Origin of the sequence: Leptotrichia wadei (assembly GCF_007990545.2) — a bacterium.
Classification (GTDB): Bacteria; Fusobacteriota; Fusobacteriia; order Fusobacteriales; family Leptotrichiaceae; genus Leptotrichia; species Leptotrichia wadei.
Genome location: NZ_AP019829.2, coordinates 115,344 through 230,686 on the forward strand (window position 1 = coordinate 115,344; position 115,343 = coordinate 230,686).

At 29.9% G+C, this 115,343-nt stretch carries 101 protein-coding genes, 9 tRNA genes, 3 rRNA genes and 4 pseudogenes (2 of these 117 cut by a window edge); 101 read left to right on the forward strand and 16 right to left on the reverse strand.

The window, feature by feature from the left end; translation table 11 throughout:
- The 4 genes from FVE73_RS00575 to FVE73_RS00590 all read left to right on the forward strand — a co-directional run.
- Window positions 1-264 carry the 3' portion of a hypothetical protein gene (locus tag FVE73_RS00575; RefSeq protein ID WP_018499787.1) on the forward strand. Its footprint begins 165 nt before the window's first position, so only the last 264 of its 429 coding nucleotides appear in the window; the start codon falls outside the window, past its left edge; it ends in the stop codon at window positions 262-264.
- Between the two features lie 33 nt (window positions 265-297).
- Window positions 298-678 carry a DUF1934 family protein gene (locus FVE73_RS00580; RefSeq protein ID WP_018499786.1) on the forward strand — a complete coding sequence of 127 codons (381 nt, stop codon included), beginning with the start codon at window positions 298-300 and terminating at the stop codon, window positions 676-678.
- 34 nt (window positions 679-712) lie between these two features.
- A complete protein-coding gene (gene lysS, locus FVE73_RS00585; RefSeq protein ID WP_018499785.1) occupies window positions 713-2,197 on the forward strand; it encodes a lysine--tRNA ligase in 1,485 nt (494 codons plus the stop codon).
- A gap of 218 nt (window positions 2,198-2,415) precedes the next feature.
- A complete protein-coding gene (locus FVE73_RS00590) occupies window positions 2,416-2,733 on the forward strand; it encodes a PepSY domain-containing protein (protein ID WP_018499784.1) in 318 nt (105 codons plus the stop codon).
- 708 nt (window positions 2,734-3,441) lie between these two features.
- Here the strand turns inward: FVE73_RS00590 and FVE73_RS00595 are convergent.
- From FVE73_RS00595 to FVE73_RS00610, 4 genes are all read right to left on the reverse strand, one after another.
- On the reverse strand, window positions 3,442-3,936 hold the full coding sequence (locus FVE73_RS00595; protein ID WP_018499783.1) for a flavodoxin: 495 nt from the start codon (window positions 3,934-3,936) through the stop codon (window positions 3,442-3,444).
- 202 nt (window positions 3,937-4,138) lie between these two features.
- On the reverse strand, window positions 4,139-4,687 hold the full coding sequence (gene epsC / locus FVE73_RS00600) for a serine O-acetyltransferase EpsC (RefSeq protein ID WP_018499781.1): 549 nt from the start codon (window positions 4,685-4,687) through the stop codon (window positions 4,139-4,141).
- 359 nt (window positions 4,688-5,046) lie between these two features.
- On the reverse strand, window positions 5,047-5,964 hold the full coding sequence (gene cysK, locus FVE73_RS00605) for a cysteine synthase A (protein WP_018499780.1): 918 nt from the start codon (window positions 5,962-5,964) through the stop codon (window positions 5,047-5,049).
- 237 nt (window positions 5,965-6,201) lie between these two features.
- Window positions 6,202-7,896: a M3 family oligoendopeptidase gene (locus FVE73_RS00610; RefSeq protein WP_018499779.1), complete on the reverse strand. Its 1,695-nt coding sequence runs from the start codon at window positions 7,894-7,896 to the stop codon at window positions 6,202-6,204.
- A 224-nt stretch (window positions 7,897-8,120) separates the two neighbouring features.
- On the opposite strand from FVE73_RS00610, the gene FVE73_RS00615 reads away from it, so the two are divergent.
- From FVE73_RS00615 to rfbD, 20 genes and pseudogenes are all read left to right on the forward strand, one after another.
- Window positions 8,121-9,080: a tyrosine-type recombinase/integrase gene (locus FVE73_RS00615; protein ID WP_018499778.1), complete on the forward strand. Its 960-nt coding sequence runs from the start codon at window positions 8,121-8,123 to the stop codon at window positions 9,078-9,080.
- A 339-nt stretch (window positions 9,081-9,419) separates the two neighbouring features.
- A complete protein-coding gene (locus FVE73_RS00620; protein ID WP_018499777.1) occupies window positions 9,420-10,715 on the forward strand; it encodes an exopolysaccharide biosynthesis polyprenyl glycosylphosphotransferase in 1,296 nt (431 codons plus the stop codon).
- Between the two features lie 651 nt (window positions 10,716-11,366).
- Complete coding sequence (rfbA, locus tag FVE73_RS00625) at window positions 11,367-12,230, forward strand: glucose-1-phosphate thymidylyltransferase RfbA (RefSeq protein ID WP_018499776.1); 864 nt, start codon at window positions 11,367-11,369, stop codon at window positions 12,228-12,230.
- Window positions 12,231-12,249: 19 nt separating this feature from the next.
- Window positions 12,250-13,149, forward strand: coding sequence for a glycosyltransferase family 2 protein (locus FVE73_RS00630; protein WP_018499775.1), 900 nt, complete (start codon window positions 12,250-12,252; stop codon window positions 13,147-13,149).
- Window positions 13,150-13,151: 2 nt separating this feature from the next.
- Window positions 13,152-14,012, forward strand: coding sequence for a DUF4422 domain-containing protein (locus FVE73_RS00635; RefSeq protein ID WP_018499774.1), 861 nt, complete (start codon window positions 13,152-13,154; stop codon window positions 14,010-14,012).
- Window positions 13,996-14,760, forward strand: a complete 765-nt coding sequence (locus FVE73_RS00640; protein WP_018499773.1) for an ABC transporter permease — start codon at window positions 13,996-13,998, stop codon at window positions 14,758-14,760. Before FVE73_RS00635 ends, FVE73_RS00640 begins: the two co-directional genes overlap by 17 nt.
- Window positions 14,761-14,769: 9 nt before the next feature.
- Window positions 14,770-15,498, forward strand: coding sequence for an ABC transporter ATP-binding protein (locus tag FVE73_RS00645; protein ID WP_018499772.1), 729 nt, complete (start codon window positions 14,770-14,772; stop codon window positions 15,496-15,498).
- A 73-nt stretch (window positions 15,499-15,571) separates the two neighbouring features.
- Window positions 15,572-16,678: a UDP-galactopyranose mutase gene (glf, locus tag FVE73_RS00650; protein ID WP_018499771.1), complete on the forward strand. Its 1,107-nt coding sequence runs from the start codon at window positions 15,572-15,574 to the stop codon at window positions 16,676-16,678.
- Entirely contained in the window at window positions 16,678-18,456 is a 1,779-nt protein-coding gene (locus tag FVE73_RS00655) for a hypothetical protein (RefSeq protein ID WP_018499770.1), read from the forward strand. Before glf ends, FVE73_RS00655 begins: the two co-directional genes overlap by 1 nt.
- Window positions 18,457-18,526: 70 nt before the next feature.
- Window positions 18,527-21,076 carry a YfhO family protein gene (locus FVE73_RS00660; RefSeq protein ID WP_018499769.1) on the forward strand — a complete coding sequence of 850 codons (2,550 nt, stop codon included), beginning with the start codon at window positions 18,527-18,529 and terminating at the stop codon, window positions 21,074-21,076.
- A 311-nt stretch (window positions 21,077-21,387) separates the two neighbouring features.
- Window positions 21,388-22,116, forward strand: a complete 729-nt coding sequence (locus tag FVE73_RS00665; protein ID WP_018499767.1) for a glycosyltransferase — start codon at window positions 21,388-21,390, stop codon at window positions 22,114-22,116.
- Complete coding sequence (locus tag FVE73_RS00670; protein ID WP_018499766.1) at window positions 22,107-23,006, forward strand: Gfo/Idh/MocA family protein; 900 nt, start codon at window positions 22,107-22,109, stop codon at window positions 23,004-23,006. The genes FVE73_RS00665 and FVE73_RS00670 overlap by 10 nt, the downstream gene beginning before the upstream one ends.
- A complete protein-coding gene (locus tag FVE73_RS00675) occupies window positions 23,006-24,127 on the forward strand; it encodes an FAD-dependent oxidoreductase (protein ID WP_018499765.1) in 1,122 nt (373 codons plus the stop codon). Before FVE73_RS00670 ends, FVE73_RS00675 begins: the two co-directional genes overlap by 1 nt.
- A 17-nt stretch (window positions 24,128-24,144) precedes the next feature.
- Window positions 24,145-25,053, forward strand: a complete 909-nt coding sequence (locus FVE73_RS00680; protein ID WP_018499764.1) for a glycosyltransferase — start codon at window positions 24,145-24,147, stop codon at window positions 25,051-25,053.
- 11 nt (window positions 25,054-25,064) lie between these two features.
- Window positions 25,065-25,499, forward strand: a complete 435-nt coding sequence (locus tag FVE73_RS00685; RefSeq protein ID WP_018499763.1) for a GtrA family protein — start codon at window positions 25,065-25,067, stop codon at window positions 25,497-25,499.
- A 51-nt stretch (window positions 25,500-25,550) separates the two neighbouring features.
- A complete protein-coding gene (locus FVE73_RS00690) occupies window positions 25,551-26,609 on the forward strand; it encodes an AAA family ATPase (protein ID WP_018499762.1) in 1,059 nt (352 codons plus the stop codon).
- A 209-nt stretch (window positions 26,610-26,818) separates the two neighbouring features.
- Window positions 26,819-27,289 (forward strand): annotated as a pseudogene (locus FVE73_RS11095) (DUF3226 domain-containing protein); the annotation flags it as partial.
- A 48-nt stretch (window positions 27,290-27,337) separates the two neighbouring features.
- Window positions 27,338-28,318: a UDP-glucose 4-epimerase GalE gene (gene galE / locus FVE73_RS00700; RefSeq protein WP_018499760.1), complete on the forward strand. Its 981-nt coding sequence runs from the start codon at window positions 27,338-27,340 to the stop codon at window positions 28,316-28,318.
- 52 nt (window positions 28,319-28,370) lie between these two features.
- Entirely contained in the window at window positions 28,371-29,270 is a 900-nt protein-coding gene (gene galU / locus FVE73_RS00705) for a UTP--glucose-1-phosphate uridylyltransferase GalU (RefSeq protein ID WP_026239131.1), read from the forward strand.
- A 17-nt stretch (window positions 29,271-29,287) separates the two neighbouring features.
- Window positions 29,288-30,145: a dTDP-4-dehydrorhamnose reductase gene (rfbD, locus tag FVE73_RS00710; protein WP_018499758.1), complete on the forward strand. Its 858-nt coding sequence runs from the start codon at window positions 29,288-29,290 to the stop codon at window positions 30,143-30,145.
- 69 nt (window positions 30,146-30,214) lie between these two features.
- Here rfbD and FVE73_RS00715 read toward each other — a convergent pair whose 3' ends face one another.
- The 3 genes from FVE73_RS00715 to FVE73_RS00725 form a co-directional block, all read right to left on the reverse strand.
- Window positions 30,215-30,919: a biotin--[acetyl-CoA-carboxylase] ligase gene (locus FVE73_RS00715; RefSeq protein ID WP_018499757.1), complete on the reverse strand. Its 705-nt coding sequence runs from the start codon at window positions 30,917-30,919 to the stop codon at window positions 30,215-30,217.
- Window positions 30,920-30,957: 38 nt separating this feature from the next.
- Window positions 30,958-33,462 (reverse strand): DegV family protein, encoded by a 2,505-nt coding sequence (locus FVE73_RS00720; RefSeq protein ID WP_018499756.1) that lies wholly within the window; start codon window positions 33,460-33,462, stop codon window positions 30,958-30,960.
- Window positions 33,463-34,158: 696 nt separating this feature from the next.
- Window positions 34,159-34,653, reverse strand: coding sequence for a KdsC family phosphatase (locus FVE73_RS00725; protein WP_018499755.1), 495 nt, complete (start codon window positions 34,651-34,653; stop codon window positions 34,159-34,161).
- Between the two features lie 781 nt (window positions 34,654-35,434).
- Between FVE73_RS00725 and pckA the strand changes: the two genes are divergently transcribed.
- The 10 genes from pckA (at window position 35,435) to spoVG (ending at window position 43,842) form a co-directional block, all read left to right on the forward strand.
- Window positions 35,435-37,030, forward strand: coding sequence for a phosphoenolpyruvate carboxykinase (ATP) (pckA, locus tag FVE73_RS00730; RefSeq protein WP_018499754.1), 1,596 nt, complete (start codon window positions 35,435-35,437; stop codon window positions 37,028-37,030).
- A 136-nt stretch (window positions 37,031-37,166) separates the two neighbouring features.
- Entirely contained in the window at window positions 37,167-38,585 is a 1,419-nt protein-coding gene (locus FVE73_RS00735) for an oxaloacetate decarboxylase subunit alpha (protein ID WP_018499753.1), read from the forward strand.
- 129 nt (window positions 38,586-38,714) lie between these two features.
- The gene (locus FVE73_RS00740; protein ID WP_018499752.1) at window positions 38,715-38,981 is read left to right on the forward strand and encodes a hypothetical protein; all 267 of its coding nucleotides are present in this window, start codon (window positions 38,715-38,717) and stop codon (window positions 38,979-38,981) included.
- Window positions 38,982-39,177: 196 nt separating this feature from the next.
- Window positions 39,178-39,540 carry an OadG family protein gene (locus tag FVE73_RS00745; RefSeq protein ID WP_018499751.1) on the forward strand — a complete coding sequence of 121 codons (363 nt, stop codon included), beginning with the start codon at window positions 39,178-39,180 and terminating at the stop codon, window positions 39,538-39,540.
- A gap of 30 nt (window positions 39,541-39,570) precedes the next feature.
- Window positions 39,571-39,945: a biotin/lipoyl-containing protein gene (locus FVE73_RS00750; protein WP_018499750.1), complete on the forward strand. Its 375-nt coding sequence runs from the start codon at window positions 39,571-39,573 to the stop codon at window positions 39,943-39,945.
- 52 nt (window positions 39,946-39,997) lie between these two features.
- Complete coding sequence (locus tag FVE73_RS00755) at window positions 39,998-41,116, forward strand: sodium ion-translocating decarboxylase subunit beta (RefSeq protein WP_018499749.1); 1,119 nt, start codon at window positions 39,998-40,000, stop codon at window positions 41,114-41,116.
- Window positions 41,117-41,193: 77 nt separating this feature from the next.
- The gene (locus FVE73_RS00760; RefSeq protein WP_018499748.1) at window positions 41,194-41,937 is read left to right on the forward strand and encodes a biotin--[acetyl-CoA-carboxylase] ligase; all 744 of its coding nucleotides are present in this window, start codon (window positions 41,194-41,196) and stop codon (window positions 41,935-41,937) included.
- A gap of 227 nt (window positions 41,938-42,164) precedes the next feature.
- Window positions 42,165-43,157 (forward strand): phosphate/phosphite/phosphonate ABC transporter substrate-binding protein, encoded by a 993-nt coding sequence (locus FVE73_RS00765; protein ID WP_018499747.1) that lies wholly within the window; start codon window positions 42,165-42,167, stop codon window positions 43,155-43,157.
- A 25-nt stretch (window positions 43,158-43,182) separates the two neighbouring features.
- Complete coding sequence (locus FVE73_RS00770) at window positions 43,183-43,428, forward strand: RNA-binding S4 domain-containing protein (protein WP_018499746.1); 246 nt, start codon at window positions 43,183-43,185, stop codon at window positions 43,426-43,428.
- 129 nt (window positions 43,429-43,557) lie between these two features.
- The gene (gene spoVG / locus FVE73_RS00775; protein ID WP_018499745.1) at window positions 43,558-43,842 is read left to right on the forward strand and encodes a septation regulator SpoVG; all 285 of its coding nucleotides are present in this window, start codon (window positions 43,558-43,560) and stop codon (window positions 43,840-43,842) included.
- 395 nt (window positions 43,843-44,237) lie between these two features.
- On the opposite strand, the gene FVE73_RS00780 is transcribed toward spoVG, so the two are convergent.
- Both FVE73_RS00780 and FVE73_RS00785 read right to left on the reverse strand, forming a co-directional pair.
- Window positions 44,238-44,915, reverse strand: coding sequence for a YwaF family protein (locus FVE73_RS00780; protein WP_018499744.1), 678 nt, complete (start codon window positions 44,913-44,915; stop codon window positions 44,238-44,240).
- Window positions 44,916-44,982: 67 nt separating this feature from the next.
- The gene (locus FVE73_RS00785) at window positions 44,983-46,284 is read right to left on the reverse strand and encodes an alpha/beta hydrolase-fold protein (RefSeq protein ID WP_018499743.1); all 1,302 of its coding nucleotides are present in this window, start codon (window positions 46,282-46,284) and stop codon (window positions 44,983-44,985) included.
- Window positions 46,285-46,533: 249 nt separating this feature from the next.
- Between FVE73_RS00785 and FVE73_RS00790 the strand changes: the two genes are divergently transcribed.
- From FVE73_RS00790 to upp, 11 genes are all read left to right on the forward strand, one after another.
- Complete coding sequence (locus tag FVE73_RS00790) at window positions 46,534-47,268, forward strand: JAB domain-containing protein (protein WP_018499742.1); 735 nt, start codon at window positions 46,534-46,536, stop codon at window positions 47,266-47,268.
- Window positions 47,265-47,771: a PSP1 family protein gene (ricT, locus tag FVE73_RS00795; RefSeq protein ID WP_018499741.1), complete on the forward strand. Its 507-nt coding sequence runs from the start codon at window positions 47,265-47,267 to the stop codon at window positions 47,769-47,771. The genes FVE73_RS00790 and ricT overlap by 4 nt, the downstream gene beginning before the upstream one ends.
- A 500-nt stretch (window positions 47,772-48,271) precedes the next feature.
- Window positions 48,272-48,347: transfer RNA gene (locus FVE73_RS00800), tRNA-Val, on the forward strand.
- 7 nt (window positions 48,348-48,354) lie between these two features.
- Window positions 48,355-48,431 (forward strand) — tRNA-Asp (locus FVE73_RS00805).
- A 3-nt stretch (window positions 48,432-48,434) separates the two neighbouring features.
- Window positions 48,435-48,510, forward strand: a tRNA-Phe gene (locus tag FVE73_RS00810).
- Window positions 48,511-48,995: 485 nt separating this feature from the next.
- Window positions 48,996-49,616 (forward strand): TetR/AcrR family transcriptional regulator, encoded by a 621-nt coding sequence (locus FVE73_RS00815; RefSeq protein ID WP_018499740.1) that lies wholly within the window; start codon window positions 48,996-48,998, stop codon window positions 49,614-49,616.
- An 18-nt stretch (window positions 49,617-49,634) separates the two neighbouring features.
- The gene (locus FVE73_RS00820) at window positions 49,635-50,906 is read left to right on the forward strand and encodes a TolC family protein (protein ID WP_018499739.1); all 1,272 of its coding nucleotides are present in this window, start codon (window positions 49,635-49,637) and stop codon (window positions 50,904-50,906) included.
- Window positions 50,907-51,000: 94 nt separating this feature from the next.
- A complete protein-coding gene (locus FVE73_RS00825) occupies window positions 51,001-52,200 on the forward strand; it encodes an efflux RND transporter periplasmic adaptor subunit (RefSeq protein WP_018499738.1) in 1,200 nt (399 codons plus the stop codon).
- Between the two features lie 53 nt (window positions 52,201-52,253).
- The gene (locus tag FVE73_RS00830; RefSeq protein WP_018499737.1) at window positions 52,254-55,328 is read left to right on the forward strand and encodes an efflux RND transporter permease subunit; all 3,075 of its coding nucleotides are present in this window, start codon (window positions 52,254-52,256) and stop codon (window positions 55,326-55,328) included.
- Window positions 55,329-55,430: 102 nt separating this feature from the next.
- Window positions 55,431-55,727 carry a PG0541 family transporter-associated protein gene (locus tag FVE73_RS00835; protein ID WP_018499736.1) on the forward strand — a complete coding sequence of 99 codons (297 nt, stop codon included), beginning with the start codon at window positions 55,431-55,433 and terminating at the stop codon, window positions 55,725-55,727.
- A gap of 176 nt (window positions 55,728-55,903) precedes the next feature.
- On the forward strand, window positions 55,904-56,527 hold the full coding sequence (upp, locus tag FVE73_RS00840) for a uracil phosphoribosyltransferase (protein ID WP_018451036.1): 624 nt from the start codon (window positions 55,904-55,906) through the stop codon (window positions 56,525-56,527).
- 645 nt (window positions 56,528-57,172) lie between these two features.
- Here upp and FVE73_RS00845 read toward each other — a convergent pair.
- From FVE73_RS00845 to msrB, 5 genes are all read right to left on the reverse strand, one after another.
- A complete protein-coding gene (locus tag FVE73_RS00845) occupies window positions 57,173-58,843 on the reverse strand; it encodes a sensor histidine kinase (RefSeq protein ID WP_018499734.1) in 1,671 nt (556 codons plus the stop codon).
- Complete coding sequence (locus tag FVE73_RS00850; RefSeq protein WP_018499733.1) at window positions 58,840-59,622, reverse strand: response regulator transcription factor; 783 nt, start codon at window positions 59,620-59,622, stop codon at window positions 58,840-58,842. Before FVE73_RS00850 ends, FVE73_RS00845 begins: the two co-directional genes overlap by 4 nt.
- Window positions 59,623-60,093 carry a redoxin family protein gene (locus FVE73_RS00855; RefSeq protein ID WP_012806423.1) on the reverse strand — a complete coding sequence of 157 codons (471 nt, stop codon included), beginning with the start codon at window positions 60,091-60,093 and terminating at the stop codon, window positions 59,623-59,625. It abuts the gene before it with no gap.
- Window positions 60,094-60,201: 108 nt separating this feature from the next.
- Complete coding sequence (locus tag FVE73_RS00860; protein ID WP_018499732.1) at window positions 60,202-60,840, reverse strand: cytochrome c biogenesis protein CcdA; 639 nt, start codon at window positions 60,838-60,840, stop codon at window positions 60,202-60,204.
- Window positions 60,841-60,864: 24 nt separating this feature from the next.
- Entirely contained in the window at window positions 60,865-61,944 is a 1,080-nt protein-coding gene (gene msrB, locus FVE73_RS00865; RefSeq protein WP_018499731.1) for a peptide-methionine (R)-S-oxide reductase MsrB, read from the reverse strand.
- A gap of 350 nt (window positions 61,945-62,294) precedes the next feature.
- Here msrB and FVE73_RS00870 point away from each other — a divergent pair, with 350 nt between their 5' ends.
- The 24 genes and pseudogenes from FVE73_RS00870 to FVE73_RS00985 all read left to right on the forward strand — a co-directional run bounded on the left by FVE73_RS00870 (window position 62,295) and on the right by FVE73_RS00985 (window position 84,668).
- Entirely contained in the window at window positions 62,295-63,230 is a 936-nt protein-coding gene (locus tag FVE73_RS00870) for a cell division protein FtsZ (RefSeq protein WP_018499730.1), read from the forward strand.
- A 253-nt stretch (window positions 63,231-63,483) separates the two neighbouring features.
- Window positions 63,484-63,996, forward strand: coding sequence for a type III toxin-antitoxin system ToxN/AbiQ family toxin (locus tag FVE73_RS00875; protein ID WP_018499729.1), 513 nt, complete (start codon window positions 63,484-63,486; stop codon window positions 63,994-63,996).
- A 72-nt stretch (window positions 63,997-64,068) separates the two neighbouring features.
- Complete coding sequence (locus tag FVE73_RS00880; RefSeq protein ID WP_018499728.1) at window positions 64,069-64,917, forward strand: FtsZ/tubulin family protein; 849 nt, start codon at window positions 64,069-64,071, stop codon at window positions 64,915-64,917.
- A gap of 463 nt (window positions 64,918-65,380) precedes the next feature.
- Entirely contained in the window at window positions 65,381-65,833 is a 453-nt protein-coding gene (gene rfaE2, locus FVE73_RS00885) for a D-glycero-beta-D-manno-heptose 1-phosphate adenylyltransferase (RefSeq protein WP_036059867.1), read from the forward strand.
- Window positions 65,834-65,860: 27 nt separating this feature from the next.
- Window positions 65,861-66,313, forward strand: a complete 453-nt coding sequence (gene tsaE / locus FVE73_RS00890) for a tRNA (adenosine(37)-N6)-threonylcarbamoyltransferase complex ATPase subunit type 1 TsaE (protein WP_018499726.1) — start codon at window positions 65,861-65,863, stop codon at window positions 66,311-66,313.
- Between the two features lie 53 nt (window positions 66,314-66,366).
- Window positions 66,367-67,143, forward strand: a complete 777-nt coding sequence (gene tsaB / locus FVE73_RS00895) for a tRNA (adenosine(37)-N6)-threonylcarbamoyltransferase complex dimerization subunit type 1 TsaB (protein WP_232058519.1) — start codon at window positions 66,367-66,369, stop codon at window positions 67,141-67,143.
- Window positions 67,143-68,363: a signal recognition particle-docking protein FtsY gene (ftsY, locus tag FVE73_RS00900; RefSeq protein ID WP_018499724.1), complete on the forward strand. Its 1,221-nt coding sequence runs from the start codon at window positions 67,143-67,145 to the stop codon at window positions 68,361-68,363. The genes tsaB and ftsY overlap by 1 nt, the downstream gene beginning before the upstream one ends.
- A gap of 29 nt (window positions 68,364-68,392) precedes the next feature.
- A complete protein-coding gene (gene pta, locus FVE73_RS00905; RefSeq protein WP_018499723.1) occupies window positions 68,393-69,397 on the forward strand; it encodes a phosphate acetyltransferase in 1,005 nt (334 codons plus the stop codon).
- Between the two features lie 163 nt (window positions 69,398-69,560).
- Window positions 69,561-70,757, forward strand: coding sequence for an acetate/propionate family kinase (locus FVE73_RS00910; protein ID WP_018499722.1), 1,197 nt, complete (start codon window positions 69,561-69,563; stop codon window positions 70,755-70,757).
- Between the two features lie 208 nt (window positions 70,758-70,965).
- Window positions 70,966-71,388, forward strand: coding sequence for a flavodoxin (locus FVE73_RS00915; protein WP_018499721.1), 423 nt, complete (start codon window positions 70,966-70,968; stop codon window positions 71,386-71,388).
- Window positions 71,389-71,454: 66 nt separating this feature from the next.
- Entirely contained in the window at window positions 71,455-72,081 is a 627-nt protein-coding gene (locus FVE73_RS00920) for a DUF445 domain-containing protein (protein ID WP_018499720.1), read from the forward strand.
- Between the two features lie 61 nt (window positions 72,082-72,142).
- A pseudogene (locus FVE73_RS00925) lies at window positions 72,143-72,274 on the forward strand (Holliday junction branch migration DNA helicase RuvB); the annotation flags it as partial.
- Between the two features lie 607 nt (window positions 72,275-72,881).
- The gene (locus FVE73_RS00930; RefSeq protein WP_146997813.1) at window positions 72,882-74,126 is read left to right on the forward strand and encodes an RNA-guided endonuclease InsQ/TnpB family protein; all 1,245 of its coding nucleotides are present in this window, start codon (window positions 72,882-72,884) and stop codon (window positions 74,124-74,126) included.
- An 80-nt stretch (window positions 74,127-74,206) separates the two neighbouring features.
- Window positions 74,207-75,088, forward strand: a pseudogene (gene ruvB, locus FVE73_RS00935) (Holliday junction branch migration DNA helicase RuvB); the annotation flags it as partial.
- A gap of 253 nt (window positions 75,089-75,341) precedes the next feature.
- Window positions 75,342-76,055: an RsmE family RNA methyltransferase gene (locus FVE73_RS00940; RefSeq protein ID WP_018499444.1), complete on the forward strand. Its 714-nt coding sequence runs from the start codon at window positions 75,342-75,344 to the stop codon at window positions 76,053-76,055.
- A gap of 306 nt (window positions 76,056-76,361) precedes the next feature.
- A complete protein-coding gene (rsfS, locus tag FVE73_RS00945) occupies window positions 76,362-76,712 on the forward strand; it encodes a ribosome silencing factor (RefSeq protein ID WP_018499443.1) in 351 nt (116 codons plus the stop codon).
- 24 nt (window positions 76,713-76,736) lie between these two features.
- The gene (gene mrdA, locus FVE73_RS00950; RefSeq protein ID WP_018499442.1) at window positions 76,737-78,713 is read left to right on the forward strand and encodes a penicillin-binding protein 2; all 1,977 of its coding nucleotides are present in this window, start codon (window positions 76,737-76,739) and stop codon (window positions 78,711-78,713) included.
- A gap of 21 nt (window positions 78,714-78,734) precedes the next feature.
- Window positions 78,735-80,606, forward strand: a complete 1,872-nt coding sequence (locus FVE73_RS00955) for a ribonuclease J (protein ID WP_018499441.1) — start codon at window positions 78,735-78,737, stop codon at window positions 80,604-80,606.
- Window position 80,607: 1 nt separating this feature from the next.
- Entirely contained in the window at window positions 80,608-80,943 is a 336-nt protein-coding gene (yhbY, locus tag FVE73_RS00960) for a ribosome assembly RNA-binding protein YhbY (RefSeq protein WP_018499440.1), read from the forward strand.
- A 24-nt stretch (window positions 80,944-80,967) separates the two neighbouring features.
- The gene (locus FVE73_RS00965) at window positions 80,968-81,429 is read left to right on the forward strand and encodes a divergent PAP2 family protein (RefSeq protein WP_018499439.1); all 462 of its coding nucleotides are present in this window, start codon (window positions 80,968-80,970) and stop codon (window positions 81,427-81,429) included.
- Between the two features lie 206 nt (window positions 81,430-81,635).
- Window positions 81,636-82,295: an amino acid ABC transporter permease gene (locus FVE73_RS00970; RefSeq protein WP_018499438.1), complete on the forward strand. Its 660-nt coding sequence runs from the start codon at window positions 81,636-81,638 to the stop codon at window positions 82,293-82,295.
- On the forward strand, window positions 82,276-82,953 hold the full coding sequence (locus FVE73_RS00975; protein WP_146997814.1) for an amino acid ABC transporter permease: 678 nt from the start codon (window positions 82,276-82,278) through the stop codon (window positions 82,951-82,953). Before FVE73_RS00970 ends, FVE73_RS00975 begins: the two co-directional genes overlap by 20 nt.
- Before the next feature lie 27 nt (window positions 82,954-82,980).
- Window positions 82,981-83,763: an amino acid ABC transporter ATP-binding protein gene (locus FVE73_RS00980; RefSeq protein WP_146997815.1), complete on the forward strand. Its 783-nt coding sequence runs from the start codon at window positions 82,981-82,983 to the stop codon at window positions 83,761-83,763.
- A 56-nt stretch (window positions 83,764-83,819) separates the two neighbouring features.
- Window positions 83,820-84,668 carry a cysteine ABC transporter substrate-binding protein gene (locus tag FVE73_RS00985; protein WP_018499224.1) on the forward strand — a complete coding sequence of 283 codons (849 nt, stop codon included), beginning with the start codon at window positions 83,820-83,822 and terminating at the stop codon, window positions 84,666-84,668.
- 102 nt (window positions 84,669-84,770) lie between these two features.
- Here FVE73_RS00985 and FVE73_RS00990 read toward each other — a convergent pair whose 3' ends face one another.
- Window positions 84,771-85,871: a low temperature requirement protein A gene (locus FVE73_RS00990; protein ID WP_018499223.1), complete on the reverse strand. Its 1,101-nt coding sequence runs from the start codon at window positions 85,869-85,871 to the stop codon at window positions 84,771-84,773.
- A gap of 337 nt (window positions 85,872-86,208) precedes the next feature.
- Between FVE73_RS00990 and recG the strand changes: the two genes are divergently transcribed.
- The 14 genes from recG (at window position 86,209) to FVE73_RS01060 (ending at window position 100,503) form a co-directional block, all read left to right on the forward strand.
- Entirely contained in the window at window positions 86,209-88,278 is a 2,070-nt protein-coding gene (recG, locus tag FVE73_RS00995; RefSeq protein ID WP_018499222.1) for an ATP-dependent DNA helicase RecG, read from the forward strand.
- Window positions 88,279-88,304: 26 nt separating this feature from the next.
- Window positions 88,305-89,189, forward strand: coding sequence for a DMT family transporter (locus tag FVE73_RS01000; RefSeq protein ID WP_018499221.1), 885 nt, complete (start codon window positions 88,305-88,307; stop codon window positions 89,187-89,189).
- A gap of 97 nt (window positions 89,190-89,286) precedes the next feature.
- Window positions 89,287-89,802: a peptide deformylase gene (gene def / locus FVE73_RS01005; protein WP_018499220.1), complete on the forward strand. Its 516-nt coding sequence runs from the start codon at window positions 89,287-89,289 to the stop codon at window positions 89,800-89,802.
- Between the two features lie 65 nt (window positions 89,803-89,867).
- Window positions 89,868-90,818: a methionyl-tRNA formyltransferase gene (gene fmt / locus FVE73_RS01010; protein ID WP_018499219.1), complete on the forward strand. Its 951-nt coding sequence runs from the start codon at window positions 89,868-89,870 to the stop codon at window positions 90,816-90,818.
- 115 nt (window positions 90,819-90,933) lie between these two features.
- Entirely contained in the window at window positions 90,934-91,599 is a 666-nt protein-coding gene (locus tag FVE73_RS01015) for a redox-sensing transcriptional repressor Rex (RefSeq protein ID WP_018499218.1), read from the forward strand.
- 80 nt (window positions 91,600-91,679) lie between these two features.
- Entirely contained in the window at window positions 91,680-92,537 is an 858-nt protein-coding gene (folD, locus tag FVE73_RS01020; RefSeq protein WP_018499217.1) for a bifunctional methylenetetrahydrofolate dehydrogenase/methenyltetrahydrofolate cyclohydrolase FolD, read from the forward strand.
- Between the two features lie 20 nt (window positions 92,538-92,557).
- Window positions 92,558-93,037: an acetyl-CoA carboxylase biotin carboxyl carrier protein gene (gene accB / locus FVE73_RS01025; protein WP_018499216.1), complete on the forward strand. Its 480-nt coding sequence runs from the start codon at window positions 92,558-92,560 to the stop codon at window positions 93,035-93,037.
- 40 nt (window positions 93,038-93,077) lie between these two features.
- Window positions 93,078-94,391 carry a hemolysin family protein gene (locus FVE73_RS01030; RefSeq protein WP_018499215.1) on the forward strand — a complete coding sequence of 438 codons (1,314 nt, stop codon included), beginning with the start codon at window positions 93,078-93,080 and terminating at the stop codon, window positions 94,389-94,391.
- A complete protein-coding gene (locus FVE73_RS01035; protein ID WP_018499214.1) occupies window positions 94,378-94,830 on the forward strand; it encodes an NUDIX domain-containing protein in 453 nt (150 codons plus the stop codon). The genes FVE73_RS01030 and FVE73_RS01035 overlap by 14 nt, the downstream gene beginning before the upstream one ends.
- 45 nt (window positions 94,831-94,875) lie before the next feature.
- On the forward strand, window positions 94,876-95,406 hold the full coding sequence (locus FVE73_RS01040; protein WP_018499213.1) for an adenine phosphoribosyltransferase: 531 nt from the start codon (window positions 94,876-94,878) through the stop codon (window positions 95,404-95,406).
- 312 nt (window positions 95,407-95,718) lie between these two features.
- Window positions 95,719-97,223 (forward strand): 16S ribosomal RNA (locus tag FVE73_RS01045).
- Between the two features lie 115 nt (window positions 97,224-97,338).
- Window positions 97,339-100,236 (forward strand): 23S ribosomal RNA (locus FVE73_RS01050).
- Between the two features lie 61 nt (window positions 100,237-100,297).
- A 5S ribosomal RNA gene (gene rrf / locus FVE73_RS01055) occupies window positions 100,298-100,410 on the forward strand.
- Together the 16S, 23S and 5S rRNA genes with 1 tRNA gene alongside form the textbook arrangement of a ribosomal RNA operon.
- Window positions 100,411-100,426: 16 nt before the next feature.
- A tRNA-Asn gene (locus FVE73_RS01060) sits at window positions 100,427-100,503 on the forward strand.
- Window positions 100,504-100,843: 340 nt separating this feature from the next.
- Here FVE73_RS01060 and FVE73_RS01065 read toward each other — a convergent pair.
- Window positions 100,844-101,470: a histidine phosphatase family protein gene (locus FVE73_RS01065; RefSeq protein ID WP_018499281.1), complete on the reverse strand. Its 627-nt coding sequence runs from the start codon at window positions 101,468-101,470 to the stop codon at window positions 100,844-100,846.
- Window positions 101,471-101,939: 469 nt separating this feature from the next.
- On the opposite strand from FVE73_RS01065, the gene FVE73_RS01070 reads away from it, so the two are divergent.
- From FVE73_RS01070 to FVE73_RS01155, 18 genes and pseudogenes are all read left to right on the forward strand, one after another.
- Window positions 101,940-102,152 carry a precorrin-6A/cobalt-precorrin-6A reductase gene (locus FVE73_RS01070; protein ID WP_018499280.1) on the forward strand — a complete coding sequence of 71 codons (213 nt, stop codon included), beginning with the start codon at window positions 101,940-101,942 and terminating at the stop codon, window positions 102,150-102,152.
- A gap of 549 nt (window positions 102,153-102,701) precedes the next feature.
- Window positions 102,702-103,115: a precorrin-6A/cobalt-precorrin-6A reductase gene (locus tag FVE73_RS01075; RefSeq protein WP_081617792.1), complete on the forward strand. Its 414-nt coding sequence runs from the start codon at window positions 102,702-102,704 to the stop codon at window positions 103,113-103,115.
- Window positions 103,116-103,661: 546 nt separating this feature from the next.
- Window positions 103,662-103,826: pseudogene (locus FVE73_RS01080) on the forward strand (precorrin-6A/cobalt-precorrin-6A reductase); the annotation flags it as partial.
- 41 nt (window positions 103,827-103,867) lie between these two features.
- Window positions 103,868-104,458, forward strand: a complete 591-nt coding sequence (locus FVE73_RS01085) for an IMPACT family protein (RefSeq protein WP_018499278.1) — start codon at window positions 103,868-103,870, stop codon at window positions 104,456-104,458.
- 132 nt (window positions 104,459-104,590) lie between these two features.
- A tRNA-Glu gene (locus FVE73_RS01090) sits at window positions 104,591-104,665 on the forward strand.
- Between the two features lie 40 nt (window positions 104,666-104,705).
- A tRNA-Val gene (locus tag FVE73_RS01095) sits at window positions 104,706-104,781 on the forward strand.
- Window positions 104,782-104,785: 4 nt separating this feature from the next.
- A tRNA-Asp gene (locus FVE73_RS01100) sits at window positions 104,786-104,862 on the forward strand.
- Between the two features lie 5 nt (window positions 104,863-104,867).
- A tRNA-Thr gene (locus FVE73_RS01105) sits at window positions 104,868-104,943 on the forward strand.
- A 23-nt stretch (window positions 104,944-104,966) separates the two neighbouring features.
- Window positions 104,967-105,051 (forward strand) — tRNA-Tyr (locus FVE73_RS01110).
- Between the two features lie 67 nt (window positions 105,052-105,118).
- Window positions 105,119-105,478, forward strand: a complete 360-nt coding sequence (locus FVE73_RS01115; RefSeq protein WP_018499277.1) for a YbaB/EbfC family nucleoid-associated protein — start codon at window positions 105,119-105,121, stop codon at window positions 105,476-105,478.
- 35 nt (window positions 105,479-105,513) lie between these two features.
- Window positions 105,514-105,801 (forward strand): NINE protein, encoded by a 288-nt coding sequence (locus FVE73_RS01120; RefSeq protein ID WP_018499276.1) that lies wholly within the window; start codon window positions 105,514-105,516, stop codon window positions 105,799-105,801.
- Window positions 105,802-106,051: 250 nt separating this feature from the next.
- Complete coding sequence (gene der, locus FVE73_RS01125) at window positions 106,052-107,377, forward strand: ribosome biogenesis GTPase Der (RefSeq protein WP_018499275.1); 1,326 nt, start codon at window positions 106,052-106,054, stop codon at window positions 107,375-107,377.
- Window positions 107,378-107,453: 76 nt separating this feature from the next.
- Window positions 107,454-108,674: an AI-2E family transporter gene (locus FVE73_RS01130; RefSeq protein WP_018499274.1), complete on the forward strand. Its 1,221-nt coding sequence runs from the start codon at window positions 107,454-107,456 to the stop codon at window positions 108,672-108,674.
- A 19-nt stretch (window positions 108,675-108,693) separates the two neighbouring features.
- Window positions 108,694-109,179, forward strand: coding sequence for a MarR family winged helix-turn-helix transcriptional regulator (locus FVE73_RS01135; RefSeq protein WP_018499273.1), 486 nt, complete (start codon window positions 108,694-108,696; stop codon window positions 109,177-109,179).
- Window positions 109,180-109,904: 725 nt separating this feature from the next.
- On the forward strand, window positions 109,905-110,672 hold the full coding sequence (tpiA, locus tag FVE73_RS01140; RefSeq protein WP_018499651.1) for a triose-phosphate isomerase: 768 nt from the start codon (window positions 109,905-109,907) through the stop codon (window positions 110,670-110,672).
- Window positions 110,673-110,744: 72 nt separating this feature from the next.
- Window positions 110,745-110,951, forward strand: coding sequence for a preprotein translocase subunit SecG (secG, locus tag FVE73_RS01145; protein WP_018451309.1), 207 nt, complete (start codon window positions 110,745-110,747; stop codon window positions 110,949-110,951).
- 387 nt (window positions 110,952-111,338) lie between these two features.
- Window positions 111,339-112,436, forward strand: coding sequence for an RNA-guided endonuclease TnpB family protein (locus FVE73_RS01150; RefSeq protein ID WP_146997816.1), 1,098 nt, complete (start codon window positions 111,339-111,341; stop codon window positions 112,434-112,436).
- 270 nt (window positions 112,437-112,706) lie between these two features.
- A protein-coding gene (locus tag FVE73_RS01155; RefSeq protein ID WP_018499179.1) for a PD-(D/E)XK nuclease family protein crosses the window boundary here: on the forward strand, window positions 112,707-115,343 show its 5' portion. The gene runs 237 nt beyond the window's last position; only the first 2,637 of its 2,874 coding nucleotides appear in the window; the start codon lies at window positions 112,707-112,709; its stop codon lies beyond the right edge, outside the window.

The window sequence follows — 115,343 nt, forward strand, 5'->3', positions numbered from 1 at the left end:
TATGATTTAGATGAAGATGAGGAAGATCAGGTTCTGGAAATATGGAATGATGAATATTATGGATCTGATAAGGATTATATGTACTGGAATGAAGATTTTGGTGAATATGATAAGGATGAAAATGAAGATGGAGAATTTAACGAAAATAATTTTGATTCATTGAATGAGAATGATGAAAATGAATTTTTTGAAGATGAAGAAGAAACCGATGATGAAGATTTATCAGAATTTTTAGATGATTTTTTTGATGATGAAAATGAATAGATTGGTTTAATAAAAAATAAAAAAAGGGATATGATGAAAGTAAAAATAAAAAGTCTGGATAATTTTAATCAAAATTATGAAAAATTATTTGAGCTGGAAAAGGTATTGGAACAAAAAGAAAAAAAAGAGTATTATTATGGCGATGAATATGGAAATTGTAAAATTATTGATAAGGGTGATTCCATCGAGATTTATCGATATGGTGAAATTAATTCTAGACAGATTTTTCAAAGTAATAAAAATACGCCATTTACTTATATTACAAAACAGTTTCATGGTAAATACAAAATTTTTACAAAAAAAATTCAAAAAGAAAATAGAAAAATAGTGTTGGAATATGATATAATACATAGTAATGAAGTAATAAATAGTATAAATTTAGAATTACAATTTATAGATGTTCCAAGTAAATAAATATTTTATAAAAAAAATAGAAAGGAAAAAGTGAATGAGCAATCAAAACCAGAATGATAATGGTATTATAAAAGAAAAATTAAAAAAAGTAGAAGAACTAAAGGAAATTGGTGTTGAACCATATGGAAGAAAGTATGAGAAATTAAATAATATTTCTGAAATAAATCAATATGATGAAACTTGTGATAAAGTGTTTAAGACAGCAGGAAGAATTGTTGCTTTCAGAAGAATGGGTAAAAATGGATTTGGGAAAATCCAAGATCCAACTGGACAAATTCAATATTATGTGAAAAAAGAAGAAGTTGGAGAAAATCAATACGAAATTTATAAAAAGATGGGCCTTGGAGATTTTATTGGACTTGAAGGACATTTATTTAGAACTAAGACTGGAGAATTGACTTTAAGAGTAGATTCTTTTGAAGTGCTGTCTAAAAATATACGTCCGCTTCCAGAAAAATTTCACGGATTAACTAATGTAGAAACTCGTTACAGACAAAGATATGTTGATTTAGTAATGAATAGAGAAGTTATGGAAACTATGAAAAAAAGATTCCAAGTTATTAGATTTTTTAGAAGCTATTTAGAAAAAAAAGGATTTACGGAAGTTGAAACTCCAATGATGCACCCAATCGCAGGTGGAGCAACTGCAAGACCATTTGTAACGCATCACAACGCATTAGATATGGAATTATTTTTGAGAATTGCACCAGAACTTTATTTAAAAAGACTTTTAGTTGGTGGATTTGAAAAAGTATTTGAAATTAACAGAAGTTTTAGGAATGAAGGAATTTCTGTAAAACATAATCCTGAATTTACAATGATGGAACTTTATCAAGCGTATGCTGATTTTAATGATATGATGGACTTGACAGAAGATTTGATTTCTAGCTTGACAATGGAATTACACGGAAAATATGAAATCCAATATGAAGATAAAAAAATAAATATGGCAAAACCTTGGAGAAGAGTTACAATGAAAGAAATTGTAAAAGAAACTACAGGATTTGATTTTGATTCAATTTCAAGCGATGAAGAAGCTGTTTCAATTGCAAAAGAATTCGGAATTCCTTTAGAAAAAGATAAAACTTATACAAAATTTGGAATCTTAAATTTATTCTTTGAAGAAAAAGTTGAAGAAACATTGATTAGCCCAACATTTGTAACAGAATATCCAAAAGAAATTTCACCGCTTTCAAAAAATCAAAAAGGTGAAACTGAATGGGTAGATAGATTTGAGCTATTTATTTCTGGAAGAGAATTTGCAAATGCATATTCAGAATTAAATGATCCAAGAGATCAAAAAGAAAGATTTGAAGAGCAAGTTAAATTGAAAGAAGCAGGAGATGATGAAGCACAAGGAATGGATTTAGATTACATCAGAGCTTTGGAATATGGAATGCCGCCTGCAGGAGGATTAGGAATTGGAATTGATAGATTAGTTATGTTACAAACTAATTCAGCATCAATTAGAGACGTAATCTTGTTCCCAACATTAAGAAAAGAAGACATCGAATTATAATTTTTTGAATTAATTTATTAATCAAAAAATGAAAGATAAACATGAAATTAGTTGTGAGAATCTAGAAAAATAGGCAATCTCAGAAGTAGAGGATGTCTATTTTTTTTTATAAAAATTTTAAAAAATTAAAAGTTCTCATTTTTCTTTAATCTTTATGTGATACTATTACAATGTAATAAAGGAACAGCAATTACAAATAGAAAATGCGGAGGAGGATTATGAAAAATAAATTCTTAAAAGTAGTATTGCTAGGTTGTTTGGTATTAGGTTCTTTGAGTTTTGCTGGAAGTAAAGATTATAAAAAATCAAATTTCAGCCATAAAAAAAGTTCTTATAAAAGATCAAAAATAACCCCAGCAAGAGCTAAACAAATAGCATTGGCAAAAGTTCCAGGTGCAACGCTGAGAAATATTAAAGATTTTGAGTTTGATGAAGATTCTTATGAAGGAGAAATTCATTACAGAGGTTACACTTATGAGTTTGAAATCGATGCGTACACTGGAAGAATCACAGATTGGGATGTAGATAGAGATTAGGAAATAAAGAGTTTTATGAAGAGAAGGTCAAAGTTAAAAAGGAGTAAAGGTTACACAGGAATTTGTATACAAAAATGAAGTAACAAAAGTAAAAAGGATAGGATTCTTGGTCGAATCCGAATTATGAAGAAAAAAGTTTTTTAAAGTTAAGTCGATATCGATAAAAAAGGAGTTTAGGAGGCATTGTTTCCCTAGAGGAAAAAAGTTATTTATAGATAGATTAGATAAAAAAAGATAAGTCTAAAGAAATTTAGATATGTTTTGAAGAAAAAGGTCATTATGTATAAGTAGGGAAGTTAAAGTACAGAGGTTCTGTTTTAAGGAGAAATTGAGAAAAAGGTTGAGAAGAAATTATAGTTTTGAGAGAAGTTATTTTGTAAGCTGAATGTCTTGTAAAATACTTCTTTTTTAGTTATAGTAGTTAATACTATTCCTGTTAGAATAATTAATTTCTGTTTGCAAGGGGTCAAGATCTTTTGTTAAAAAATAAATAAAATATAGTTTTTGTTTTTGAAAGAATAGTTTTAATGGAAAGAATAAAAATAATAAAAAGGTGCTATAAAAACACCTTTTTAAATTTTTTGGAGAGAAAATCAACTTGTGAAAATTGATTTATCTTAGTTATATATAAATATAGCTAAAATCATATTTATTTGTCTTTTGTGAATAATTATTTTTTTTTAAATATTTTCACAGACATAGTTTTATTTAAAATTCCTTTTGGATTTGTTCAACCCATGCGTCAATTCTTTCATCTGTCAATTCAGATTGATTAACTTCATCTAGAGCAAGCCCTAAAAATTCTCCATCTTTTGCTGCTCTTGATTCATTGAATTCATATCCTTCAGTTGAAGTTTTTCCAATGATTGTTGCTCCAGTTTTTTGGATTTCTTCATCAATGATGGCGATTCCGTCCATAAACGTATCAGAGAAAGTTCCTTGGTCTCCGCTTCCAAAATATCCTACTTTCTTACTGCTTAAATCTTTGCTTGCTAAATCATCTAAAACTGCTGCCCAGTCATCTTGCAAATCTCCAAATCCCCAAGTAGAAGTACCTAAAAGAAGTACATCATAATCTTCTAATTTATCCTCATTTCCATCAATATTAAAAACTTCTGCTCCATCAATTTTTTCTGCAATCTTATGAGCAATATCCTCAGTTACTCCTGTTGTTGATCCGAAAAAAATTCCTACTTTTGCCATTTTAATCCTCCGTGTTTATTAGTTTAGTTTTAAATATGCTTTTGCACATTTATTTGCTTTTACATTTTTGGATAATTTTATCCTAATTTTTATTTCAAATCAAAGAAATGAAGTAAATTTTTTATATAAAAAATATACCATATTTTACTTTGATTGTCAAATTTTTTTGCATTTGAATATTTTAAAATAACAAAAAAATTTGTTAGATATGCCACATATAATAATCTTCCTCTGTTTTTGGGATGATTCTAGCCGGAATACCTACCGCTACCGCATTATCTGGAATATCCTTTAAAACAACTGAATTTGCTCCAATTTTCACATTATTTCCAACTACAATATTTCCCAGCAGTTTTGCTCCTGTTCCTACTATAACGTTATTTTTTAATGTAGGGTGTCTTTTAGTTTTGGAAGTGCTTACTCCACCTAGGGTTACACCATGATAAATGACACAGTTATCGCCTATTTCAGCAGTTTCTCCAATTACGATTCCCATTCCGTGATCGAAAAATACTTTACTTCCTAATTTTGCTCCTGGATGAATTTCTATTCCCGTAAAAAAACGTGAAATTTGAGAAATTAATCTTGCTAAAAAATATAATTTATGTTTTTGAAAAAAGTGGGCAATTTTATGATTAATAATCGCATGTAGCGATGGATAAAGGAAAACTTCTATTTTATATCTGACAGCTGGATCTTTTTCTGCTATATTATTTATTTCACTTACTAACCATTTAAAAATAATAATCACACTCCTTAAAATTTATATTTGAATTATATAATAAAACTGTTTTAAAAACAACTTTTTATTGAAATTTTATTTCTTTATGAAAAATATAATGTATATGTTTGACAATTCTTTTTTTTAGTCAAGTTTTTTTGCTTCATAATATTTAATTTATTAAATTCTAAAGAGTTAAAATTGAATTAGTGAAAACTAAGTATAACTAATACTTGAGCAGAATACTTATAACTTTTAGTTTAGTTTTAAAAGTAGTTTTGCTGTAATTTTATTTTCCAAAGTATTGAAAATATGAAAACAGGCAATTCATCCCGTTATTTTATGTAAAAGTCAGAGAATCCTTGCCCAAGTTAGTTAAATTTTATTAATTATAAACTGTTTCTAAATGCTTCAATTGATAAGTATTTTTCTCCACCATCTGGTAAAATTGCTACAACTTTTTTACCTTTTCCTAATTTTTTAGCTACTTCATAAGCTGCTGCAATTGCACTTCCAGAAGAAATTCCAATAAATAGTCCATTTTCCTTTGAAGCTCTTGTTGCAAATTCTACCGCTTGTTCATTAGTTACTTTTATAATTCCGTCTACAAGGCTGGCATCGTAGTTTCCAGGAATAAATCCTGCTCCAAGTCCTTGTTGAAAGTGTTTTCCAGGTTGTTCACCTGACAATACTGCAGAAGTTGCAGGTTCAACGGCAAATACTTTAACTCCTGGTCTTTCTTCCTTTAATCTTTTTCCAACCCCTGATAACGTTCCTGCAGTTCCAACTCCAGATATAAAAGCATCAATTTGAGGAAAATCATCTAAAATTTCTTTTGCAGTTGTTTCATAGTGTTTTGCAGGGTTTGCAGGATTTTCAAATTGTTGAGGCAAGAAATATCCATTTTCAGCTGCTAATTTTTCAGCTTCGGCAATTGCCCCTTTCATACCTTTTGCTCCTTCAGTTAATATTAATTCAGCTCCATAAGCTGCTAAAATGCTTCTTCTTTCCACGCTCATTGAATCAGGCATTACAATTACCACTCTATAACCTTTTGCTTTACCGATTAATGCAAGTGCAATACCAGTATTTCCAGAAGTAGGTTCAACAATTGTTCCACCTGGTTTCAATTTTCCTTCTTTTTCAGCTGCTTCTATCATTCCAAGAGCCGCTCTATCCTTTACACTTCCACCAATATTATATTTTTCAAGTTTAACATAAATATCAGCAATATTTTCATCATTTAAGAATTTTAATTTCACCACAGGCGTATTTCCAATTAAGTCTAAGATATTTTCGTAAATCATTATAAATTACCTCCATATTTAAATATATTATTTTTTGTTTTATTAATTTGTATCTACAATTATTATAGCACTAATTTTTTTTAAAATCAATAGAAAAATATAAATATTTTTAAAATTTTCTCTTAATTCAAAATTTTTTAAGTTATAGTAAATATATTTGGTAATTTAAATTTAACAATAACAAGGGGATCTTCCCCTTGCTAAATGTATCTGCTTAAGTAAAAAATAATATTAATTTTACAAGTTCATATCATCAACATTATCCAAATATTCCTTAATTTTTGGAATTACAAAAGCCAATGTCCCTTCTTCAAACGGATTTTTCAAATTAGCTGATTTCATAAGTTCAAAGAATGGTTTGCTTCCTCCAAGTTTACATAAATTCAAATAATCTTGCCATGCTTTTTCTCTGTTTTCTCTTGATTTTATCCAGAATTGGAAGGCACATACTTGAGCTAGAGTGTAGTCGATGTAGTAAAATGGCGAACTGAAAATATGCCCTTGTCTAAACCAGAAAATTCCATTTTTTAATTCTTCGACTTCTCCGTAATCTCTTGTTGGTAAATATTTTTTTTCTATTTCAATCCATTTTTCACGACGTTCTTTTGGCGTAGCTTCTGGATTTTCATACACCCAGTGCTGAAATTCATCAACAGTTACTCCGTAAGGAATGAATAAAAGAGCTTCTGATAAATGAATAAATTTATATTTGTCAGTATCGTTTTCAAAAAACAAGTCCATCCACGGCCAAGTTAAAAATTCCATGCTCATCGAATGAATTTCACAAGCCTCATAAGATGGCCATAAGTATTCAGGAACTTCAAATCCACGGCTTTGATAAACTTGGAAAGCATGTCCAGCTTCATGTGTCAAAACATCAATATCGTGTGAAGTTCCATTAAAATTGGCAAAAATAAACGGTGCCTTGTGTTCTGGAATGTAAGTGCAGTATCCGCCGCTCATTTTTCCCTTTTTAGAAAGCAAGTCAAGTAAATTATTTTCAGTCATAAATGTAAAAAATTCATCAGTTTCCTTCGATAATTCCTTATACATTGTCTTCCCATTGTTTAAAATCCATTCAGGCGACCCATGCGGATCAGCATTTCCAGAATTAAATTTTATAGCTTCATCATAAAATCTAAGTTTTTCCACTCCAAGTCTTTTCCCTTGTCTTTCACGAAGTTCAGTATGTAGCGGCACAATATTTTCAAGCACTTGCTTTCTGTAGTCTTCTACCATTTTTGCATCATATTCAAGTCTTGATAATTGTTTATATCCGAATTCCACAAAATTTTTATATCCCATTTTTTGAGCCATTCTAGTTCTGACTTTTACAAGCGAATCATAAATATTATCAAATTCATCTTGATTTTCAGCAAAAAATTGAGCAACTTTTTTAGCCGCTTCAATTCTTATATTTCTATCTTTTGACTGTGTATAAGGAACCATTTGTGACAAATTAAGCTCTTTTCCATCAAAATCTATTTTTGCACTGGCAATTAATTTTGAATATTTACTAGATAATCTGTTTTCTTCTTGAGCATCTGGAATAATTTCAGGTGAAAATGTTTTCAATGTGTTTTCTGCCAAATCAAATAAAAATTTTCCATATTTTTGGATAAGTTCATCTTTAAATTTTGAATTTACAAGAGCCTTATAAAAATCATTTGTAAATCCAAAAAGAATAGGGCTAATTTCATCCATATACTCATTTTCCTTATCATAAAACTCATCATTCGTATCAATGCTATGACGAACTGAAACAAGTGTCTGCATAGTTTCAATATGATTTCTCAGTTTTATAATTTCATCAAATGCAACAACTTGTCCTTTCATATTTTTAGCCTTTTTAAAACTTTCTATAAGTCTAGAAAATTCTGCCTTTATTTTTTCCAAATCCAAATGTTCGTATTCGTATTCATTAAATTTCATATTTTATATTCTCCCTTCAGTTTTTTCCTGATTTAATTATATCATAAAAAAAATGGAAATTAAGTATAATTTTTATATCTTCTTATTTCAAAGATTTACTTTATGATTATCAAACATAAGATTTATATATTTTTGATAATTTATTATTGTAGTTTAAATTTTTTTTAAACTTGATTTTTAAAGTTGTATTACTATAGTTTAGGTTCTATATTCAGGAGGGCAAAATGGAAATAATGAATAAAAATATGAGTATATCTAAATGTATGGACATATGGTTAAAAAATGAGCATAATTATATAAAGGAATCAACTTACTTTCTTTATTTGGCAATTATTGAAAATCATTTGAAAACATATTTTAAAAGAAGAAGAGTTAATACAATTTCAAATAAAGATTTTCAATCTTTCATTTTGGATAAGTTAAATTATGGCAGACTGGATGGCAGGGGAGGGTTATCAAAAAAAACTGTAAAAGATATGACAGTTGTATTAAAATCTATATTAACATTTGCAATGAATCATAAAATTATAGATAGAATGGAATTTGAATTTAAAATTCCTAGAAAGAAAAAGGCTAGGAAAGTTGAAGTATTTAATGTTGAAGAAAGAAGAAGAATTTATAAATACGTGAAAAATAATCTTTGCAATCAAACGCTAGGAATACTTATTTGTATATGCACTGGTCTTAGAATAGGTGAAATATGTGCATTAAAGTGGGAGGATGTGGATTTACGAACAGAAGTTATTAATGTTAATCATACGATTCAGAGGATATATATTAATACAGCTAAAAAGAGCAAGATTATCATTTCATCACCCAAAACAGAAAGTTCAAGGCGAAAAATTCCTATTGCCACAGAATTAATGTTTTTATTACAAAGATTTAAATCTAATAGTGATTTTTATGTCATTTCTGGCAATGAAAAATATATTGAGCCAAGAACCTACAGAAAATTTTTCACAAAAATGTTAAATATTTTAAAAATTTCAAAATTGAAATTTCATTCATTAAGACACACTTTTGCAACACAAGCTATTGAAAATGGCATAGATTATAAAACTGTATCTGAAATTTTAGGACATGCTTCTGTTGGAATAACTTTAAATTTATATGTTCATCCTGATTTAGAATATAAAAAAGAATGTCTGAACAAAATTTTTAATAATTTTGTAAAAAAATCTTAAAACCTGATTTATGAAAATATTTAAATAAATAAATTAATAAAATCAAAGTAAAAAATAAAACAAAAACTTGTAGCAGTACAGCTTTAAACAATAATAAAATTATTTTTATTTATTAATTTAAAAATTTTTTTTAAAGTGTCGTTTACTTGAATTTGAGAATAAAATATGATATACTCATACTGTAATATTTATAAATTATAATAGTTTTATTTTGGATATAACGAGTAAAAAAAATATTAAAACTTTAGGCAGGAACAAAATATTATTGCTCCTGTTTTAAGGTAAATTTACATTTATTGCCCTAATTTTAGATTAACAATTGTTAAGTGAGGATGAACTATGAAATTAAATAAAGATATTCGGATACGTATACTTTATATATTTATTTTATATATTGTTTATAGTCTTCTACTGGATAAATATAATTATGTAGCAAGGTATCTGACCAATTTTATATTTATCTTGTTCATATTTGTAAAATTCATATTCGGACAGCTTGATTTCTATGCGGAACGTTTCAGATTTAAAGATGTCTTTATAACATTGGGAATTGATGTAATATTTTCGGTTATGCTGTATGCTTTCTGGAAACAATTTAATATTTTTTATATCTATTTATTAATTTTTGTGTTTCAGGTGATTTTCAGAAAAATAGTATGCTCCATTTATATGAAAAAGCAAAATGTATTAATATTTGGTTCCAATCATATAAAAAATAATATTCAGGAGGATATTATTAATACCCTTGATTACAATTATGTTGGGTATATTTCAAATAATAAAAGTGGGGCAACAAAGTATTTGATTGGAAATTATGACCAGATGGAAGAAATTATCTCTAAAAAGGAAATAGATGTATTAGTAATTGTAAAGAATATAAAAAGTCCTGATTTTAAGAAATATTTAAAAAGAATTTTTGATTTAAAGATCAACGGACTAAAAATAATAAACTATGAAGAATTTAATGAAGATATTCAAAAAAAAATAGATATAAATCAAATAAATGAAGAATGGCTCTTACAATCAAACGGATTTGATATTTTAAGTAATGAAATGCAGAAAAATATAAAACGTGGAATAGATTTGATTCTCGCCCTTACTCTAATGGTGATTCTATCACCACTTGCATTAATTACTGCAATAATAATTAAGATGGAATCTAAAGGTCCAGTTATATTCAAACAAACTAGAATAGGTGAAAATATGAAACCTTTCAAGGTATACAAATTCAGAAGCATGAAAATACATGACCCTGAAAAATATTCAAAATACACACTAGATAATGACACAAGAGTCACAAATTTTGGAAAGTTTATGAGAAAAACAAGAATTGATGAACTTCCACAATTGTGGAATATCATAAAAGGAACAATGAGTTTCATAGGCCCACGTCCAGAATGGGATATTTTAGCAAAAGATTATGCAAAGCAAATAAACCATTATAATCTTAGACACCTTATAAAGCCTGGAATAACAGGTTGGGCACAGGTAATGTTCCCGTATGGGGAAAGTTTAGAGGATGCAAAGAGAAAGCTTGAGTACGATTTGTATTATCTGAAACATCAGGATTTAGTACTGGATGTGTTAATTGTTATGAAGACTGCTAAGGCTGTCTTGTTTGGAAAAGGGAAGTGAACTGTTTTTTATTAAGATATAAATATTTTTAAATATTAGTATAATGATTAAATATATTATATAAATTTTAAAATAAACAGATAGAAAAACCTTTTAAGGTTTTTTTAAAAAATTCTTAAAGTTATTTATCTTCTAAAAAGATAATAAAACTGATTCTAAATTTTTATGGATATAAAGTAATATTATATATTTTAAAAATATGTAAGATAAAAAAGAATACATTAAATATATAAAAATAAAAATAGAATTGCTTTAAGAGAAATAATAGATATTTTTTATTATTTAATATTAGAAATCAAAAAAATTTGAGAATATTTAAAATTAAAGTATTATTAATATAACTAAATAAAGGAAGAAGGGAAATGCTACTAAATATAACTATGTATATTTATGAATAGTTAGAAGTTTATAAATATAAAAAAATTAAAATTTACTGATAAATAACTTTATTTTGAGAGTAGATTTATCGAAATAGTAATGTTCTGAATGTGTTAATACTATTCCTCATTTTAAAAACGAAAATAATATTTAATTATTTTAAAATATTGATCTTTAATATTATCTTTTGTTGGAAAATTTTGTAATAATTTCGTTATTTAAACGAAGTTTAGTATAAATATGTTTTGAAAAATTTTTAGTAGCAGAGTTTTTATGAGAGGAATTATTTTAGCAGGAGGAAGCGGAACAAGACTTTATCCTTTAACAAAAGCTATTTCAAAGCAAATTCTGCCAATATATGATAAACCTATGATTTATTATCCTTTATCGGTATTGATGTTAGCCAATATAAGAGAAATTTTGATAATTTCTACTCCTAGAGATTTATTAGTATTCGAGGAATTATTGGGTGATGGAAGCCAATTAGGAATTAAGTTGGAATTCAAGATTCAAAAATATCCAAATGGATTAGCAGAAGCTTTTATCATTGGTGAAGAATTTATAGGAGATGATAATGTTTGTTTAATTTTAGGAGATAATGTATTTTATGGAGCAGGTTTTTCTGGATTGATAGAAGAGGCTGCAATTTTAAAAGATGGAGCAATAGTATTCGGATATCCTGTAAAAGATCCAAGAGCATATGGAGTTGTAGAATTTGACAAAAGTGGAAAGGCAATTTCATTAGAAGAAAAGCCAGAAAATCCTAAATCAAATTATGCAATACCTGGATTGTATTTTTATGATAACACAGTTGTTAAAAAATCTAAATCAATAAAACCGTCAGCAAGAGGAGAATTGGAGATTACTACAATAAATGAGAAATACTTAAAAGAAGGAAAATTAAACGTAAAACAACTTGGAAGAGGAATAACTTGGCTTGATACGGGAACTCATGAAGCGTTGTTGCAAGCAGCTAATTATGTAGAAACTATACAGAATAGACAAGGATACTATATTGCATGTATTGAAGAAATAGCTTATAGAAAAAAATGGATAAAAGAAGCTCAATTGAAACAATTAGCAAGTTCTATGCTTAAAACAGAATATGGAAAGTATTTGATGGATTTGTTAAAATGATATCTAGGAGGTTTTGATTTTGGAAAATCCTAAATTATGTATACTTTTAGCTTCTTATAATGGAGAAAAATATATAAAAGAACAATTAGATTCAATTATTAATCAAACATATAAAAATTGGAAATTAGTAATAAGAGATGACGGTTCAAAAGATAAAACAGTAGTAATTTTGAATGAGTACGAAAAAAAAGATGAACGAATAAAAGTTTTGAGAGATAGTAAAGGGAATTTAGGTTTTTTAAAAAATTTTGAAGAGCTACTTTTTAATGCAGATGAAGAGTTTGTTTTATTTTCTGATCAGGATGATTTTTGGTTGAAAAATAAATTAGAGAAGTTTGTTGAAAAAATAAGTAAGTTAGATGGAAAAACATTATCAAAACCACTGTTGATACATTGTAATTCTTCGATTTGTAATGATAGATTAGAAGTAATAAAAAAAGAATTTATTGATTCGAAATTAGCAAAAGAGAGAAATTCAAATATATATTTTTTTGAGTATATGGTACAAGGCTCCACTTCAATGGTAAATAAAAAAATGATAAGAAAGAGCATTCCATTTTTAAAAAATGTTACTTTACATGATCGTTATTTTCATTTACTTTCTCAATTTTTTGGAACAAGAGTTTTTATAAATAAAAGTTTAGTAAAGTATAGACAACATGAAAGAAATGAAATAGGAGCAAATAAAAGTATGTTAAAAAAGATAATGAATAAAAAGTATTTTTATATTGAAGATAGGAAATTAATCCAAGAAATAAAAGAAAAATACAAAAAACAATTAAGAAAAAAAGATTTAAATGATATTGAAAGATATCTAGAAGTAACAGATAGAAGTAAAAATAGGTTGGAAAGATTTTGGTTAAGTAAATATTTCAAAATGAAATTACTAAAAAGATTAGTGCTATTAATAAAAGGATAAATATGCTAAAAACAAAAGGATTTATAGGAGTAGCTTTTCATAAGAAATTTTTTAGTTACAAAGATGATATTATTGTTCCAATTCATGTTGGTTCAAAAAAAAGTAAAGAAAATTTGGAGTATCTAAAAGATTCTTTGGGAGATAATATTTCAGAAAAAAATAAGAATTTTTGTGAACTGACAGGTATTTATTGGATGTGGAAAAATGTAGATGCTAATTTTTATGGAATGATGCACTATAGACGATATATTTCTCTTGAAAATAAATTGGGATACATATTAAAGAGAGGATTGTATGTTTTTTCAAGGCTTTTTTATTTAAAACCTGTAATAAATATGCTAGATATGAGAGAATTATTTCAAATAAAAATTAGTGATAAACAAGTAATGGAACAAGAAATAAAGAAACTGTCTGAAAAAATCACAAGAGAAATACAAAAGTATGATGTGATTTTACCTAAAAAAGAAATTTTTAATAAGAGTGTGTATTTACAATATAAAAAATCTCATATAGTGGAACATTTAGATAAATTATTAGAAATAATAAAAGAAGATTATGAGTATATATATCCATATTATGAAAAAAAAATAAAAAAGAATAATACAATATATCCTTTAAATGTATTTATTATGAAAAAAGAATATTTTTTTGAATATTCTCAATTTATATTTGATGTATTATTTAAATTAGAAAAAAAAATAAAAATTCCTTCAGATGCATATCAAATGAGAGTTTTTGGATTTCTATCTGAAAGAATGATGTTACCATTTATAGAATATTTGAAAGATAAAAAAAATATAAATGTAAAAGAAGGGGTTGTACTTTATTTAGATAGAAAGGAGAAAAATGAAGGAAATATTTGAGTATAGAGCACTTTTAATAGAGCTAATAAAAAGAGATATAAAGAAAAAATATAGAAGATCTATACTAGGAATACTATGGAGCATGCTAAATCCTTTTTTAACAATGTTAATCATGGCGATGGTATTTTCGAGTTTTTTCAAATTTGCAATTAAAAATTTTCCTGTGTATCTATTGACAGGACAATTAATATTTAATTTTTATTCAGAAGCAACAAATACAGCAATGGGTTCAATTTTAGAAAATGCGTCATTAATAAAAAAAGTGTACGTGCCTAAACATATTTTTCCAATAGCAAAAGTATTATCAAGTTGTGTCAATTTTATTTTATCTTTACCAGGATTAGTTTTGGTGATACTAATAACTAAAGCACCTGTAAAATTTTCGATAATATTTTCAATAATACCAGTATTGTACGTTCTTTTTTTCTGCCTAGGTATAGGATTGTTATTAGCTTCGGTGACTGTATATTTTAGGGATATGTTTCATCTATATGGGGTTCTTTTAACAGCAATAAGTTATTTAACACCATTGTTTTATCCTAAAGAAATAGTTCCTGAACAATATATGTTTTTGTTAAATTTAAATCCGATGGTTTATTTTGTTGATCTATTTAGAGATATGGTATATTACGGGAAAATGCCAACGTTAGATGAACATCTAAATTGTATATTTATCATTATAATCTCACTTTTTATTGGAGTAGTGACATTTAATATGAATAAAAAGAAATTTATACTTCATATATAGGAGGAAATTGTGGAAGAAATAGTAAAAGTAAAAAATATTTCTATGAGATTTAATATGAGTTCAGAAATAATACATTCCTTTAAAGAATATATAATAAAATTATTAAAAAGGCAACTATTTTTTAAAGAATTCTGGGCTTTAAGAGATGTTTCATTTTCTTTAAGAAAAGGAGAAATATTGGGAATAGTTGGTTTTAATGGTTCGGGAAAAAGTACAATATTGAAAGTAGTGGCAGGAGTATTAGAGCCAACTTCAGGAAGTATAGAAGTTATTGGGAAAGTTGCACCTCTTATAGAGTTAGGAGCAGGATTTGATCCAGATTTGACGGCAAGAGAAAATATATTTTTGAATGGTGCTGTATTGGGATATGATAAAAAATTTATGGAAGAAAAATTTGATGAAATAGTGGAGTTTTCTGAATTAGGAGAATTTTTAGATACACCGTTAAAGAACTTTTCTTCAGGAATGTATGCAAGATTAGGTTTTGCAATAGCAACTGTAGTTAGGCCAGATATTTTAATAGCTGATGAAATTCTTGCAGTAGGAGATTTTCATTTTCAGGAAAAATGTGAACAGAAAATAAAGGAAATGATGGCACAAGGTACAAGTATATTATTTGTATCACATTCAATTGAGCAGGTGGAAAAATTATGTGATCGAGTTGTTTGGTTGGAAAAAGGAAAGTTGAAAATGGTTGGAGATACTAAGAAGGTTTGTGAAGCATATAAAAATAGTTAGGTAAAATATAATAATAAATAAAAAAATTAGAAAGGAGAAAAGTAGTAGTTTTCAACTATGAAATTAAGTAGAAATGAGATATGATTATTTAGTAGTAGGAGCAGGGCCTTTTGGGGCAACATTTGCTTATGAAGCAAATAAAAGAGGGAAAAAAGTTTTAGTGATTGACAAAAGAGATCATGTTGGTGGAAATATGTATTGTGAAAATATTGAAGGAATAAATGTTCACAAATATGGAGCACATATTTTTCATACTAGTAATAAAAAAGTATGGGATTATGTAAATCAATTTTGTACATTTAATAATTATATAAATTCACCAATAGCAAATTATAAAGGTGAAATATACAATTTACCATTCAATATGAATACTTTTAATAAATTGTGGGGAGTTGTGACTCCGGCAGAAGCTAAAACTAAAATTGATGAACAAATAAAAGAATCTGGAATTACAGAACCTAAAAACTTAGAAGAACAAGCAATTTCTTTGGTAGGAAAAGATATTTATGAAAAATTGATAAAAGGTTATACTGAAAAACAATGGGGAAGAAGTACAACAGAGTTACCAGCGTTTATTATTAAGAGATTGCCTGTAAGATATACTTATGATAATAACTATTTTAATGATAAATATCAAGGAATTCCTGAAGGCGGATACAATGTAATTTTTGATAAATTATTAGAAGGAATTGATGTAGAATTGAATGTTGATTTCTTTGGAAAAAAAGAAGAATTATTGGCTAAAGCTGATAAAGTAGTATTTACAGGTATGATAGATCAATATTTTGATTATAAATTTGGTGTTTTAGAATACAGAAGTTTAAGATTTGAACACGAAACATTAGATGAAGAAAATCACCAAGGGAATGCAGTAGTAAACTACAATGAAAGAGAAGTACCTTATACAAGAATAATAGAACATAAACATTTTGAATTTGGAAAACAATCAAAAACAGTTATAACTAAAGAATATCCAGCAGAATGGAAACAAGGAGATGAACCTTATTACCCAGTAAACAACAATAAAAATGCTGAAATCTTTAAAAAATATCAAGAATTAGCAAAGCAAGAAAAAAATGTGATATTTGGTGGAAGATTAGCTAATTATAAATATTATGATATGCATCATGTATTTGAAGTTGCTTTAGAAGTGGTAGAAGAAGAGTTTGGAGGAATGTAATGAATATAATACAAAGAAGTGTATTTCCTAAAATTAATTTATGTACAGAGCAAGATTTATATTTTAGAGTAAATGAATTTGCAAGTTTAGATTTAAAAAATTCTATTATTCATTTTGAAAAAAATGGAAGAGTTTTTACTGATACATATTTTAATAGTTTTACAGTTGGAAAATGGAAAAATAACACAGTTATAGAAGACTTGAATTTAAAAATAAAATTTAAAGGAAAAATAAAAATAATTTTTAAATTAAGTTGTTTGTATTCTAGCAATAGAGTTTTAAGTGAGTTATATTTTGAAAATAAAGACATTAAAGAAATTTTAATACCATTATATTTTTTTAATGAATTAAAAAATGGAATGTTATTCTTTGAAATCAGAGGATTGGATACTAGTGAAGTATATAGTTTTGAATATTTTACAAATACTCAAATAAAGAATAATATAAACTTAGGTATTGTTATAACGCATTTTAACAGACAGCAATATGTTTTACCAGCAATGGAAAGATTAAAAAAAGAATTAATAGAAGTTCCAGAATTTAAGGGAAAAGTGAGTTTAAATATAGTTGACAATAGTCAAAATTTACCAGAAGTAAAAGGAGTTAATATTATAAAAAATGCAAATTTAGGAGGTGCTGGTGGATTTACTAGAGGATTGATTTATTTACAAGATCAAAAAAAGTATACTCATTGTTTATTTATGGATGACGATGCTTCATGTGAAGTAGAAGGAATAAAAAGAACAATAAATTTATTAGAATTTGCAAAAAAAGATAATCTTTCAATAGCTGGTGCTATGTTAAATGAAGCCAAAAGTTATATTCAATATGAAAATGGAGCAAAATTTCCAGGTTATTGGCAACCTATAAATAATAATTTTGATTTAAGAGATTATAGATGTTTATTAAAGAATGAAGAGGAGGTTGCTATACCGGCTTATGGTGGATGGTGGTTTTTTGCGTTTCCAATATCAGAAGTTAGACATTATGCGTTTCCATATTTTGTAAGAGGAGATGATATAGGATTTGGATTGTCACATAAGTTTAATATTATAACATTAAATGGTATTTCTTCTTGGCAAGGAGATTTTGAAATAAAAAATGGAGTAGTTCCAGCTTATTTAGATACACGAAATCATATAATGCAAAGATTTCATAATTTAGTTCCTTGTAGTTTAAAATCTATTATTAAAATATCGCTTTTATTTTTAGCTAGAAATCTTCTTACATATAACTATGAAACAGCTTTAGCAACTGTTTATGCAATAGAAGATGTCTGTAAAGGTCCAAATTTTTGGAGAGAAAATGTAAATATGATGAAAAGAAGACCAGAAATAGCAGCATTAGCAAAAGAAGAAAAGGTTATAGATATTCCATTAACAGAGGTAGATCGATCGATTACTTTTGAAGAAAATGAAAATGGTGAAGAAGTAGAAGTACATGAAAAAAAATTAAAGACTTTCTTTAGATGGATAACGCTAAATGGTCATCTGATACCAACAATATTTTTTAAATCTGGAATGGTTCAACAAAAAAAAGGATTTGGTGGAACATTGAGAAAAGTATTCAGATATAAAGAAGTTCTATATTTACATAAATTATCTAATAAAGGTTTTATTTTAAAACATAGTAAAGCAAAATTTTTTAAAGTATTGTTTAAATATTTTGGTGCAATACTAAAATTATCATTGAAATATAGAAAATTACATAAAGAGTATTTATCAACTTATGATGAATTTACTAGTCGAGAATTTTGGGAAAAACAATTTTATCAATAGTGGCTTTGTTAGATAATTATATTTTTATTTTAATTGTAATCAATTTATAGAAAGGATAAAAAAATAAACAATGTTAAAAATAAAAAAAGTAAAACTGTTAGCATTTATAATACCTATTTTTATATTTTGGATGGTTTTAATTAGTGCTAAGGTATATCCTTTTGGAGAAAAAAGCATATTGGTATCAGATTTAAGTAACGAATATATAGATTATTTATCATGGTATAAAAATATGTTGATGGGGAAACATAGTTTTATGTATAGTTGGAATTTTGGAATGGGTATGAATATGTTTTCAACAATATTTTATTTTCTGAGTAGTCCTTTAAATATTTTAATATTAATTCCTTTTCTTGAGATACAAGATACAGTTTTAATAATAACACTTTTGAAAATAGGATTGTGTGGTTTAACTTGTAATTTTTATTTGTCTAAAAAGTTTGGTTTAAATAATAATCAAAGTCTAGTTTTTTCGACTTGCTATGCTTTGATGTCTTTTAATATTTGTTATATACAACATCTTATGTGGCTTGATGGCATAATATTGTTACCTATTTTAATTTTTTATTTAGATGAATTTATAGAAAAAGATAAGAAGTTAGGGTTAATATTAACATTGATAATTTCTTTTTATTCAAATTTTTATATATCATATATGATAGGGTTATTTATGATAATTTATTTTTGGTACAGATTTTTTTCTTCAGATTTAAAAATAACACTTAAATCTGCTATTATAAAATTTGTTAAATTTGGACTTTATTCAATAAGTTCTTTAATGATTTGTGGAATCTTTCTGTTACCAACATATATATCATTAGAAAAAGAAAAAAATACAGAATTATTTAAATTGGGAATAAGATATAGAATAGGTGATATTATATCAAAATTATTTATAGGAAATTTTGATACTTTACATCCAGGAGGAAGCCCAAATATATATTGTGGTTTAATTGTGTTGGTATTTTTTTTGTTATATTTTATTAATAAGAATATTTCAATTAAGAAAAAAATATCAGCAGGGGTAGTATTAATAATTATGTTTATATCAATAGAAATTTCTTTTTTTTATATGATGTGGCATGGATTTGATAATCCAGAATGGTTTGAAGGACGTTTTTCTTTTTTGGTTTCTTTCTTTTTAATTTATATTGCTTCTGAAAGTTATGAAAAGAAAAATGGTGTTTTAATTAAAAGAAGTCTTGAAAAAATTAGTTTAATTCTTATATTGTTGTTAATATCATCTAGTATTTTAATTGAAAATTTGAGGGATAAATTATTTATAAATTTGGTATTTATAATTTTATATTGTGTTGCTTTTAAAATCAACTTACTAAAAAAATTTTTATTAATTATAGTATGTTGTGAATTGTTAATGAATGGTATATTAGTAAATAAAAAAATTAGGACAGAAGAGAATTATGAAGATAGAAGTTATTATATTCAATATAAAAAAAATTTAAGAGAAACTGTAAATGAATTAAAAAGAAAAGATAATTCAATCTATAGAACAGAAAAAGATTTTAGAAGGCGTGAAAATGAAGGAGCATTAGCTGATTATAAGGGAATTGCTATATTTGATTCAAATTTTAATAAAGGTGTACATAATTTGCTTTCTAAATTAGGGATGCCTTTTTTCGACAAAGTTGGAAATTTTGAAGGAACAACCTTATTTTCAGAGTCATTATTAGGTGTAAAATATGTATTATCTCATAATATAGGAAAAACAATTTTTTATTCTAAACCAGTTTTAAAAGTAAATGATACTTATGTGTTTAAAAATAATCAAGCATTACCATTTTTTAGTTTAGTAAATGAAGGTATTTTAAGTGTTAATATTAATAAGGAGAATGAAAATCCATTTGAGTTACAAAATAAAATTGCTGAAAAAATTACTAATAATAAAGTGAGAATTTTTGAGAATTTAAATGTTAATAAAAAAATTGAAAATTTGAAAGTCGAAGATGAAAAAAATGATAATATCAAATATGTGAAGATTAATCCAAATAAAGAAGCTTTTTTGGAATTTAAAGTTTCAAATTTAACAAATGATATAAACTATATGTATATTAAAAAATTTAATCAAAATACATTAGTAGAAATAAATGGCATTAATAATCCATATGAATTTGGTGGCTATAATAAAATTTTTAGATTAAATAATGATGATATTGTAAAAATCTCTTTAAAAGAAAATGAATTAGAGATAAATAAGAATTTATTTTATTCATTTAATAAAAATAATTATAATATTATTATGAGTAAAATAGACAGAACTCCAATTATAAAAAAATTTAATGATACTTATATAGAAGTAAAAATAGAGAATATAAAAGAAAATGAATTACTAATGACTTCTATACCTTATGATGAAGGATGGAAATTATATGTTAATGGAAAAAAACAAGTCAAAGAAAAAATATTGGGAGCATTCATAGGAATAAGATTGAAAAATAAAGAATCAAATATAATTTTAAAATATGAAGCACCTGGAGTAAAATTAGGGGTAATTATTTCTTTAATTGGTTTGGTTGGATTAATAATATTATCATTTGTAGATAAAAAATTCTTAGTAGTTGAAGAAGGCATATTAAAGAGTAATAATAAACGGTTATCATAAAATTAAAAAAATTTAAAAATATTGTACTATTTATATTTTTATATAGTTTTGCAATTGAAAAAATAATAAATGAAGGAGAATAAATTATAATATAATTTTATATGTAATAACAATGGAAATAAATGGTAAAAAGATATCTAAAGATTTGAATAATGTAATATTAGAGTTAAAATACTTTTCAAAAAGTTGGAAAATAACTTTATAGTTTGATCTAATTGGAATAATTGAAATTATATTTGTGTTATTGCATTTAAAAAAGCAAAATAAAAAAAGAAAGGAGAAAATGATAGCAATAGTTATCAATTTAAGAAATGATCTTAGAAATAACAATACCAGTTCTTAATGAAGAACAAACAATAAAAGAAAAAATTAGTGAAATGATAAATTATGTAAAAACTAATATAATGAATATTAGTATTAATTTTATAATAGCTGATAATGGTTCAACAGATAAGACACAGGAATACAGCCAAGAGTTAATAAAAGAGTATAGTAATTTAAGTTATATTAAATTACCTGAAAAAGGAGTCGGACTTGCTTTAAGAACTTCTTGGTCAAGATCAAAAGCTGATTATGTAGGTTATATGGATTTAGACATAGCAACGGATTTAGACGCTTTAAAAATAGTGGTTTCAGAAATGAAAAAGAATACCAAAATAATAAATGGTTCACGGTTGTTAAAAGATTCGACAGTTATTAATAGAACTTTATTAAGAGAAATATCTTCAAGAAGCTTTAATCTAATATTAAAGTTAATATTGGGTATAAAATTTTCTGATGGGATGTGTGGGTTTAAGTTTTTTGATAGAAATACAGCACAAGAACTGATAAATACTGGAATTGATACAAAAGGGTGGTTTTTCTCAACAGAAATGTTAGTAAAAGGATATTGGAAAAATTTTGAAATAAAAGAAATACCTGTAAAATGGACAGATGATAGAAATTCAAAAGTAAAAATAGTTTCGTTGAGTTTAAATTATTTAAAAAGTATTTTTAAATTAAAAAAAGAAGAAAAGGAATTTAAAAAAAGATGGAAGTAGCAGTAGTAGGTTATGGATATTGGGGAAAAATTTTAAAAAAATATTTAGATGAAAATAATTTATTTAAAGTAGCTGGAATTTGTGATCCTTTATATGTAAATAGTATAAAATTAGAAGAAATTTTAAATAATCCTAATATTGAAAGTGTATTTGTTTGTAATCCTATAGATATACACTATTCAACAGTAAAAATATTATTAGAAAAGAAAAAAAATGTATTTTGCGAAAAACCATTAAGCAAAAGTTACAAAGAATCAATAGAATTATTTGAAATTGCTAAAAAAAATAACGTAACACTATATGTTGATTATATTTATACTAATTCTCCGAGTATTAATAAAATTAAAGAAATGAAAGAGAAGTTAGGAAAAATTTTGTATATTGAAGCTAATATAAATCAATTTGGGAAATTTTATGAAAATGATGATGTATTTGATGTACTTGGTGTTCATTTGATTTCTTCAATTAATTACATTTTAGATAAAAATATAAAAGTGGAAAAGATTATAATAAAAAAAGAAAATAGTAAAAAAATTATTGAAAATGGAAGTATAGTATTTTTAGTTGAAGATATAGCAGGAATAATGAATTGTAACCTGCTTTCATATGAAAAAGAAAGAAAAATTATTTTTACTTGTGAAAAAGGTATAATGATTTTTAATATGTTGGGTGAGAAGACGGTAAAAATAATAGAGCATGTTGAAAAAGATGAGAGTTTCGAAGAAAATTTAATTTTTGAAGAAAAAATAGACGAAGTAAATAATTTAAAATATGTTTTAGAAGAATTTTATAACTATGTAATTTCTAAAAAAAGTAATGAAAAAATAGCAATTGGGGTTGCTAAAGCTATAGAACAAATTAATATTTTGAAGAATGGATGTAATTTATAATGAAAAAATATAACAAAATAATAATAGGAGCAGGAATATATGGAATGTATGCTGCAAAACGAAGTTTAGAAAAAAATCCTGATGAAAAAGTATTGATAATAGAAGTGGAAAAGGAGCCATTTAATAGAGGTTCTTATATAAATCAAGCGAGACTTCACAATGGCTATCATTATCCAAGATCTTTTTCTACAGCATCAAAATCTGCAAAATATTTCAACAGATTTTATAATGATTTTAAAAAAGGTATCAACGATAAATTTGAAAAAATTTATGCAGTAGCCTCTGATTATAGTTGGGCTAACGGAGAACAATTTCAAAAATTTTGTGATAATCTAAATGTAAGATGTGATGAAATTCCTAGAGGGAAATTTTTTAATGAAAATACTATTGATAAGGCATTTTTAACACAGGAATATTCATTTGATGCTAAGATAATTGGAAAAATGTTGTATGAAGAATTAGTAAAATTAGGATGTAATTTTAAATTTGAAACAAAAATAACAGAAATAAAAAAAGAAGAGAAAGAATATGTGTTTAAAACTTCAAATGGAAAAATATATTCAGCACCATTTGTTTTGAATGCAACTTATGCAGGGATCAATATAATTCATAATTTATTGGGATTTGAATATTTACCAATAAAATATGAATTTTGTGAAGTAATTTTGTGTGAAGTTTCAAATAATATTAAAAATGTTGGATTAACTGTTATGGATGGACCTTTTTTCTCATTGATGCCATTTGGATTAACTGGTTATCACTCCATAACAACTGTTTCAAGAACACCACATTTTACAAATTATGAGAATTTACCGCCATATGACTGTTGTGGAGATATAGAAAAACAAAAACATCCTGAACATTCAAAAGGTTGTATTCATTGTGGAATTTTTCCAGAAACGGCATTTGAAGAAATGGTTCAAATTGCTAAAAAGTATTTGAATGAGGATATTGAGATAAAATATGTTAAATCATTATTTACAATAAAACCTATTTTGGTTGCTTCTGAGATAGATGATTCAAGACCAACGATTATAAAACAGTATTCTCAAAGTCCAGATTTCTATACGGTGTTTTCTGGTAAAATAAATACAATGTATGATTTAGATGAAATATTATAGTAGTATGGAGGGAAAAAATGATAAAAACTTTAGAACAAAATTATATATCAGTTGTTTTAGTTATAAATGATGATAATATGCAGGTAGAAAAAAAAATAAAGGAAATAAAAAAAGTTTTGAATAACAATTTTAAAAACAGTGAAATTGTGATAGTAGATAATACAACCAAAACAGATTCTTTAGAGTCATTGAAATCTTTGAATTTTAAACATACAGAAATAAAATTACCTATAAAACATAGAACACAACAGGCTTTAAATGCGGGAACAGCAATAGCAATAGGAGATTATATTGTTGAAATAGAAGACATTTCTTTTGATATAGACTACAATAAAATAATGGAAATGTATAGAAAAAGTCAAGAAGGATATGATTTTGTATTTTTAACACCAAAAAAATCAAGAAAATCTTCAAAAGTATTTTATAATATTTTAAATAAATATTTTAAAAATTCATTTAATGAAGATATCAATTCTTCTGTTATGACTTTATCATCAAGAAGAGGTCAAAATAAAGTGGCAGAAGTAGGAAAAAGAATTATTAATAGAAATGTTGCTTATGTCGTTTCAGGACTAAAGAGTTCTTATATAGTAATAAATATGGATTATAAAAATAATAGAGGATTTTCAGAGAATCTAATGCTGATGTTTGATACTTTAATTTATTATACAGATGCAATTATGATATTTACTCAAAGATTAGCTTTTGGATTTTTTATATTATTTGGATTAGGAGTAGTTTATAGTATAATTACAAAAATTGCAAGAGAAACAGTAGAAGGATGGGCATCATTATTCATAATATTGAGTTTAGGATTTTTTGGATTATTTTTTATCTTAAGTATTGTCATAAGATATTTACATCATATTTTACAAAATTCATTAAATACAAAAGATTATATTTATAGATCTGTAGATAAAAAATAAGTTGGTGGAATATGAGTTTAATAAAAAAATTAGTAAATAAAGAAACGATTTTGTATCTTGTTTTTGGAGTATTAGTAACATTGTTGAATATAATCCTCTTCTATATATTTGTTACAAGAATGAAAATGTCAACTTTTTATGGAAATATGTTAGATACTATTCTATGTATATTATTTCAATATTTTACTAATAGAATTTGGGTATTTGAAAGCAAAAATAAAGGGAAAGAAGCAGTAAAAGAATTTATTCAATTTATATTAGCAAGAGGGGTTACAGCTGTTATTGATCAGATTTTTGTTGTGGTTGGAGTAGATTTTTTTGTAGCAAAATATGTTAGCCATTCACAACAAGGGGTATTTAGTATAGGAATTAAAATTTTGTCTAATATTATTGTGATTATATTAAATTATATTTTTTCTAAATTGTTTGTGTTTAATAAGAAGTAAAATCTAAAAAAATTTATTTTCTTTGAATAATAAAGAAAAGAGGTATTTTGAATGATAGAAAAAATAGAGATAAAAAATTACAGAGGAATAGAAGAAATTTCAATTGATAATTTCAAAAAATATAATATTTTTGTAGGAGATAACAGTAGCTGCAAAACTAGTGTTATGGAAGCAATTTATTCTTCTTTACCAAACGTTCGTGATGGAATAATAACAACTGCAAATTCAAGGGGAATGCAAGTTCGGCTTGATAATATTCATAATTTTTTTTATAATGCAGATATAAAAAAAGAAATTCAATTTATTTTAGATGATAAGATTATAACAAAAATAAATAGAAAAGAAAACAACAATGTAGAAAATGAAAAAATAATTGAAAATATAGAAAATAATACTATATCAAAAAATTTAATGAATATGAATGTATTAAACGCAAATATGAAATATTTATATGATATTTTACAAAAAGATAAAAATAATGATAAAGAACATATGGATATATCTGTTATGATTGATAACTTCATTCAGATATTATTCCAAGAAAGAATTAATATTAAAAGTGGAAACTATTATGGTAAAAGCTCTTGGATAACACCTCTAAGTAAGTATCAGAATGATACAGCAAAAGTTGTAAAAAAAATAATTGAAAAAAAGAAAAAAAATGAATTACTTAAAATAATTAATATTTTAGAACCTGAAATAGACGATATAATATCTGATGGATTTGAAATACAATTAAGTAAAAATAATGCAGAAAAAATGTTGTCTCTTTCAAGTTTTGGAAATGGACTTTCATCAATTGTTACAACAACAAGTAGTTTAGTGAATAATGAAACAAAAATATTATTTATTGATGAAATAGAAGATGGAATACATTATTTAAATTATTCAAAATTTTGTGAAAATTTAATAAAAATAACAGAAATATTAGATATTCAGTTATTTATCACAACACATTCAAAAGAATTTTTAGAAGCATTTTATGATAAACTATCAAATAATGAAGTAACGCTTTATCGTTTTCAAAAATCTAAAAATAAGATAAAAAAAATCTATTATCCTAAAGAAAAAGTTTTATATGCAATAAAAGAAGGTTGGGATATTAGATGAGAAAAATATTATTTGTTTGTGAAGGTGTAACAGAGGTTTTTTTATTATATAAAATTTTAAAAGAGATAGAAAATTTAGAAATTAATAAAAAATATTAGAAAATGGAAATTTAAAATGAAATCTTTGGATAAGTTAATAAATTTATTTTTTGAAAAACAAAATTTAAAAATATTTATTAATAATCTAAAAGGGAAAATAAATTAAATAATTTTTTAGAAGAATTTTCTAATTCAAGAGAAATAGAAGAAATTTCAAAAATTCTCTTTATAATAGATTCTGATTTTTCTTCAAAAAATAACGAAGAGACAGGGTTTGAACGAACTAAAAAAAGTATAGAAAATAAAAGCAAAGATTTAAAACAGATAAATAGAAATTTAGAAATAGATTATTTTATAACTCCAAATAATAAAGATGATGGAATGACAGAGACTTTGATAATTAATAGCTTAAAATGTACACAAATTGTAGAATATATGAAAACAGTTATCAAGGATGTAAAAGAAATGGATGAAGCAGATATAAAAAATGAAACTAAAAGTGCTTTTTTAATGATAGCTGCTACACAGAATCCTTTAACAGGAACAACTCCTGCATTTTTATCAGGATGTTATGAAAAAATAAATAAAGAGTATATAGATTTTAAAAAAATAGTGGAATTTATAATGAAAGAAATAAATTGAATCGCTGTCTAAAAATAAATTTAAATAAATGAAAAGGAGCATTTTTAAATGAAAAACATATTAGTAATAGGAGGAGCAGGATATATAGGTTCCCATACAGTAAATCTATTAAAAAAAAGTGGGTATAATCCAATAATTTATGATAATTTATCAAAAGGCTATAAAGATGTAGCTGAAATATTAAATGTAAAGTTTATAAAAGGTGATTTGGGAGATAGAAAAAAACTAAAAGAAGTATTTGAAACAGAAAATATTACAGCAGTTATGCACTTTGCAGCGTTTATTGAAGTTGGAGAATCAGTTCAAGAACCAGCTAAATATTATGAAAATAATGTTGTTAAAGTAACAAAATTATTAGATCAAATGGTAGAATCAGGAGTTAAGAATTTTATTTTTAGTTCTACAGCAGCAACTTTTGGAGAACCTGTTAAAGAAAAGATAGATGAAACTCACCAACAATTACCGATTAATCCATATGGTAAGAGCAAATTAATGGTAGAAAAAATACTTGAAGATTATGATGCTGCATATGGCTTGAAAAGTGTTGTTTTGAGATATTTTAATGCGAGTGGAAGTGATAAAGATGGAATAATTGGGGAAAGTCATATTCCAGAAACACATCTAATTCCATTAATTTTACAGGCAGCGAGTGGGAAAAGAGAGAGCATAAAAATATTTGGAGATGATTATCCTACAAAAGATGGTACTTGTATAAGAGATTTTGTTCATGTATATGATTTGGCAAAAGCACATATTTTAGGTATGGAAAAAATGTTGAAGGAGAATAAAAGTTTAAACTATAATCTTGGAAGTGGAGAAGGTTTTTCTGTTAAAGAAGTTATTGAAAAAGTAAAAGAAGTAACTGGAAAAGATTTTAAAGTGGAAACTGTGGAAAAAAGAGCAGGAGATCCAGCAATATTAGTTGCTAATAGCGAGAAAGCTAAGAAAGAATTAGGATGGGAGCCAGAATATTCCTTAGAAGAGATTATTGATTCGGCTTGGAAATGGGAAAATAGTCGCAAATATTAAAAAATATGGTATACTTAAAATAAGAAAATATATTATATTTAGGAGAAAAATTATGAAAAAAATAAGAAAAGCAGTAATACCTGCTGCAGGATTAGGGACAAGAGTGTTGCCTGCAACAAAGGCACAGCCTAAAGAGATGTTAGTAGTGGTAGATAAACCAGCATTGCAATATTTAGTTGAAGAATTAGTAGATTCAGGAATTGAAGAAATACTTATTGTAACAGGAAGAAATAAAAGTTCAATAGAAAATCATTTCGATTATTCTTTTGAGCTGGAAAAGACACTTGAAGAAAAAGGGAAAAAAGATTTATTAAAAGTGATAAATGATATTTCAAAATTATCGAATATTTATTATGTAAGGCAAAAAAAACCGCTAGGTTTAGGACATGCAATTGGCTGTGCTGAAGCGTTTGTAGGAGATGAGCCTTTTGTCGTAGTTTTAGGAGATGATATTGTTTATACTGACAAAGCAAAAGGAGAATTACCTGCAATAAAACAATTAATAGATAAATATTCTGAGTTAAAAGGTGGAAATATTTTAGGTGTACAAAAAGTTCCTGAAAAAGATGTAAATAAATATGGAATAATAAAGCCTTTGAAAAAGATAGATGAAAGAACAGTGGAAGTGGAGAATTTTGTTGAAAAACCTAATTTAGATGAGGCACCAAGTAGATTAGCGGCACTTGGAAGATATGTTTTAGAACCAGAAATATTTGGATATTTAAAAAATACTAAACCTGGAAAAGGTGGAGAAATACAGGTAACAGATGCAATTTTAAGTATGAAAAATGATGGTGGGAAATTATATGCATATAATTACGAGGGATTAAGATATGATACAGGGAATAAATTTGGAATGTTTGTTGCAAATGTTGAATTTGGATTAAGACATCCTGAGTTAAAAGATAAGGTAAAAGAGTATTTAAAAAAATTAATTGAATATGAAATATAGAAAATTAGAGGAACAATATGAAAATACTACTAACAGGCTCAAACGGTCAACTAGGACACGATTTCAAAAAAATATTCGATAGAAAAAATATTGAATACATCGCAACTGATTCTAAAGAATTGGACATCACAAATGATGAGAAATTAAAAAAATTTTTTCAAGGAAATAGAGAAATTACTCATATAATAAATTGTGCGGCGTATAATGATGTGGATAAGGCAGAAAATGATGAGAAAGTTTGGCTATTAAACGCTAAAGCTCCTAAAAAGTTAGCTGAAATTTCTAAAGAAATAGGAGCAATCTTTGTAACTTATTCGACGGATTTTGTGTTTGATGGAAATAAAAGTTCTCCATATTTGGAAGAGGATGAAACAAATGGGTTATCGGAATATGGAAAATCAAAGGCTAAAGGTGAAAAAGAAGTTTTTAAAATATATGATAAATCTTTTGTAATACGAACTTCATGGGTATTTGGAATAGCAAATAACAATTTTAATAAGCAAGTTATAAATTGGAGTAAATCAAGAAATGAATTGAATATTGTGGATAATCAAGTGTCAGCTCCTACGTATTCGGTGGATTTGGCTAAGTTCTCCTGGAAACTAATTCAAACTGAAAAATTTGGTTTATATCACATTACAAATGATGGAATCGCAAGTAAATACGATCAAGCAAAGTATGTTTTGGAAAAAATTGGTTGGAATGGAACGTTAGTGAGAGCTAAGACGGCTGATTTCAATCTTCCTGCAAAACGACCGGCTTACTCTAAATTGGATTCTAGCAAAGTTGAGAAATTGTTAGGAGAGAAAATTCCTGCTTGGCAGTCGGGAATTGATAGGTTTTTGGAAGAGATGAAAGAAAATGGAGAGTTGTAAAATTTGTTATAAAAATATGGAATATCCTTTATGATTAAAGAGATATTCCTTTTTATTTTTTATTGAGTACTATATAACTTTAAATTGTAACGAAGTAAATTTTAATTCATCACTATCTCCTTTAGCAATAATCGAAATTCTACCTCTTCTATCTACGCGTAAAAATCTGTATTCTTTTTTTGAAAGTTTTCCATTTTGCTGAATTACTATTTTTTTACCTTTTAAATAACTATTTTCATTTACTATATGCAATATACTTTCCCATTCTCGGTTCAAGCTGTGAAATTCATTTTCAAAAGTTGATACAATTTCTTCTATTATGCCTTGTACCGAGTATTTTTTTCCTGTAATTTCCACAAGTGCAATAGCTTTTTCACGAAATATTCCAAAATCGGTATTGTTGATATTTATTCCAATTCCAATTATTATGTGATCTCTTACTTTTTCGCAAAGTATTCCACATATTTTTTTATTTTCATAATAAATGTCATTTGGCCATTTGAAAGTTAGCTTATCTTTGCTTTCTATATAATTTTTTAGTATTTTGTAGACAATATATCCTGTGAAAATTGTAATTTTTTCATCCAGTTCATAATTGTCATTAACAGCAAAAGAAAAGAGAGCAGCACCTTCACTTGAAATCCACGTACTATCTCTTTTTCCTTTTCCATCTGTCTGATTTTTTGCTACGATTACTTCAAATTCTTCGATTTTTAGTTGTCGTCGTAAATATGTATTTGTTGAATTTATTTTATCAAAAAATTTAAATTTCAAAGCTGTCCCTCTTTCTGATTATTATGTTAAAAGATTAATTAACTTAATCTTGGAAATATAAATACTCCATAAACTGGACCTGCATGAGCTCCTATTACAGCTCCGATTTCCCGATTTAGTATTAATGAGTTTATTTTTGGATTATTTTCGATTTCAGAATAAATTCTTACGACATTTTCAAGTTCAGTTGGAGTTCCGCCCCATCCGCTCATAAGTACGATACTTTGTTTTTTGCTTTCACGTTCAATATATTTCTCAATATATTTTTGTGCATTACGTTCGCCAAGAACTTTTTTCTCAACTGTAACTTCCCCTTGATTTACAGTTAAAATAGGTTTCATATTCAATGCTCCAGCTATTGTTGAACTTGCTTTCCCAATTCTTCCACCTTTTTCAAGATATTTTAAATCTGGAATGATCATAAGGAGTTTACCTTTAGTTCTAAAGTTATTTACCCAGTTTATAATTTCCGTAAAACTTTCACCTCTTACTGATTTTCCTGCTGCTCCTAGTACAAGGAATCCTTGTAATAATGAAGCTCCTAAACTGTCGATTAATTCTATGTCGTTTTCTCTATTTGTAAGGCTTCTTCCAACTTTGGCTGCTTGTATTGTTCCACTTAATTTTGATGATGGATGTATTGAAATAATCTTTTTATATCCTTTTTCAAATAGCTTATTGTAGGCATTTAAAAAGTCTTGCGGTGATGGTTGAGATGTTTTAATTCTTGCATCATTGTCTAGCATTTCATGCCAAAATTCTGATTTTGAAATTTCCACTCCATCCTTGTAAAGTTCACCATTTATATCAATTTTTAAAGGCACTATTTTTATTGGAAGCCCTTCAATGTCTTCATTTGTCAAGTCTGAGACAGAATCTGTTAAAATAGCAATTTCAGGCATATTTGGGTCTTTATTTTCAATGTATAAATAATAGTAGTAATTTTCCTGATTTCCATTAATAATTGTAGTTTTCAATCCTGCCAATTTTTCTTCAATACTTTTTTGTACAGTTTCATCTTTTTCATTTCCACTTACAACAACTGCAGTTAGTGTATTTTTAGTTACCAAGTCATCTATTATAGCATCTGTTACTTCCTTTAATGATTTTTTTGCATATTTTATTTTTCCATTTATAAGTCCAATAAAATCATCTTTTTCTATTGATAAATCTTCAATTTTTGTATCTCTCACAGCTTTTGTGATTTCCACAGAGTAGTTTCTAGATGCTGCTTCTTTTAATTCATCAATATCAGAATATTTGTTTTTTAAGAAATAATATCCATCAAGCATTGTTTTTGTATTTAGAACGATAACTGTTTTTTTAGATTTTTCAGATGCTATTTTTGCTGTTGTAATTACATTTTTATTATTTGGAAGAATATAAACATTTTCTTTTTCGGTTTTTCCAATGGCATTTAATATTTCCTGAACACTTGGATTTTTACTTTGTCCTCCCAAGATTACCACATCTGCACCAAGTTTTAAAAACTCATCCTTCAAATTTTCAGAATCTGCCAAAATCACAAATGCCGATTTTGTTTTATCAATTTTTTTATTTGTAAAAATTTTTGCTTCATCTTTTTCACTAAAAATTTGTAAATTATCATGCTGTAATCTCATATTTTCCACTTTCATTTTTTCTAGTGGTCCATATTCCAATGCAATTTCAATTGCTTTTCCAGGATGGTTTGTATGAATGTGAGTCTTGAATTTTTTAGAAGTTTGTGCAAATACTGCTGAATCTCCCAGTTCTAATACACGTTTTTTATATTCATTTGTATCAAAATTACCATTTAGAATGATAAATTCTGTACAATATTGGAAATGTATGCTTTCAGGATCGTGGTTAATATTAGCTATTGTTTTGTCAAATTCATTTTCCTTTACTTGAGCCTTTTGCAATTCTGCTAGCAAGTTTAATTCAGTTGTAACCTTATAAAATCCTTCAAAAAAGAAAAATAGACCTTTTCCACCTGCATCAACTACTCCAGCCTCTTTCAATTTTGGAAGCAGTTCAGGTGTTTCATCTACAGCCTTCTTTCCAGCTTCTACAATTTCCTTTAAAAATACCACTAAATCTTCAAATTTATCTGCACATTCTGTAGCCTTTTCAGAAATTTTTCTAATAACTGTCAGCATTGTCCCTTCAATAGGTTCACTTACAGCATTGTATGCAGTTTCTTTTGCACTCACAAGAGCTTCTGCCACGTCTTTAGGCAACAGTTTAACTTTTTCTCCAATTCCTCTTAAAAATCCTGTAATTACTTGTGATAAAATTGTTCCAGAATTTCCACGAGCTCCCATTAATACAGCTTCTTCAACCACATCTATAAGTTGTGGCATCTTTATTTTTTCATCTGTCTTTTCTTCCAGATCATTTATCATCGAATTTAATGTCATTGACATATTGCTCCCAGTATCTCCATCAGGAACTGGATAAACATTCAGTTCATTTAATAGCTCTTCATGCTTTGTAACCCATTTTCCACCGCCAATAAACACTAATCTTAGCCTTTTGGCATCTAAATATTTTATTGCCATTATTTCCTCCTAAAAATAATTTTTTATATTTTCTGATTATTTTTTATTTAATTAATAAATCCATTCTAAATCTATTTCCTAAAGATTCATATTTAAGATTTTTTTATAATTTACATTTTATAGATTATTTTTATGAATAATTGTTTTTTCTTTATTTCTTAATTATTTTTTTTTAACGTAAGGGCGTCAAGCGCCACGCCCTTACAACCCGGCTTACGCAAAACTTTCTTATAAAGAAAAAATAAAACTTGATTTTGAATCAAAGTTATCTTGACACAGATAACTGAATACAATTTAAAATATGTTTCAAAATCTCAAACAGTTATTTTTTCTTTAACGAAATTTTGCTTGATATTTGTTTTAGTCAAATAATCTATCATAATTGAATTAGAACGTCGTGATTTTTTTGGAATGAAATTGACTGTTTGAGCTTTTTCAAAATTTTTAAATTGTAATTAGTTTAAAAATTTTATAAGAACTTTTATTAAAAAGCGAGTTTCAATTTCATTTCAAAAAAATGCTTAGACAAGCGGGAATTGTAAAGGGGATGGCGACTGATCCCCTTTACGTTTGAAAAAAAGAAAAATATTGAAAAAAACAAAAAAACAAATATTAATAAAAATAACTTTTGTCAATTTCAAATAAAATTCTTTAATATGAATATTTAAGGTTTTATTTAATGAAAAAAAATTTAATCTATTTTATGATTGATAAAAATTTTTGAAATAAATTTTCTTTTTTTAAAATAACTTCTATAAATTCACGTACTGCTCCTTCACCGCCATTTTTGGTAGAAATGAAATCGGCGATTGCTTTTACTTCAGATATACCATCTAACGGGGTTCCAGAAAACCCAATTCTTTCTATAATTGCCATGTCATTTAAATCGTCACCCATATAGGCTATTTCTTCTTCCTTTAGCCCTGTTTGATTTATAATTTCATCCAGTATTAAAGTTTTTTCAGAAATTCCCTGGAAAAGGTATTTTATTTTTAGTTTTTCAGCACGTCTTTTTAATAATTCAGATTTTCCACCTGTAATAATTCCAAATTCAATGCCGAGTTTTTGTACATTTGCGATGGCATAGCCGTCTTTTACATTGAATTTTTTTAGTTCTTCGCCACTATTTCCAAGATAGATTCCACCATCGGTCAGTGTTCCATCTACATCTAGTAAAATTAATTTTATCATTTTCTCTCCATTTATGTTTACAACTTGTTACTATTATACCACAATATATGGTTATTATTCAAATTTATTTTGAAAAAAAAACGAAATGAGAATATTTAAAGAGTATTTATGACTAATCTTGAATAAGCTCTATGGTTAAAGGTCTAGAGATATTTCAGATCATATTATTTTTAATTTATACCATAGTATATCTTTATAATAAATTTAATCTTTCATAGAATACTCTTTTAATTAAAATTTTAAAAAAAATATTGACTTTTAGGAAAAATGTGGGATAATACTAATGTAGGGGAAAAATAATGTTGAATATGCTTTTAGGCAATTATATGGCTAGAATAGAGGAATGTTTGTATTGAAGATCATTGTTAGTAGATTTCTGATATACATAAAAAAAACTATTGGCTATAAAATTGTAATTTTTTGATATGTATCTAAAATTGTAAAATTTAAATTGCTTTTCTGATTTAATATCAAAAGAATTTTGTATTTATTTTTTATAAAAATATTATTATAAATTTAACATAACCCAAACAAATTCAAAATTGAGATATTTAAAAATTATTTTTTAAAATTAAAAATGTTTTGCGTTTCCCTACATACAAAGTAGGGAATTTTTTGTTTTATTGATGTTAATTGCTAAATTTTATGATAGATGATTGTAAAAGTAAAGACTAGGAAATTTAAAGAATATCAACCCTTATTAAAATAAAAAGTATTGATTTGTTAAATGTGTTTATTTTTACAAATGACTACAAAATTTTGTAAATACGGAGGGAGTATTATGAAAAAAGTGACAAAAGATTTGGAAAAATTAGGGATAGTAAATGTAGCCCAAGTTTATAGAAATTTGACACCTGCAGAACTTGTTGAACATGCGTTAAAAAGAGAGGAAGGCATATTGTCAGCAAGTGGAGCTTTAGTTGTAACGACAGGAAAATATACGGGACGTTCACCTAAGGATAAATACATTGTTGATACTCCAGGGATTCATGAAAAAATTGCTTGGGGAAATGTAAATAAGCCTATTGAGAAGGAAAAATTTGATTCTATTTATAATAAATTGATTGCATATCTGCAAAATCGAGAAATATTCATATTTGATGGAATGGCGGGAGCAGATCCAGCTTGCAGAAAGAAATTTAGAATAATAAATGAACGAGCCAGCCAAAATTTGTTTATCCACCAGCTTTTAATCCGTCCAACAGAAGAAGAACTAAAGGATTATGGACATGCTGACTTTACAATAATTGCAGTACCAGGATTTAAGTGTAATGCAAAAATCGACGGAATAAACTCATCAGCTGCGATAATTATCAATTATGAGGCAAAAGTTGGAATTATTTGTGGAACAGAATATTCGGGAGAAATAAAGAAAAGTGTATTTTCAATAATGAACTTTGTAATGCCTGAAATGGATGTATTACCTATGCACTGTTCTGCCAACATGGATCCAAAAACTGGACAAACTGCTATATTTTTCGGGCTTTCAGGGACTGGAAAAACTACACTTTCAACAGATCCTAATCGTAAGTTAATCGGAGATGATGAACATGGATGGTCTGATCACAGTATTTTCAACTTTGAAGGAGGATGTTATGCAAAATGTATAAATCTTGATCCAGAACATGAACCTGATATTTACAATGCAATAAAATTTGGAAGTCTTGTAGAAAATGTTGTAATGAATCCAGTTACACGTGAATTAGACTTTTATGATAAGAGCTTAACTGAAAATACAAGAGTCGGATATCCGATTAACCATATAAAAAATGCACAAATTCCTGGAATTGGAGGAATTCCAAATGTTGTGGTATTTCTGACTGCAGATGCATTCGGTGTTTTACCGCCTGTTTCAAGACTTTCAAGGGATGCAGCAATTTATCATTTTGTAACAGGATTTACTTCTAAATTGGCTGGAACTGAACGTGGAATTACAGAACCGCAGCCAACATTCTCGACTTGCTTCGGAGAACCGTTTATGCCGCTTGATCCATTAGTTTATGCAGAAATGTTAGGTAAAAAAATAGACCTTCACAATACAAAAGTATTTTTAATAAATACAGGATGGTCTGGCGGACCTTACGGTGTTGGAAGTCGTATGAATTTAATATATACGAGAGCAATGGTAACTGCGGCACTAAATGGTGAACTAGATGAAGTTGAATACAAGCACGATGATATTTTCAATTTGGAAATTCCGCAATATTGTCCAAATGTTCCGAGTGAATTATTAAATCCAATAGATACATGGGCAAATAAGGAAGCCTATGAAGCGGCTGCTAAAAAACTTGCTAAAATGTTTAGGGAAAATTTTGAAAAGAAATACCCAAATATGCCAGAACATATTGTAAATGCAGGACCAGCATATTTTGAATAAACATATAAAATAGGTAGCTTAAAGTTAAAATAATTATTAATTATTTATTTTTAGTCAATTTTCAAGAGTTTGAAAATATGATTAACTGTTTATTTTATGGCAATTTTTAACTGTTTACTAAAATAGGGAGGTTTTTATGGGAAGGGTGAAAATAACTGAGACATCGTTAAGAGATGGACATCAGTCACTCATGGCAACAAGAATGACAACTGCTGAAATACTTCCAATAATAGAAACTATGGATAAAATTGGATATTATGCAATGGAAGTTTGGGGCGGTGCAACTTATGATGCGGCAATTAGATTTTTACACGAAGATCCGTGGGAAAGACTGCGGGAAATTAGAAAAAGAGCTAAAAATACAAAGCTGCAAATGCTTTTGAGAGGGCAAAATTTACTTGGTTATCGGCATTATGCAGATGATATTGTGGATAAGTTTGTTGAACTTTCAATAAAAAATGGAATTGATATTATTAGAACATTTGATGCTTTGAATGATACGAGAAATATAAGACAGGCATCTGAAAGCACTAAAAAATATGGAGGGCATAGCCAGCTTGCTATTTGCTATACAATTAGCCCAGTTCACACGATTGAATATTATAAAAAACTGGCTTTGGAAATGGAAAGTATGGGAGCAGATTCCATCGCTATAAAGGATATGTCTGGAATTTTGCTTCCAAATATGGCTTATGAACTTGTAGGTGAGTTAAAAAGCATTTTAAAAGTTCCGCTTGAATTACATACGCATGCAACTGCGGGATTAGCTGGAATGAGCACGTTAAAGGCAATTGAGGCTGGAGTGGATATTGTAGATACGGCAATTTCACCTTTTGGAGGTGGGACTTCACAACCGCCTACAGAATCGCTTGTCAGAACTTTACAAGGCTCAAAATATGATACAGGATTGGATCTTGAACTTTTAAAGGAAGTTGCAGAGTATTTTAAGCCAATAAGAAAAAAATACATTGATAACGGAACATTAAATCCAAAGGCCCTTGCGGTAGAGCCAAGCATTGTGGAATATCAACTGCCTGGAGGAATGCTTTCCAATCTTGTATCGCAATTGAAGGCACAGGGAGCGGAAGATAAATACGAAGATGTGCTTCGTGAAATTCCAAAAGTAAGAAAAGATCTAGGTTATCCGCCATTAGTAACTCCAATGAGCCAAATGGTTGGAACGCAGTCGGTATTTAATGTTTTGACAGGACAAAGATATAAGATGATTCCGAAGGAAATTAAAGATTATGTGAAGGGGATGTACGGAAAGTCTCCTGTGGAAATTTCTGGTGAAATTAAGTCGATTATAATTGGAAATAATAAAGTGTTTACTGGAAGACCTGCCGATTTGTTGGAAAATGAATATGATGCGATGAAAAGTGAAATTGGAAGTTTGGCAAAGTCTGATGAAGATGTTTTGACTTATGCGTGTTTTCCTCAAATTGCAAAAAATTATTTGAAGGAAAAATATGAAACGAAATATTTAAAGGAAACAGAAAAACAAAAAAAATCAAAAGATGAAATAAGCATTCAAAATATTGAAGTGTTTTTTTAAAAAATTAGGATGTGGTAAATTGATAACTTTTTTAGCTGTGATGTAAGACTTCTTTAAAATCGGGACTTAAAATAGGATTTTATTATCCCGATTCTGGAGGGGATTTGGTAACTCAAAGAGAGGTGAAAAATGAATTTAGATATAGATTATTTCAAAAGAAAATTAAAGGAAATAACAGATTGGTATGAAAATACTGCTTGGAATAAAAAAGCATTACTTGAAAAAATATTAGAACTCGATACAGAAATAAATAAGACTCGTGATAAAGAAAACCTGATAGATTGGGAAAAATTAACTCATACAGAAGAAAAAGTTGTAAGTGATATGGTTCATCTTAGAAATAAAATGAAACTTTCACATAAGGAAAAATTTGACAGTTATTACAAAATAAAATAATAAAGAAATATACTAAACCTATTAAAATCGAACGTGTGAAAATTAAGTAAACTAAATTTTGAATAAATAGTTGTAATTTTTCAGTTCGGTTTTATATAATTTTACTATAAATAATTTTTGGTAAATGTTTGGATTCAGTAATTGAAATTATTTTTGTGTGATAGTTTATAAAAAAAATGAAAGGAATAATTAAAATATGAAAAGTATTTTGTTTGGAAATTTGGCTGTAACATTTACAGATGCAGTTTATATTTCAATTGTAAGTATGTTAATTGTTTTTTTCATATTATTTTTAATTTCATTTATGTTATCATTTTTTAAATATTTTTCAAACTTTGAAGGAAGAAGTAAAGATAGTAAAAAAACAAATGATAATAAAGTTTTGAAAAAAACAGAAAAATTAAGTAATGAAGGAAAATTGGATAAAAAAGAAACATTTAATATGGAAAAAATAAAAGATGAAACTATGATGGCAGCAATGATGGCAGCACTAATTGAAGCGGCAGGAGATAATAAGAATAGTCGTATAAAAATAAGAAATATTAGGGAAATAAAATAAAATTTGAAAATATAAAGGGGCATGACAAATATGATTAAACTGTACAAAATCAAAATTGGAGAAAAAGTTTATGAAGTGGAAGTGGAAGAAGTTACTGAAAAAGATGGAACCATTGAAACTTCAACTTATTCAAATAGTAAACAAAAAATAGACAAAAGTGAAAATCCACCTTTACAAGGGGGAACTGGAAAAAGTGAAGTAATAAAAGCTCCAATGCAGGGACTTATTGTGGATGTAAAAGTAAAAGCTGGAGAAAAAGTAAAAGCTGGAGATGAAATTGTCATTTTAGAAGCAATGAAAATGGAAAATCCAATTGTAGCACCTTGTGATGGAGTTATAGACGAGATTAAGGTGATAAAAGGAGATAAAGTAAATGTCGATGATGTTTTAGCCGTATTATCTTAAATTACTTTAAATTCAAATGTTACTAAAAACCTAAGGAAAGGATGGTTTTCAAATGGAACTACTAAAAATTCTTTACGGGACAACAGGAATATCTATGATAACTGGAAGGCAGTTAATCATGATAATAATTTCCCTAATTTTGCTATATTTAGCAATAAAAAAACAATACGAACCTTACTTATTGCTCCCAATTTCCTTTGGAATGTTACTTGCAAATTTACCTGCTGTAGCAAATGAAGGACTTATGGAAAAGGGCGGACTTTTATATTATTTGTATCAAGGAGTAAAATTGGGAATTTATCCGCCATTAATATTTCTGGCGATAGGAGCAAGTACTGATTTCGGACCGCTTATTGCAAATCCGAAAAGCCTTTTGCTGGGAGCGGCTGCACAGCTTGGAATTTTTGTGGCATTTCTTGGGGCAATTTTGCTGGGATTGACAGGAAAGGAAGCGGCTTCAATTGGAATTATTGGAGGAGCTGACGGACCGACTGCTATTTATTTGACAACAAAACTGGCACCGCATTTGCTAGGATCAATTGCCATTGCAGCCTATTCTTATATGGCTCTTGTGCCTGTAATTCAGCCGCCAATTATAAAATTATTGACAACTAAAAAGGAAAGAATGGTTGAAATGAAACAGCTTAGATTTGTAAGCCAAAGGGAAAAAATAATTTTTCCAATTGCAGTAACAATTATTGTTATTCTTTTAGTTCCATCATCAGCTCCATTAATTGGAATGCTAATGCTTGGAAATTTAATAAAAGAAGCTGGTGTTGTTTCAAATTTAGTTGAACATGCAAGGGGAGCTATGCTATACTGTATTACAATTGTACTTGGAATGACAGTTGGAGCAACTGCTGATGGAGAACATTTTTTAAGTTTTGTAACAATAAAAATCATTATTCTTGGATTAATTGCATTTTCTTTTGGAACAGTGGGAGGAGTACTATTTGGAAAAATAATGTATAAATTTACAAGAGGAAAAGTAAATCCGATGATTGGGGCAGCAGGTGTTTCAGCAGTGCCAATGGCAGCAAGAGTTGTCCAAAAAATAGGACAATCTGAAAATCCTAAAAACTTTTTGCTAATGCATGCAATGGGACCAAATATTGCTGGTGTAATTGGATCAGCTGTAGCAGCAGGAGCTCTTTTAATAATATTTAGATAAATTATTGCTCTCATTAATTTTGAAGTATTATATTTAATGGGAGTATTTTTTTAAATTAATAAACAGAAGGGGAAAAAATGAAAAAAAATATAAATCTGTATAAATTTAAGGAATTAGATTCAACGAATGATTATTTGGAAAGAAACCATAAAAATTATGAGGAATTTGATGTTATTTGCACTAAAAATCAGACTCATGGAAGGGCACGTAGGCAGAATGACTGGGTTTCTATGGAGGGAATGGCTATTTTTAGCTTTTTTTTGGAGAAAAGAGAAAACTGGGAAATTGAGGATTATTTGAAATTGCCTTTAATTGCTGGGCTTGCAACAATAAAAGGATTAAGAGGAATAGAAAATTTGGAATATAAATTTAAGTGGACAAATGATGTTTATTTGGAAAATAAGAAGTTGTGCGGGATTTTAATAGAAAAAATAGATGATGTCTATATTGTTGGAATTGGGATAAATATAAATAATATATTGCCGGGAAAACTGAAAAATAAGGCAATTTCATTGACACAAGTAACAAATAAAAAATATGAGATTGAAAAAATTATAAAAAATATTATTTCTGAATTTCAAATGTTGTGTGAAAAGTTGGAAAATGGATTATGGGAAGATATTTTGAAAGAAATAAATGAAATAAATTATTTAAAAAATAAAAAAATAGAACTGAAATTTGGAAATGAAAAAGTTCTGGGAATTGCACAAGATATTAATGAAAATGGAGAAATTGAAGTTTTGGTAAAAAAGGATGAAGTAGGAAAAGGTGAAATTAAGAGTTTTTCAATTGGAGAAGTTTTTGAAAAAATTGTTTTTTAAATTTTTATATTATTTCCTATTTAAACAGCTGACTGGTTATGAGTTTCTAAAGGGGCAAAATTCCTTGTTAGCAAATAATGTAAAGTATAACTTCTATTTTTAAATGAGGTTTAGCATTGTATATCTAGCAAAATGATTTTTTTATTTTAAAAATTTTTAGAATTGACTATGCAAATAACTAATGTTATAATATAAAAAAATTTAGGTTATTTTATAATGGAGGTATTATGAAAAAAAATATTTTGAGAAGTTTATTATTAGTAATGGTTTTTTTATTTACAATTAGTTGTGGAAAAAAGAATGATACGATTAAAATTGTGTTTTTGCCGAATGAAACTAATGATTCATTAAAGAAATCTAGGGAAGAATTTGCTCGGATTGTACAGGAGGCAACTGGGAAAAAGGTTGAGATTGTTACGACAACTGATTATAATATTACGGTGGAAAATATTGTTTCTGGACAATCACAAATTGCGTATATTGGAGCGGAGGCATATTTAAATGCTAGAAAGCGTACAAAGAATATTGAGGCAGTATTGACAAATGCAGGGGAAAGTGGAACGTTAAAGGATGCCCTTTATTACAGCTTTATCGCAGTAAGAGGGGAAGATGCCAATAAATATCGTTCTGGAGATGGATTTGACTTGAAAAAGATTAAAGGTAAGTCAATGGGATTTGTTACAAATAGTTCTACATCTGGATTTAAAGTGCCTGGAAGTGTAATTGTAAAGGAATTTGGGCTAAAAAATACAGATGAATTATTGGGAAATAGGGTATTTTCAAAGGTTATGTTTGGAAATTCACATCCTGGAACTCAAGTTTTATTATTTAAAGGGGATGTTGATGTTGCGACATTTGCTATTCCAAAATCATTTACGATATATGAATTAGTTGCTGGAAAAGATTTTAATTCAGGGGCTACATATAAAGTTAAAAAAGGAGCAGTTGCACCATTTGGAGAATTTGCAGGAAAAACTTTTACAGTTATAAAATCAATTCCTGTTTATAATGGACCAATTGTATTTAATACAAGAACTTTATCAAAGGAAGATCAAGAAAAAATAAAAAAGGCTCTAATGGCTAAGTCAACAACCGATAATCCGCATATTTTCAGCAATAAAAAGAGCAAAGTAAGAGGATTGTTCCTGAAGGAAAATGACAATGTTGGATTTGTAGAAACAAACACAGCATGGTATGAAGGAATGAAAAATATAAAATAACGAAAATTTAGGAGTAAATAAAAAAATGCGTTTAGATAAATTTTTAAAGGTAACAAGAATTATAAAGAGAAGAACTGTGGCAAAGGAGCTTGCGGATAATGGAAATATTGTTGTAAACGGAGATCCTAAGAAATCTTCCTATGACGTGAAAAAAGGCGATATTTTTGAAATAAAGTATTTTAATAAAAATATAAAGGTGAAAGTACTGGATTTACCGCCTGAAAGTCTAAAAAAAGAATTTGTTGAAGATTATGTCAAGATAATAGGATAATTTGTTTCTAAAGTTACTCTAAATAAATTAAGGAAATATTATATTCTTTATGACTTTTTCTCTTGTTTTTTACGATAAATAAGGTATAATTGTAGTGGAAAATAAAACTACAAAACAAGGAGAAGACTTATGAAAGTAACTGATATTCGTATTAGAATTGGAAAACAGACAGAGAACATCGAAAGATTAAAGGCTTATGCCGACATTACATTTGACGAAAGTTTTGTCATTCATGGATTAAAAATAATTGACGGACAAAACGGACTTTTTGTGGCAATGCCATCAAGAAGAATGCCAAACGGAGAGTTTAAGGACATAGTTCATCCAATCAAACCTGAACTTCGTGCTGAAATAACAAAAGTTGTTTTAGAAAAATTTGAACATGAAAAGGCAGCTCATACTGAAGCTGAATAACATTTTCACTAAAAAAGTACACCTAAATACTAAAATCATATATACATAATAATACTAATATCAGTGGTGTACTTTTTCTTTCTTCTTAATTATTCCATTTTTTAATTTCATATTTAATATTCATTTCACTTTTTTTAATCTAACTAATACTAAATCCCATTTGAATAACGAATATATTATAAATCTTTTTAGTAGTTTAAACCTGATATTTATTTTCAGATAATTAAAATAAATATTCGCTTTTTAAACGGGGAATGGTATAAATCTATCCTCACTTTTCCAATTAAATATCGTATTTTAACATCAAATCTTTTTAGCAAGGAATGATCACTTGCCTATTAGTAAACAAATAAAACATAGTTTTACTTTTTTAAATAGGATTCAGTATTTTTTTATTATATAGTTTTTTTATTTTTTTTCATAATTGGAAGATAAAACAAAAATTGTAAAAAAATCATTGTTAATATTAAAACAATATCATATAGCCAAATTGGTTTTATAAAGCTTACTTGTGAAATAATATAGCTTTTTAAGAACATTGCATTTATTCCTTTAAAAATAAAATTATATGTAAATGCATATAAAAATATGAAAAGCAATGTAATTATTGATTGAATAAGTCCTTTTTTTGTAGGTTTTTCATTCAAATAAGCATATCCAAAAAAAGCTGTAAATACAATAAGTGCATGCATTATCATAAAAATATACACGTAATAGTTATCATGGTAATAGATTATTCCAGGCAAAATTAATGCTAAAACTGGTCCAAAAGTTAAATAATAGACTGCATTATACAAGAATTTTGTTCTGAAAATTAAATATAGTCCTGCAAAAATTGCTGCAAAATTACAAAGATGTACTGGCATAACATTTGTTACAGGCTCATTTTGATACATCAGCCTGTAAATTGAATCAACTATTTTAAATATTAGTAAAAAATAACCTAAAATTGTTGAATATTTTTCTATGTTTATATCCTTAAAAATTTTTGGAACGTAAAATAAGAATATACAAATTAAAGTTGATACTACAAAGGTTTCTATGTGAATTGGGCTAAAATAACTAAAAGTCAAAATTTCTCCTTTCTTATTTCCTTTTTTTCTTTTCTTCTTATTTTTATTTGAAATTTTTCAATGCTCTTCATTGTTTTGATTGTAAAAACATCCAGTCTTTTATTCCAGGTATGCTATAGGCTACCTTCCAAGTTCCAGAATGTTCTAAACCAGGGTTAGCATCTTTAGGCAAGTATGGATTTGTGTCTTTTTCAAGTGTTGTGTATTTTATATTTGACTTTTGGGCAATGACCTTTCTTGCTCCTTCTAGAAATTGTGCATCTGTGTAGTCGGCTCTCCAACTATCTTTGGCTACTGTAGCTCCTCTTTTTATAAGTTCACTTGTAATCGCATTCATTCCTGGATAGGCTTTTGCATCGCCAGTTGAAACTGTTATCCATAGATTATTTCTTGCCATAGTAGATACTTCTTTCGGATCCCATTGACAAGCTACTAAATATGAAGCAGCAAATAATTCTGGATATTTATAGTTCATAACGATAGCCATCATTCCGCCCATTGATTGCCCTGTTGCATATAATTTTTTTTCATCAATACTATATTTTGAAATTAAATAATCTTTTATTAAATTTACAGTTGCATCCAAATCACTTGTGATATCTCCATTATCATCCACTACTTTTCTTGAATATTGAGGAGCTAGCACAAATGCCTCGTGTCTTTCCTGTTCTTCAGGAGTTGCAAATGAAATAGCACCGTTTCCTTGAAGCAAGGTAGTTTTTGTATCTTCACTTAAAACTCCCGCATCGTGCATAAACAGCACAAGTGGATATTTTTTATTTTTATCATAATTTTTTGGAATATAAAGATTATATTTTACAGTTGTCCCAGTTTTTGGATCTTTATATACAAACTGCTTAAAATTTTCCACAATTAAATTTTTGATCTTGTTATTTTCAAGTATCGCAATACTTTTTTCTAATTTTTTGCCATTTGTAAATAAAATATCTTCCTTTTGTGTTACTTTAGAAGTTGCCTTTTTCATTTGAAATCCTACTTCATCATTTCCTTCAAGACGAAGAGAAGCTCCACTATCTTTTGGATTTAATTCGATAATGACAAATCTTCCGTCTTTTACAATGTCAGTTTTTTCTGGACGAGTATTTGAATAAATTTTTTCAACAGTTCTGTCTGATACTGTAAAAGTATTTTTTGTCAGCTGTGAATTTACTACTTTTTCATTAAATTCTAAAATAATATGTGTAATTTGCTGTCCTGTTCCGAAAACTTCCGTTACAGATGTTACACTTCTTATTCCTCTAGGATATTTTATTTTTTCAGTCTTGAATGCAGTAGTTGTTTCTGCTGAAATAATGCAAGTTGATATTAACATACCGAAAAATGCTAAAAATAATAGTATTTTTTTCATAGATATTCCTCCTTTATTATTTTTTATCAGATATACTCTATAACTTTTTTATTCTATTATTTTAAAGAAAAGCCTTTGATAAATTTTACCATAATTTTTCTATATTTCAAAATTTTTTGCCTTTTATTTTTGACAATATATTCAATTTAGTTTGTCATTTTTTTAGTTTTATGGTAAACTATTTAAGTAAAAGCAAGGCATTTTTAGAGAAATTTGACTTGTATTATTGATATTTTTCTGGGGGGAAAAATGAAGAGGGATAATGGAAATAAAAATAATGAAAAAATAGGTTTTGAACAAATATTGGATGAAGAAAAGGAAAAAGGACATCGAGAAAGATTAAGACAACGATTCTTGTTAACAGGGTCAAAGGGATTTACAGATTATGAAATTTTGGAATTGTTGCTTACCTATATAGTTACTAGGAAAAATTGTAGAGGAATTGCAAATGAACTTTTGAGGAAATATCGGGATTTGTATACAATTTTGAAACAGCCTGGAGAAGAATTGCAGAAAAATAAGTATATGACTGAAAGAACAGTTGTATTTTTTAAACTTTTGTTTGAGATAATTGAAAATGAATTATATAAAAAAGTATGTAATGAGCGAATTGTGCTTTCAAGTAATCTTAAACTGCTGAAATATTTGGAATTTTCTCTTTTAAATAGGGATATTGAAGTATTTAAAGTGTTATTTTTGAATACACAAAATGAACTATTAAAAGAAGAGGAGCTTTTTTTTGGAACGATTGACAGGAGTACGGTCTATATTCGGGAATTGGTAAAAAAAATTTTAGAATATAATGCAAAGGGAGTAATTTTGGTACATAATCATCCATCAGGTTCATTAAAACCGTCAGAATCTGATATTTTATTGACAAGAAAATTGAAGGAAGTTTTTGAGAATATAGAAATACGGTTGCTGGATCATTTAATAATAAGTGAGAAGGGGCATTTTAGTTTCTTGGAAGGTGGGATTTTATGAAAATAATAAATATAAAATTTAGGAAAACAAAAAAAGTTTATCCGTTTATGATAAGTGATTTAGAAGATTATAAAAAGGGAGATTATGTTCTTGTAGATACAATTCGTGGTGAACAAATAGGCATAGTTCTCGGAATTGCTTTAAATAAAGGAAATAGTGAGCAAGATGATTTGAAAATTAGGGAAGTAAAAAGAAAATTAACAGAAGAGGAAGTAAAAAAATTAGCAGATTTGGATAAAAAAGCTGATGAAGCATATTTTAAATGTAAAAAAATTGTAAAAAGGCTGCTTCCTGAAATGAATCTTGTTATTGGAGAGTATACATTTGATGAAGGAAAGCTAATTTTTTATTTTACAGCGAATAACAGGCTTGATTTTAGAGAATTGGTAAAGGAAGTAAATAAGACATTTAAAAAAAGAGTGGAATTTTATCAAATTAAGACAAATGATGAAGGAAGAATTTTGTCAGCTTTTGGGAAATATGGACGTGAAATTTACTGGTAAAATTAAAACTTAAAATATGAAAGAAGTTAAAGTCATACTTAGCTTAAATTTTTTACTTTGAAAAGTTATCAAATTTATTTAGTAATAATTGAACTGCATATTAAATAATATTTTTACTGATTGTAATAGTGAAATTATTAAGGACTAAATAATAGATAGTATTTATAGTAGCAAGGGGTCAAGACCCCTTGTCAAAAAATAATGTAAGAATATAAAAGATCAAAATTAATTAAACATTGTATTAATGGGATTTTATAGATTTTTTATAAATGATAATAAATAATATTTAGTTGAAAGAGTGATTTATCTTGTTGAAGAGATAAATAAAATATTGTTTTATTTTAATATTTTAAAATGATAAAAAGGATAATTTTTCAGGAATTTGATAATTTAAATTAAAAAAAATGTGGATATTTGTGGATATTTGTAAAAATTTTTTTAAAAAAGAGTTGAAATATTTGAAAATATATGTTATACTTATTGAGTAATAAAGTTAATGTGGTCGCATAGCTCAGTTGGGAGAGCACCTGCCTTACAAGCAGGGGGTCATTGGTTCGAGCCCAATTGTGACCACCATTTTTATGGAGGTGTAGCTCAGCTGGTTAGAGTGCTTGCCTGTCACGCAAGATGTCGCGAGTTCGAGTCTCGTCACTTCCGCCATTTGCCCAGATAGCTCAGTCGGTAGAGCAAGGGACTGAAAATCCCTGTGTCCGTGGTTCGATTCCGCGTCTGGGCACCATCATAACAACTAAAATTAGAATATATAGTGCAAATCAGTAATCATGCTGTTTTGCATTTTTTTTTATTATTTTTTCAAACAGCAAATTTTTTTAGTAAAAGATCAATATTTTATTTGAAAAATAGAAAATACACTCAAACCTATTTAAAATTAAACTATTAAAGATCATATAAATTCAGGCTTTGAGTAAAATAGTCATGATTTTTGAGTTTAGTTTTTAAAGCAGTTTTTTATATATTTTATCTATTTATGATAAAGGATTAAACAGAATTTATAGATGAACCCATTAATTTAATGGAAAATGATATTGGAATTTTTTTTGAAAAATTAATTTAACTGCTTTATCTAATAAAAAGGTATTTTACAAGGAAAAAGATTGCTCATATTAAGAATATGAGGTTAATAGAAAAAGATTGACAAATTAGAAAAAAAATTATATTATAATACAATGACTTATAAGTCAATTTTTATTGTTAGGTAGGAAAATGTTTGAGAAAGAGAAAAATATAAAAAAACAGAAAAAAAGGAAAATATTGGAAAAGGCTTTTGAATTGTTTAGGAAAAATGGGTATAAGGATACAAAAGTTGAGGATATAACAAGGAAGTTGGGAATTTCAAAAGGGAGTTTTTATACGTATTTTAAGACAAAAGAGGAACTTTTATATGAATTATTAGAAAATGTAAAAAAATCTGAAATGGAAAGATATTCAAAAGTAGAAATTGATGAAAATCCGAAAAAAACTTTGGAAAATTTTATTAAAGAAAGATTTAAAAGTTTCCTTGAGCTTTTGAATAATGCGGATATTGGAATAATGAATTCTTTTACCCAGAATACAATTGTAGGAAAGTTTCGTGAAGAAATGACAAAATTTTTCAAGAGTTTTATTAAGGAAAATATACTTTTACGATATGAAAGTAACAAAGAATATGATATGGAAATTATTTCAGATTTTATAATTTTGGCAATTAATAATTGTTTGATTGAAAAAATTGTGTGTAAAAAAGAGTATACTTTTTCTTCAAAAGAAGAGTTTGATGGGATAGTGGAGGATAATCAGAAATTGATTAATGAAATTGTAAAATTCGTCGATAATGCATTGAAATAGATTAAATAGGAGGACAAAATGAAAAAAAATAAATTGCGAATGATAGTGGTGTCATTATTATTATTAATTGCAATCCCAGGTTTTGCAGAAAAAATAACGATACAGGAAGCAGCAGAAATGGCAATTAAGAATAATAAAGATATTAAAATTGAAATGCTGAAAGCAGAACAAGGGAAAATAGACGTGGATAGAGCATGGGCAAGTAAATTTTTTACAGTAGGTTATTCGGGAAGTGCTCAAGGGCATTTAGATAAAGATTTTAATAGAACTGGAGAGGCTTATCAACATTATTTGACATTATCGCAGCCTATTTATACAGGAGGAAAATTGAAATTGAATCATGAGATAAGTAAGGAAAAATTGACATTGTCACAGCTTAGTTTGGATAAAGTGAAAAAGGATACAGTTCTAAGTACAGTTCAAGCATACATTGATGTCTATAATGCGATGAGTACATTAGGAGTATTGCAAAAGTCAAAAGAAACGTTAGATGAAAATCTAAAAACTCAAAAAGAATTGTATGATTTGAGAATGACAACTCAGCCAGAGCTTACAGAGGCAGAAAGAAGCGTGGCATCCATTGAAGCACAAATTGTAGAGCAAGAGGGAAATATAGAAGTTTCAAAGGAAGCATTGGGAATTTTAATTGGAGTGAAAAATAGTTCACAAATTGAGATAGTTCCATTTGGAGTAGAAGATAACTTTACAAAAACAATTAAATTGGATGAGGATTTGGCAAAATTACCAATTGAAAATACAGAATATAAAATGGCCGTTAAACAAAATGATTTAAGTAAGAAAAATATAAAAGTACAAGAAGCTGATTTTAAGCCAACAGTTAGTGGAATGATAAATTATGGTGTATTGCAAAGTCAAGATAAATTTGGAAATATTTTTAAAACAAAAAACTTTACAACTTCAGCTGGGGTAAAATGGAGCTGGGATATATTTGACTGGGGAACAAGAAAAAATAATGTGAATTATGCGAAAAAGACTCAGGAAATATCAGCAGTTCAAGTAGAACAAACTTTGGAAACTGTCCAAGCAAACATGAAAAAAACTTATTATCAATTAAGATCATTGGAAAAAAGCATAGCAGCATTGCAATTGGCAGTACAAAAGGCGGAAGAATCGTATAATCTAGAAAAAGAAAGATATTCTTATAGATTGATTACGATGGAAAATTTATTGCAATCAGAAACAAATTTGAGACAAGCTAGAGTAAATTATGCACAGGCTAAATTGAATTATTACTTTTTAGTATCTAAATACGGAGCATTTTTAGATTAGAAATATTTAAAAAAATGGGATAATTAAAATTTATAAATTTTTATAAATGACTATTGAAAAATAAGAAAAATAAAAATAGGAAATAGGAGGAAAAATGAAAATAAATAAAAAAGCAATTATAGTAATGATAGTGTTGGCATTACTTACTGTTTCATGTGGAAAGAAAAAACCAAAAGGAAATTTATCTACAGCAAGACCAGTAAAAGTGCAAGTAATTGGTCAAAATCAAATGTCGTTGGGATACACGGCGAGCGGGTCGATAAAAGGGATTGAAGAAATACCGTATACAGCGACTTCAAGTGGGGAAGTTGTAGTAATTAATGGAAAAAATGGTGATTATGTGAATGCAGGGCAAGTAATTGTGGCAATTGATAATCAAGCGGCAAGATCTGGTGTTAGAGAGGCTGTTTCAAATGTAAGAACGGCAGAATCTAATATTAGTTCGGCACATGGAGATATTAGTGCAGCTAAAGGTAATATAGCATCAGCAGAAGCAGCAGTGGAAGAAGCGAGAATTAATTATCAAAAATATAAAATGTTATATGATAAAAGATTAATTACAGAAACTGATTTCTTGACAGCACAAACAAAATTAAGTTCGGCACAAGCTAACTTAAATTCAGCTAGAAGTAATTATAATACAGCGGTAAATGCATTATCTTCGAGAAGAAACAGTTTGAGTTCGGCACAAGCTAATTTAGCTACAGCAAATGACACTAACAGTAAAACTGTTATTAAAACTAAAGTTAGCGGATATATTGCAAATATGGATTTAGAAAGACATCAACAAGTATCAGCAGGAGCAAAATTATTTACATTGGTTAATGAGAGTGAAATGAAATTGGAAATTGGAGTTCCAGCAGAGATTGTTAAAAAAATTCAAATGGGATCACAAGCAACTATAAAAGTTGATGAATTGAATGGTAAGGAAATTGTTGGAACAGTTTATGAAATAGCAGCTTCAGCTGATTCAGCTAGTAGACAATTTATTGTAAAAGTTAAATTCCCTAATCCAGATAGAGAGTTAAAAAGTGGAATGTATGGAAAAGCAAATATTGCAACAGGAGCTGAAGATGGGTTGATTATTCCTAAAAAGGCGATTGTAGTAAGAGGAGTTCAGCAAGTTATTTATGTTATTAGAGATGGTAAAGCAGTTATGATACCGATAAATATTTCTAATCAAAATGAAACTTATGCGGCAGTGACTGGTGATGGCTTGACAGCTGGAGATCAGTTGGTTGTTGATGGACAAAATGTTGTACAAGCAAATGAAAAAGTAAATATTGTGCAATAATATACGAAAAATAGAGAAAGGAGTGTACGGTTATTGTAATCGTATGAGATAAAATGACAGTAGCAGAATTTGCAACGAAGAGAGTAGTGTCGACAACGATGATACTTATATTTATGGTTTTTGCTGGTTGGGTAGCGATGACAGGTATGAAACAGGAGAGAATACCAGATTTCGATATACCGATAGTTGTTATTAATGCCACTTGGACGGGTGCAACAGCGGAAGATGTAAAAACACAAGTATCAAAAAAACTAGAAGATGCGGCATTAAATGTAGATGGAATTAAAAATATTACAACTTCATCTTCTTATGGTTCATCAGTAGTTACGATAGAGTTTAACTATGGTGTAGATACAGATATTAAACAAGTACAAGTTCAAACACAAATAGATAAAATAAAAGGACAATTGCCAGATGATGATAACTTTAAAGATCCTACAGTATCAAAAATGGATGCGACAGGTAGTTCCAATATGGCACTGATGATTGGGATTACTGGGGAAAATAAACAGTTAATAACATCGTTTGTTGAAGAAACATTACAGCCTAGATTGAAAAGAAATAGAGGTATTGGTAATATTTCTATAATGGGTAATGCAACAAGACAAATTAAAGTTTGGTTGGATCCAGCTAGATTGAAGGAATATAATTTGTCAGCGGCAGAAATTTATAGTAAAATAAAAGCAGCTAATACAGTAACACCAGCAGGTACGATAACTGATGGGACAAAAGAATTTATCTTAAAAGTTGATGGAGAGTTAAAAGAGCTCGATCAAATTCAGGATATAATTATTTCAAATCAAAATAATCAAACGGTTAGATTGGCTGATGTGGCAAAAGTTGAGTATGGAACAGAGGATCCAACATCGTATGTAACATATAACGGAAAAGAAATGGTTGCTGTTATGATTCAAAAGAGTAAAGATGGTAACTTGGTAGAGGTTGCGAAAAAGGCTAAGGAAACTTTGAAAGAAGCAAAACCATTATTTCCAGAAGGTTCTAATTATAATATAATAGTTGATAACAGTGAAAAAGTTAGTGAATCAATAAAAAATGTTGCAAGTTCTGGGATACAAGCGGTTATCATTACAATTATAGTGCTTTTTGTATTCTTGAAAAACTTGAGAGCATCATTAGTTGTGGGAACATTGATTCCGATTTCAGCAATGTTTACATTCTTCTTACTTACAACACAAGGAATAACATTGAATATGATTTCGTTAATGGGATTGTCACTTGCGGTTGGATCACTAGTAGATAATGGGGTTGTTACACTGGATAATATTTTTGATCACATTCAGATTAATAAGGAACCAGCAGATGTAGCAGCGGTACGGGGTACAAATGAAGTAATTCTTCCGATGATGGCGTCAACGGCGACTTCAGTTTGTGTATTTCTACCTATTATATTGTTTGAAGGAATTACTAAAGAAGTATTTAAAAGTATTGCATTTTCAATGATGTTTGCGTTATCAGCTTCAATCATTGTTGCGATGTTATGGGTTCCGATGGCTTCAAGTTTATTTTTAGATGTTAAAAAAATCTCAGATAACGCTGAAAAAGCCGCAAGATTTAATGCATTCAGGGATAAATATAAAGAATTAGTGGCAAAAGTATTGGAAAATAGGTGGAAAATGGTAATTGGGGTTGTAATAGCATTTGTAGTAGTTGTATTTGGAATAGGAAAAACAGTAAAAACTACATTCTTCCCAACGATTGATGATAATCAATATTCAGTAGTTGCGACACTTGCGACTGGGCTAGATTTAGATGTATCAAAAGATATTGCGAATAAAATGGAGGCAGTTGTAAAAGCGGATCCAGCGACTAAAGATATAAATGTACTTGCTTCAAAAGATGCAGCGGTAATAAATGTTGACGTAAAAAAAGACACAATGAAAGCAATGAACCGTGTTAGGGAAAAATTAAAGGATTTACCAAATGTAACACTTGCTGTTTCACCACAAAAAGCAGGAGGTCGTTCATCGCAGAAAGATTATTCGTTTCAAATAGAAGGTGATGACCCACAAGAACTGAATAGAATAGCAAATGCGATAATGGCTGACATGAAAAGCCAGTCATGGTTTAAAGATGTTAAGTCATCAACAGAAGGGGGATATCCACAGGCTAAGCTGGAAGTAGACAGAGTAAAAGCTGAAAGTTATGGAATAACTGTAACGGACATTACCCAGATGTTATTTATGACAGCTTCTGGATCTGCAAATCCGATTGATGTAACTCAAAGTACAGAAACATTGGATGTAGTGCTGGAATTAGAAAAAAATCAAAAAAATTCATTGAATAAAATTATGGATTTAGAGATAAAAACTAATAAAGGAACTTATGTTAGATTAGGGGATATTGCTACAATGCAGTATGAAGAAAGTGCTTCAACTATTTCAACAGAAAATGGAACAAGAATTGTAACAATTGGTGCAAACTTGGATAGTTCGAAAGGGTTTAACGATGCAGCAGCATTTATTCAACAGTCATTCAAGAAAACAAATCCAGCTGAAGGATATAAAATTGGAGTAGCAGGACAAGCTAAAAACCAATCTGAAATGGGTGGACAAATTATGAAAGACTTGTTGCTTGCGATTGTGTTGATTTATACAGTACTTGCAGTTCAGCTAGAATCATTTATCTTGCCGCTTATGATTATGACAACATTACCACTTTCTATGATTGGAGTAATTTTAGGATTAGCGATAACTAGAGTACAACTTAGTATGTTCGTTATGATTGGTATCTTGATGTTATTTGGTATGGCAGTTAACAATGCGATTGTAATGCTTGATTTCGTTGCAGGACTGCGGAAAAAAGGCTGGACAATACACGATGCCTTAGTAGAAGCCTGTGGTTCAAGACTTCGACCAATTTTAATGACAACACTTACAACAGTATTAGGATGGCTTCCAATGGTATTTTCAAGTAAAGGAAGTTCGGGATACTATCAAGGTATGGCGATTGCAGTAATGTTTGGACTTTCATTCTGTACGGTGTTGACATTGTTTTTTACACCAGTATTGTATTCATTAGTTGAAGAAAGAAAAGAAAGAAAACAAAAAGAAAGAGAAGAAAGAAGAAGACAAGAAAAAGAAGAAGAAAGAAGAGGATATGCTAAATAATTCAATTCTTTGATTTATTGAAATGTTTGATAATTTATAAATTCCAAGTCTTACGGGTTGTCAAACGGAGTTAAATTTATAAAAGTTAGAGAGGAGAATTTTGTGAAAAGATTAGAAATATATTTTGATTCATTTTATACTGAAAAAATGAAAGAAGAATTAAGAGAATACGGGATAGATCAATATTTTATAGTTCCAGCTATTCATAGCTCATGGAGTAAGACTTTTAAACATTTTAATACACATGTTTGGCCAGGGACAGACAGTATTTTAGTTACTTATTTGGAAGATAGGCACGCACAAGAGATTATACGGATTATTAAAATTATGAAGATAGATTTGGGTCGTGGAATTTCGATGGGTGCAGTAATATTGCCAGTAGAAGATATTATTTTGTAAAAAATATAATTTTATACTATCTTCCAATTAAATAGCAAATTAATTATAATTTTCTCGTAAGAGGTCAAGCTTCCTTGTCAGTAAACAGTATAAGATATAATTTCTGTTTTTTAAATGGAATTTGGGTATTAAGTGAAAAAGTAGTTTGAATACAAAAAAGAACGGAGTGATTATTAATGGCAGTTTTTGAATTGAAACATCCACTAATTGAACATAAACTTTCAAATTTGAGAAATAAACATACAGATACTAAACTTTTTAGGGAAAGCCTAAACGAAATAGCAGGACTTATGGTTTATGAAGCAACAAAACATTTGCCGCTCAAGGAGATTGAAACAGAAACTCCTATTCAGAAAACGACTACAAAAGTTCTGGATAAGCCAATAACATTAGTTCCCATCCTAAGAGCAGGACTTGGAATGATAGATGGAATATTGCAGCTTCTTCCAAACGCAAAAGTGGGGCATCTGGGAGTTTACAGAAACGAAGAAACTTTAGAGCCGGTCTATTATTACGCAAAAATGCCAACAAACGTTGTCGAAAGTCAAGTTTTCGTAGTAGATCCAATGCTTGCAACAGGTGGTTCAATGATTTACACACTTGACTATTTGAAAGAAAAAGGCGTAAAAAATATAACTGTACTTTGTATTATTGGTGCTCCTGAAGGAATAAAGAAATTTACTGAAAAACATCCCGATGTTGACTTATACATTGCGGCAATTGATGATGGACTTAATGAACATGCGTATATCTATCCAGGATTGGGAGATGCAGGAGATAGAATATTTGGAACAAAATAGTAAAATGGATTTTTTAGGAAAATACTCTAATTAAAATAATTAGGGTATTTTTTTGTATATTTTGATTTTCCATATTACTATGTTTTTTCTTTTTTATTTCTGTAGGATTGCTCATTGCCGCAAATCCTACAACCTATGGCTAGTCTACGACATTTTTCTGCACTGACAAAAAACTCGCTATGCTCAAACAGTTTTGTCAGCACAGAAAAATGCTCCGACGGATTTTAAAGAGTAAAAATTATATTTTAATTATTTAAAAATATTGAGTTGTTATTCTTTATTAGAAAAGTTTGTAATAAATTTCTTATTTAATCGAGGTTTTTTAGTATAATAATGTTTTTTCTTTTCTTCTAAAGTAAAAAAGAAGCAGAATCTCAAAAATTCCACTTCTTCACATAATGATTTATTAATAACGATTTCCATTTTCATCTTCGCAATAAAATATACCCACTTCGTTTTTCATAACATCTTCTTCCGCTTCCTGCTCTATCTTTTTCATATTCTGCCCATCTTGAAGGACTAAAAAGTTAGCAACTTACTGTAGTTAGAGCAAGAATTACAATTAAAAATAACTTCTTCATATTTATCATCTCCATTATACAATTTTATTGTTATTGTTTAAATGAAGTTTAGTAGGAGAATACATTATAAATTTGATTTAAAAGGAATTTTTATAATTACTTCTGCTCCTTCGGTTTTGTTGTCTTTATTTATAAATACGCCATAATTTTTGCCGTAATAGAATTTTATTCTTTTATCGACATTTTTGATTCCTACACCGCCAGTTTTGCTCTTTTTGAACTGTTTAGCTTTTTCAAAGCCTATTCCGTTGTCTTTGACTGAGATATTGATAGTGCTGTTTTGTCTGTAAACGTCTATTGTGATAATTCCGTTTCCAGAAAGGTTTTTTATTCCGTGATAGATGGAGTTTTCTACAATTGGCTGGATTATGATTTTTGGAACTTCGATGGAAAGAAGGCTTTCATCTTCTATGTTGAAAAAATAGGAAAGTTTGTCTTCGTATCTCTGCTTTTGTATGAATAAATATTCTTTAGTGTGCATAATTTCATCTTTTAACGGTATTTTTTCGTGACCGTTGCTAAGGGAGAGCCTAAAATAGTTTGCAAGTGATTTTGTAATGCTGATTACTTTTTCATTGTCTTCAAATTCTGCCATCCAAATGATTGTATCTAGCGTGTTATACAGAAAATGTGGATTAATCTGGCTGTGAAGAGCTTTTATTTCATATTCCCGCAAATATTTTATCTTTTCAACCATTACATTAAAATGCTCCACAAGGTTCTGAATTTCATAGCCTGTTTTTTCACTCAAATGAAATTCTCGTAGATTATTTTCAAAGTTTTGCATATGATTTTCCAGTTTTATTAAAGGCCTTAGAATCTTTGTTATTACGATAAATGTAATAATGGAAGAAAAAGCTAGTGAAACTAGGAAAATGATAATAACTATGTGAGAAAAATTTTTCTTTAAGGTAACTAAGTCATTTGTGTTTGCAAGGCTTCTTAAATTCCAGTTTGTATTTTCAATCTGTGTTTCGTATAAATATGTATCTTTATTTTTATTCTTTTCTGAAAATTTTTCAAGACATTTTTTATCAGCAAAACATTTTACATCTCTGTAATAAATCACATTGCCATGATTATCTATAATAATGCTGTCACTTTGTCTTCCAAAAGCATTAGAACGTAAATACCTTTCAAACATTTCATATTTTATATCAAATACAATAACTCCCAGATTCTCTCCTTTTGAATTTTTTATATCCCGACTAATTGACAAAAACCACGAATTAGAGTTCATGGAAGAATCTTCATCTTTTCTGACTGGATTGAAAACAGGCATATCTGAATTATTTATTGCGTCAACATACCATTTTTCCTTCATCATATTTGCTGATATTTTCATATCGTTATTTTTATCACTGGAAATAATACTACCATTTTTTCCAATCACAGTAATATTTTTTATCCCTTTATTATTATCGAGAATTGAATAAACCATTTTTTCAATACTTTTTTTTGAATTATTATTTCCCAATGTTAAAAAATTTCTAACATCCGCATTAACGGACAAAAGATTAATTATATTTTGTAATTTCTCAACATAAAGTGTGATATAACGTGATGTACTCATTACATTTTTGTTAGTGTACTCAATTTCTTTGTTCATTATTATATATTTTGAAGTATAATAAAAAATGCTGCTTAAAAAAAGTATAAACAGTAAATTTCCAACAAGATAATAAAAAAATAACTGCAACAGCATTGAATTTCTCATAGTTTTTTTTAATTTCATATTTTTTCCAACACACTTTTCTTAAATTCTTTTGGTGTCATTCCAAAAGTTTTTTTAAATTTTGAATTGAAATAATTAAAGTTTTCCATTCCTACAAGTTCTCCAATTTGATAATTTTTCAGATCTGTTGTCAAAAGCAGCAGCTTTGCCTTTTCCATCCGTATATTATTTAAATAGTCCTGAAAAGGAATACCAAACAAATTTTTAAAAAGTGAACTCAAATATCCAGAAGACAAATTCATTTCGTCAGCCAGAGAATTTAAGTTAAAGGAAATATCGCTGTATTTTTCTTCAATTTTTTTTGTTAAAATATCTTTATACTTGCTATGAGAAATATTTTTATTAGATTTCTTAGATTGGCTAATTTTATTAATAATTTTTCTTGCTTCGTTATATCTTTTATCTTCTTCCAGCTTATAGATAAGTTTTGAAATTATTTCATTTATATCTGTCTTGGAAACAGGTTTTAAAATATAGTCTTCAACTCCGATTTTTAAAGCCTTTTGAGCATATTCAAAATAGTCATATCCAGAAATAATGGCTATCTTAACATCACTTTTCAGATATTTCATTTCCTCGGCAAGAGTCAGCCCATTTTTAAAGGGAATATTTATATCCAGCAAGACAAGGTCAGGCAAGACTTCAGAAAAAGTCTTAAAGGCAGAATTACCATCTTCTGCCTCATAAACATCACTTATCTTATATTTTTCAAAATCAATAAAGGTTTTAATACCTCTTCGTATAATCGGTTCATCGTCAATTATTAAAATACTATACACTTATTTAACAGCTCCTTTGATTTGTGCGGCAGTCAGATGTCCCGGCAAAGTTTTAACAATATTCAAGTTCCCATCCAATATAATGTTTGAAGGATATCCCAAAACTTTTGCCCTTTTTAGCACTTCCCCCTTTTCGTCCAGCAAAACAGTAGTATTTTTGTAATTAAGCCCTTTATACCACTGAATAAATTTAGCTGTAGGTTTTTCTCCTTTTTGTCCCGGAGAAGCAATTGTTATAACTGTAAAATTCTTACTTTTATCTGCACTTAAAGAATTAATTTCGCTTAATCCCGAAAGGCAGATAGGACACCATGAAGCCCACATTTTAATATATATTTTCTTACCTTTGTACTTGTTAAGGGAAACAGGTTTATTATTAATGTCCTTTAACTGAACTCCTTGCAATGTATTTCCAAATGAAATCGATCCAAAACTCAACAAAGTTACAATTGTTACAATTAATTTTTTCATAAAAATTACTTCCTTTCTGTATTATAGCAAATTTAAAATATTTTTTGTAATTATTTTTTAAGTTATTTTGATTACTAATTGTTTTATAAAATTTAAAAAATAAAATTATTAAAACTTATTCATTATTAGCAAAATTCCCATAAATATAATTAGAAATCCTCCAAAGATTTTAAAATAATTTGTGTATTGATTTAAAGATCGTACTTTTTTTAGCAATTCCTGAGAAAAAAAGGAAAATAGAACGAATGGAGTGGCAAGTCCTAAGACGTATATAAACATCATTAGCCCTCCATAGACTGCAGATCCTTTTTCTCCTGCAAGAGTAAGCACTGAGGCAAGAATAGGGCCTACACATGGAGTCCATCCTAGACTAAATGTCAGTCCTAGCAAAAAAGCCTGTAATGAAGAATTTTTCCCAATTAAATTTAAATTTACAGATTTATTTTTTTCTAAAAAGTTAAATTTTAAGATACTTGTTTGATGTAGTCCCAGTATTATTACAAGTATTCCTGCCAAAACTTTTATAGTGTCATTAAAGAAAATTCCCGTAAGGAAACTAAAACTAAAGCCTATGCTTACAAAAGTAAGCGAAAGTCCTAAAATAAATAAAAAGGTATTAAGTACAGTTTTTTTACCTTTGCTTAAAATTCCTAAATATACAGGAACAATGGGAAGAATACATGGAGATAGAAAACTTGCGACTCCTCCTAAAAATACGCTTCCTACCAGTAGTGGCTGATTAAACATAAATTATCTCCTATTCTGTTCATTTTACTGAACTAATTTTATTAAATATCCGTAATGCTCTTTTTCCATATCTTTTAATGGGATAAATTTAATTGAAGCACTGTTTATGCAATAACGAAGCCCGCCTTTGTCTTTAGGTCCATCATCAAAAACGTGTCCCAAGTGAGCCTTTCCGCTTCGGCTAAGCACTTCTGTACGTACCATATTAAAACTTGTATCATTTGCATAAGTTACAACATCTTTTGAAATAGGTTTTGTAAAACTTGGCCAGCCACAGCCAGAATCATATTTATCCTTTGAGGAAAATAATGGCTCTCCTGTTGTTATGTCCACATAAATTCCAGCTTCATGATTGTCCCAGTACTCATTTGAAAAAGAATGTTCAGTATTTTTTTTCTGTGTAACGCTGTATTGCAGTGGAGTAAGCCGTTTTTTCAATTCTTCATCACTTGGTTTTGGATAATCTTTTGGATCAATGATAACTTCATCTGCTTTAGTAATATCAATGTGGCAATATCCGTTAGGATTTTTTCTTAAATAGTCCTGATGGTATTCTTCTGCGAGAATATAATTTTTCAAAGGCTGAACTTCAACTTGGATTTTATCTGTATATTTTTTCTGCTCTTCTTCAATTTCCTGTAAAATAATTTCTTTATCTTTAGGATTAGTATAATAAATCCCTGTTCTGTATTGTCTGCCTCTATCATTTCCCTGCTGATTAATGCTAGTAGGATCTACAACTTGAAAATAATATTTAAGCAGCTTGCTCAAAGAAATTTTGTTTGCGTCATATTTTACGTGAACTGTTTCTGCGTGATCCGTTGATGCGACAATGTTGTAACTCGTTTTTTCAGTTTTACCGTTCGCATAGCCAACTGTAGCATCCTTTACCCCGTCGATTCTTTCCATATATGCCTCAAGTCCCCAGAAACAGCCGCCAGCAAGATAGATTTCCCTGATGTTTTCGTTTCCTGCCTGAATCATATTTTCTTTTTTCAGTTTATTTTCATTTCTGTTTTTACGATTTTTATTTTTATTTGATAATACTACTGAAAATAAAGCTAAAGATAGTATTAAAAATAATAGTAGACTTCTAGATTTCATAAAACCGCCTCCCGATTTATATTTAAATATTTTTTGTATCTACAAGAATAGTATAGCCCAAAAATTGATAAAAAAAAATGAAATATAGTAATATTTTTCTATAATTTTATAATATTTGTTTATTTATTTACTAATTAAATTTGATATAATTTTAAAAAAGTATTAAGTTAAAATATAAAATCAATATTTTTAAAATAAAAAATAAAGGGTTTTGTGATATATTAAAAAACTGTGATTAATAAACAGATTAAAGAAAAATATTAATAAATAGTGCCTTGAAATATAGATTATCTAGGAGGAAAAATAGTGGGTAACATCGCTTGTAGGAACACAGAGGTCGGGGGACTGATATGAAAAACACGTTAAATGGTGTAAAAGTAAAAATAGTGGCTTTGGGAAAAACAGGAAGTAATGTAATAAATAAAATGATATTAAATAACATTGTAAGGGCTGATTTTATAGTAATAGACACAGAAAAGTTGAATTTAGACAGTTCAAAAGCTCCCAAAAAAATATTTGTGTCATCAATAACTTCATTTGAAGCGATGGAGGATTTAAGAAAACAAACAGAAAAAGAATTTCAAAATGCAGATATGGTGTTTATAATAGCTGAAATGGGAGAAAAAACAGGAACTCTGCTTTCATCAGCTGTGGCAGAAATTGTAAAATCTATGAATATACTAACTGTTGCAATAGTGTCAAAGCCTTTTGATTTTGAAGACCGGAATAAGATAAAACTTGCTAAAAAGGGAAAGGAAAGATTAAAACATTTCGCTGATACTGTAATAGTCATTCCATATCAAAGATTAAATGATTTATACGTAAATCTTCCAATAGAAAATATCTATGAAAAAGGAGAAAAAGCCTTTGTTACAATTGTAAAAGGAATATTGGATTTAATAAAAAAACAGGGAATTGTAAATTTAGACTTTGCAGACATTAAATCTATATTGCAAAACTCAGGCAAAACAGTATTGGGCTTTGGAAAAGCACACGGAGAGGACAGAGCAAAAAAAGCGGTAGAACAGGCACTAAATACCCCACTTTTAGAACGTTCAATAAAAGGTGCAGGAAAAATACTAATGAATATAACCTCAGGAAATGACATACGTCTGGAAGAAATCAGCCAAATTGCCACAGCAGTAGCCACAAGTACTGAAAATCCAGATTTATTTCTCGCATGGGGAACAGTCTTTGAAGAAACTAAATTTGAAAATCCTGAAGATTTTGAACAAAAAGGGAGCTGTGTAAAAGTATATTTGATTGCAACAGATTTTCGTAATTAATAAAAATAATTTAAAAATTTATAAATAAAAAAAGAAAAAGTATTGACTAATCAATTAGATATGATATAATTACATTGAAAGAAAAAGTTTAAAAACAGGTGTTCCACTACCTTAAAATGAAGGACAGATAAAAACAGGTGTTCCACTACCTTAAAATGAAGGACAGATAAAAACAGGTGTTGCACTACCTTAAAATGAAGCAACTTTAAATGCAAAGCTACCAATTATGGTAGCTTTTTTTCGAGGGGGAATTATGAGGTTATATGAAGTAGATGAAAGTTATATAAATTATTTGAAACTTTTTGACAATAGAGTTTTAAATTATTCAGGAGAAAATTATACAAAAACACGAAAATATATTGGGGTGCTTTTAAAAGTGAATAATTGTGATTATTTGGCACCGTTATCATCTCCAAATAAAAAAAGTGATTATACTAATGGAAAAATACGAAAGTCAAATAATTTTATTATCAGAATTACCGATAAACAAAGAAATATTTTACTGGGAACTATAAAAATAAGCAATATGATTCCAATTTTTGATAAAACGGTAATTAAATATTATGATATTCACAAGGAAACAGATGAAGGCTACAAGAAATTAATTTTAAAGGAATTAAGATTTATTTATGCTAATAAAGAAAAAATTAAAAAAACAGCAATAAAATTATACAATCAAAAAATACATAATATGTCAATGGACTATATAAAGCATACGATTGATTTTTTATTATTAGAAGAAAAGGCGAAATTGTATAAAAAATAGTAAAAAAATTTAACTGTATTTTGGAAAAATATGTTAAAATATAGAAAATTTTACAATTAAAGGAGAAGAAAAATGGATGGTGTTGGAATAAAAGTTATTGGAATCGGTACAGTGGGAAATGATGTCTTGAATAAGATGATGAAAAAAGAGATTGCAGAAGTTGGATTTGTAGGAATTGATACAAATCAAGAGAATTTGGATAAACTGAATGTAGAATCAAAAATATTGGCTTCTGAGAATTTAAGTGAAAAAGTGCAGAGTACATTAAAAAATACAGGTTTAGTATTTATTTTGACAGAAATGTCGGAAAAGAAAAATAACGAGATAGCCTGCATTGTTTCAGAAGTTGCAAAAACAATGGGAATATTGACAGTGGTTGTAGTTGCTACATCAATTAATTCAAATGGAGAAAATGATGAAATCAAGAAATTAGAAGAAGTTTCTGATACTGTTATAGTTTTGCCTCTTAAAAAATTAGTAGAAGCAGATTCTAGTGCAACTTTTGATAAATTATTTGAAAAAAGAGATGAAATTTTTATAAAAAATGTAGAATTTATAACAAATCTAATAAAAAAACAAGGGGTAGTGAATCTTGATTTTGATGATGTAAAAATAATGCTAGGAAATTCAGGGGAAGGCATAACAGCATTTGGTAAAGGTGAAGGGCAGGATAAGGTAAAACTTGCTACAGAACAAATAATAAACAGCCCTTTTATAAAAAATCTTCCAAAAGCGAGAAAGATGCTGTTAAGCATTACAGCAGGACCAGACATTGGATTAACGGATTTACAGGAAGTAAGTATGATTATAAATGAAAAATTTGGAGCAGACCAAACAAATATACTATGGGGATACATTATGGATGTTGAGCTTGAAGATAAAATTGAAATGGAAATGCTGATAACAGATTTTGCTGAATGAAGATAATATTGAATTATAATACGAAATCTAATTAAGAAAAGGAGTATAATTGTGAAAGATGAAATAATGTCTGTTTTATCTATTTTAAAAAAATTAAGTTTAAGATAACAACAACTTTGAGTTTCTTAGACAATTAATAACTATATAAAAAATTTCAGAGAAGTAAAAGCAGTAAGCTGATACTTCTTTTTCTTTTTTGATGAAAAATTGTCAGAATATACTTAAAACTTCTTAAAATAAAATTATTGAAATTAGAAAAAATAAAAGTTGAAAAAAATAGAAAACTTTTCTTTTTTTTGAAAAAATGTGGTATAATTTGATGTATATTGGAACTTTATTTAAATATTAGAGTTTCAAAAATTGAATATTAAGGATATAAAGGTTAAGTAATTATAGAAATAAAAATATATTGGAGAAAAAATTGAAAAAAAATTTTAAGGATAATTTGCTTACTACAGAGGAAATGAGAAAAAAAATAGTGAAATTGCAGAAAGCTGGGAAAAAGATAGTTTTTACTAATGGAGTGTTTGATATTTTGCATATTGGGCATTTGACTTATTTGGAAGAAGCTGGAAATTTAGGGGATATTTTGGTTGTTGGTGTGAATAGTGATACTTCGGTTAAGGTCAATAAGGGGGATAAAAGACCTATAAATAGTGAAAAAAATAGGGCTTATGTGCTTCTGGGGACTAAGTTTGTAGATTATGCAGTAATTTTTGATGAAAAGACGCCAGAGAAATTGCTGGATGTTTTGAGGCCTGATGTTCACGTTAAAGGTGGAGATTATAAAAAAGAGGATTTGCCAGAAACGAAAATCGTGGAAGAAAATGGTGGAGAAGTGAAAATTTTGTCTTTTGTGGATAATATTTCTACTACTCAAATTATTAATAAAATTATTGAGGCGTATAAAAATTAGTTATTAATATTTGGAAATGGGAAAAATATGGGAAAAAAAATAATGACATTTGAAGAAATTGATAAATTGGCAATAGCTTTGGCAGAAAAATTGAGAAGTGGTGGCTGTCTAGGGCTTATTGGAGATTTGGGAGCTGGGAAGACTACATTTACTAAAAAAATTTGTGAATGTTATAATATTACGGAAAATGTGAAAAGTCCGACATTTACTTATGTTATTGAATATACTTCTGGAGATCTGCCTGTGTATCATTTTGATGTTTATAGAATTAGTAATCCTGAGGAAATTTATGAGATTGGGTTTGAGGATTATATTGGGGAAGATGGAAGTGTTGTGATTATTGAATGGGCGGATAAGATTTTAGATGAGATGCCTGAATATGCGGTGTTTGTTGAAATAAATCATTATTCGGATGACGCTCGGGAAGTGTCAGTTTATACGTTTTTGAATGGTGAAAAAGTTGATTTTGAGATTAAATAATTTTTAAATAAATTTTTTTTACTAAAAATAATTATAAATTGAAAAAATAAAAAATGGAGAAAAACATGTTGACATTTGCGATGACGACTACGACTAAGCTGGCTGGATTGTCACTTTATGAAAAGGATAAACTTTTGGGGGAAATTCATGTGGAAATGGCTAAGACACATTCTACTACGATTTTGGAGCAAATTGACAGTCTTTTGAAATGGACTGGGAAAAAGCTGGGTGAAATTGAAAATGTGATTGTTTCGATTGGACCTGGTTCATTTACTGGAGTTAGGATAGCGATTTCAGTTATTAAAGGGATTTTTTTTGGAAAAAATGTGAATTTTTATGAAGTGAATGAATTAGATGCACTTGGATTTCAAGGGTATTACAATTTGAAGATAAATTTGGAAAATGAGGAGAATGTGAAAATATATTCACTGATTGATTCTCGGAAGGAAAAAGTTTATTGTGCAGCTTATGAAATTTTTAATGGAAAGGCTGGAAATAGGCTGAAATTAGTAAAAAATTATGAAGTTATGAAATTGGACAATGTGATTGAGGAAATAATTGAAAATAAACAAAATGGAGAAAACAATAAAAAAATTTATTTGATTGGAGATGCGGTTTTTAATTATAAGGTTAAAATATTGGATAAATTGGGAGATTTTGTGAGAATATTTGAAGATAAGAATTTGGCGATTAATACGATGACTTATGTGGAAATGTTTTTAGATGAAAATTTCAAAAATGATGATGTTATCGGATTAAAAAAGACTGTTATTTTTAATTTGAAGCCAGATTATCTGGAAAAATCACAGGCGGAAAGGGATAAAAAATAATGCTGAAAAATTTTTTTAAATTTGGAAAAAAGAAAAAGAGTGAGGAAGAGCAAAAGAGCAAACTGGAAAATCAGCTGGATAAGGAAATACAGGAAAGTGAGAACGAAATTGAAAAAATAAAAAAAGAAACAGAAAATGAAATAAAAAAGGCAGCTGATGAAATTTTAAAAAAAGATAATAAAATTAATAAAGATTCTGAATTTGAAACAAAAAAGAATATTGGTAAAAATATAGAAGAAAATTCTGATTCTGAAAGTAAATTATCTGAAAATAACCTTGAGAAAAGTGAAAAGACTAAAAAAAAGCCTAAGTTAAAACCATTAAAAGATAGACTGGCAACTCCTAAAAAGGGATTTTTTGGTAAATTGAAGGAAATGCTTTTGGGGAAAACAATAGATGATGATTTATATGAAGATTTGGAGGAATTGCTGATTCAATCGGATATTGGGATGAATATGACAATGCAGCTTGTGGGAGAACTCGAAAAGTCAGTTTCACGAAAAAAACTTAAAACATCAGAACAAATTTATGATGAATTAAAGGAATTGTTAAAGGCTAAACTTGTTTATAATGATGAAAACAATACAAAATTGAAATTACATGAGGGAAAGCTGAACATTCTTTTGATTGTCGGTGTAAATGGAGTTGGAAAGACTACATCCATTGGGAAAATAGCGAAAAAACTGAAGGATAGCGGAAAAAAGGTTATTATTGGGGCTGGAGATACGTTTAGAGCCGCTGCAATTGAGCAAGTTGAGGAATGGGGAAGACGGACTGGTGTGGAAGTTATAAAGCAGGCACACGGAAGTGATCCTGCTGCTGTAATTTTTGATACTGTGAAAACTGCAAAAAATCGTGGATTTGATGTGGCGATACTGGATACGGCTGGAAGACTTCACAATAAACGTGATTTGATGAAAGAGCTTGAAAAAATAAATAAAATCATACGTGAGCAGTCTGGAGAAACGGACTTTGAAACTTTACTTGTAATTGACAGCACAACTGGGCAGAATGGTTTGGAGCAGGCTAGAATATTCAATGAAATTGTAGATTTGACAGGAATTATTTTAACTAAATTTGATGGAACGGCAAAAGGTGGAATTATTTTTCCAATTACAGAAGAGCTGAAAAAGCCAATCAAATTTATAGGTGTCGGGGAAGGAATTGAGGATTTGCGGGAATTTGATACAAAGGAATTTGTTGAAGCTATGTTTGATTAATAAAAAAATTGAGAAAGGAAAATAAATTTATGAATACATTGACAAATGAATTAAAGGAAAGAGCTAAAAAGCTGAACAAAACTATTATTTTACCTGAAACAGAAGATGAAAGAGTCTTACGGGCAACTGAAAAAATCATCAATGAAGGAATTGCAAAAATTGCTTTAGTTGGAAATGAAAAGGAAATAAAAGAAAGAGCGGATAAAATTGGTGTTTCATTGGAGGGTGCAATATTTTATAATCCTGATTCTTGTGCAACAATTGATGCTATGTCGGAACTTTTGAAAAAAAGAAGAGAAAAAAAGGGAATGACATTTGAAACTGCAAAAGCGATACTTATGTCAGATCCAAGATATTTTGCAGCAATGCTTGTACATCAAGGCAGAGTTGATGGAATGGTAGCAGGTTCATCTTCTCCAACAGCACACGTTTTAAGAGCGGCAATTCACGTAATTGGACCAAGAGAAGGACTAAAGACAGTATCAAGTTCTTTTGTTATGATAACAAATACTCCTGAATTTGGAGATAATGGAACATTTGTATATTCAGATGGCGGAGTAATTCCTGACCCTACAGCAATGCAGCTAGCCGATATTGCAATTTCTGCAGCTGAAAAAGCTAGATTTACTGCTGGAATAAAAGAACCTAAAGTGGCATTTTTATCATTTTCCACAAAGGGAAGTGCAGATGGAGTGTCTGTAAGCAAAGTTAGGGAAGCAATTGAAATCTTGAAAGTTAGAAACGTTGATTTCGACTTTGATGGGGAATTACAGCTGGATGCGGCAATTGTGCCAGAAGTGGCTGCTGCAAAAGCCCCTAACTCAAAAGTGGCAGGACAGGCGAATGTATTAATTTTCCCTGATTTGGATTCAGGAAATATTGGTTATAAATTAACACAAAGATTAGCAAAGGCAAAGGCATTGGGACCATTAATTCAAGGATTGGCAAGACCAGTTCATGATTTGTCGAGAGGATGCAGCGTGGAAGATATTGTGGAAGTTGTGGCGATTACAGCTGTGGAATCTGAAATGTAAAAAATCATTAAAATTAAATTTATACTATTGAAATTAAAAGATTTGTAGTCAACTGTAAAAGAAAAATCATTAAAAGTTAAGCAGTAACATACTTAATATTAACAAAGGGTCAAGACCCCTTATCAAAAAAATAAAAAGTAAAAACATAAATTTGGAGGAGAAAATGAAAGTTTTAGTAATAAATTGTGGAAGTTCATCTGCGAAATTTGAACTTATTGATATGACTAATGAACAATCGTTAGCTAAGGGAAATTGCGAGAGGATAGGAATTGCAAATCCAATTTTCAGCTATAAAAATTTAATAACTGGAGAAAAAATTAGTGAATTGGAAACCCCTATGGAAAATCATACAGTTGCGGTAGAATTGATATTGAAGACGCTTCAAGATGAAAAAATTGGAGTAATAGCAAGCACAGATGAAATTGATGCGATAGGGCATAGAATTGTCCATGGTGGAGAATATTATGAAAAATCTGTACTTGTAGATGATGAAGTTATAAAGAATCTTGAAGAAATCGCACCGCTTGCACCACTACACAATCCAGCCCATATAATGGGAATAAAAGTTATTCAAAAATTACTTCCTGGAAAGAAAAATGTAGTAGTATTTGATACTGCATTCCATCAAACAATGCCAGCAAAGGCATATATGTATCCTTACCCTTATGAAGACTATACAGAATTAAAAGTTAGAAAGTATGGTTTCCACGGGACTTCTCACAGATATGTAAGTGGAGTGGCACAAGAAATGCTAGGTAAAAAAGATTCTAAAATTATAGTTTGCCATCTTGGAAATGGAGCGAGTATTTCAGCAGTTCAAAATGGTAAAGTTGTAGACACATCAATGGGAATGACACCGCTTGCAGGGGTTATGATGGGAACTAGAACTGGAGATGTAGATCCTGCCTCTGTTATTTATGTTATGAGAAAAAGAGAATTATCTTTGGATGAAATGAATGATAGAATGAACAAGAAGTCTGGGATTTTGGGAATGATTGGAACTAGTTCAGATTTTCGTGATTTAGATACAGCTAAAAGAGCTGGAGATGAAAAGGCTATTTTGGCTTACGATATGTTCTGTTATAGAATTCAGCTTTATATCGGGGCTTATGTTGCTGCAATGAACGGTGTTGATGCGATTGCCTTTACTGGTGGAATTGGAGAAAATTCTGTTGGGGCTAAAAAACAAATTTGTGAAGGGCTTTCATTTTTTGGAGTCGAGCTGGATGAAGAAAAAAATGCAAAAAGATTACCTGGAAATGTAGAGTTGTCTACAAAAAATTCAAAAGTTAAAGTTTATAAGATTGAAACGGCTGAAGAACTTGTAATTGCAAGAGATACTTATGAATTGACAAAATAAATGCTGCATTAATAAAATTTTTTAAATTTTTGTAAAATTATAATTTTCAATAAATTGTGAGTAAGAGGTTAGACCTGTTCGATAAACTATACAAACTTAGAGTTTAATGAAATAAATGTCCTGAAGCAAGGGGTCAAGACCCCTTGTATAGAAAAAAATCGAACATTTCTACTGTGAAAATTGAATAAGTAAAGAGAAAGAGGGAAATATGTCAACATTAAATATAATTTATTATACAGGTACTGGAAATACTGAAGAGATGGCAAAATATATTGGTGAAGGTGCAGAAAATGCTGGGGCTGCTGTAAAACTTATAAATGTGGAAGAAGCTAATGAGAGTGCAATAGATGCGGATTTTATTGCGTTTGGGTCTCCTGCAGTTGGAGCAGAGGAAATTGCGCCGGAAATGGTGGAATTTTTTGAAGGAATAAAGGATAAAATCATTGGTAAAACAGTTGGGCTATTTGGTTCGTATGACTGGGGACAAGGTGGCTGGATGGAAACTTGGCGTGAGGAAATTATAAATGAAGGGCTTTCTGTTGTGAATGATGGACTTATTATTCATTTGGCTGTTGATGATGATGAAAAAATTGAAAAATGTAAGGAATATGGAAGAGCAATAGTTGGTTAAATAACAAGGGTTAAAAATTCCCTTGATACTGATAGATTAGTTATCTATTAAAAAATGGAGGAAAAATTGGAAAATTTGTTAATCCAGCTTGCCATAATGGTTTTTGTTGGAATACTCATAGGATGGTTTACAAATTATTTGGCGATAAAATTGTTATTTAGGCCCTATAAGGAAGTAAACTTCCTATTTTTCAAAATACAGGGATTAATTCCCAAAAATAGAGATAAAATTTCAGAAAATATAGCGGATACGATAGAAAAGGAACTTATTTCAGTAAAATATATTACTGAAAAGCTAAAAGATAGCGGTGTTATAAATGATGAAGTTTTGGATAAACTATTGGACAAAATTATAGGAGAAAAGCTGAAAAAAAGCATATTAGAAAAAAATCCGCTATTAAAAATGTTTTTAAATGATTCAGTAATTGAAAAAATAAAAGCGTATTTTAAAAAGGCAATTTTAGAAAATAAAGAGGAAATAGTGGAGGAAATCTTAAAAATTGCAGAAGATAAAATTGATTTTAAGGAAATCATGCTTGAAAAAATGAAAAATTTTTCATTAGAAGAAATGGAAAAAATAATTTTGTCTGTGTCTAAGAATGAATTAAAGCATATTGAAATTATTGGTGGAGTATTGGGAGGAATAATTGCATTATTTCAGTTTTTTATAATGTTATTATTAAAACAGATATAAAATAATATTTTAAATAAAAACAATTAGACTAGAGGATTTAAAGAATTATTGAGGAGAAAAAATGAATGAAGAAAGAATATTGGAACCTAAGGAATTGGGAGAGGACAATATTCAGAAAAGTTTACGGCCAAGGACTTTTAAGGAATATATTGGCCAGCAGGATTTGAAAGAGAAGATGAATATATTTATTAAATAGTGCAAGAACACTCGCGACTTTAGTCGTGATATGAATTGCACAAAAATTTTAGTAAGCATATAGGGAAACTTGTATGTGGACACGGAGCAAAACCGTGCAACAAAGAAACTGAATTGCTGGGAACTCTTAAAGCTAGTATAACCACAACATAATATCTAAGTGAAAACATGGTATAAGTGTGATGGTGGCGAAAGCAGAAAAAATATACTAGATGGTGTAAGGTTAAATCCTAAGTGCTAAGATAATAGACAATCAGCAACTAAGCCTGAAAAGGAAAGTTCAACGACTATCCCTCGTGAGGGGAGTACAATACAAGCGGTTGGTATTGGAAGTGGTTTCGCCTAAGTCCTTGAAATAGGATATGGATAAGATATAGTCTGTGCTTGTTAGAGATAACAAGAAGTTCAAGGCTAATCTCCTTAATTTATTAAGGAGTATATATGCCATGAGAACTGCATAAGCAGTAGCGCACTTATGTGAACGACGCTTCCCACTGTTGTGGGGTTTTAAAAACTTTAAAAATAAATAAAAAATATTACTTTTTTGACAGATAAAATGTAGAATACATGGTATAATATCTCTGATGAAAAGGAGGTGATTATATATGTATTTAACATTAAAACAACAAGTAAAACATCTTAGTAAAAAAGAGTTTAAAAACTTAAAATATTTGTGCCATATAGCTAAGAATTTAAAAAATCAAGCTATATACAATGTTAGACAACACTATTTTAAAAATAAAAAGTATTTAAGCTATAATGAAAACTATAAGATACTTAAAAATAGTGAGAATTATAAGAAGTTAAATTCTAATATGGCTCAACAAATTTTAAAAGAAGTAGATGAAAGTTTTAAATCATTCTTTGCACTTTTAAAACTTGCTAAGAATGGTCAATATAACAGTAAAATAAAATTACCTAATTATCTTGATAAAGATGGTTTTACAACTCTTGTTATAGGTTTTGTTAGATTAAAAGATGATATGCTGATAGTTCCTTATTCAAATTCTTTTAAGAAAACTCATCAGGAAGTTAAAGTTAAGCTACCATCAGTATTAAAAGACAAGAAGATAAAAGAAATTAGAATAATACCAAAACAACATTCTAGGTACTTTGAAATTCAATACATTTATAAGGTAGAAGAAGTTCAAAGGGAATTAAATAAAGAAAATGTACTAGGAATTGATTTAGGTATAGATAATCTTTGCACTTGTGTTACAAATGCTGGAGCTTCATTCATAATAGATGGTAGAAAATTGAAATCTATTAATCAATACTATAACAAGACAAATGCAAAATTGCAAAGCATTAAAGATAAGCAAAAGATAGAGCACACAACATTAAGGCAAAAGAGAATAGCTAGAAAGAGAAATAATCGCATAAATGATTATCTTTCAAAAGCAGCAAGAATAATTATAAATTATTGTCTTAATAATGATATAGGAAAACTAGTTCTAGGATATAACGAGAATTTTCAAAGAAATTCAAATATAGGAAGTATAAATAATCAAAACTTTGTAAATATACCATATGGAAAATTAAGAGATAAATTAATATACCTATGTAAACTATATGGAATAGAATTTAAACTGCAAGAAGAAAGTTATACATCAAAAGCAAGTTTCTTTGATGGAGATGAAATCCCAATATACGATAAAGAAAATCCGCAAGAATATATATTCAGTGGAAAAAGGATAAAAAGAGGACTATATCAAACAAGTAAAGGCTATCAATTAAATGCAGATTGTAACGGAGCATTAAATATATTAAAAAAAAGTAAAGTTGTGGATTTAAGCGTCCTATACAATAGAGGTGATCTGAACACGCCTAAAAGAATAAGGGTAGTGTAAAGCTATCAAACTTCTTAGAAAATTTTTAAATATTTTTAAAGATTTTAGAACCCTGCGACTTTAGTCGTGGGAGGTTCAGAAAGGCTGCTAAAATGAGAAATGAGTCGCTTGATCATATTTTATTATATGGGCCTCCAGGATTGGGAAAAACTACACTTGCAGGAGTTATTGCCACAGAAATGGGAGTAAATCTGAAAGTAACGACTGGACCTGTGCTGGAAAAGGCGGGAGATTTGGCGGCTATTTTGACGTCTTTGGAGGAAAATGACATTTTGTTTATTGATGAAATTCATAGATTGAATACATCTGTGGAGGAAATTCTGTATCCTGCGATGGAAGATGGAGAACTGGATATTCTTATTGGGAAAGGGCCGTCTGCTAGGAGTATACGTGTGGAATTGCCGCAATTTACGTTGATTGGGGCAACTACAAGGGCAGGGCAGTTGAGTACGCCGCTTAGGGATAGATTTGGAGTTACTCACAGGATGGAATATTATAAGCTGGAAGAATTGAAGGAAATTATACGAAGAGGGGCGAATATTCTTGATATTTCCTATGATGAGGATGGAATTGCGGAAATTGCTAAAAGAAGTCGAGGAACGCCTAGAATTGCTAATAGGTTATTGAAAAGGGCAAGGGATTTTGCGCTTGTGGAAGGTTCGGGAGTTCTGGAAAAAGAAAGCGTGGATGGAATCCTGAAATTGCTAGGAGTGGATGACAATGGCCTGGATGAGCTTGATAGGAATATTTTGCTGTCGATTATAAATGTTTATAATGGCGGTCCTGTTGGAATTGAAACTTTGTCGCTTTTGCTCGGGGAGGACAGACGGACAATTGAAGAGGTTTATGAGCCGTATCTTGTAAAAATTGGGTTTATAAAAAGAACTCCACGTGGAAGAGTTGTGACAGAATTAGGATATAACCATTTAGGAATTGAAAAAATATTTAGTGAAAAAAAATAAAAATTTAAAGATAACAATTGACACTAAACTCCAATTAAAAAGCCAAATTATACTAGATCTGTTCGATAACAAAAAAAATTTATAATTTAATAAAATAAATATACTGAAGCAAGGGATCTTGACATCTTGTAAAAATAAAAAAACTTAGGTTATTGAATATATCTATTGGATTTTGAACTTTTTCAAAGAATTTATAGTAAATTTGCTATTTAAGTGGAAAATGATATTAAGTAAAAAATGAGGTGAAAAACTGTTGTTGACAGTAATAGCGGAAAAAGAAAATATTGATGAAAATAATGGAAAAATTTTGATAAAAGACAGATTAGACTGTAATCACGTTCAAAATGTGTATCGTTTAAATATAGGTGATGAATTGCGGGTAATTGACGGGGAATGTGAATATTTTACAAAAATTGCTGAAATTTCAAAAAAGGAAATAGCTGTAAAAATATTAGAAAAAAAAGAAGACAGTTATTCTTTGAGTATAAATATTGATATTGCGATGGGGATTTTGAAAAATGATAAAATGAATTTGGCAATACAGAAATTGACGGAAATTGGTGTAAACAGGATAATTCCTTTAAAAACTGAGCGAGTTGTTGTAAAAATTAATGAAAAAAAGGAAAAATGGGATGTTGTTGCAAGGGAAACGCTGAAACAATGCAGAGGAATAAAATTTACTGAAATTACACCTGTAAAAAAACTTTCGGAAATTGATTATCAAAAATATGATAAAATAATTTTTGCCTATGAAAATAGTGGCGAATCTAAATCTTTATCAGAAATAATAAAAAAGGAAGATAAGAGCATTTTGTATATAATTGGTCCTGAAGGTGGAATTACAGCGGATGAAGTTGATTTTCTGAAAAATAATAAGGCAATAGAAATTAGTTTGGGAAAAAGGATTTTACGGGCAGAAACTGCGGCAATTGTTGTTTGTGGCATTATTGCTAATTTTTATATATAGCTTTTTATTTTACTAAAATTAAGAAATAAATTGAAAATTAGCTGAATATATAATATAATATACCATAGTAGTGATAAATAACTTATACAAGGATTTTTGTACAGTTATTAAATATTTTAAGTTAATTATTAATAATTTTTTTATTTGATGCCTATTTTCTTTTTGACTAAATTTTTGATTGATATTTGTTTTAGTTAAATTGGTTATTATAGTTAAACTTAAATTGTATTGATTTTTTTGAATAGAAATTAAAGTAAGAATAATTTGATAAATAAAAAAATATAAAAAAGAAAGGAAGTTTAGGGAATGAGTGAAGTGAGTCATAATTATGAAAAGGAAGTTCAGGAAATAATTGATATTATGGAGGATAAAAAGGCGCAGGATATAAAGGTATATGATATGAGGGGAAAATCACCTTTTTTTGACTACTCAATATTGTGTACTGGGAGTTCTTCTAGAAATATTGAAGCGATAGCGACTGATATAAAGAAAAGCCTTGAAAATGTGAAAAATGTGGAAGGGCTTGAGGAGGCTAACTGGGTTCTTATTGATGCCGGAGATCTAGTTATAAGTGTGTTTAGTAAAGATGCCAGAGATTACTACAGACTGGATGATTTTTATAATGGCGTGAATGAAGGAAACGAGGAAACAGAATAGATAACAGTTATAAAGAGGAAAATTATGAGAGAATTAGATAAAGAAGAGAAAAATGTACGATTTATTGCCTTTCTTATTCTTGTTGGAGCTGTTTTTCTAATATTAATCGCACGTCTGTTTACATTGCAGATATTAGAGGCTTCACAATATGCAGAACAGGCATTGCAAAATAGAATTAGAACAAATATAATAAAGGCTACACGTGGAGAAATTTACGACAGGGAAGGTAAATTGCTTGCTAAAAATACAACAGGATATCAGCTGGTTCATATGCATACATATACGTTAGATCCAAATGACTTGAAACTTTTAAAGGAAGTTAAGGGAATGACGCCAGAACAGATGGATGCTAGGCTTGCTAACGAACGTAAGGCTGTGGCAAAACGGATTAAGGAAACAATGGGCGATATAAATACTATAAGCCAGCTTACAGGATATCAGGTTGACTATCTTATAGATAGATTTTATAAGCAGCAAAGAATGGGAACTGATAAAAAGATACTTGTTATTGAAGATTTAGACAAGCAGGTGGCATTAAGGGCAATTGAAAAAATTAATAATGACAGAATCGACATTGTGGAGTATAATAAGAGATTTTATCCTGAAGATGCGCTTGCATCGCATGTTATTGGATACGTAAAGCCTATTAGTGAAAAAGAATTCAAGGATCTGGAAAAGGATGGATATAGAAATAGTGACCTGATTGGTAAAAAAGGTGTTGAACGTTCTTACGACAAGGAAATGAAAGGTCAAGACGGTAGGGAAAATGTTGAAGTTGATGCTAAAGGAAATGTTATAAGGCAAGTGGAGGCAACAGAAAGTGTTGCAGGAAAAAATGTCTACTTGTCAATTGACATGGAATTGCAAAAATATATGACAGATGCATTTTCAGGTAAAAGCGGGGCTTTTATTGCAATGGAAGCTAAAACTGGAAAAATAATTACATTTGTAAGTAATCCTGAAATCAGCTTGAATTTATTAAGTTCGAGAATACCTGATAATCAATGGACTGAACTGGTAAATTCAAAGGCAAAGCCGCTTGTTAATAAGGGAATTGCTGGACTTTATCCACCAGGATCGACTTTTAAAGCGGTAACGGGAATGGGAATACTGGAATCTGGAATTTCTCCTTATGCTACTGTAAATTCAACTGGACAGTACAGATACGGGAAGTTAATATTTAGGGATTCGCATAAATCTGGAAACGGAATTACCAATTTTGCAAAATCCATAGAGCAATCTGTAAATACATATTATTATGTATTTTCACAAAAAGCTGGAATTAACAATATTGTAAAATATGCAAAGGAATTTGGAATTGGATCTAAGACGGGAATTGACATTCCTGGAGAATTGACAGGAACATTGCCTAGTCCTGAATGGAAGAAGAAAAGATTTAAGAAGAAACAGGATCAGAGATGGCTGCCTGGAGATTTGATAAATATGTCAATTGGACAAGGATATGTTTTGGCAACTCCAATTCAAATTGCCTCAGTTTATCAAACTATAGCTAATAATGGTGTAAAATTAAGACCTACGGTTGTTGACAGATTTGTGACATATTCAGGAAAAGTTGAAAATAATAAGCCTGTAGTAATAAAAAAATTGAAGGTAAGTCCAAAGAATTTGAAACTATTACAAAATGCCTTGAGATTGCCGGTAAGTGGTCCAGGTGGAACAGTTAAAGTTTTATATATACCAAATTATCCAGTTTCAGCAAAAACAGGGACTGCACAAAATTCAGGATTTGGAGATAACCACTCGTGGATTGCGGGATATTTTCCATCTGATAATCCTCAAATTGTTTTTGTATCAATTGTAGAAGGTGGAGGATATGGAGGAGTAGCCTCAGGAGCTATGGCACAAAAATTCATATACAAATATAGAGATAAATACGTCTTGAAAAAACAGGATGCTGAGAAAAAGAAACAGGAAGAAGAAAAGAAAAAGCAAGAGGAAAAAAATAAGAATTTAAAAAATAATAACAATGTAAAAAATTAAAATGAAGGAGGTGTTTGCTAAATGTCAGAAAAGGAAAAAGGCGAGTTCGGTAATCAAATCTTAAAAAGAAATTTTTCCAAGAAGGAAGATATTAATAAAATAAAATCTGGAATGAAAAGATTTAGAAGGAAAAGTACGAATCGAAGACATTTAGATGAAAAAAATGAAATACGTTATATTCCAAGAGTAAATGATAGGAATAGACATATAGACAGAAAAGTGGATGGAAAAGAAGAAAAAATGTATGTAATCCCACTTGGAGGTCTTGAAGAAGTTGGAAAAAATATGACAGCTTTTCAATACAAGGATGAAATTATTGTGGTGGATGCTGGTCTTACATTTCCAGAAGATGAGCATTTGGGAATAGATGTTATAATTCCTGATTTTTCATATCTGGAATCAAACCGTCATAAAATAAAGGGACTTTTATTGACGCACGGACATGAAGATCATATAGGGGCAATCCCTTATTTTTACCAAAAGTTAGGGACAGAAAATATACCAATGTACGGTGGAAGATTAACACTTGCACTTGCAAGGGCAAAATTTGAAAAAAAGGATGCAAAATTACCAAAAGAGAAGGTTATTAGCGGAAGAACTATTTTAAAGGTGTCAAAATATTTTACGGTTGAGTTTGTAAGTGTAACACACAGTATAGCAGACTGCTATGCAATTTGCATTAAGACTCCTGCAGCAACTATTTTACATTCTGGAGATTTTAAGGTTGATTTGACGCCTGTTGATGGGGAAGGATTTGACTTTGGAAGATTGGCTCAGCTGGGAGAAGAAGGAGTGGATCTTTTGCTTTCAGATAGTACAAATGCACAAATACCAGGATTTACGCCATCTGAAAGAACAGTTGGAGAAAGTTTGAAGGATGAATTTGCAAAGGCTAAGGGAAGAATAATTTTGGCAGCTTTTGCTTCACACGTTCACAGATTGCAGCAAATTGTAAATATTGCGACAAAACATGGAAGAAAAATTGCAATTGACGGAAGAAGCATGGTAAAAATCTTTGAAATATGTTCAAATCTTGGATATTTAAAAATACCGAGAGATACAATGATTGATATTGACAAAGTTGAAACCTATCCAGCGAATAAGGTGCTTATATTATGTACTGGAACACAGGGAGAACCGCTTGCGGCACTTTCCAGAATTGCAAACGGGACACACAAGCATATTTCATTAAGAGAAGGAGATACAGTTGTAATTTCTGCAACACCTATTCCTGGAAATGAAAAAGCTGCTACCAAAAATATAAATCAGCTTATGAAACGGGATGCAAATGTTGTTTTTGAAAAAGGAATTGGAATACACGTATCAGGACATGGCTGCCAGGAAGAACAAAAATTGATGATAAATCTTGTAAAACCTAAATATTTTCTGCCTGTGCATGGGGAATATGCAATGATTAAAAAACATAAGGAATTGGCAATGGCAGTTGGAATACCTGAAAAAAATGTTATTTTGACAGAAAATGGAGCAAAATTGGAATTGTCTAAAAATAGTTTCAGATCTGTTGGAAGAGTGCCGAGCGGGGCTACATTTATTGATGGATTTGGAATTGGCGATGTTGGAAATGCTGTGCTGAAGGATAGACAAAATCTGGCAGATGATGGAATTGTAATTATTACGATTTCTCAATATAGAAATGGAAAATTTAATAGGCAAATAGAGCTTGTAACACGTGGATTTGTGTATAATAAGGATGCGGAAAGCTTGCTTTCTGAAACAAAGAAACTTGTTAGAACAGAGCTTGCTAATATGGAAAATGAAGGAATAAAGGAAATTGGAAAAATTAAACAAAAAATAAGGGCAAAAGTTGGAGAATTCCTTAATAAGGAAACAGATAGAGAGCCTATAATTTTACCAATTATAATGGAGGTTTAGAATGATACAGCTTTCAAGTAAGGAGAGAGCTTTTTTAAGAAAATTGGCACATAATTTAGATCCGATTGTGAGAATTGGGAAGGATGGAATTGATGAAAATGTGATAAATTCCATTGCAGAAGTTGTGAAAAAAAGAGAATTGATAAAAGTAAAAATATTGCAAAATTCATCAGTTAAATTTGACAGGGAAATGGGAGATGAAATCGCTAGAGGTACAAAATCAATATTTGTTGATAAAATAGGGAATATATTGATTTTTTTCAAGCCTAAACATAAAAAGGATGCAAAAATTACTCCTGAATTTGACAAGTTTAGAAAAAGTAAAGCTAAAAAATAGGAAGAAAATAGAGAGGAAAAATAAATGAGTGGAGGAATACTGTTTGGAAATAGATTACTTGATGTTGCGGTAATTTCATGTTTTTCGGCACAGTTTTACAAAGTTTTTTTCCCTTTATTCAAGGGTCAAAAGCCTCAATGGGCAAGGCTTATCCAGACTGGCGGAATGCCAAGTTCCCATGCTTCGACAGTAGTTTCCCTTGTAACAGGCGTATTTTTACTAAAGGGATTCAGGTCAGTTGAATTTGCGATTGCAATGGTGTTTGCCGGGATTGTGCTGTATGATGCGACAGGAGTAAGACAGCAGGCAGGAAAGCATGCAAGAGCTATAAATAGGCTGGTGGATGCCATTGAACATAACGATGGTATAGAAATTATTAATGAAAAATTTAAGGAGCTTCTGGGACACACTCCAATTGAAGTATTTTGGGGAAGTATTTTAGGAATTGCTGTTGGACTTTTATTTAAAGGATATATATTGGGATAAATAAAAATATTTTTACTGGAAAATCACAGTTATTAATTTAGCTGTGATTTTTTTATTGAAATATGAAGGAGTTAAAAAATTTTATATGTATATACAAAAATAATTCTTTACAAATAAATTTTTTTATAGTATAATATTTTTATATACAAATATAAAAGATAAAAAAAGTAAAATATACAATAATATTTTTAGAAAGGAAAAACAAAATGGACTTTAATTTTATAGTAGAAAATATTCCTAAATATTTAGAAGCAATGAAATTGACTGTGTTTATAGGAATTTTTGGAATTATATTTTCAATATTGATTGGGATAGCTTGTGCATTGGTGCTTTATTATAGAGTTCCAGTGGTTAGGCAGATTGTGGGAATTTATATTGAACTTTCGAGAAATACGCCACTTGTAATACAGCTGTTCTTTCTGTATTTTGGGCTTCCAAAAATTGGGATTACATTTAATTCGTATGTCTGTGCTGTGATTGGATTATCTTTCCTTGGCGGAAGTTATATGTGTGAGGCATTTCGGAGCGGACTGGAGTCAGTTTCAAAAGGGCAGCGGGAATCTGGACTAAGCATCGGGCTTACAGAATCACAGCTTATAACTAATGTGATACTGCCACAGGCATTTACAGTTTCCTTTCCAGCGATAGCGGCAAATATAATATTCCTTTTAAAGGAAACTTCAGTAATAGGAATTTTGGCTTTAATGGAACTGATGTACCTGACTCGGGATTTGATAGGGCTATATTATAAAACGAATGAAAGCCTGTTTATGCTTGTTGCAGCATATTTGATTATTATTTTACCAGTTTCGTTTGTTTTAACAGTAATTGAAAGGAGAATAAGATATGCAACTGTCGGGAATTGATGTTATTTTTAAAGGAGTCAATTTACAAAGACTTATGGGCGGGCTTATTGTGACAGGACAAATTGCCCTTGTTTCCATAGTGTTTTCAATATTATTTGGATTAATTTTAGGAATAGTTATGACTTCAAAAAATAAAATTATTTATTGGACTTTAAAATTTTATCTGGAAAGTATGAGAATCATTCCCTTGCTTGTGTGGCTGTTCATAATTTATTTTGGAATTGCGAAAGGCTTTGATTTACATATTGATTCAGAGACTACGACAATAATAGTGTTTGTGATTTGGGGAACGGCTGAAATGATGGATATTGTGAGGGGAGCAATTATTTCTCTTCCAAAAATTCAAGGGGAAAGTGCAAAGGCTCTGGGGCTTGATACAAGTCAAGTTTATAGATATGTGCTGCTTCCACAGGCAGTAAGAAGAATTGCACCTGCAGCGGTAAATCTTATAACAAGAATGATTAAGACAACTTCACTTGCGATTTTTATAGAAGTTGCAGAAGTTCTAAAAATAGGACGGCAAATTATAGAATTTTCAAGCAGGAAAAATCCAATGGCGCCATTCTGGGTGTATCTGTTCATATTTTTTCTATACTTCATAATTTGTTATCCAATTACATTATTATCAAAGAAAATGGAGAAAAAATGGGCTGTTTAAAAAATAAAGGAAATGGAGGTAAGCAAAATGGCAGATTTGAAAGTTTTATTGGAGCTTTCTGATATAAAAAAAGAATATAAAAAAGGCGTACCCGCACTAAAAGGAGTTTCACTTTCAGTAAATAAAAGCGAGGTTGTAGTAATACTGGGGCCTTCTGGATGTGGGAAAAGTACACTTTTAAGATGTATAAACGGACTTGAAGAAATTCAGTCTGGAGAAATAAAATTACAAGGAAATGTTATTAATAAAGACAAGACAAAATGGCATTTAATACGCCAGAGAATAGGAATGGTATTTCAAAGTTACGAATTATTTGATCACATGACAGTTATGCAAAATCTTCTGTTAGGACCGCTTAAAGTACAGAAAAGGGATAAAAAGGAAGTTGCGGAGCAAGCGGAAAAACTGCTCGAAAGAGTAGGACTTCTAGATAAAAAGAACTCATATCCAAGAGAACTGTCAGGAGGGCAGAAGCAAAGAATAGCAATTATAAGATCACTATGTATGAATCCAGAAATAATGCTGTTTGATGAAGTTACAGCGGCACTTGATCCTGAAATGGTAAGAGAAGTGCTGGATGTAATGCTGGAACTGGCAAAGGAAGGAATGACAATGATAATCGTTACTCATGAAATGGAATTTGCTAAAGCGGTTGCGGATAGAATAGTATTTATGGATTCTGGAGAAATCGTTGAAACAAATTATCCACTGGAATTTTTTAGAAATCCAAAAACTGAAAGGGCTAAGAAATTCTTAAATATATTTAATTTTGAAAAAAAAGATAAGATGGAATCGGCTTTGCTGATTTAATTAATATGAATTGTGTTTATAAAAAACAAAAAATATAAATAAACTTGGAGGTAATTATGAAAAAAAATTTTGAAAGGTTTGTAAAAATTATTGCAATCTTAGTTTTAGGAGTATTTGCAATAAGCTGTGGAAAAGGTGGAAAGGGAAGTGCTGAGCCAGGATCAATTGAGGCAATAAAAAAAGCGGGAAAAATAAGAATAGGAGTATTCGGAGATAAGCCGCCATTTGGATTTGTGGATGAAAATGGGAAAAATCAAGGATATGATATTTATTTGGCAAAAAGACTTGCTAAAGATTTATTAGGCGACGAAAATAAAATAGAATTTATCACATTAGAAGCTGCAAACAGAGTGGAATATTTATTATCAAATAAAGTTGACATTATTCTAGCAAACTTTACAGTAACAGACGAAAGAAAACAAAAAGTTGATTTTGCAAAGCCTTATATGAAAGTGTCGCTAGGAATTGTTTCGCCAGAAGGTGCTCCAATAAAAGATGTGAAGGAGCTGAAAGGTAAAAAATTGATAGTGAACAAAGGAACAACAGCAGAGATTTACTTCACTAAAAATTATCCAGATATAGAATTGTTGAAGTATGACCAAAACACAGAAACATTTAACGCATTATTAGATAAAAGGGGAGCTGCACTCGCACATGACAATACTCTAGTATTCGCATGGGCAACAGAAAATCCAGGATTTGTTGTGGATATTAAACAGTTAGGGGAACAGGACTACATTGCTCCAGCTGTAAGAAAAGGGAACAAGGAACTGCTAGACTGGCTAAATACTGAAATAGATGCTCTTACTAAGGAAGGATTCTTTGAAAAAGCATATAAAGCAACTCTTGAGCCTGTTTACGGAAATAAAGTTGATCCAAAAACAGTAATTATCGAAAATAAATAGACTAATTAAATAATAAATTTATAAAAATAAAAAAGTAAACTGCTTCAGAATATTGAGGCAGTTTTATTTGTGTTATAAAATTTTATTTGCTGCAATTATGCTCTAAGATTGTGTTTTTCTATATTTTCTAGCAATTATCAGTAAAATTGAACAAGTTAGAAATAATATCGAAAATTCCATAATTATCAAATTTTGTCTAAAAATAAAAATTGCTGCAAATGAAATAGTTAAAATTCCTAAAATTTTTGAAAAATCCTTTTTGTTTAGACGTTTTTCTTTGTCCAGGTAAATACTATTTGCGAATAACATTAAGTAAAAGCCTGTATATCCAAGAATATAAAAAAATGCTAAAAAAGTTTTATTCGGCTCTTGTCCAATTAAATTCCAAGCGGAAGTTATAATTCCTAAACTAATTAGCAGGAAAAAATGTGAATACATCAGTACCAATCCACGTGTTACCAGATGATGGTTTATCATTTTGTTTATCAAGATTGTATATGTTCCAAATAGTGAAAATATTGCAATTAAAGCGATAAATGGATAAATTGTAAAATGCTTTATATCAAAATATTTTGTAATTCCGACAATCATTTCTCCAAAGAACAAAATTGTCAATAATTCAAATCGTTCTTTTAAATGTCCAAACTTAGCAACATTATTATCAAATTCAATTTTGTAAATTACAGGAAGAAAAGCTCCTGAAAAGGTTGTAATTATAAGAAGTATTGATCCAATATAAAAATTTACGAACAGACTGATTATAAGCAATGAACTAACGACTAAAAGAATATTTCTTGCATTAACAGCTTCTTTTTCGCCAAATCCTTTTTTCATCGCTTGACAGTGATACAAAAATGCTACACTCAAAGCCATAATTAACATTGAAATTGTAAAAGGATAGTAGGCTTGACTCCAATCTGCTAAAAAAGAATTAGACAAATAAATCGCTGCCGTCATATTTACACACATGGTCATAATTTCACGAAAGTTAAATGTCCCAAACCTATTCAAATAATTTGTCATATACAGCCATTCCTGTAAGACAACGAGCGATGCTAATACAAAATTAAAAAATGTCCAAGGCTCAATCACTCCATGATGAGGGTGATGAATAATTCCTGATATTTTTGAAATAGCATAAACAAATATCAAATCATAAAAAAGTTCAATATTTTCAACTTTTCTTTCTTTAATTAAACTCATTTTTGTATTATCTCCTTATTTTTTTTATGTTTCTTTATTATATACTAAAGTTTTAAATTTGTCTATTATTTTCTCAATAAAATTATAAATAATTACTTATCTAAATATAAATTTTAACATATAGTAATTTTATTTTAAAACAAGAGTAAAAGATTAAATTTATTACTTTTTACATATTTTTGTAACAAATGTTTGACATTTATACAATTAGTAGTATTTTTATTCTTTCAAAATATGGAAAATTTAAACAAATTATGGTATTATTATAGTAAAATCAATTTGATTTAGTATATACAGATTTAATTTCAAAAGTAATATAAATAAGGCGGAAATGACTATGAAAACATATAACTTGCTTTATGAAAATTTGGAAAATGTAAAAATAAAAGGTGTTACAAAAACAAATATTCCAAAATTTAAAAAATTGGGAGTTTCTACACTTTATGATCTGCTTTATTTTTTCCCAAGAGCTTATGAAAATAGAAATAACTATAAGAAAATTGGAGAAATATTGGCAGATGAATTTGTGATTTTGCAGGGAACAGTTGTAAATGTGGCTAATCAGTATATAAAATCTGGAAGGACTATGTTTCGGGCTGTTTTGAGTGATGATAGCGGAATGATTGAGCTTGTGTGGTTTAATAACAGGTTTGTGAAAAATGGAATTCATATTGGGGATGAGATTACGGTTTATGGAAAAGTGAGAAAAACTATGAAATTTCAGCTTGTAAATCCTGAATATAAAAAAATCAAGCAGGCTAGTTTTGATATACAGGAACAAAAGCAGATATTGCCAATTTATCCATCTACAGAATCACTTAGACAGCAGGCAATCAGAAAAGTTATGGAAAATGCCCTGATGGACTATGGATATTTGCTGCAGGAAAATTTGCCAAAGGAGTTTTTACAGAAGGAAAAATTGCTTGGAAGAAAAGAAGCAGTTTTGAATATTCATTTTCCAGAAAATGAGGAAAAGCAGAGCAAGGCACGGAAAAGATTTATGCTTGAAGAAATTTTGCTTCTGGAAATGGGAATTTTGCAAAATCGTTTCAGCGTTGACAAGGCAAATAAAAATATTTATAAACTTGAAGATAATAAAAGTCTTGTAAGCAAATTTATAAAAAGTTTGGATTATAAATTGACAAGAGCGCAAAAACGTGTGATTAAGGAGATTTATTCTGAATTAAAGGCTGGAAAGATTGTAAATAGGCTGATTCAGGGGGATGTTGGCTCTGGAAAGACGATTGTTTCATTTATAATGCTTCTTTATATGGTTGAAAACAATTATCAAGGTGTAATTATGGCGCCTACAGAAATTCTTGCAATGCAGCATTATCTGGGAATTATAGATGAATTTATGAATCTTGATGTACGAGTGGAACTTTTGACTGGGAGTGTGAAGGGAAAGAAAAAGGAAAAATTGCTGAACGAGATAAAAGAAGGACTTGTTGATATTGTAATTGGAACACATTCTTTAATTGAAGATAACGTAATTTTCAAAAATTTGGGACTAATTGTAATTGATGAGCAGCACAGGTTTGGAGTAACACAAAGAAAACTCTTACGTGATAAGGGAAATCTTGCCAATTTAATTGTTATGAGTGCCACTCCAATTCCACGTTCGCTTGCACTTACAATTTATGGAGATTTGGATGTTTCGATTATTGACGAGCTGCCTGCTGGAAGAAGTCCGATTAAGACAAAGTGGATACAAAATGAAATTGACAGACAAAAAATGTATAATTTTATGGAAAAGAAAATGAAGGATGGACGGCAAGTTTATATAGTGTCGCCGTTAATTGAAGAAAGTGAAACTTTGAATGTAAAATCGGCACAGGAAACTTATGAGGAATATATTTCAATTTTTCCAAATAGAAAAATTGGGCTTATGCACGGACGTCAAAGCTACAAGGAAAAGCAGAAAGTCATGGAACAGTTTAAAAATCACGAACTTGACATTTTAGTTTCCACAACAGTAATCGAAGTTGGAGTAAATGTGCCAAATGCTTCGATTATGGTAATCCGTGATGCTCAAAGATTTGGACTTTCTTCGCTTCATCAGCTGCGTGGAAGAGTTGGACGTGGGAAATATCAGTCCTACTGCTTTTTGGAATCTGAAACGACAAATGAAATTTCGGTAAAAAGATTGAAAGCTATGGAAGAAACAACAGATGGATTTAAAATTGCTGAAGAAGATTTGAAATTACGTAATTCTGGGGAAATTTTAGGAACAAGGCAAAGTGGAGTGTCTGATATGCTTTTTACGGATATTGTAAAAAATGTGAAGGAAATTAAACTTGTGCATGATTTTGTGGTGGAATATTTGGAAAAAAATGATGGGAAAATAGAAAATGAATTTTTGAAAATGGATATTTATAAAAAGTTTTTCAATAATTCAGAAGATTAATTTGAAATATAGTAAGGAGAAATTTTGTGAAACAGTATTTGGCAGATTTTGGGCTGCTTTTTGTGGGGATATTTTGGGGACTTGGATTTGTATTTGTAAAAATTGGGTTAAATACTGGAATTGATCCATTTTATTTATCGGCGATTAGATTTCTTGTGGGAGGGCTTATTCTTTACGGGATTTTCTTTAGAAAAATTGGTAACTTTACAAAACATGATATTTTTGCTGGATTGATAGTTGGAATTTTTCAGTTTTTTGGATATGCCTTTCAAACTTATGGGGCAATGCTTACAACTGCCAGTAAAAATGCTTTTTTTACTTCGATTAATGTTATAATTGTGCCTTATATTTTTTGGCTGCTGCATAAAAAGCGTCCCGATGTTTTTGCATTTCTGGCTTCAGTCATTTGTGTGATGGGAGTTGCTGTAATTAGTTTTGACAGGAAGATGAATCTTGCAAACCTTAATTTTGGAGATATTTTGACAATTATAAGTGCGGTGTTTTTTGCAGGGCAGATTGCAACGAATGGATATTTTAGTAAAAAAGTTGAGCCGTTAAAATTGGTCATTATGCAAATGCTTGTGGCGGGAATATTATTTGTAGCAAACTTTTTTATTTTTTCAGATGTGAGTAAAGTTGAAAAGCCTGCTGGAATGATGCTAGTTTCGATAATTTATTTGACAATTTTTTCAACGGCGATACCGACAGTGCTGCAGACATTTTGCCAAAAATATACGACTTCTACGAGGGCTTCAATTTTAATGTCGACAGAATCGTTATTTGCTCCACTTTTTGCATTTTTTATATTAAGTGAAAGATTATCACTTAGAGTGGCAGTTGGAGCAGGATTAGTGCTTTTTGCGGTGCTAGTATCAGAAACTAAATTGGGATTTAAGAAAATTGAGGAATAAAATAAAAAATTAATTGATGTTTTGTATTAAAATTTATCAAATAATATGATAAAATAAATGTGCGATAATGAGTTTAATAAGGAGAGAAAAAATAAAAATGAAAATAGTTTTATATGGACATCCAACTTTACGAGAAAAAGCGGAAAAAGTTGATGAAGTTGATGATAATGTAAGAGAAACTTTGGATGAAATGGTTGCTCTTATGAGAAAGGCTAATGGAGTGGGACTTGCAGCAAATCAAGTGGATATTGCCAAAAGATTTTTTGTGCTTGAGCACGACGGGATTTTAAAAAAGGTTGTTAATCCTGAAATTCTGGAATTTTCTGAGGAAATTGCAGATATGGAGGAAGGATGCTTGAGTATTCCTGGGGTTTATAAAAGGGTTAATCGTCCTGCAAAAATCAAAGTAAAATATTTGAATGAAAATGGGGAAGAAGTTGTTGAAGAATTGGAGGAAATGTGGGCTAGGGCATTTCAGCATGAATTTGACCATATTGAAGGGATTTTGTTTACAGATAGGCTTTCAATTTTGAATAAAAGGCTTGTTGCTAAAAAGCTGGATGTTTTAAAGAAGGATTTTGCTAAAGGTAGAGTTTACAGGGACTTGGATTAGAATATTATTTTTATTTAAATAAAATAAATGAATTTTGAAAAAAGTCAGGAAAGTGGGGAAATTAAATGAAAACAATATTTATGGGAACACCTGAATTTGCAATACCAAGTTTGGAAGTTGTATTTAAAAATACTGATTTACAGCTTATTTTTACAAAAGAGGACAAAAGAAATGCTAGAGGGAATAAAATAATATTTTCTCCTGTAAAGCAGTTTGGAATTGATAATAATGTGGAAATTATTCAGCCTAGAAAAATGAAAGATGAGGAAGTTATTAATAAAATTAAGGAAATAAATCCTGATTTGATTGTAGTTGTAGCTTATGGAAAAATTTTACCAAAAGAAATTATTGATATTCCCAAATACGGGATAATAAATGTTCATTCTTCACTTTTGCCAAAATATCGGGGAGCTTCGCCTATTCATTCTGCTATTTTAAATGGAGATGCCGAAACTGGAGTGAGCATAATGTATATTGAAGAAGGGCTTGACTCTGGAGATGTGATTTTGAGGGAATATTGTGAAATTACAGAAGATGACACTCTTGGAACTTTGCACGATAAATTGAAGGAATTAGGAGCAGATGGGCTTACTAAGGCTTTGAAATTGATTGAAAATGGGGAAGTTCAGGCGGAAAAGCAGGATGACAGCAAGGCTACTTTAGTGAAGCCGATTACAAAGGAGCAGGCAAAAATCGACTGGAATAATACAAAGGAAGTCATTTATAATCAGATACGTGGATTGAATCCGTTTCCGGCGGCATATACTTTTAATGAAAAAGGTGAAAATATAAAAATTTACAAAAGTGAAAAAATTGATAAAAAGTATGAGGATGAAAATGGAAATGAAATAGAAAATGGGACAGTTGTTGAGATTATTAATAAAAAAGGGCCTGTTGTGAAAGTTGCAAATGGTGGGCTATTGATTTTGCAGGCAAAATTTGAAGGGAAAAAGCTTCAAAGGGGAGCCGATATTATTAATGGACGTAAAATGACAGCTGGAGAAAAGTTATTATAGCGTCTATCTTAAAATGTGGGTAGAAAGTTAGGCTATATTTATAGCTAATCTATTTTTTTGAATGTTTTATTATAATTTTTAAGTGGATAATTTTCTAATTTTCATAGGAGGAAATATGAAGTTAAAAAAATTGGAAATTTCAGAAAGAGTTGTACAAAGATTGACAGAATATTTATCTATTCTAAAGGAAGCGAGAAAACAGGATAATGAAATAAATTCAATTGAACTTGCTAAAATTATGAATACCACTTCTGCTCAAGTGCGTAAGGATTTATCGACATTTGGTGAGTTTGGTGTGCGTGGAAAAGGTTATGATGTTGATAAATTGATAGAAATTATTACAGAAATTCTTGGAATTGACAAAATTAACAATATTATAATTGTAGGGCACGGTAAAATGGGAGAAATGCTTTCATCAAATTTAGATGTTCTAGGTGAAGGATTTAAAATTGTTGGAATATTTGACAAGGATAGTAATAAAATTGGAAAAATAGCTGCAAATGATTTGATTGTTCAAGATATTAGAAATGTAGGAGAATTTATAAAAAATATGAAAAATGATTCTAATACGAAAATTGATATGGCAATTTTGGCAGTTGTAAAGGAACAGGCACAAATTGCAGCGGAAGGACTTGTAAAAAATGGGATTTCTGCGATACTCAATATGACGACTTATAAATTGGAACTAGGTGAAAATGTAAAAGTTGTGGATATGGATATTTCAGCGAAGTTGCAGGAATTGAATTTCTGGAGAATAAATAATATAAGTGAAAAAATATAAAAATAAGAGTTTAAAATATTGTATAAATTAGGTTTTACAGACTTTTATGAATAATAAAAAATAATATTGAAGGGAGAGCTATGACTATAATTGATGGAAAAGCACTTTCAGAAAAGACTTTGGAGAAAATCCAAGAAGTACACGGTGAATTGCAGGAAAAGGTTGGCAGAAAAGCTGGACTTGCTGTAATTATAGTAGGAGAAAATCCAGCTTCTAAGATTTATGTGAGAAATAAAATAAGAGCTTGTGAAAAAGTTGGATTTCATTCTGAAACAATTAGACTTGATGAAAATATTTTAGTGGAAAATTTACTTTTGGAAATTAAAAAATTAAATAATGATGACAGTATAGACGGTATTCTGGTTCAACTGCCGCTTCCAAAGCATATTGATGAACTTGAGGTTATAAATGCAATTTCAGCAGAAAAGGATGTTGATGGATTTCATACGACTAATATTGGGAAAATGATGATCGGAGATGAAACAGGATTTTTGCCTTGTACACCCTTTGGAGTAATTCAAATGTTTGAAGAATATGGCATTGAATTGACGGGAAAAGATGTTGTTGTAATTGGTCAAAGTAACATTGTAGGGAAACCAATGTCGCTTTTATTGATGCAAAAGCATGCAACAGTTCAAACTTGTAATTCAAAAACTAAAAATTTGTCTAAAAAACTTCAAAAGGCTGATATTATAATAGCTGCAGCTGGATCTCCAAAATTAGTTAAAGGTTCGGATGTGAAAGATGGGGTTGTTGTAATCGATATTGGAATAAATAGAGTAGATGGGAAATTATGTGGAGATGTGGATTTTAATGAAGTTTCAAAAAAAGCCTCATTTATTACTCCTGTCCCTGGCGGAGTTGGTCCAATGACAATTGCAATGTTAATAAAGAACACATTTGAATCATACAAACAGAGAATAAAGAAATCTAAATAAAAAAGAAAGTGAGAAAATAAATGAAGGATAAAATTAAATTTATTGAAAAATTAGCTGAAAGTATGAATGAAAACAAAATTGAATCGGTAAAATATGAAGATAATGATTTTGAAATTTCATTAACTAAGAAAAAGAAGGAAAGAAATGTTATTTTTGGAAGTCCAATAGCTCAACCTGCGATATCTTCAAATATTTCACAGGAAGTGCAAGTTCAAGAGGAAGAAGTTACCGCTCCAGTACAGCAGGAGACTCCAGAAGAAATTTCAGGAACAAAAATTACTTCTCCAATGGTTGGAACTTTTTATGCTTCTCCATCGCCAACAGCAGGACCGTTTGTAAAGGAAGGAGACTCTGTTACAGAAGGGCAAACACTTTGCATAGTTGAGGCAATGAAACTTATGAATGAAGTTAAATCAACAGTTTCAGGAAAAGTGAAAAAGATTTTTGTGAAGGATAACGAAAGTATAAAAAAAGGTCAAACATTGATGATTATTGAATGATTATTATAAAAAATATAAATAAAAAAAGAAGGGATAAAATTTGGAAGAGAAAAGGATTTTGTTGAATGTTATTCTATTGTTAGTTTTATTGTTTTTTACATCATTTTTATCAGCTGCAGAATCTGCGTTATCATCACTTAAACAGATTCATTTAAAAAGCGATTCAAAAGAAAAGGAAGTGACTAGGGAAAGCGAACTTTTAAAGCTTTGGTTGGAAAATCCAAATGAATTGCTTACAACGCTTTTGTTTATAAAGACAATTTCTTATTCTTCAATGGTTTTTACAGGAGTTTATTTAATAAAAAAAATCTATGAAAAAGGTTTTTATGTGGGAATCTCATTTTTTGTATTAATTATTTTTATTTTATTATTTTCAGAATTAGTTCCAAGATTGGTAGCTAGAAATAACATTTATGGGGTTTCTAAAACATTGATAATACCGCTAAATACAGTAAGAATTATTTTAAGACCATTAATTCAGTTGTTTATACATATTTCAAGATTTGTTGTTGGAATATTTAAAATAAAAGTAAAGGATCAAATGTTTGAGATAACAGAAGATGAAATTTTGACTTTTTTAAAGGCTGGAACAGAAAGCGGTGTATTTGAAGAAGGCGAAGAGGAAATGATAAGCAGTATTTTTGAATTTTCAGAAACAACTGTCAAGGAAATACTTACTCCTAGAATAGATGTTTTTGCATTGGAGGCTGAAAGCAGAATTGAAGATGTATGGAATGAAATTTTAGATCAAGGATTCACACGTATTCCTATTTATACCGAAACGATTGACAATATTGTAGGAACAGTTCATATGAAGGACTTACTTCACTATGATAGGCAAACAGGTGAAAATCCCCCTATAAAAGATTTTATGAAGGAAGCTTATTTTGTCCCAATTACAAAGCCATTAGTTGAATTGCTGGAGGAATTCAAGTTAAAACAGCTTCATATGGCAATTGTAATTGATGAATATGGAGGAACTCAGGGAATAGTTACAATCGAAGACTTGCTTGAGGAAATTGTTGGTGAAATAAGAGATGAATTTGATCAGGAGGAAGAAAATATTCAACAAATTCGTGAAAAAATATTTGATATAAGAGGAGACACCCCCATTGAAGAAATAAACGACAAATTGGAAATAGAAATCCCGTTGTCTGAAGAATATGATACAATTTCTGGTTATATTCAGGATAAATTGGGAAAAGTTGCCGAAGTTTTTGATCAAGTAAAGGAAAATAACTTTATATTGAAAGTAACTGATGTGGATAATAAGCGTGTTGAAAGAGTAAGAGCGATTATTATTGAACAAAAGAAAAATGATGAAGAAGCAAGGAGAGAAAATGGAAGAGACTAGACCTCGAATACGTGTAGCAGGAATTCTTATTGAAGATGACAAAATTTTACTAATTCAGCATCATAAAAATAATAAAAAATACTGGCTTATTCCTGGTGGAGGAAATGACTGGGGTGAAACTGCAAAGGAAGCATTAATTCGAGAATATAAGGAAGAAACAAATATGAATATAGAAGTTGATGAATTTTTATTTTTTTCAGAAACTATCTATCCAAATAAAGAACGTCATATTTTAAATTTATTTTTTAGAATACACCGCAATGAAAAAAATAATAGTATTATAAAATTAGGAGATGAAGCTGTTTTAACAGATTTAAAATTCGTGACAAAAGAAGAACTAAAAACAATGATAGTTTATCCAAATATCAAAGAAAATTTATTAAAATTAATGAATGGTGAAAAGATAGAAAATTATTTAGGAAGTTTATGGAATGAATAAAAAATGCTAATATAATTAAATTTTAGAAAAGAGGAAAAAAATAAAATGACAATTGAAGAAAAAGAAGAATTAAAGAAATTAGTACGTTCAGTAGAGGATTTTCCAGAAAAGGGAGTAATTTTTAGAGATATTACAACAGCTTTAAAAAATAAAAAAGGATTGAAAATTATTATAAAAGATTTTACAGATAGATATAAAGATAAGGGAATTGATTATGTAGTAGGTGCCGATGCAAGGGGCTTTATTTTTGGAGCTGCTATTGCATATAATATCGGAGCTGGATTTGTACCTGCAAGAAAACCTGGAAAATTGCCAGCAGAAGTGGAAAGTGTGGAATATTCATTAGAATATGGGAAAAATAGCATAGAAATTCATAAAGATGCCTTTGAAAAAAATTCAAAAATATTAATAGTGGATGATTTGTTAGCAACTGGAGGAACAGCTAAAGCAATGGTTGAACTAGTGGAAAAATTAGGAGCCAAAGTTTATGAATTGGCATTTATGATAGAATTGGCTGATTTAAAAGCTAGAGACTTGTTGAAAGATTACAAAGTGTACACTCAATTAAAATACTAAGTAATCGAAAAATAAAGTGCCTAAGATTAATAATTGGGTACTTTTTTTAAAACTGTCTAAAATACTTAAAACATAGTGTTTGATGAAAAATTTCAAATCAAATTTTACAATACACTAAAAAAATTTCAAAAAAGTAGTTGACAAACAATCCCTTTTATGATAATATATATCTTGTCGATACGAAAATGTATCATGGACAATAGAGATATTAATAATGTAAAGAAGCAATTAAGTGTATAATCAACAAGTCAAGCATCTTGAAAAAGATGGCGTCAAGACTAATTAGGTGAATTTAAATATATGCGAATATATTGAATGAAGAGTTTGATCCTGGCTCAGGATGAACGCTGACAGAATGCTTAACACATGCAAGTCTTTGGCGAAGCTGTGCTTGCACAGCCTAGCCAAGGCGGACGGGTGAGTAACGCGTAAGGGACTTGCCCTGCAGTCAGGGATAACAGACGGAAACGACTGATAAAACCTGATAAAGTCAGGCGGACTCATGTCCAGCCTGATGAAAAGGAATGCTGCAGGAGAGCCTTGCGTCCTATTAGCTTGTTGGTGGGGTAACGGACCACCAAGGCGATGATAGGTAGCCGACCTGAGAGGGTGGACGACCACAAGGGGACTGAGATACGTCCCTTACTCCTACGGGAGGCAGCAGTGGGGAATATTGGACAATGGGGGCAACCCTGATCCAGCAATTCTGTGTGCACGATGAAGGTCTTCGGATTGTAAAGTGCTTTCAGCAGGGAAGAAAAAAATGACGGTACCTGCAGAAGAAGCGACGGCTAAATACGTGCCAGCAGCCGCGGTAATACGTATGTCGCGAGCGTTATCCGGAATTATTGGGCATAAAGGGCATCTAGGCGGCCGGATAAGTCTGGGGTGAAAACTTGCGGCTCAACCGCAAGCCTGCCCTGGAAACTATGCGGCTAGAGTACTGGAGAGGTGGACGGAACTGCACGAGTAGAGGTGAAATTCGTAGATATGTGCAGGAATGCCGATGATGAAGATAGTTCACTGGACGGTAACTGACGCTGAAGTGCGAAAGCTAGGGGAGCAAACAGGATTAGATACCCTGGTAGTCCTAGCTGTAAACGATGATTACTGGGTGTGGGCATGAAGAGTGTCCGTGCCGAAGCAAATGCGATAAGTAATCCGCCTGGGGAGTACGGCCGCAAGGCTGAAACTCAAAGGAATTGACGGGGACCCGCACAAGCGGTGGAGCATGTGGTTTAATTCGACGCAACGCGAGGAACCTTACCAGATCTTGACATCCTGCGAAGGTCTGCGAGAGCAGGCTGTGCCTCCGGGAACGCAGAGACAGGTGGTGCATGGCTGTCGACAGCTCGTGTCGTGAGATGTTGGGTTAAGTCCCGCAACGAGCGCAACCCCTATTGCCAGTTGCCATCATTAGGTTGGGGACTCTGGCGAGACTGCCTGCGAAGAGCAGGAGGAAGGCGGGATGACGTCAAGTCATCATGCCCCTTATGATCTGGGCTACACACGCTACAATGGCACAGAGAGCTGCAAGGCGGCAACGCCAAGCCAACCTTCAAAGCCGGTCCAAGTTCGGATTGAAGCCTGCAACTCGGCTTCATGAAGCTGGAATCGCTAGTAATCGCAGATCAGCAATGCTGCGGTGAATACGTTCTCGGGTCTTGTACACACCGCCCGTCACACCACGAGAGTTGTCTGCACCTGAAGCTGCCGGTCCAACCGCAAGGGGGAAAGCATCTAAGGTGTGGATAGTGATTGGGGTGAAGTCGTAACAAGGTATCCGTACCGGAAGGTGCGGATGGATCACCTCCTTTCTAAGGAGCAATAAGCACTGCTTCTTTACATATCTTTATATCTGTCAGGACAATGGGAAATGAATAGTAGGTAAAAGATTATAACTGAACTGGAGTAAAAAAAGTTATTCTGGATAAAAAAGCTAGAAAGGGCACACGGAGGATGCCTAGGCAACAGCAGCCGACGAAGGACGTGATAAGCTGCGATAAGCCGGGAGGAGATGCACATAATCGCTGATCCCCGGATTTCCGAATGGGCAAACCTGCATGCCTGGAGGGCATGCGTGAAAACGGCAAGCCTGCGAACTGAAACATCTAAGTAGCAGGAGGAAAGGAAAGTAAAAACGATTCCCTGAGTAGCGGCGAGCGAACGGGGAAAAGCCTAAACCGTGCCAGTGCCAAGCGGACAGCGTTGCTGGCACGGGGTTGCGGGACTTCCATTAACGGATTGTCATAATGTTTAATCTGCATATGTGTAAGTGGAACCAGCTGGGAAGCTGGACCGAAGAAGGTGAAAGTCCTGTAGAACATAAAGCGTATGTGGAGACTGGAAGCACCCGAGTAGCGTCAGGCACGAGGAATCTGGCGTGAATCAGCGTGGACCAAATCACGCAAGGCTAAATACTGCTGTTGACCGATAGTGAAGAGTACCGTGAGGGAAAGGTGAAAAGAACCCTGAGCAAGGGAGTGAAACAGAATTTGAAACCGTGTGCCTACAAACGGTAGGAGCCCGTTCCGGGTGACTGCGTGGATTTTGGTTAATCATCCTGCGAGTTATGGCTGGTGGCAAGGTTAATAGACGGAGCCGAAGGGAAACCAAGTCTTAACAGGGCGACAAGTCGCCGACCATAGACGCGAAACCTAGTGATCTAGTCCTGTCCAGGCTGAAGCTGAGGTAAGACTCAGTGGAGGGCCGAACTCACCGCCGTTGAAAAGTTGGGAGATGAGGCAGGTCTAGGGGTGAAAAGCCAATCGAACTAGGAGATAGCTCGTTCTCTCCGAAATGCATTTAGGTGCAGCCTTGAACTGAGATATGTGGGGGTAGAGCTCTGTATGATCTAGGGGGCGTACTGCTTACCGAAATCAAGCAAACTTCGAATACCATATATTATGTTCAGGAGTGAGTCCGTGGATGACAAGGTCCTCGGACGAGAGGGGAACAGCCCAGACCGCCAGCTAAGGTCCCTAATTATGTCTAAGTGGGAAAGGAGGTGGACATTCATAGACAACCAGGAGGTTGGCTTAGAAGCAGCCATGCCTTGAAAGAGTGCGTAATAGCTCACTGGTCGAGAGTGCCTGCGCCGAAGATGTAACGGGGCTAAGACATAAACCGAAGCTGCGGAAGGTACCTTGTATCTTGGTAGGAGAGCGTTCTGTAGGCCGTCGAAGGGATGCCGCAAGGCCATCCTGGAGGTATCAGAAGCGAGAATGCAGGAATGAGTAGCGAGAAGGCGGGCGAGAATCCCGCCGGCCGGAAGTCCAAGGTTTCCAGGGGAAGGCTTGTCCGCCCTGGGGAAGTCGGGACCTAAGCATAAGCAAAATTGTGACGGCGAATGGAAAACAGGTTAATATTCCTGTACCGCTGTTATCGCTTGAGAGACGGAGTGACGCAGGAAGGTATGTGAGAAGGCTGACGGTTTAGCCTTTCTAAGGGCCCAGCGTGGGCGCGCAGGAAAATCCGCGCGCCTAGACGTGAGACCTGACGGGGAAGTGCATTTGCATAAGTCGCAGATCCTACACTGCCAGGAAAAACTTCTATCGATGAGAAGCAGCGCCCGTACTGTAAACCGACACAGGTGGACAGAGTGAGAAACTTAAGGCCGACAGGATAACTCTAGCTAAGGAACTCTGCAAAATAGCCCCGTAACTTCGGGAGAAGGGGTGCCTGACATACCTGAAGAGAGACGCTCCCAGGGGAAACAGGCCGCAGTGAAGAGTCTCAAGCAACTGTTTACCAAAAACACAGGTCTATGCTAAGCTGAAAGGCGACGTATATGGGCTGACACCTGCCCAGTGCCGGAAGGTTAAGAGGAGGGGTGAGAGCTCCGATTTGAAGCCCCGGTGAACGGCGGCCGTAACTATAACGGTCCTAAGGTAGCGAAATTCCTTGTCGGGTAAGTTCCGACCTGCACGAATGGTGAAATGATTTGAGAGCTGTCTTGGCTGGAGACCTGGTGAAGTTGTAATGCCGGTGAAGATACCGGCTACCTGCAGTAGGACGGAAAGACCCCGTGGAGCTTTACTGCAGCCTGGCATTGGGTTCTGGCAGTGTGTGTATAGGATAGTTGGGAGACTGTGATGCAGTGGCGTCAGCCATTGCGGAGTCGCTGTTGGAATACCAACCATATGCTGCCGGAATTCTAATCTGGCAACGGAGACAGTGCTAGGCGGGCAGTTTGACTGGGGCGGTCGCCTCCCAAAGAGTAACGGAGGCGCTCAAAGGTTCCCTCAGGCTGGATGGAAATCAGCCTGAGAGTGCAAACGCATAAGGGAGCTTGACTGCAAGACTGACGGGTCGAGCAGGTACGAAAGTAGGAGTTAGTGATCCGGCGGTTCCGCATGGAAGGACCGTCGCTCAACGGATAAAAGCTACCCCGGGGATAACAGGCTGATACTTCCCAAGAGTCCATATCGACGGAAGTGTTTGGCACCTCGATGTCGGCTCGTCTCATCCTGGGGCTGGAGAAGGTCCCAAGGGTTGGGCTGTTCGCCCATTAAAGAGGCACGCGAGCTGGGTTCAGAACGTCGTGAGACAGTTCGGTCCCTATCCACTGCAGGCGCCTGAATACTGAAAAGATCTGACCTTAGTACGAGAGGACCGGGTTGGACAGACCTCTGATGCATCAGCTGTCACGCCAGTGGCACGGCTGAGTAGTCACGTCTGGCACGGATAACCGCTGAAAGCATCTAAGCGGGAAGCCAGCTTTGAGATGAGTATTCGCAGTATCCATAGAGAACATATGGTTGATAGGCTGGGGGTGCAAGTGCAGCAATGCATTCAGCTGACCAGTACTAATATTACGTCTGCTTTTAAGGTGATCTTTTACTTCTGCTATTTATTTCTCATTGTCTTGATAGGCAGCATATATATCCAGTTTGGTGATGATAGCGACAGGGATACACCCGGTAACATTTCGAACCCGGCAGTTAAGTCTGTTAGCGCCTAAAATACTTGGACTTGTCCTGGGAAGATAGGCGGTTGCCAAACTTTTTTGAATATGTGTGTCTCCGTAGCTCAGCTGGTTAGAGCATCTGACTGTTAATCAGAGGGCCGTTGGTTCAAGTCCAACCGGGGACGCCATTTTTTTTATTTATAAGGAAATTAGGTTTAATACTAAACCCTATTAAAATAATGAATTTATTATAAATCTTTTAGTAGATTAAATCTGATATTTGTTTTCAGATAATTAAAGTAAATAATAGTATTTATCTTATTAATTATAAAAAATTAAATTTATACTAAAACATGGAGTTTGACAGTGATGACTGTTTTACTCCATGTTTATTATTGTTTTATTAATTTTAATATTTAATATAAATGTTATATATTGATAGATTGTATAATAAAATGCAACAAATTTAAAATAAAATATATATGATTTTTGGTTAAGAATAGATAGTTATTTTAATTAAATTTGATCTTACAATGTTATGTATTTTCCATTTTTGAAGGTAAATATTTTATATTGCCCGTTACCGATTAATTTCCGCTCATCTAAATCATCGGCTTCTTTATTTTGGATATAGTTAAAAAATAATTCTAAAACAGTTCCATGTGTTACGATTAGAATATTTCCTGATTTTTGTTCTTCTCTAATTTTTTTTAAACCCTTTAAAAAACGTTCTAATCCATCTTTTAATTCTTCTCCTTTTATATTTTTGGCATTGTAATTTTTTACATCATAAAAGTAATTATGGGCTTCTTTGGGAAATTTAAGAAAAGTTTCTTTAAATGTCATACCTTGCCATTCTCCAAAGTGAATTTCATTTAGTTCAGGTAATTTTTTCAATTTTAATTTTTGATCTGAAGTTTTTTCTTGTTCATAATTATTATTTTGTAAAATTATTTTTGCAGTAGCGAATGTCCTTCCCATTTGACTTGTGTAACCTGCTTTAAATTTTATATTTTTAAGTTTTTCAGCAGTTTCTTTTACTTTTTCAATTCCTTCTAATGTAAGTGGTGAATTTAACTGTCCTTGAAATTTTTCCAATACATTCCACTCAGTTTGTCCATGTCTAACAATATACAGTTTTAACTCATTATCCATATTTTTTATTATCCTTTCAATTTTTATATGAACTCAAAATATTATTTATTATTTAATTTAGAAATTCGAGTCAGCTTAATATTTTATATCATATCGGAAAAATTTTTTCAACTTTTATTTTTTGAAAATATTTTAATAAAAAAATTTGGTAAAATGTCGCAATTAATATTGCAATTTATGATATAAAAAAATAATTTATTAATTTAGAATGGTATTTATATAATTTTCTAAAAAAATATAAATTATTATTTTAAAACAAATATAATTAAATTAACAGAATCATATTAATTTTAAGTCATAAATTAAAATTTTTAAAATAAGTATAAATAAAAAATAAATAATGTGGTATAATTAAAAAGTAGTAATTTAGAATATAAAATATAGAATTAGTATATATTTTATATTATGTTAAGAGAAATTGGGGGGGTATAATTGGAGGAATTTAAATTATATAGGAAAGGGAAATTAGATGATTTGGATAATTGGTGGAACAAAAGATTCTAGGATTATTTTAGATGAGGTTATGAAAGTTAGAGAAGATGATATTATGGTAAGTACAGCTACTGAATATGGTGGAAAATTGCTTGAAGATGTGTCTAAAGATAAGCGGATACATGTAATCTCAGAAAAATTAAGTATATTGCAAATTGAAAATATAATTTTTGAAAAAAATATTGATTAAATAGCATAGCCGTGAAATTAAGAAAGGCAATGTAAATATAGTCAGCATATATAGAAATATGTATGTGAAGGTGGTTAAAAAGCTGCCTAATACTGCTTGAATTGCTGGAAAACCCTAAAGCCAATTTAACAACAACATAATATCTATTAAAAGCTCTTTATATGAAAAAAATTTAGATATAAGTGTGACTGTTGCGAAAGCGGAAAAAATAAATTGGATGGCATAAAGATATAAAATTTATTATGGTTAAAACCTAAGTGCTGAAATTAAATAGAATAATGGGCAATCAGCAGCTAAGACCGAAAGGTAAAGTTCAACGACTATTCCATTTAGGAAGTACACCAAAGCTGGTGGAAGTGGGCAGACCCAAACAGATAAAGCTGTGGGATAAGATATAGTCTGTGCTTAATAGAAATATTAAGAAGTTTAAAAGTATCTTTAAAAAATATAAGATATTAAGAGAACTGCATAGGAAGTAGCGAATCTATGTGAACAACAACTTCTAAAGATTAAATCAATTTTTGATTTTATTAAGAGGTTCAGTTAATTATTGATGCAAGTCATCCATATGCACAAAATATTAGTAATACTGTTATTTCAATGATAAGTTATTTGAATGAGCGGAATATAGCAGGGGGAAAAATAAAATATGTAAGATTTGAAAGAAAAATATTAGATTATGGAACTGAAAATGTATTTCAGTTTAAAAATTTGCAGGAAATAAATGTATTTTTAAATAAATTTGAAAATAAAAATATATTGAGTACATTGGGATCAAATACTTTAGCAGAGTTAAGAGGTATAGCAGAAAAAAATAATTTGTTTATTAGAATATTGCCAACAACAACTTCTATACAAAATGCAGAAAAACTTGGATATTTGCCAAAGAATATAATTGCTATGCAAGGACCTTTTTCTAAAGATATGAATGCTGCAATATTGAAAAATTATAAAATTGATTAAAACTACAACTATAAAATATACAATTGAAACTAAAAATTGTAAATTAACTTGTAAAGTATAGTCAGCATATATAGAAATATGTATGTATAGGCAGTTAAAAAACTGTCTAATACTGCTTGAATTGCTGGAAAACCCTAAAGCTGATTTGACGACAACATAATATCTACTTTAAAATAAATATAAATATAAAGATATAAGTGTGATCGTTGCGAAAGCGGAAAAAATAAATCAGATGGCATAAAAAATAAAAATGGTTAAAACCTAAGTGCTAAAAGAAAATTTATCAAAAGAACAATGGGCAATCAGCAGCCAAGACCGCAAGGTAAGGTTCAACGACTATCCCTTTAGGGAGTACACCAAAGCTGGTGGAAGTGGGCAGACCCAAACAGGTAAAGCTGCGGGGTAAGATATAGTCTGTGCTTAATAGAAATATTAAGAAGTTCAATAATATCTTAAAAAAATATAAGGTATTAAGAGAACTGCATAAGAAGTAGCGAGCTTTTGTGAACTAAACTCTCTCTCTAATAAAATGAGAGATTTCAGTATCTTATTACAAAGGAAAGTGGAGAAACAGGTGGAGAACTTCAAAAGGTTCAAGCATGTCAAGAATGTGGAGTCATTATTTTAACAATAAAACGTCCAATATTGGACTATGGGACAGTTTTTAATACGATTAAAGAATTAATTGAATTTGTAAGTCAAGAAAATTGATTGGATAGTGGTAAAATTATGAAAGGAAGGGAAAATTAGGATTGAAAAGTGTACAAAAGGAAACAATAATTGAATTTGAGGAAAAAAAATCTAAATTTATTGGATATATTAAGCCAGTTTCAGCAGTAATTGAAGCAGAAAAATTTATTGATTCAATAAAAAAAATACATCCAACAGCAACCCATAATGTCCCGCTTTATAGAGTTGTAGAAGATGGGCAAGAATATTTTAAATATAATGATGACGGTGAGCCTAGCAATACAGCTGGAAAACCTATGGCAGAAATATTAAAAATTTTAGATATTTATAATGTTGCACTAGTTGCTACAAGATATTTTGGAGGCATAAAACTTGGAGCGGGAGGACTTATAAGAAATTATGCTAAAACTGCAAAGTTAGCTGTTAATGAAGCAGGGATTGTAGAGTATGTAAAAAAGTCTATTTTTATTTTAGATTATGATTATGAAAATATATCTGAAACTGAAGCATTTTTAAGTGGAAATGCTCGAAAATTTGGAATAGAAATATTGGAAAAAAATTATTTAAATAGAGTAACGATGAAAATATCAGCGAATGATGAAATTGAAACTGAATTAAATAGATTGCAAAAAATTATTGTAATAAAAATATAAAAAAGGGAAAATAGAAAAACTTGAAGAAATATAAATTTTTTAAAAAAAAGTTGTTGACAAATAATTTTAAATATGGTATCATATTTCTTGTCTGTGAGTATTAAAAAAGTAAATAGATAAGAGTATGAATGAGCGGCCTTCGTCTAGTGGTTAGGACTCCAGGTTTTCATCCTGGCAACAGGGGTTCGATCCCCCTAGGCCGTACCAAATTTAAAATTGAATATAAAATTTAAATGGTGATTATTATGGTCGCATAGCTCAGTTGGGAGAGCACCTGCCTTACAAGCAGGGGGTCATTGGTTCGAGCCCAATTGTGACCACCATTATGGAGGTGTAGCTCAGCTGGTTAGAGTGCTTGCCTGTCACGCAAGATGTCGCGAGTTCAAGTCTCGTCACTTCCGCCATTTATGCCGCTTTAGCTCATCTGGTAGAGCAACTGACTTGTAATCAGTAGGTGGTTGGTTCGAGTCCGACAAGCGGCACCACTATTTAAAATTTAGAATGTTGTGGAGAGGTTCCCGAGTGGCCAAAGGGATCAGACTGTAAATCTGCCGGCTCAGCCTTCGAAGGTTCGAATCCTTCTCTCTCCACCATTTTTTTTTATAAAGATAAAAATAGTTATAAATATAAAATTATAATTCGTAGGAGGAATTATTAGCTATGGTTAGAAAAATAAAAGGAGCAGGAAATAAATCAGGTGGGAATCAACAAGATATAATTAAACAGGCTCAGGTAATGCAACAGGAAATGTTAAAAATTCAAGAAGGATTGAAAGATAAATTTGTAGAAAGTTCAGTAGCAGGTGGTGGAATTACTGTTAAAGCCAATGGTCAAAAAAAATTAGTTGATTTATCAATTTCTTTGGATGTTTTAAAAGATGCAATTGAAGAAAATGATTCAACAATTGTTTCAGATTTAATTATAAATGCAGTAAATGAAATTTTAGATAAAGCTGAAGAAATGGCTGAAAAGGAAATGGAAGTGGTTACTGGCGGAGTAAGTATTCCAGGATTATTTTAGTGAAAAAAATAAAATTATTTTAAGTAGATGCTATTATGTCAGAAAGTAATTTACCTAAGAATATAGAAAATAGAGAACCTAAATGTAATAAAGTAATCTATTGTTTGTTAGCTTGGTTTTTTGGAACTTTTGAAATTCATGCATTTTATGCAGGTAGAAAACAAGAAGGAATATACTTTTTAATCGCGGGAATAATAGGAACACTAACAACTTTTATTTTAGTTGGTTATGTAATTATTCTTATTGAATTTATAATATGTGTTATTCAAATTGTAAACGCAATACAAAAACCATCTGATGAATTTGGAAGAATATCAGATTAATTAATAAAAGAATACTTAAAAAATAAAGGGCTGTTTTTAATTAAGTTAGAAATAGCTTTTTTTATTTTATAAGAAAAATAAATTTATTTTTAACAATTTTTATCCCTTTATTTACTATTTCTTGTAATATTATAAAAAAAGACTAATAAAAATATAAAAAATATGGTAAAATAATATTGTATATTCAAACTTAAAAAAGGATTTATTATAAAATTATTGAAAAAATGGAAAATGAAAAATGGAGGAAAATATGAAACATACAGTAGCAATTGTTGGTAGACCCAATGTTGGGAAATCAACCTTATTTAATAAATTAGTGGGGGACAGGCTGTCAATTGTGAAGGATGAGCCTGGAGTTACTAGAGATAGGCTATATCGTGAGATGGAGTGGAGCGGGAAAGAATTTATACTGGTGGATACTGGTGGGCTTGAGCCACGAACTGAGGATTTTATGATGGGGAAAATTAAGCAGCAGGCACAAGTTGCAATTGATGAAGCGGATGTAATTATATTTTTAGTGGATGGGAAAGCTGGGATTACTGGGCTCGATGAAGATGTGGCAACTGTACTTAGAAAGCAGGATAAAAAAGTTGTTGTGGCTGTAAACAAAATTGACAATTATATGCGTGATCAGGAAAATATTTTTGAGTTTTATGGACTGGGATTTGAGGAAGTTATTGGAATTTCCGGAGAGCATAAGACAAATTTAGGAGATTTGCTGGATGCTGTAATTGATAAATTTGAGGATAAAAAGATAAAGCAAACTGAAGATGGACTTAGTATTGCTATTTTAGGAAGACCAAATGCTGGAAAATCTTCACTTGTAAATAAACTTTTAAATGAGGAGCGTTCTATTGTAAGTGATATTGCAGGAACAACTAGAGATACGATTGATTCCAGCTTGAAATATGATGGAGAAACTTATACTTTAATTGATACGGCAGGAATTCGTAGAAAGTCAAAAGTGGAAGATGATATTGAATATTATAGTGTATTACGTGCAATGAAATCTATAAAAAGGGCGGATGTATGTGTGCTTATGCTGGATGCGACAGAGCTTTTGACGGATCAGGATAAGAGAATTGCAGGAATGATTTATGAAGAGAGAAAACCGATTATAATTGCTATAAATAAATGGGATTTAATTGAAAAGGATAATAACAGCGTAAAGGAATTTACTGAACTTGTGAAGGCTGATTTGGCATTTTTAGATTATGCACCGATTGTTACAATTTCTGCATTGACTGGAAAAAGAACTTTGAATATTTTAGAGCAGGCTAGATTTATTAATGAGGAATATCATAAAAAGATAACTACTGGTCTTTTGAATCAGATTTTGTCAGAAATAATAGCGCAAAATCCGGTTCCAACGAGAAAAGGTCGAGCAGTAAAAATAAATTATGCAACACAAGTAAGCCAAGCACCGCCGAAATTTGTATTTTTTGCAAATAATCCAGAATTAATACATTTTTCTTATCAAAGATATATTGAAAATAAATTGAGGGAATATTTTGGATTTGAAGGATGTCCGATTGATATTGTATTTAATAAGAAGAGTGAAAAGTCTTTTGGATAGATTTATAAATTTAGAATTACTGTTTAATAAAAATTTTCTATATTTTAGAAACTGGTGTTATAGAAAGGAAAAGTAAATGAAATTTTACAATGAGGAAAAGCTGTTAAAATTAAGAAATATTTTAATTGTAACAGTATTGGCACTTTTAGCACTTTTGTTATTTTTTAGAGTTTACGATAATTTCGCAAAACAAATAAAACTTGTTACAAGTACAATTTTTCCATTTATTTTATCGTTTATAATCGTATACTGTCTTATGCCTTTTATTGATATGATAAGTGAAAAAAACAAAAATGACATTTTTTTAAAAAATGATAAACTTAATGAGCTGGAAAAAGTGGAAAAGATGAATATAAGCGATTCAGAAAAAAGAAAAAAAATAGAGTTGTTTAATGAAATTTCACAGAGTAAGAAGAAAAAAAGAATTAAATTAAATCGTACATTTGCAATTTTACTTGTACTAACTATATTTTTTGTGATTTTTCTTTATATTGTTTTGACAATTGTGCCAATATTTACAAAGCAGGTATCGAGTCTTATTGATTTTTTGCTAAAAAATCAGGAAAAGCTTCAAAATAATTTTTTTGGATTTCTTAAAAGTAATAATATTGACCTTAAAAGTTCTCTGATGAGTTCTAAGGATATAATTGTATCCAATGTTATAAAAGTATTAAGTTCAAGTTTTTCGTTGATAAGCAGCACATTCAGTCTGCTGTTTATGACTCCTATTTTTACAATAATGCTTATTTTCAGTTATGATAACATGGAAAATGGAGTTAAAAGAGCATTGCAGAATATGGATAGAGAAGACTTGATTGTTCTTATAAAAAATATGGATGAAACAATAGGGAAATATATTCTTGTAACAGCACTTGACAGTATGATAGTTGGAGTTGTATCATTTATAATATTTTATTTTTTGAAAATGGATTACAGTATGCTTTTTTCAGTAATTATAGGTTTTGGGAATGTGATTCCGTTTATTGGACCGTTTATTGGACTGATTCCGGCTATACTTTATGCTTTTACAAAATCATTTAAATTAGTGATTTTTATTGTAGTGCTAATTACGATTGTGCAAACTGTAGAAGCAAATATTGTAAAACCGTGGCTTACTGGAAAATCTGTGGAAATGCATCCAATTACGACACTTTTAGTAGTTCTTATTGGAGGGGCTTTATTTGGAATTGGAGGAGCATTTATTGCAATTCCTGCATATATCATTATTAAATTAACTTTCCTGTTTTTTTGGGAAAAATATACTGTAGATAATAAATTAAATAAAAATAGAAAATGAGAAAAGGGAGTGAAAATTTATGGGTAATAAAGGAAAAATGGAAATTCAAAAATGTATTTATTTTTCAATTTCAAAAATGTTTAGAATAGTTAATAAAATAGCGGAAGAATCATTTGAAAAGATAGATATTTATCCAACACACGGATTTTTGATGATTATATTGAAGGAAGAAGAAAATGGGCTTACAGTAAATCAAATATCTGAAACATTGGCAATAGCTCCATCGACAGTTACACGCTTTGTGGATAAATTAATTTCCAAAGGATATGTGAAAAGGGAAAAGTCTGGAAAAAATTCAATTACTAAAATAACTGAAGAAGGTCTGAAAATAATACCTGACATTTACAAATCGTGGGATGGAATTTCAGAAAAAATAGAAGAAGTTGTAGGAAATGAAGAGTATTTAAGAAAAACTGGCGAAAATTTTAAGGAATTTGCAGATGTACTTGGAAAAGATAAAAAATATGACAAAATAAGTGAAGACTTTGATTTTTGGATTATATAAATTAATTTAAACTCTGTTTAAAGACAGAAGTTATATTTTATTAAATAGTGCAAGAACACTCGCAACTTTAGTCATGAGATGAATTGCACAAAAATTTTAGTAAGCATAGGGAAACTTGTATGTAGATACAGAGAGAAGCTGTACAACAAAGAAACTGAATTGCTGGGAACTCTTAAAGCTAGTATGACCACAACATAATACTTAAGTGAGAATATGGTATAAATGTGATGGTGGCGAAAGCAGAAAAAATATACTAGATGGTGCAAGGTTAAATCTTAAACATTATGATAATAGACAATCAGCAGCTAAGCCTGAAAAGGAAAGCTCAACGACTATCCCTCGTGAGGGGAGTACAATACAAGCGATTGGTATTGGAAGTGGTTTCGCCTAAGGTGTTGAGATACACTATGGATAAGATATAGTCTGTACTTGTTAGAGATAACAAGAAGTTCAAGATATTCTTTTCTCCTTAACTTGTTAAGGAGTGAAAATATTAGGAGAACTGCATAAGTAGTAGCGAACTTATGTGAACGACGCTTTCCACTGTCGTGGGAGGTTCAGATTATTTGCTATTAAGAGTTTTTGGATTCTTGTAAGCCTGCTATTCAAATGGGAAATAGTATAAAATATTCGCGAAAAAAATTCGATGTATCAGCATTGATAAAAAAAGTAATATATGGTAAAATAAAAGAAAATGTATTAAATAAATAATGGAGGAAAAAACTATGAGAAAAGTAATAGTAGCTGGAAACTGGAAAATGAACAAAACTGCGAAAGAAGCAGCAAAATTCTTTAATGAATTGAAACCTTTAGTAGCAGATGTTAAAAATGCAGGAATTATAATTGGAGCACCTTTTACTGCATTGGAAACAGCAACTAGAGAAACTGCAGGAAGCAACATTAAAATTGCCGCTGAAAATATGAACGCTAAAGAAAGTGGAGCATATACTGGAGAAGTTTCACCATTAATGTTAAAAGATTTAGGTGTGGAATATGTAATTTTAGGACATTCTGAAAGAAGAGAATATTACCATGAAAATGATGAAATTATCAATGAAAAAGTAAAATCAGCATTAGCTCACGACTTAAAACCAATTTTATGTATTGGGGAAAAATTAGAACAAAGAGAAGCTGGAACAACTAATGATGTTGTAAAAACTCAAATTGTTGGTGGATTAAAAGACGTTACAGCTGAACAAATGGCAAATGTTATACTTGCTTACGAACCAGTATGGGCAATTGGAACAGGTAAAACTGCAACTCCAGATCAAGCTCAAGAAGTTCATGCATTCATCAGAGGATTATTAACTGATCTATATGGAAAAGAAGTTGCAGAAAATGTAACAGTTCAATATGGTGGTTCAATGAACGATGGAAATGCAGCTGACTTAATTGCTCAAACAGACATTGACGGTGGATTAGTAGGAGGAGCAAGTTTGATTCCTGAAAAATTTGCTGTAATAATAAAAGCTGGAGATGCAGCAGCTAAATAATTGTTTTTATTTTAAAAATAAAAAATAATTAACTATTCTCTTGTTTTTTAGATTATAGGAGGAACTAATAAAGTGTTAGAAAATTTGTTAATAGTAGCTTTAGTAATTTTATCAATCATTATGATAAGTGTAATTTTACTACAGCCAGACAGAAGCCAAGGTTTAGCAAAAAGTTCTGCAAATATCTTGGATGAAGAAAAAGAAGGAATTGAAAAATTTACAGAAATCGTTGCAACATTATTTCTAGTTGTTGCAATTTTATTCCAAATTGTAAGATAAATAATTTTGAATAGAAATTTTAAAAAGTAAATTTTTTTGTTTTTTTGTAAAAATATTAGAATCACAGTTAAGAATATTAGCTGTGATTTTTTTTTCAGTTTTTTTCAGAAAAATGTTATAATAATAAAAGATAATTTATAAAGTGAGTTTTTGTCAATAAAAATTTTTTCTGTAGTTTTTTGTTTTTTCATTTTTTAACAAAAAGATAGCAAGAAGTCTCCGACTTCTATAAGTGGGAGATGAATTGCTTTTTTTGTAAAAAAATTAAAAAAAGGATATGTCTATGATACAATTTTTGTATAAAATATCGAAAAGAAGTTATAAATAATAAAATTTCTAAAGAAATAATTAAAAATAATATTCAAAATCAAAAGGAGGTGTAATTTTATGAAATATAATTTAGCATTCAGATACAGAATTTATCCAAATAAAGAGCAGAAATTATTGATAAATAAGACTTTTGGATGTGTTCGTTTTGTTTACAATACGATCTTGTATGCTGCAAATAAATTTTATGAAGAAACGGGAAAAAATAAAATAATTACACCTGCCAGTTTGAAAAGTGAAAACCAATTTTTGAAAGAAGTTGACAGTCTGGCACTTTCAAATGCTCAATTGAATGTAAAACGATCGTTTACAAATTTTTTTCAGAAGAGAGCGAAGTTTCCAAAGTTCAAATCTAAAAAGAATAATATTAAAAGTTACACAACAAATTGTGTAAATAATTCGATACGAATTGAGGAAAACGAATATTTGGTTTTGCCAAAATTGAAAAAAGTAAAATTGAAATATCATAGAGAAATAGCAAAGGATTACAGAATAAAGTCGGTAACACTAACAAATAGTAATGGAAATTACTATGTTTCTGTTTTGGCGGAATTTGAAAAAGAAATTCAAAAGGTAGCTAGTAAAGATAAAGTGATTGGACTTGATTTTTCAATGTCTGAATTATTTGTCAGTTCTGAAAACCAAAGGGCTAATTATCCAAGATATTTTAAGATGTTGGAAGAAAAATTAAAGAAATTACAAAAATCATTGTCAAGAAAAGTAAAATTTTCTAAAAATTGGTATAAGCAAAAAGCGAAAATATCAAAATTGCATGAATATATCAAAAATTGTCGAAGAGATTTTTTGCATAAATTATCAAAAAAATTATCTGAAGAGTATAATGCTATGGTTGTTGAGGATTTGAATATGAAAGGGATGAGCCAGTCATTAAATTTTGGTAAAAGTGTAGGAGATAATGGGTGGGGAATGTTCTTGAGGATGCTTGAGTATAAACTGATGTTTTTAGGAAAGCAATTTTTGAAGATAGATAAGTGGTTTCCATCGTCGAAAACTTGTAGTAAATGTGGAAATGTTAAAGAGGAACTGAAATTATCAGAAAGAAGTTATAAATGTGAATGCTGTGGGATTGAAATTGATAGAGATTACAATGCAGCATTGAATATAAAAGACATTGGAAAATCGATGTTGGAATATTAAGAAAATAAAAGAAGACAGGGTAGGAACTACCCGAAGAGCTTGGTAAATATATTTGGCTAGCAAAAGCAGATACTTCCCAAGAAGCTCCCGCTTCTAAAAGCGGGAATAGTTCACTTAATATAAATTTCAAGTAAAGTTTAAAAATATAAATGGGGTTATTAATTAAGTTAGTTCTTTATGAAAATTAGAAAAAATTATTAAATAAAACATTAATTATAGAATTAAAAATTTGAAAGAGGAAAATTTCAACATTAGGGAGGGAAGGATATTATGGAAATTAACTACAAAAATATTGGATCTGATTTAAAAGAGATATTATTTGAAGAATTTAGGAAAAATGAAGATGTGCTTTTTGTGTTTGAAAATTCGGCTTCGTTTTTTGAGATTAAAAGGGAGTTTTTACGAGATGAGGAGATACAGCAGGAATTAGGGATTTTTCAGAATTTCAAGATGATGAATAGCTATGATTTTTATGAAAATCTGTTTGTTACTGATAAAATTGTTGTGAAAGAGGAAAAACAAGTTGTCCTGTTTTACAATTCGTTGGATGAAAAGTTGAAAAAGAGATTGGAAGTGTCGAGTTATTATGATATTATCGACATTGCTTATAATTATTACAATTTGTTTGCGGAATTACAGGAGCATAAGATTAATTTGGAAAAGGTTGAATTGGAAAAATGGCAGGAAGAATTGTTTGAGACGCTGAAAATGGTGGATAAAAAGGTGATGGAAACTTGTCAGCTGAAGGGGCTGATTTTGCCATATATGCTTAGAAATGTGAAAAATATTTCGGATAATTTTTTGAAAAGATATAAAAAGATTTATTTTGTGAATAAAGTCAGATTTTCTCCATTTGAAAAGGAACTTGTGGAAAAATTTGAGGAAAAAGGGATAATTGTGGAAAATATTTTGCAATTGTTGGAAAATGATTTTGATGAAAAAGAATTGAAAATATCTGAAGGTTTTTCATTACCAGCGAAGGAAGTTTTTAATGAGAAGAATATAAATATTGAAATTCATGAATTTGGCAGTAAATTTGGAGAATTGCTGGGACTGGTTAGAAAATTAGAGAAAGTTGAGAAAGAGAATAAAAAATCAAGCAGCAAAAATGAGCTTCTGAAACAAAATTATCGGATTTTTGAAGCACAAGAAAATGCAGAAGAGATGAAAAGTGATTATCAGCTTTTGAGACAGAAAAAGATTTCTTCAAATTTGGAAATAACAATGAAGGATACAAAAATCTATCGAATCTTGAATTTGATTTACAATTTGTTGGATAATGTGAAAGAAATTGACAGGAAAAATAAGGAAAAATTACTTTTATTTCGAATGAAAGATTTTTATGATGCTTATAAATCAAATGATTTATTGGAGATTTTTGACTTGAAGGAAAGTTATTATATTTTTCAAGATTTGGTTTCAAAGGATTACAAGTACATTTCAAAAGAGGAATTGGAGCGAATAAATCAAGAAGTTTTGGAAAAATTAGAAAAAGAGAATCAAAAGCAAAAATTTAAGGAAACTTACAAGCAAAGAATGATGGCTGTTGGTAAAATTATTAAATTTGTTGAAGAGTTAGAAGAGATTTGTGGGTATACGACATTGAAGGAATACAGTGATTATTTGGAAAAAATTTATTTGGATAATGAGGAGAAAGTGAAACAGGACAAGAATGTAAAAGACAAGTATTTTGAGGCTTTGTCAGAAATGGTTGTGCTGGAAGATTTTAGCTTTGACAATTTGTGGGATAAATTTTTTGATGAAAATGTTTCATCTAATTTATTGAAATTGTTTTTGAAATATTTGGATAAAAAATCAATTGGATTGAACTTGGAAGACAGTATTGAAGATGAATCTGAAGATGCTTTTTCAATAAATTCCTTTGCAAATATTTCTGAAAATACGAAGGAAAATATAATTATTTTAAATTTACAAGATTCATTTCCAAAGGTGAAAATTCATAACTTTTTGTTTTCAAAAGTTCAGCGTGCGAAAATGGGTCTTCCTACAAGTGATGATAAAAAATTGATTGAAATATTTAAAATTTATCAAAATATTCTTGCAGCGAAAAATGTGTATTTGGCGTATGTTAAGGATTTGGAAAGCAATGTTGATTCGGCGAGTGTTATTGAGGAATTGAAGTTGAAGTATGGAATTGGAGTTATAAAAGGTGAGATAAGTGAAGCAGAAGAACTTTTTTTTGCAAAGAAATATTTTTTGAAGGACAGAACAGAGAAATGGGTGCAAAAGGAAATTGGTGAGTTTATTCCATCGAAATTGGAGAAAAATTTTGAAAAAATAAGAAATGAAAAATTGAGTTTGGGATATTATTCATTTGAGAAAATGAGAGATTTTGAGTATGGATATTATTTGGAAAAGGCAATTGGTGAGCAGGAAGTCGAAGAAATCGAAGATGAAATAAATGTTAAGATTTTTGGAACTATAATTCATGCATTTTATGAAAATGTTGTAATGGAAAATAAGGTTGCTTTGGAAAATAAAATTTTTAAGATTGATCGGAATCAGTTATCAGAAATTTTGAAAAGAGTTCTAAATTCATTTGATTACAAGGTTCCTAAGGAATATTTAGAATTTTATAGAAAAGTTTCGTTTGAAGAAATTTTAAATTCGGCAGAGAAATATTTCAGGGAATTTACTGAAAAATTGAAAGAGGAAGAGGATATCGAAATTCATTTTGAGGAAAGAATAAAGCTCTCTTCAGAAAAAGAATTGTTTGAAAATGTGTTTGTTAATGGAGTTACGGATTTACATATAAAAACTAGTGATAAGGATTATTTATTTGATTATAAATCCGGGAAATTGAAAGACAGTAAAAAAGGTTATAAAAATTATAAGGTTGACAAGGCATTGGAACAGTTGGATTATTATTCGTTAATGCTGGAAAAT

Coding starts and splice junctions, on each gene's coding strand:
- FVE73_RS00880 (WP_018499728.1), top strand. CDS start 64,069: ATGGATGGTGTTGGAATAAAAGTTATTGGAATCGGTACAGTGGGAAAT.
- tpiA (WP_018499651.1), top strand. CDS start 109,905: ATGAGAAAAGTAATAGTAGCTGGAAACTGGAAAATGAACAAAACTGCG.
- FVE73_RS01040 (WP_018499213.1), top strand. CDS start 94,876: ATGACAATTGAAGAAAAAGAAGAATTAAAGAAATTAGTACGTTCAGTA.
- FVE73_RS00690 (WP_018499762.1), top strand. CDS start 25,551: ATGATAGAAAAAATAGAGATAAAAAATTACAGAGGAATAGAAGAAATT.
- FVE73_RS00615 (WP_018499778.1), top strand. CDS start 8,121: ATGGAAATAATGAATAAAAATATGAGTATATCTAAATGTATGGACATA.
- msrB (WP_018499731.1), bottom strand. CDS start 61,944: ATGAAATCTAGAAGTCTACTATTATTTTTAATACTATCTTTAGCTTTA.
- FVE73_RS00635 (WP_018499774.1), top strand. CDS start 13,152: ATGCTAAAAACAAAAGGATTTATAGGAGTAGCTTTTCATAAGAAATTT.
- galU (WP_026239131.1), top strand. CDS start 28,371: ATGAAAAAAATAAGAAAAGCAGTAATACCTGCTGCAGGATTAGGGACA.
- FVE73_RS01035 (WP_018499214.1), top strand. CDS start 94,378: ATGGAAGAGACTAGACCTCGAATACGTGTAGCAGGAATTCTTATTGAA.
- FVE73_RS00820 (WP_018499739.1), top strand. CDS start 49,635: ATGAAAAAAAATAAATTGCGAATGATAGTGGTGTCATTATTATTATTA.
- rfaE2 (WP_036059867.1), top strand. CDS start 65,381: ATGAGAAAAAAAATAGTGAAATTGCAGAAAGCTGGGAAAAAGATAGTT.
- FVE73_RS01115 (WP_018499277.1), top strand. CDS start 105,119: ATGGTTAGAAAAATAAAAGGAGCAGGAAATAAATCAGGTGGGAATCAA.
- FVE73_RS01130 (WP_018499274.1), top strand. CDS start 107,454: ATGAAATTTTACAATGAGGAAAAGCTGTTAAAATTAAGAAATATTTTA.
- FVE73_RS00660 (WP_018499769.1), top strand. CDS start 18,527: ATGTTAAAAATAAAAAAAGTAAAACTGTTAGCATTTATAATACCTATT.
- rsfS (WP_018499443.1), top strand. CDS start 76,362: ATGAGTGAAGTGAGTCATAATTATGAAAAGGAAGTTCAGGAAATAATT.
- FVE73_RS00870 (WP_018499730.1), top strand. CDS start 62,295: ATGAAAAACACGTTAAATGGTGTAAAAGTAAAAATAGTGGCTTTGGGA.
- FVE73_RS01150 (WP_146997816.1), top strand. CDS start 111,339: ATGAAATATAATTTAGCATTCAGATACAGAATTTATCCAAATAAAGAG.
- FVE73_RS00725 (WP_018499755.1), bottom strand. CDS start 34,653: ATGATAAAATTAATTTTACTAGATGTAGATGGAACACTGACCGATGGT.
- FVE73_RS00785 (WP_018499743.1), bottom strand. CDS start 46,284: ATGAAAAAAATACTATTATTTTTAGCATTTTTCGGTATGTTAATATCA.
- FVE73_RS00790 (WP_018499742.1), top strand. CDS start 46,534: ATGAAGAGGGATAATGGAAATAAAAATAATGAAAAAATAGGTTTTGAA.
- ftsY (WP_018499724.1), top strand. CDS start 67,143: ATGCTGAAAAATTTTTTTAAATTTGGAAAAAAGAAAAAGAGTGAGGAA.
- FVE73_RS00620 (WP_018499777.1), top strand. CDS start 9,420: ATGAAATTAAATAAAGATATTCGGATACGTATACTTTATATATTTATT.
- FVE73_RS01135 (WP_018499273.1), top strand. CDS start 108,694: ATGGGTAATAAAGGAAAAATGGAAATTCAAAAATGTATTTATTTTTCA.
- FVE73_RS00955 (WP_018499441.1), top strand. CDS start 78,735: ATGTCAGAAAAGGAAAAAGGCGAGTTCGGTAATCAAATCTTAAAAAGA.
- FVE73_RS00915 (WP_018499721.1), top strand. CDS start 70,966: ATGTCAACATTAAATATAATTTATTATACAGGTACTGGAAATACTGAA.
- FVE73_RS00970 (WP_018499438.1), top strand. CDS start 81,636: ATGGACTTTAATTTTATAGTAGAAAATATTCCTAAATATTTAGAAGCA.
- def (WP_018499220.1), top strand. CDS start 89,287: ATGAAAATAGTTTTATATGGACATCCAACTTTACGAGAAAAAGCGGAA.
- FVE73_RS00665 (WP_018499767.1), top strand. CDS start 21,388: ATGATCTTAGAAATAACAATACCAGTTCTTAATGAAGAACAAACAATA.
- galE (WP_018499760.1), top strand. CDS start 27,338: ATGAAAAACATATTAGTAATAGGAGGAGCAGGATATATAGGTTCCCAT.
- rfbA (WP_018499776.1), top strand. CDS start 11,367: ATGAGAGGAATTATTTTAGCAGGAGGAAGCGGAACAAGACTTTATCCT.
- FVE73_RS00745 (WP_018499751.1), top strand. CDS start 39,178: ATGAAAAGTATTTTGTTTGGAAATTTGGCTGTAACATTTACAGATGCA.
- FVE73_RS00930 (WP_146997813.1), top strand. CDS start 72,882: ATGTATTTAACATTAAAACAACAAGTAAAACATCTTAGTAAAAAAGAG.
- spoVG (WP_018499745.1), top strand. CDS start 43,558: ATGAAAGTAACTGATATTCGTATTAGAATTGGAAAACAGACAGAGAAC.
- FVE73_RS00680 (WP_018499764.1), top strand. CDS start 24,145: ATGATAAAAACTTTAGAACAAAATTATATATCAGTTGTTTTAGTTATA.
- FVE73_RS00655 (WP_018499770.1), top strand. CDS start 16,678: ATGAATATAATACAAAGAAGTGTATTTCCTAAAATTAATTTATGTACA.
- FVE73_RS01065 (WP_018499281.1), bottom strand. CDS start 101,470: ATGGATAATGAGTTAAAACTGTATATTGTTAGACATGGACAAACTGAG.
- recG (WP_018499222.1), top strand. CDS start 86,209: ATGAAAACATATAACTTGCTTTATGAAAATTTGGAAAATGTAAAAATA.
- FVE73_RS00720 (WP_018499756.1), bottom strand. CDS start 33,462: ATGGCAATAAAATATTTAGATGCCAAAAGGCTAAGATTAGTGTTTATT.
- FVE73_RS00860 (WP_018499732.1), bottom strand. CDS start 60,840: ATGTTTAATCAGCCACTACTGGTAGGAAGCGTATTTTTAGGAGGAGTC.
- FVE73_RS00985 (WP_018499224.1), top strand. CDS start 83,820: ATGAAAAAAAATTTTGAAAGGTTTGTAAAAATTATTGCAATCTTAGTT.
- FVE73_RS00990 (WP_018499223.1), bottom strand. CDS start 85,871: ATGAGTTTAATTAAAGAAAGAAAAGTTGAAAATATTGAACTTTTTTAT.
- FVE73_RS00975 (WP_146997814.1), top strand. CDS start 82,276: ATGCAACTGTCGGGAATTGATGTTATTTTTAAAGGAGTCAATTTACAA.
- upp (WP_018451036.1), top strand. CDS start 55,904: ATGGCAGTTTTTGAATTGAAACATCCACTAATTGAACATAAACTTTCA.
- FVE73_RS00670 (WP_018499766.1), top strand. CDS start 22,107: ATGGAAGTAGCAGTAGTAGGTTATGGATATTGGGGAAAAATTTTAAAA.
- FVE73_RS00910 (WP_018499722.1), top strand. CDS start 69,561: ATGAAAGTTTTAGTAATAAATTGTGGAAGTTCATCTGCGAAATTTGAA.
- FVE73_RS00845 (WP_018499734.1), bottom strand. CDS start 58,843: ATGAAATTAAAAAAAACTATGAGAAATTCAATGCTGTTGCAGTTATTT.
- FVE73_RS00750 (WP_018499750.1), top strand. CDS start 39,571: ATGATTAAACTGTACAAAATCAAAATTGGAGAAAAAGTTTATGAAGTG.
- FVE73_RS00965 (WP_018499439.1), top strand. CDS start 80,968: ATGAGTGGAGGAATACTGTTTGGAAATAGATTACTTGATGTTGCGGTA.
- cysK (WP_018499780.1), bottom strand. CDS start 5,964: ATGATTTACGAAAATATCTTAGACTTAATTGGAAATACGCCTGTGGTG.
- FVE73_RS00825 (WP_018499738.1), top strand. CDS start 51,001: ATGAAAATAAATAAAAAAGCAATTATAGTAATGATAGTGTTGGCATTA.
- ricT (WP_018499741.1), top strand. CDS start 47,265: ATGAAAATAATAAATATAAAATTTAGGAAAACAAAAAAAGTTTATCCG.
- FVE73_RS00760 (WP_018499748.1), top strand. CDS start 41,194: ATGAAAAAAAATATAAATCTGTATAAATTTAAGGAATTAGATTCAACG.
- FVE73_RS00855 (WP_012806423.1), bottom strand. CDS start 60,093: ATGAAAAAATTAATTGTAACAATTGTAACTTTGTTGAGTTTTGGATCG.
- FVE73_RS00830 (WP_018499737.1), top strand. CDS start 52,254: ATGACAGTAGCAGAATTTGCAACGAAGAGAGTAGTGTCGACAACGATG.
- FVE73_RS00590 (WP_018499784.1), top strand. CDS start 2,416: ATGAAAAATAAATTCTTAAAAGTAGTATTGCTAGGTTGTTTGGTATTA.
- FVE73_RS00755 (WP_018499749.1), top strand. CDS start 39,998: ATGGAACTACTAAAAATTCTTTACGGGACAACAGGAATATCTATGATA.
- FVE73_RS00675 (WP_018499765.1), top strand. CDS start 23,006: ATGAAAAAATATAACAAAATAATAATAGGAGCAGGAATATATGGAATG.
- FVE73_RS00765 (WP_018499747.1), top strand. CDS start 42,165: ATGAAAAAAAATATTTTGAGAAGTTTATTATTAGTAATGGTTTTTTTA.
- pta (WP_018499723.1), top strand. CDS start 68,393: ATGAATACATTGACAAATGAATTAAAGGAAAGAGCTAAAAAGCTGAAC.
- tsaB (WP_232058519.1), top strand. CDS start 66,367: ATGGAGAAAAACATGTTGACATTTGCGATGACGACTACGACTAAGCTG.
- FVE73_RS00580 (WP_018499786.1), top strand. CDS start 298: ATGAAAGTAAAAATAAAAAGTCTGGATAATTTTAATCAAAATTATGAA.
- folD (WP_018499217.1), top strand. CDS start 91,680: ATGACTATAATTGATGGAAAAGCACTTTCAGAAAAGACTTTGGAGAAA.
- FVE73_RS01070 (WP_018499280.1), top strand. CDS start 101,940: ATGATTTGGATAATTGGTGGAACAAAAGATTCTAGGATTATTTTAGAT.
- tsaE (WP_018499726.1), top strand. CDS start 65,861: ATGGGAAAAAAAATAATGACATTTGAAGAAATTGATAAATTGGCAATA.
- FVE73_RS00980 (WP_146997815.1), top strand. CDS start 82,981: ATGGCAGATTTGAAAGTTTTATTGGAGCTTTCTGATATAAAAAAAGAA.
- rfbD (WP_018499758.1), top strand. CDS start 29,288: ATGAAAATACTACTAACAGGCTCAAACGGTCAACTAGGACACGATTTC.
- FVE73_RS00875 (WP_018499729.1), top strand. CDS start 63,484: ATGAGGTTATATGAAGTAGATGAAAGTTATATAAATTATTTGAAACTT.
- FVE73_RS00610 (WP_018499779.1), bottom strand. CDS start 7,896: ATGAAATTTAATGAATACGAATACGAACATTTGGATTTGGAAAAAATA.
- FVE73_RS01120 (WP_018499276.1), top strand. CDS start 105,514: ATGTCAGAAAGTAATTTACCTAAGAATATAGAAAATAGAGAACCTAAA.
- lysS (WP_018499785.1), top strand. CDS start 713: ATGAGCAATCAAAACCAGAATGATAATGGTATTATAAAAGAAAAATTA.
- FVE73_RS00770 (WP_018499746.1), top strand. CDS start 43,183: ATGCGTTTAGATAAATTTTTAAAGGTAACAAGAATTATAAAGAGAAGA.
- pckA (WP_018499754.1), top strand. CDS start 35,435: ATGAAAAAAGTGACAAAAGATTTGGAAAAATTAGGGATAGTAAATGTA.
- accB (WP_018499216.1), top strand. CDS start 92,558: ATGAAGGATAAAATTAAATTTATTGAAAAATTAGCTGAAAGTATGAAT.
- FVE73_RS00740 (WP_018499752.1), top strand. CDS start 38,715: ATGAATTTAGATATAGATTATTTCAAAAGAAAATTAAAGGAAATAACA.
- FVE73_RS00815 (WP_018499740.1), top strand. CDS start 48,996: ATGTTTGAGAAAGAGAAAAATATAAAAAAACAGAAAAAAAGGAAAATA.
- fmt (WP_018499219.1), top strand. CDS start 89,868: ATGAAAACAATATTTATGGGAACACCTGAATTTGCAATACCAAGTTTG.
- glf (WP_018499771.1), top strand. CDS start 15,572: ATGAGATATGATTATTTAGTAGTAGGAGCAGGGCCTTTTGGGGCAACA.
- FVE73_RS00640 (WP_018499773.1), top strand. CDS start 13,996: ATGAAGGAAATATTTGAGTATAGAGCACTTTTAATAGAGCTAATAAAA.
- FVE73_RS01015 (WP_018499218.1), top strand. CDS start 90,934: ATGAAGTTAAAAAAATTGGAAATTTCAGAAAGAGTTGTACAAAGATTG.
- der (WP_018499275.1), top strand. CDS start 106,052: ATGAAACATACAGTAGCAATTGTTGGTAGACCCAATGTTGGGAAATCA.
- mrdA (WP_018499442.1), top strand. CDS start 76,737: ATGAGAGAATTAGATAAAGAAGAGAAAAATGTACGATTTATTGCCTTT.
- FVE73_RS00735 (WP_018499753.1), top strand. CDS start 37,167: ATGGGAAGGGTGAAAATAACTGAGACATCGTTAAGAGATGGACATCAG.
- yhbY (WP_018499440.1), top strand. CDS start 80,608: ATGATACAGCTTTCAAGTAAGGAGAGAGCTTTTTTAAGAAAATTGGCA.
- FVE73_RS00685 (WP_018499763.1), top strand. CDS start 25,065: ATGAGTTTAATAAAAAAATTAGTAAATAAAGAAACGATTTTGTATCTT.
- FVE73_RS00595 (WP_018499783.1), bottom strand. CDS start 3,936: ATGGCAAAAGTAGGAATTTTTTTCGGATCAACAACAGGAGTAACTGAG.